General features: G+C 51.6%; 117 protein-coding genes, 2 tRNA genes, 1 pseudogene and 1 riboswitch (1 of these 121 cut by a window edge). Of the genes and pseudogenes, 67 read left to right on the top strand and 53 right to left on the bottom strand.

Annotated features, from left to right (window positions below; all coding sequences use genetic code 11):
• The 8 genes in view from G9C99_RS13915 to G9C99_RS13880 are tightly spaced (at most 45 nt apart) and all read left to right on the top strand, a layout consistent with a single transcriptional unit that may run on beyond the window.
• On the top strand, positions 1-478 hold the final stretch of the coding sequence (locus G9C99_RS13915) for a TRAP transporter large permease (RefSeq protein WP_166418124.1). The gene continues 851 nt to the left of window position 1, outside the view; only the last 478 of its 1,329 coding nucleotides appear in the window; its start codon lies beyond the left edge, outside the window; it ends in the stop codon at positions 476-478.
• A 10-nt stretch (positions 479-488) separates the two neighbouring features.
• Positions 489-1,796, top strand: coding sequence for a histidinol dehydrogenase (hisD, locus tag G9C99_RS13910; RefSeq protein WP_166418123.1), 1,308 nt, complete (start codon positions 489-491; stop codon positions 1,794-1,796).
• Positions 1,789-2,562, top strand: a complete 774-nt coding sequence (locus tag G9C99_RS13905; RefSeq protein ID WP_166418122.1) for an SDR family NAD(P)-dependent oxidoreductase — start codon at positions 1,789-1,791, stop codon at positions 2,560-2,562. The genes hisD and G9C99_RS13905 overlap by 8 nt, the downstream gene beginning before the upstream one ends.
• Complete coding sequence (locus G9C99_RS13900) at positions 2,559-3,542, top strand: alcohol dehydrogenase catalytic domain-containing protein (protein ID WP_166418121.1); 984 nt, start codon at positions 2,559-2,561, stop codon at positions 3,540-3,542. The genes G9C99_RS13905 and G9C99_RS13900 overlap by 4 nt, the downstream gene beginning before the upstream one ends.
• Positions 3,535-3,948, top strand: a complete 414-nt coding sequence (locus tag G9C99_RS13895) for a universal stress protein (RefSeq protein WP_166418120.1) — start codon at positions 3,535-3,537, stop codon at positions 3,946-3,948. Before G9C99_RS13900 ends, G9C99_RS13895 begins: the two co-directional genes overlap by 8 nt.
• A gap of 45 nt (positions 3,949-3,993) precedes the next feature.
• Positions 3,994-4,500: a sulfopyruvate decarboxylase subunit alpha gene (gene comD / locus G9C99_RS13890; RefSeq protein ID WP_166418119.1), complete on the top strand. Its 507-nt coding sequence runs from the start codon at positions 3,994-3,996 to the stop codon at positions 4,498-4,500.
• Entirely contained in the window at positions 4,497-5,051 is a 555-nt protein-coding gene (comE, locus tag G9C99_RS13885) for a sulfopyruvate decarboxylase subunit beta (protein ID WP_166418118.1), read from the top strand. The genes comD and comE overlap by 4 nt, the downstream gene beginning before the upstream one ends.
• On the top strand, positions 5,052-6,140 hold the full coding sequence (locus G9C99_RS13880; protein ID WP_166418117.1) for an alpha-hydroxy acid oxidase: 1,089 nt from the start codon (positions 5,052-5,054) through the stop codon (positions 6,138-6,140).
• Between the two features lie 168 nt (positions 6,141-6,308).
• Here the strand turns inward: G9C99_RS13880 and G9C99_RS13875 are convergent.
• The 5 genes and pseudogenes from G9C99_RS13875 to G9C99_RS13855 all read right to left on the bottom strand — a co-directional run bounded on the left by G9C99_RS13875 (position 6,309) and on the right by G9C99_RS13855 (position 11,830).
• Positions 6,309-7,736, bottom strand: a pseudogene (locus tag G9C99_RS13875) (IS1182 family transposase).
• A gap of 389 nt (positions 7,737-8,125) precedes the next feature.
• Positions 8,126-8,202 (bottom strand) — tRNA-Arg (locus tag G9C99_RS13870).
• A 51-nt stretch (positions 8,203-8,253) separates the two neighbouring features.
• Positions 8,254-9,657 (bottom strand): sensor histidine kinase, encoded by a 1,404-nt coding sequence (locus tag G9C99_RS13865; protein ID WP_205859863.1) that lies wholly within the window; start codon positions 9,655-9,657, stop codon positions 8,254-8,256.
• Between the two features lie 16 nt (positions 9,658-9,673).
• The gene (locus tag G9C99_RS13860) at positions 9,674-11,092 is read right to left on the bottom strand and encodes a dihydrolipoyl dehydrogenase family protein (protein WP_166418116.1); all 1,419 of its coding nucleotides are present in this window, start codon (positions 11,090-11,092) and stop codon (positions 9,674-9,676) included.
• Between the two features lie 6 nt (positions 11,093-11,098).
• On the bottom strand, positions 11,099-11,830 hold the full coding sequence (locus G9C99_RS13855) for a TVP38/TMEM64 family protein (RefSeq protein ID WP_166418240.1): 732 nt from the start codon (positions 11,828-11,830) through the stop codon (positions 11,099-11,101).
• Positions 11,831-12,136: 306 nt separating this feature from the next.
• Between G9C99_RS13855 and rpmH the strand changes: the two genes are divergently transcribed.
• The 12 genes from rpmH (at position 12,137) to G9C99_RS13795 (ending at position 20,630) form a co-directional block, all read left to right on the top strand.
• Positions 12,137-12,271 (top strand): 50S ribosomal protein L34, encoded by a 135-nt coding sequence (gene rpmH / locus G9C99_RS13850; RefSeq protein ID WP_166418115.1) that lies wholly within the window; start codon positions 12,137-12,139, stop codon positions 12,269-12,271.
• A 17-nt stretch (positions 12,272-12,288) separates the two neighbouring features.
• Positions 12,289-12,726 carry a ribonuclease P protein component gene (rnpA, locus tag G9C99_RS13845; RefSeq protein WP_166418114.1) on the top strand — a complete coding sequence of 146 codons (438 nt, stop codon included), beginning with the start codon at positions 12,289-12,291 and terminating at the stop codon, positions 12,724-12,726.
• A gap of 47 nt (positions 12,727-12,773) precedes the next feature.
• Positions 12,774-12,986 carry a membrane protein insertion efficiency factor YidD gene (gene yidD / locus G9C99_RS13840; protein WP_407926024.1) on the top strand — a complete coding sequence of 71 codons (213 nt, stop codon included), beginning with the start codon at positions 12,774-12,776 and terminating at the stop codon, positions 12,984-12,986.
• Positions 12,979-13,806, top strand: a complete 828-nt coding sequence (iolB, locus tag G9C99_RS13835) for a 5-deoxy-glucuronate isomerase (RefSeq protein WP_166418112.1) — start codon at positions 12,979-12,981, stop codon at positions 13,804-13,806. Before yidD ends, iolB begins: the two co-directional genes overlap by 8 nt.
• Positions 13,807-14,089: 283 nt before the next feature.
• Positions 14,090-14,623: a ZrgA family zinc uptake protein gene (locus tag G9C99_RS13830; RefSeq protein WP_166418111.1), complete on the top strand. Its 534-nt coding sequence runs from the start codon at positions 14,090-14,092 to the stop codon at positions 14,621-14,623.
• Position 14,624: 1 nt separating this feature from the next.
• The gene (locus tag G9C99_RS13825; protein ID WP_331460004.1) at positions 14,625-15,320 is read left to right on the top strand and encodes an ABC transporter ATP-binding protein; all 696 of its coding nucleotides are present in this window, start codon (positions 14,625-14,627) and stop codon (positions 15,318-15,320) included.
• The gene (locus tag G9C99_RS13820; protein WP_166418109.1) at positions 15,317-16,567 is read left to right on the top strand and encodes an ABC transporter permease; all 1,251 of its coding nucleotides are present in this window, start codon (positions 15,317-15,319) and stop codon (positions 16,565-16,567) included. The genes G9C99_RS13825 and G9C99_RS13820 overlap by 4 nt, the downstream gene beginning before the upstream one ends.
• Positions 16,568-16,591: 24 nt before the next feature.
• Entirely contained in the window at positions 16,592-17,092 is a 501-nt protein-coding gene (locus tag G9C99_RS13815; protein ID WP_166418108.1) for a DUF3299 domain-containing protein, read from the top strand.
• Positions 17,093-17,322: 230 nt separating this feature from the next.
• Positions 17,323-17,979 (top strand): NYN domain-containing protein, encoded by a 657-nt coding sequence (locus tag G9C99_RS13810; RefSeq protein WP_166418107.1) that lies wholly within the window; start codon positions 17,323-17,325, stop codon positions 17,977-17,979.
• Positions 17,980-18,111: 132 nt separating this feature from the next.
• The gene (locus G9C99_RS13805) at positions 18,112-19,533 is read left to right on the top strand and encodes an aldehyde dehydrogenase family protein (RefSeq protein ID WP_166418106.1); all 1,422 of its coding nucleotides are present in this window, start codon (positions 18,112-18,114) and stop codon (positions 19,531-19,533) included.
• A gap of 87 nt (positions 19,534-19,620) precedes the next feature.
• Positions 19,621-20,037: a VOC family protein gene (locus tag G9C99_RS13800; protein WP_166418105.1), complete on the top strand. Its 417-nt coding sequence runs from the start codon at positions 19,621-19,623 to the stop codon at positions 20,035-20,037.
• 146 nt (positions 20,038-20,183) lie between these two features.
• On the top strand, positions 20,184-20,630 hold the full coding sequence (locus G9C99_RS13795; protein ID WP_166418104.1) for a hypothetical protein: 447 nt from the start codon (positions 20,184-20,186) through the stop codon (positions 20,628-20,630).
• A 153-nt stretch (positions 20,631-20,783) separates the two neighbouring features.
• Here G9C99_RS13795 and G9C99_RS13790 read toward each other — a convergent pair whose 3' ends face one another.
• Positions 20,784-21,755 (bottom strand): NAD(P)H-binding protein, encoded by a 972-nt coding sequence (locus tag G9C99_RS13790; protein ID WP_166418103.1) that lies wholly within the window; start codon positions 21,753-21,755, stop codon positions 20,784-20,786.
• A 213-nt stretch (positions 21,756-21,968) separates the two neighbouring features.
• Here G9C99_RS13790 and G9C99_RS13785 point away from each other — a divergent pair, with 213 nt between their 5' ends.
• Positions 21,969-22,361 (top strand): helix-turn-helix domain-containing protein, encoded by a 393-nt coding sequence (locus G9C99_RS13785; RefSeq protein ID WP_166418102.1) that lies wholly within the window; start codon positions 21,969-21,971, stop codon positions 22,359-22,361.
• A gap of 104 nt (positions 22,362-22,465) precedes the next feature.
• Here G9C99_RS13785 and dapB read toward each other — a convergent pair whose 3' ends face one another.
• Positions 22,466-23,275 carry a 4-hydroxy-tetrahydrodipicolinate reductase gene (gene dapB / locus G9C99_RS13780; RefSeq protein WP_166418101.1) on the bottom strand — a complete coding sequence of 270 codons (810 nt, stop codon included), beginning with the start codon at positions 23,273-23,275 and terminating at the stop codon, positions 22,466-22,468.
• A gap of 102 nt (positions 23,276-23,377) precedes the next feature.
• Between dapB and rbfA the strand changes: the two genes are divergently transcribed.
• The 10 genes from rbfA to G9C99_RS13730 all read left to right on the top strand — a co-directional run bounded on the left by rbfA (position 23,378) and on the right by G9C99_RS13730 (position 31,719).
• Positions 23,378-23,791: a 30S ribosome-binding factor RbfA gene (rbfA, locus tag G9C99_RS13775; RefSeq protein ID WP_166418100.1), complete on the top strand. Its 414-nt coding sequence runs from the start codon at positions 23,378-23,380 to the stop codon at positions 23,789-23,791.
• Complete coding sequence (locus G9C99_RS13770; RefSeq protein ID WP_166418099.1) at positions 23,788-24,543, top strand: phosphodiester glycosidase family protein; 756 nt, start codon at positions 23,788-23,790, stop codon at positions 24,541-24,543. The genes rbfA and G9C99_RS13770 overlap by 4 nt, the downstream gene beginning before the upstream one ends.
• A 39-nt stretch (positions 24,544-24,582) precedes the next feature.
• A complete protein-coding gene (gene truB, locus G9C99_RS13765; protein WP_166418098.1) occupies positions 24,583-25,488 on the top strand; it encodes a tRNA pseudouridine(55) synthase TruB in 906 nt (301 codons plus the stop codon).
• A 2-nt stretch (positions 25,489-25,490) separates the two neighbouring features.
• Positions 25,491-26,039, top strand: coding sequence for a pseudouridine synthase (locus tag G9C99_RS13760; RefSeq protein WP_166418097.1), 549 nt, complete (start codon positions 25,491-25,493; stop codon positions 26,037-26,039).
• Between the two features lie 231 nt (positions 26,040-26,270).
• Positions 26,271-26,777: a DUF1643 domain-containing protein gene (locus tag G9C99_RS13755; protein WP_166418096.1), complete on the top strand. Its 507-nt coding sequence runs from the start codon at positions 26,271-26,273 to the stop codon at positions 26,775-26,777.
• A gap of 33 nt (positions 26,778-26,810) precedes the next feature.
• The gene (locus tag G9C99_RS13750) at positions 26,811-27,104 is read left to right on the top strand and encodes a DUF5665 domain-containing protein (protein WP_166418095.1); all 294 of its coding nucleotides are present in this window, start codon (positions 26,811-26,813) and stop codon (positions 27,102-27,104) included.
• A 111-nt stretch (positions 27,105-27,215) separates the two neighbouring features.
• Positions 27,216-28,136 carry a calcium-binding protein gene (locus G9C99_RS13745; RefSeq protein ID WP_166418094.1) on the top strand — a complete coding sequence of 307 codons (921 nt, stop codon included), beginning with the start codon at positions 27,216-27,218 and terminating at the stop codon, positions 28,134-28,136.
• Positions 28,137-28,319: 183 nt separating this feature from the next.
• The gene (gene rpsO / locus G9C99_RS13740) at positions 28,320-28,589 is read left to right on the top strand and encodes a 30S ribosomal protein S15 (RefSeq protein WP_166418093.1); all 270 of its coding nucleotides are present in this window, start codon (positions 28,320-28,322) and stop codon (positions 28,587-28,589) included.
• A 158-nt stretch (positions 28,590-28,747) separates the two neighbouring features.
• Positions 28,748-30,892, top strand: coding sequence for a polyribonucleotide nucleotidyltransferase (gene pnp / locus G9C99_RS13735; RefSeq protein WP_166418092.1), 2,145 nt, complete (start codon positions 28,748-28,750; stop codon positions 30,890-30,892).
• Positions 30,893-31,014: 122 nt separating this feature from the next.
• On the top strand, positions 31,015-31,719 hold the full coding sequence (locus G9C99_RS13730; protein ID WP_331460011.1) for an aquaporin: 705 nt from the start codon (positions 31,015-31,017) through the stop codon (positions 31,717-31,719).
• Between the two features lie 50 nt (positions 31,720-31,769).
• Here the strand turns inward: G9C99_RS13730 and G9C99_RS13725 are convergent, their stop codons facing one another.
• Together G9C99_RS13725 and G9C99_RS13720 are read right to left on the bottom strand one after the other, a co-directional pair.
• The gene (locus tag G9C99_RS13725) at positions 31,770-33,755 is read right to left on the bottom strand and encodes a CocE/NonD family hydrolase (protein ID WP_166418090.1); all 1,986 of its coding nucleotides are present in this window, start codon (positions 33,753-33,755) and stop codon (positions 31,770-31,772) included.
• A 105-nt stretch (positions 33,756-33,860) separates the two neighbouring features.
• Positions 33,861-34,508 (bottom strand): peroxiredoxin, encoded by a 648-nt coding sequence (locus tag G9C99_RS13720; protein WP_166418089.1) that lies wholly within the window; start codon positions 34,506-34,508, stop codon positions 33,861-33,863.
• Positions 34,509-34,657: 149 nt separating this feature from the next.
• Here G9C99_RS13720 and G9C99_RS13715 point away from each other — a divergent pair, with 149 nt between their 5' ends.
• Positions 34,658-36,097: an aldehyde dehydrogenase family protein gene (locus tag G9C99_RS13715; RefSeq protein WP_166418088.1), complete on the top strand. Its 1,440-nt coding sequence runs from the start codon at positions 34,658-34,660 to the stop codon at positions 36,095-36,097.
• 44 nt (positions 36,098-36,141) lie between these two features.
• On the opposite strand, the gene G9C99_RS13710 is transcribed toward G9C99_RS13715, so the two are convergent.
• The 8 genes from G9C99_RS13710 to G9C99_RS13675 all read right to left on the bottom strand — a co-directional run bounded on the left by G9C99_RS13710 (position 36,142) and on the right by G9C99_RS13675 (position 45,942).
• The gene (locus G9C99_RS13710; RefSeq protein WP_166418087.1) at positions 36,142-36,789 is read right to left on the bottom strand and encodes an RluA family pseudouridine synthase; all 648 of its coding nucleotides are present in this window, start codon (positions 36,787-36,789) and stop codon (positions 36,142-36,144) included.
• An 89-nt stretch (positions 36,790-36,878) separates the two neighbouring features.
• Entirely contained in the window at positions 36,879-39,329 is a 2,451-nt protein-coding gene (locus G9C99_RS13705; RefSeq protein ID WP_166418086.1) for a GcvT family protein, read from the bottom strand.
• A gap of 102 nt (positions 39,330-39,431) precedes the next feature.
• On the bottom strand, positions 39,432-40,388 hold the full coding sequence (locus G9C99_RS13700) for a GlxA family transcriptional regulator (protein ID WP_166418085.1): 957 nt from the start codon (positions 40,386-40,388) through the stop codon (positions 39,432-39,434).
• 33 nt (positions 40,389-40,421) lie between these two features.
• Positions 40,422-42,869 carry a GcvT family protein gene (locus G9C99_RS13695; RefSeq protein ID WP_166418084.1) on the bottom strand — a complete coding sequence of 816 codons (2,448 nt, stop codon included), beginning with the start codon at positions 42,867-42,869 and terminating at the stop codon, positions 40,422-40,424.
• A gap of 64 nt (positions 42,870-42,933) precedes the next feature.
• Positions 42,934-43,560: a LysE family translocator gene (locus G9C99_RS13690; RefSeq protein ID WP_166418083.1), complete on the bottom strand. Its 627-nt coding sequence runs from the start codon at positions 43,558-43,560 to the stop codon at positions 42,934-42,936.
• Position 43,561: 1 nt separating this feature from the next.
• On the bottom strand, positions 43,562-44,134 hold the full coding sequence (locus G9C99_RS13685; RefSeq protein ID WP_166418082.1) for a helix-turn-helix domain-containing protein: 573 nt from the start codon (positions 44,132-44,134) through the stop codon (positions 43,562-43,564).
• 177 nt (positions 44,135-44,311) lie between these two features.
• Entirely contained in the window at positions 44,312-44,767 is a 456-nt protein-coding gene (locus tag G9C99_RS13680; RefSeq protein ID WP_166418081.1) for a GAF domain-containing protein, read from the bottom strand.
• Positions 44,764-45,942 (bottom strand): thiolase family protein, encoded by a 1,179-nt coding sequence (locus G9C99_RS13675; RefSeq protein WP_166418080.1) that lies wholly within the window; start codon positions 45,940-45,942, stop codon positions 44,764-44,766. Before G9C99_RS13675 ends, G9C99_RS13680 begins: the two co-directional genes overlap by 4 nt.
• A gap of 100 nt (positions 45,943-46,042) precedes the next feature.
• On the opposite strand from G9C99_RS13675, the gene G9C99_RS13670 reads away from it, so the two are divergent.
• From G9C99_RS13670 to G9C99_RS13655, 4 genes are read left to right on the top strand one after another with little or no spacing between them, the layout of a single operon-like run.
• Entirely contained in the window at positions 46,043-46,384 is a 342-nt protein-coding gene (locus G9C99_RS13670) for an STAS domain-containing protein (RefSeq protein ID WP_166418079.1), read from the top strand.
• Positions 46,374-46,853, top strand: coding sequence for an ATP-binding protein (locus tag G9C99_RS13665; protein WP_166418078.1), 480 nt, complete (start codon positions 46,374-46,376; stop codon positions 46,851-46,853). The genes G9C99_RS13670 and G9C99_RS13665 overlap by 11 nt, the downstream gene beginning before the upstream one ends.
• 58 nt (positions 46,854-46,911) lie before the next feature.
• Entirely contained in the window at positions 46,912-48,492 is a 1,581-nt protein-coding gene (locus tag G9C99_RS13660) for a gamma-glutamyltransferase family protein (protein ID WP_166418077.1), read from the top strand.
• Positions 48,493-48,879: a rhodanese-like domain-containing protein gene (locus G9C99_RS13655; RefSeq protein ID WP_166418076.1), complete on the top strand. Its 387-nt coding sequence runs from the start codon at positions 48,493-48,495 to the stop codon at positions 48,877-48,879. It abuts the gene before it with no gap.
• On the opposite strand, the gene hspQ is transcribed toward G9C99_RS13655, so the two are convergent.
• On the bottom strand, positions 48,876-49,202 hold the full coding sequence (gene hspQ / locus G9C99_RS13650) for a heat shock protein HspQ (protein WP_166418075.1): 327 nt from the start codon (positions 49,200-49,202) through the stop codon (positions 48,876-48,878). The two genes, G9C99_RS13655 and hspQ, sit on opposite strands and share 4 nt — an antisense overlap.
• A gap of 200 nt (positions 49,203-49,402) precedes the next feature.
• Here hspQ and G9C99_RS13645 point away from each other — a divergent pair, with 200 nt between their 5' ends.
• The gene (locus G9C99_RS13645) at positions 49,403-49,981 is read left to right on the top strand and encodes a transglycosylase SLT domain-containing protein (RefSeq protein ID WP_166418074.1); all 579 of its coding nucleotides are present in this window, start codon (positions 49,403-49,405) and stop codon (positions 49,979-49,981) included.
• A gap of 32 nt (positions 49,982-50,013) precedes the next feature.
• On the opposite strand, the gene G9C99_RS13640 is transcribed toward G9C99_RS13645, so the two are convergent.
• The 4 genes from G9C99_RS13640 to G9C99_RS13625 all read right to left on the bottom strand — a co-directional run bounded on the left by G9C99_RS13640 (position 50,014) and on the right by G9C99_RS13625 (position 56,287).
• Positions 50,014-50,616 (bottom strand): LolA family protein, encoded by a 603-nt coding sequence (locus tag G9C99_RS13640; RefSeq protein WP_166418073.1) that lies wholly within the window; start codon positions 50,614-50,616, stop codon positions 50,014-50,016.
• 75 nt (positions 50,617-50,691) lie between these two features.
• Entirely contained in the window at positions 50,692-53,649 is a 2,958-nt protein-coding gene (locus tag G9C99_RS13635) for a DNA translocase FtsK 4TM domain-containing protein (protein WP_166418072.1), read from the bottom strand.
• 10 nt (positions 53,650-53,659) lie between these two features.
• On the bottom strand, positions 53,660-54,841 hold the full coding sequence (locus tag G9C99_RS13630; protein ID WP_166418071.1) for an aminotransferase class I/II-fold pyridoxal phosphate-dependent enzyme: 1,182 nt from the start codon (positions 54,839-54,841) through the stop codon (positions 53,660-53,662).
• A 114-nt stretch (positions 54,842-54,955) separates the two neighbouring features.
• Complete coding sequence (locus G9C99_RS13625) at positions 54,956-56,287, bottom strand: amidase (RefSeq protein ID WP_166418070.1); 1,332 nt, start codon at positions 56,285-56,287, stop codon at positions 54,956-54,958.
• Positions 56,288-56,368: 81 nt separating this feature from the next.
• Between G9C99_RS13625 and G9C99_RS13620 the strand changes: the two genes are divergently transcribed.
• Complete coding sequence (locus G9C99_RS13620; RefSeq protein WP_166418069.1) at positions 56,369-57,595, top strand: UbiH/UbiF/VisC/COQ6 family ubiquinone biosynthesis hydroxylase; 1,227 nt, start codon at positions 56,369-56,371, stop codon at positions 57,593-57,595.
• On the opposite strand, the gene G9C99_RS13615 is transcribed toward G9C99_RS13620, so the two are convergent.
• The 4 genes from G9C99_RS13615 to G9C99_RS13600 all read right to left on the bottom strand — a co-directional run bounded on the left by G9C99_RS13615 (position 57,592) and on the right by G9C99_RS13600 (position 60,212).
• Positions 57,592-57,777: a Trm112 family protein gene (locus G9C99_RS13615; RefSeq protein ID WP_166418068.1), complete on the bottom strand. Its 186-nt coding sequence runs from the start codon at positions 57,775-57,777 to the stop codon at positions 57,592-57,594. The genes G9C99_RS13620 and G9C99_RS13615 overlap by 4 nt on opposite strands.
• Entirely contained in the window at positions 57,774-58,409 is a 636-nt protein-coding gene (locus G9C99_RS13610; protein ID WP_166418067.1) for an LON peptidase substrate-binding domain-containing protein, read from the bottom strand. Before G9C99_RS13610 ends, G9C99_RS13615 begins: the two co-directional genes overlap by 4 nt.
• Positions 58,410-58,435: 26 nt before the next feature.
• Positions 58,436-59,344, bottom strand: coding sequence for a thioredoxin family protein (locus tag G9C99_RS13605; RefSeq protein WP_166418066.1), 909 nt, complete (start codon positions 59,342-59,344; stop codon positions 58,436-58,438).
• Positions 59,345-59,423: 79 nt separating this feature from the next.
• Entirely contained in the window at positions 59,424-60,212 is a 789-nt protein-coding gene (locus tag G9C99_RS13600; RefSeq protein ID WP_166418065.1) for an exodeoxyribonuclease III, read from the bottom strand.
• A gap of 98 nt (positions 60,213-60,310) precedes the next feature.
• Here G9C99_RS13600 and G9C99_RS13595 point away from each other — a divergent pair, with 98 nt between their 5' ends.
• On the top strand, positions 60,311-61,549 hold the full coding sequence (locus tag G9C99_RS13595; RefSeq protein ID WP_166418064.1) for an MFS transporter: 1,239 nt from the start codon (positions 60,311-60,313) through the stop codon (positions 61,547-61,549).
• A 75-nt stretch (positions 61,550-61,624) separates the two neighbouring features.
• On the opposite strand, the gene G9C99_RS13590 is transcribed toward G9C99_RS13595, so the two are convergent.
• Positions 61,625-62,311, bottom strand: a complete 687-nt coding sequence (locus G9C99_RS13590; protein ID WP_166418063.1) for a response regulator transcription factor — start codon at positions 62,309-62,311, stop codon at positions 61,625-61,627.
• A gap of 172 nt (positions 62,312-62,483) precedes the next feature.
• Between G9C99_RS13590 and ribA the strand changes: the two genes are divergently transcribed.
• Both ribA and G9C99_RS13580 read left to right on the top strand, forming a co-directional pair.
• A complete protein-coding gene (gene ribA, locus G9C99_RS13585; protein ID WP_166418062.1) occupies positions 62,484-63,575 on the top strand; it encodes a GTP cyclohydrolase II in 1,092 nt (363 codons plus the stop codon).
• Entirely contained in the window at positions 63,572-64,069 is a 498-nt protein-coding gene (locus G9C99_RS13580) for a L,D-transpeptidase family protein (RefSeq protein WP_331460003.1), read from the top strand. Before ribA ends, G9C99_RS13580 begins: the two co-directional genes overlap by 4 nt.
• Here G9C99_RS13580 and G9C99_RS13575 read toward each other — a convergent pair.
• Both G9C99_RS13575 and G9C99_RS13570 read right to left on the bottom strand, forming a co-directional pair.
• The gene (locus G9C99_RS13575; protein WP_166418061.1) at positions 64,066-64,719 is read right to left on the bottom strand and encodes a YggS family pyridoxal phosphate-dependent enzyme; all 654 of its coding nucleotides are present in this window, start codon (positions 64,717-64,719) and stop codon (positions 64,066-64,068) included. The genes G9C99_RS13580 and G9C99_RS13575 overlap by 4 nt on opposite strands.
• A 103-nt stretch (positions 64,720-64,822) precedes the next feature.
• Positions 64,823-65,755, bottom strand: coding sequence for a porin (locus G9C99_RS13570; protein ID WP_166418060.1), 933 nt, complete (start codon positions 65,753-65,755; stop codon positions 64,823-64,825).
• A gap of 277 nt (positions 65,756-66,032) precedes the next feature.
• Here G9C99_RS13570 and G9C99_RS13565 point away from each other — a divergent pair, with 277 nt between their 5' ends.
• From G9C99_RS13565 to G9C99_RS13545, 5 genes are all read left to right on the top strand, one after another.
• Positions 66,033-66,566: a DUF3576 domain-containing protein gene (locus tag G9C99_RS13565; RefSeq protein WP_166418059.1), complete on the top strand. Its 534-nt coding sequence runs from the start codon at positions 66,033-66,035 to the stop codon at positions 66,564-66,566.
• Positions 66,567-66,639: 73 nt separating this feature from the next.
• Positions 66,640-69,198 (top strand): leucine--tRNA ligase, encoded by a 2,559-nt coding sequence (leuS, locus tag G9C99_RS13560; protein ID WP_166418058.1) that lies wholly within the window; start codon positions 66,640-66,642, stop codon positions 69,196-69,198.
• Positions 69,185-69,682: an LPS assembly lipoprotein LptE gene (gene lptE, locus G9C99_RS13555; RefSeq protein ID WP_166418057.1), complete on the top strand. Its 498-nt coding sequence runs from the start codon at positions 69,185-69,187 to the stop codon at positions 69,680-69,682. Before leuS ends, lptE begins: the two co-directional genes overlap by 14 nt.
• On the top strand, positions 69,679-70,701 hold the full coding sequence (gene holA / locus G9C99_RS13550; RefSeq protein ID WP_166418056.1) for a DNA polymerase III subunit delta: 1,023 nt from the start codon (positions 69,679-69,681) through the stop codon (positions 70,699-70,701). The genes lptE and holA overlap by 4 nt, the downstream gene beginning before the upstream one ends.
• Positions 70,702-70,711: 10 nt before the next feature.
• Entirely contained in the window at positions 70,712-71,314 is a 603-nt protein-coding gene (locus G9C99_RS13545) for a glutathione S-transferase family protein (RefSeq protein ID WP_166418055.1), read from the top strand.
• On the opposite strand, the gene G9C99_RS13540 is transcribed toward G9C99_RS13545, so the two are convergent.
• The 4 genes from G9C99_RS13540 to G9C99_RS13525 all read right to left on the bottom strand — a co-directional run bounded on the left by G9C99_RS13540 (position 71,278) and on the right by G9C99_RS13525 (position 75,248).
• Entirely contained in the window at positions 71,278-72,474 is a 1,197-nt protein-coding gene (locus G9C99_RS13540) for a TIGR03862 family flavoprotein (RefSeq protein ID WP_166418054.1), read from the bottom strand. The genes G9C99_RS13545 and G9C99_RS13540 overlap by 37 nt on opposite strands.
• On the bottom strand, positions 72,471-73,787 hold the full coding sequence (locus G9C99_RS13535) for a mechanosensitive ion channel family protein (RefSeq protein WP_166418053.1): 1,317 nt from the start codon (positions 73,785-73,787) through the stop codon (positions 72,471-72,473). The genes G9C99_RS13540 and G9C99_RS13535 overlap by 4 nt, the downstream gene beginning before the upstream one ends.
• 97 nt (positions 73,788-73,884) lie before the next feature.
• Complete coding sequence (locus tag G9C99_RS13530) at positions 73,885-74,496, bottom strand: enoyl-CoA hydratase/isomerase family protein (RefSeq protein WP_166418052.1); 612 nt, start codon at positions 74,494-74,496, stop codon at positions 73,885-73,887.
• Entirely contained in the window at positions 74,496-75,248 is a 753-nt protein-coding gene (locus G9C99_RS13525; protein ID WP_166418051.1) for an SDR family oxidoreductase, read from the bottom strand. The genes G9C99_RS13530 and G9C99_RS13525 overlap by 1 nt, the downstream gene beginning before the upstream one ends.
• 123 nt (positions 75,249-75,371) lie before the next feature.
• Here G9C99_RS13525 and G9C99_RS13520 point away from each other — a divergent pair, with 123 nt between their 5' ends.
• The 6 genes from G9C99_RS13520 to lpxK all read left to right on the top strand — a co-directional run bounded on the left by G9C99_RS13520 (position 75,372) and on the right by lpxK (position 81,873).
• On the top strand, positions 75,372-76,886 hold the full coding sequence (locus G9C99_RS13520) for a DUF2125 domain-containing protein (RefSeq protein ID WP_205859861.1): 1,515 nt from the start codon (positions 75,372-75,374) through the stop codon (positions 76,884-76,886).
• A gap of 120 nt (positions 76,887-77,006) precedes the next feature.
• Entirely contained in the window at positions 77,007-78,353 is a 1,347-nt protein-coding gene (locus G9C99_RS13515) for a TldD/PmbA family protein (RefSeq protein ID WP_166418049.1), read from the top strand.
• Positions 78,346-79,119 carry a 3'(2'),5'-bisphosphate nucleotidase CysQ gene (locus G9C99_RS13510; RefSeq protein WP_331460010.1) on the top strand — a complete coding sequence of 258 codons (774 nt, stop codon included), beginning with the start codon at positions 78,346-78,348 and terminating at the stop codon, positions 79,117-79,119. Before G9C99_RS13515 ends, G9C99_RS13510 begins: the two co-directional genes overlap by 8 nt.
• Positions 79,120-79,370: 251 nt before the next feature.
• Positions 79,371-79,613, top strand: a complete 243-nt coding sequence (locus G9C99_RS13505) for a DUF4170 domain-containing protein (RefSeq protein WP_166418047.1) — start codon at positions 79,371-79,373, stop codon at positions 79,611-79,613.
• 527 nt (positions 79,614-80,140) lie between these two features.
• Entirely contained in the window at positions 80,141-80,872 is a 732-nt protein-coding gene (locus G9C99_RS13500; protein ID WP_166418046.1) for a 3-deoxy-D-manno-octulosonic acid transferase, read from the top strand.
• Complete coding sequence (gene lpxK / locus G9C99_RS13495) at positions 80,872-81,873, top strand: tetraacyldisaccharide 4'-kinase (RefSeq protein ID WP_166418238.1); 1,002 nt, start codon at positions 80,872-80,874, stop codon at positions 81,871-81,873. Before G9C99_RS13500 ends, lpxK begins: the two co-directional genes overlap by 1 nt.
• 47 nt (positions 81,874-81,920) lie before the next feature.
• Here lpxK and G9C99_RS13490 read toward each other — a convergent pair whose 3' ends face one another.
• Positions 81,921-82,583 (bottom strand): DsbA family protein, encoded by a 663-nt coding sequence (locus G9C99_RS13490; protein ID WP_166418045.1) that lies wholly within the window; start codon positions 82,581-82,583, stop codon positions 81,921-81,923.
• 13 nt (positions 82,584-82,596) lie between these two features.
• A complete protein-coding gene (locus G9C99_RS13485; protein WP_166418044.1) occupies positions 82,597-83,124 on the bottom strand; it encodes a DUF721 domain-containing protein in 528 nt (175 codons plus the stop codon).
• Positions 83,125-83,222: 98 nt separating this feature from the next.
• Between G9C99_RS13485 and mutY the strand changes: the two genes are divergently transcribed.
• Both mutY and G9C99_RS13475 read left to right on the top strand, forming a co-directional pair.
• Complete coding sequence (gene mutY / locus G9C99_RS13480) at positions 83,223-84,284, top strand: A/G-specific adenine glycosylase (protein ID WP_166418237.1); 1,062 nt, start codon at positions 83,223-83,225, stop codon at positions 84,282-84,284.
• Positions 84,281-85,414: an alkane 1-monooxygenase gene (locus tag G9C99_RS13475; protein ID WP_166418043.1), complete on the top strand. Its 1,134-nt coding sequence runs from the start codon at positions 84,281-84,283 to the stop codon at positions 85,412-85,414. The genes mutY and G9C99_RS13475 overlap by 4 nt, the downstream gene beginning before the upstream one ends.
• A gap of 116 nt (positions 85,415-85,530) precedes the next feature.
• Here G9C99_RS13475 and G9C99_RS13470 read toward each other — a convergent pair whose 3' ends face one another.
• The 4 genes from G9C99_RS13470 to G9C99_RS13455 form a co-directional block, all read right to left on the bottom strand.
• A complete protein-coding gene (locus tag G9C99_RS13470) occupies positions 85,531-86,646 on the bottom strand; it encodes a site-specific DNA-methyltransferase (RefSeq protein ID WP_166418042.1) in 1,116 nt (371 codons plus the stop codon).
• A 105-nt stretch (positions 86,647-86,751) separates the two neighbouring features.
• Positions 86,752-87,375 (bottom strand): ribonuclease HII, encoded by a 624-nt coding sequence (locus G9C99_RS13465; protein WP_166418041.1) that lies wholly within the window; start codon positions 87,373-87,375, stop codon positions 86,752-86,754.
• Positions 87,376-87,432: 57 nt separating this feature from the next.
• On the bottom strand, positions 87,433-87,999 hold the full coding sequence (locus G9C99_RS13460) for a demethoxyubiquinone hydroxylase family protein (protein WP_166418040.1): 567 nt from the start codon (positions 87,997-87,999) through the stop codon (positions 87,433-87,435).
• Between the two features lie 148 nt (positions 88,000-88,147).
• Entirely contained in the window at positions 88,148-88,579 is a 432-nt protein-coding gene (locus G9C99_RS13455) for a hypothetical protein (protein WP_166418039.1), read from the bottom strand.
• 163 nt (positions 88,580-88,742) lie between these two features.
• On the opposite strand from G9C99_RS13455, the gene G9C99_RS13450 reads away from it, so the two are divergent.
• Complete coding sequence (locus tag G9C99_RS13450) at positions 88,743-89,024, top strand: hypothetical protein (protein ID WP_166418038.1); 282 nt, start codon at positions 88,743-88,745, stop codon at positions 89,022-89,024.
• Positions 89,025-89,089: 65 nt separating this feature from the next.
• Positions 89,090-89,776 (top strand): winged helix-turn-helix domain-containing protein, encoded by a 687-nt coding sequence (locus G9C99_RS13445; protein WP_166418037.1) that lies wholly within the window; start codon positions 89,090-89,092, stop codon positions 89,774-89,776.
• Positions 89,777-89,967: 191 nt separating this feature from the next.
• Here G9C99_RS13445 and G9C99_RS13440 read toward each other — a convergent pair whose 3' ends face one another.
• The 3 genes from G9C99_RS13440 to G9C99_RS13430 are packed head-to-tail and all read right to left on the bottom strand — an operon-like array spanning position 89,968 to position 92,751.
• Entirely contained in the window at positions 89,968-90,810 is an 843-nt protein-coding gene (locus G9C99_RS13440) for a fumarylacetoacetate hydrolase family protein (protein ID WP_166418036.1), read from the bottom strand.
• An 11-nt stretch (positions 90,811-90,821) separates the two neighbouring features.
• Positions 90,822-91,568, bottom strand: a complete 747-nt coding sequence (locus tag G9C99_RS13435) for an SDR family oxidoreductase (RefSeq protein ID WP_166418035.1) — start codon at positions 91,566-91,568, stop codon at positions 90,822-90,824.
• A gap of 13 nt (positions 91,569-91,581) precedes the next feature.
• Positions 91,582-92,751 (bottom strand): pyridoxal phosphate-dependent aminotransferase, encoded by a 1,170-nt coding sequence (locus tag G9C99_RS13430; RefSeq protein ID WP_166418034.1) that lies wholly within the window; start codon positions 92,749-92,751, stop codon positions 91,582-91,584.
• Between the two features lie 108 nt (positions 92,752-92,859).
• Between G9C99_RS13430 and G9C99_RS13425 the strand changes: the two genes are divergently transcribed.
• The gene (locus G9C99_RS13425; RefSeq protein ID WP_166418033.1) at positions 92,860-93,285 is read left to right on the top strand and encodes an Lrp/AsnC family transcriptional regulator; all 426 of its coding nucleotides are present in this window, start codon (positions 92,860-92,862) and stop codon (positions 93,283-93,285) included.
• A gap of 734 nt (positions 93,286-94,019) precedes the next feature.
• Here the strand turns inward: G9C99_RS13425 and G9C99_RS13420 are convergent.
• A tRNA-Arg gene (locus tag G9C99_RS13420) sits at positions 94,020-94,096 on the bottom strand.
• 556 nt (positions 94,097-94,652) lie between these two features.
• Here G9C99_RS13420 and petA point away from each other — a divergent pair.
• From petA to G9C99_RS13405, 3 genes are read left to right on the top strand one after another with little or no spacing between them, the layout of a single operon-like run.
• Positions 94,653-95,213: a ubiquinol-cytochrome c reductase iron-sulfur subunit gene (gene petA / locus G9C99_RS13415; RefSeq protein WP_166418032.1), complete on the top strand. Its 561-nt coding sequence runs from the start codon at positions 94,653-94,655 to the stop codon at positions 95,211-95,213.
• Between the two features lie 11 nt (positions 95,214-95,224).
• Complete coding sequence (gene petB, locus G9C99_RS13410) at positions 95,225-96,547, top strand: cytochrome b (protein ID WP_166418031.1); 1,323 nt, start codon at positions 95,225-95,227, stop codon at positions 96,545-96,547.
• 12 nt (positions 96,548-96,559) lie between these two features.
• Positions 96,560-97,363 (top strand): cytochrome c1, encoded by an 804-nt coding sequence (locus tag G9C99_RS13405; RefSeq protein ID WP_166418236.1) that lies wholly within the window; start codon positions 96,560-96,562, stop codon positions 97,361-97,363.
• A gap of 71 nt (positions 97,364-97,434) precedes the next feature.
• On the opposite strand, the gene G9C99_RS13400 is transcribed toward G9C99_RS13405, so the two are convergent.
• The 3 genes from G9C99_RS13400 to thiB are packed head-to-tail and all read right to left on the bottom strand — an operon-like array spanning position 97,435 to position 100,647.
• Positions 97,435-98,127 carry a thiamine ABC transporter ATP-binding protein gene (locus G9C99_RS13400; RefSeq protein ID WP_166418030.1) on the bottom strand — a complete coding sequence of 231 codons (693 nt, stop codon included), beginning with the start codon at positions 98,125-98,127 and terminating at the stop codon, positions 97,435-97,437.
• A complete protein-coding gene (locus G9C99_RS13395) occupies positions 98,114-99,688 on the bottom strand; it encodes a thiamine/thiamine pyrophosphate ABC transporter permease ThiP (RefSeq protein WP_166418029.1) in 1,575 nt (524 codons plus the stop codon). Before G9C99_RS13395 ends, G9C99_RS13400 begins: the two co-directional genes overlap by 14 nt.
• Positions 99,664-100,647: a thiamine ABC transporter substrate binding subunit gene (gene thiB, locus G9C99_RS13390; RefSeq protein WP_166418028.1), complete on the bottom strand. Its 984-nt coding sequence runs from the start codon at positions 100,645-100,647 to the stop codon at positions 99,664-99,666. The genes G9C99_RS13395 and thiB overlap by 25 nt, the downstream gene beginning before the upstream one ends.
• Before the next feature lie 36 nt (positions 100,648-100,683).
• A riboswitch (TPP riboswitch) is annotated at positions 100,684-100,782 on the bottom strand.
• Positions 100,783-100,873: 91 nt separating this feature from the next.
• Here thiB and aroC point away from each other — a divergent pair.
• The gene (gene aroC, locus G9C99_RS13385; RefSeq protein WP_166418027.1) at positions 100,874-101,974 is read left to right on the top strand and encodes a chorismate synthase; all 1,101 of its coding nucleotides are present in this window, start codon (positions 100,874-100,876) and stop codon (positions 101,972-101,974) included.
• Positions 101,975-102,051: 77 nt separating this feature from the next.
• Here aroC and G9C99_RS13380 read toward each other — a convergent pair whose 3' ends face one another.
• From G9C99_RS13380 to G9C99_RS13350, 7 genes are all read right to left on the bottom strand, one after another.
• Positions 102,052-102,471, bottom strand: coding sequence for a thioredoxin family protein (locus G9C99_RS13380; RefSeq protein ID WP_166418026.1), 420 nt, complete (start codon positions 102,469-102,471; stop codon positions 102,052-102,054).
• A 9-nt stretch (positions 102,472-102,480) separates the two neighbouring features.
• Positions 102,481-103,194: a cytochrome c biogenesis CcdA family protein gene (locus tag G9C99_RS13375; protein WP_166418025.1), complete on the bottom strand. Its 714-nt coding sequence runs from the start codon at positions 103,192-103,194 to the stop codon at positions 102,481-102,483.
• Between the two features lie 66 nt (positions 103,195-103,260).
• Positions 103,261-104,130 carry a DMT family transporter gene (locus tag G9C99_RS13370; protein WP_166418024.1) on the bottom strand — a complete coding sequence of 290 codons (870 nt, stop codon included), beginning with the start codon at positions 104,128-104,130 and terminating at the stop codon, positions 103,261-103,263.
• 89 nt (positions 104,131-104,219) lie between these two features.
• A complete protein-coding gene (locus G9C99_RS13365) occupies positions 104,220-104,507 on the bottom strand; it encodes an HU family DNA-binding protein (protein ID WP_166418023.1) in 288 nt (95 codons plus the stop codon).
• A 132-nt stretch (positions 104,508-104,639) separates the two neighbouring features.
• Complete coding sequence (locus G9C99_RS13360; RefSeq protein WP_166418022.1) at positions 104,640-106,121, bottom strand: AMP nucleosidase; 1,482 nt, start codon at positions 106,119-106,121, stop codon at positions 104,640-104,642.
• Positions 106,111-107,931, bottom strand: coding sequence for an adenine deaminase (ade, locus tag G9C99_RS13355; RefSeq protein WP_166418021.1), 1,821 nt, complete (start codon positions 107,929-107,931; stop codon positions 106,111-106,113). Before ade ends, G9C99_RS13360 begins: the two co-directional genes overlap by 11 nt.
• 75 nt (positions 107,932-108,006) lie before the next feature.
• Positions 108,007-108,900: a LysR family transcriptional regulator gene (locus G9C99_RS13350; RefSeq protein WP_166418020.1), complete on the bottom strand. Its 894-nt coding sequence runs from the start codon at positions 108,898-108,900 to the stop codon at positions 108,007-108,009.
• Between the two features lie 113 nt (positions 108,901-109,013).
• Here G9C99_RS13350 and G9C99_RS13345 point away from each other — a divergent pair, with 113 nt between their 5' ends.
• From G9C99_RS13345 to G9C99_RS13320, 6 genes are all read left to right on the top strand, one after another.
• Positions 109,014-109,775, top strand: coding sequence for a class II aldolase and adducin N-terminal domain-containing protein (locus G9C99_RS13345; RefSeq protein WP_166418019.1), 762 nt, complete (start codon positions 109,014-109,016; stop codon positions 109,773-109,775).
• 11 nt (positions 109,776-109,786) lie between these two features.
• Positions 109,787-110,899 carry an aromatic ring-hydroxylating oxygenase subunit alpha gene (locus tag G9C99_RS13340; RefSeq protein ID WP_166418018.1) on the top strand — a complete coding sequence of 371 codons (1,113 nt, stop codon included), beginning with the start codon at positions 109,787-109,789 and terminating at the stop codon, positions 110,897-110,899.
• 93 nt (positions 110,900-110,992) lie between these two features.
• Entirely contained in the window at positions 110,993-112,024 is a 1,032-nt protein-coding gene (locus tag G9C99_RS13335; RefSeq protein WP_166418017.1) for a sterol desaturase family protein, read from the top strand.
• An 11-nt stretch (positions 112,025-112,035) separates the two neighbouring features.
• On the top strand, positions 112,036-113,061 hold the full coding sequence (locus tag G9C99_RS13330; RefSeq protein WP_166418016.1) for a fatty acid desaturase: 1,026 nt from the start codon (positions 112,036-112,038) through the stop codon (positions 113,059-113,061).
• Entirely contained in the window at positions 113,061-113,900 is an 840-nt protein-coding gene (locus G9C99_RS13325) for a 3-methyl-2-oxobutanoate hydroxymethyltransferase (RefSeq protein ID WP_166418015.1), read from the top strand. Before G9C99_RS13330 ends, G9C99_RS13325 begins: the two co-directional genes overlap by 1 nt.
• 9 nt (positions 113,901-113,909) lie before the next feature.
• On the top strand, positions 113,910-114,224 hold the full coding sequence (locus G9C99_RS13320; RefSeq protein ID WP_166418014.1) for a MocE family 2Fe-2S type ferredoxin: 315 nt from the start codon (positions 113,910-113,912) through the stop codon (positions 114,222-114,224).
• The last annotated feature ends 131 nt before the right edge of the window (positions 114,225-114,355 follow it).

Here is a 114,355-nt window from a genome sequence, read left to right as displayed (position 1 = left end):
GGTGAGTTCGGCCAAGGTCAACGGGATCATCCTGCCGATCATCGCCTTCTCACTGCCATTGGCACAGGCGCTGGCAATCATGGGCGTGCCGCAAGGGTTCGTGACAGCGGCGACCAATATGACGGACAACCCGCAGATCCTGATCCTGATGATGATTGGCATCCTGATCGCCGCGGGTTGTGTGATGGAGACAACGCCCAACATCGTAATCCTTGCGCCGATCCTGAAGCCACTGGCCGACAATATCGGCATGAACGAAATTCAGTTCTGCATCATGATGATAACGGCCCTAGGCGTCGGCTTCATCACCCCACCTTTAGGACTGAACCTATTCGTCGTGTCTGGCATAACAGGTGAATCCATCCTCAAGATCGCATGGCGGGCCATCCCGTTCGTGCTGTGTATGCTCGTCGTCGTTCTGCTGATCGCGTTCGTTCCAGCAATCTCCACAACATTCCTTCCGGAAATCTATAAATAAGGCTGAATAAATGGCTCGTTCCTATCTTAAGAAAGCAACGCTGACCGCGCAATCCGGCGCATCCGACGTTCACGGCATCGTGCAAGGGATCCTGAGCGATATCGAGGCTGGTGGAGATGACAAAGCACGCGAATATGCCGTGAAGTTCGACAAATACGAGGGCAATATCATCCTCACGGACGAGGAGATCGAAGCTGCGTGTGATCGTGTTCCGCAAAAGCTGAAAGAAGACATTCAGTTTGCTCATGACAACGTGAAACATTTTGCAGAAGCCCAAAAGGGCACCGTCAGTGACATCGAAGTTGAAATCCAGCCCGGCCTGATTGCAGGGCAAAAGGCAATTCCGGTTGATGCGGCAGGTTGCTACGTTCCCGGTGGGCGTTACAGCCACATCGCCAGCGCGATCATGACGGTCACAACGGCGAAAGTCGCGGGATGTAGCCACATAACGGCGACGTCACCGCCACGGCCTGGCCTTGGTGTTGCACCGGCGATTGTTTATGCAGCCCACATCTGTGGCGCCGACAAGATCATGGCACTGGGCGGCGTGCAGGGCGTTGCGGCGATGACGTTCGGGTTGTTCGGGTTGCCAAAGGCAAACATCCTCGTCGGGCCCGGTAACCAGTTCGTGGCAGAGGCGAAACGCATTCTGTTTGGCCGTGTTGGCATCGACATGATTGCAGGACCGACGGATAGCCTTGTGCTGGCCGACAAAACCGCCGACGCCCATATTGTGGCGACGGATTTGGTCTCTCAGGCGGAGCATGGCTATAACTCTCCCGTTTGGCTGGTGACCGATGACAAGGCATTGGCCGAAGACGTAATGGCCCGTATTCCCGCCTTGATCGAAGATCTGCCCGAATTGAACCGCGAAAACGCATTTGCCGCGTGGCGCGACTATGCCGAAGTGATTGTTTGCGCAAACCGCGAAGAGATGGCGGCCTGTTCTGATGAATACGCACCCGAGCATTTGACCGTTCAGGCTGAAGGTTTGGATTGGTGGTTGAACCGCTTGTCCTGTTACGGATCGCTGTTCTTGGGCGAGGAAACGACTGTGTCTTATGGCGACAAAGCATCTGGCACGAACCACGTTCTGCCGACATCTGGCGCGGCTGGCTACACAGGCGGTTTGTCCGTTCACAAATACATGAAAATCGTCACATGGCAGCGTTCAACCCGCGAAGGATCCAAGGCGGTGGCCGAGGCCACAGCGCGGATTTCCCGTCTTGAAGGCATGGAAGGCCACGCCCGCGCGGCAGATGTGCGTCTTGCCAAGTATTTCCCAGACGAGACATTCGATCTGACAGCCGATGGTTAATCATCCCAAAACTCCAGCTGATTTGTTCGATCTTTCAGGGCGTGTGGCATGTGTCACAGGGGCCAGTGCTGGGCTCGGTCAACGTGCTGCAACCGTGCTTGCGGCTGCGGGCGCGCGCGTTGTTGGCGTCGCGCGGCGGGCAGATCAGTTGAGTGAATGGGCAGAACGAACAGGGCAAAGTGCGGCAGTAGTGGCGGCAGATCTGTCGCAGCGGCATGCCATTCCTGAAATCACCCAGCAGATTGCTGCCCCTTTCGGAGCGCCTGATATCATCGTCCACGCGGCGGGGATCAATACCCGCGAAGCTGCGGATGATGTGACGCCCGAAGGCTGGGACTTAACGCTGAAACTGAACCTCACCGCGCCGTTCTTTTTGACCCAAGCCTTCGCGCCCGCGATGAAAGCAAAGGGCTGGGGGCGGGTCGTAAACTTTGCCTCGCTCCAAACCACGCGCGCCTTTCCTGGCGGGGTGGCTTATGGCGCGTCCAAAGCCGGTGTGGCCCAACTGACCCGTGCAATGGCCGAATGCTGGTCTAAGGACGGGATCACAGCCAATGCCATTGGTCCGGGGTTCTTCCCGACGGAACTCACTGGACCTGTATTCGCCGACCCAGCCCGCGCCGCCAGAAACGCCGCGCAAACCTGTGTGGGGCGCAACGGCGCGCTGGAAGACATCGACGGGCCTTTGTTGTTCTTTTGTTCGGATGCATCAGCTTTCGTCACAGGGCAGGTCTTGATGGTCGATGGAGGATATACCGCGAAATGAAAGCTCTCGTTTATGATGCAGTCGAAACCCTCGTCTATCGTGACATGCCAGACCCCGTGGCAGGGAGCGGCGAACACCTGATCCGGATTGAGGCATCCGGCATCTGCGGCTCTGACATGCATGCGTTCTTGGGGCATGACGCGCGGCGTCCTTCGCCGCTGATCCTTGGCCATGAGGCCGCAGGCACGATTGTGGGTGGTGATCACGACGGCAAACGCGTGACGATCAATCCGTTGGTCACCTGTCTGAACTGCGCTGCCTGCAAAGCCGGGCGCGAAAACCTCTGCCCCAATCGCCAGATCATCTCGATGCAGCCGCGCGAAGGGGCCTTTGCGCAATTCGTCACGATGCCAATGCGCAATCTTGTCGACGTTCCGGCGGATGTTTCGTTTCAAAAAGCCGCCTTGGCAGAGCCTTTGGCCGTGAGTTGGCACGCCGCGCGCCTCGTGATCGAGGCGTTGCATGCAAGCATGGACCGTCGTGCCATTGTCATTGGAGGCGGGGCCATTGGCCTTGCTGTGGCGTTAGCCCTGAAGGCGATGAAGGTCGATGAAGTCACGATTGTTGAGCCCAATGACATCCGCCGCGCGTTCCTGATCGAGCGCTGTGGACAGGTGGCTGTTGATACGGCGACTTCGTCTGCTCCGATTGTCGTCGATGCCGTCGGTTACGGTGCGACGCGTGCCAGTGCCTCTGCGATTGTTGAGGCGGGCGGCGTGATTGCACATGTCGGCTTGGGCGACGATGGCCCTGGCTTGGATGTGCGCCGCACGACGTTGCAGGAAATCACATTTATCGGCACCTATACCTACACCGCCCAGGATTTCCGCGACACAGCGGCAGCCATTTTCGACGGTCGCCTCGGTGCGCTCGATTGGACCGAAACACGCGGCCTTGCCGACGGGCATCAAGCTTTCCTCGACATCCGTGCGGGCCTTGTCGCCGCCCCCAAAATCATTCTGGAGCCAGAGCATGTATAACAAAATCATCGTAACGATGGCGCTGGATCACGGCATTGGTGCCGCATCCATGGAAGTGGCGCGAACCCTATTGAACGAGGGCGGTGAGATCATTGCTCTGCACGTCTACGAGGCGCCATCAGGATCGGTCGGGGCGTACCTTGACGAAGACGTTGTGAAGGCCGCGTTTGAAAAATCCAAGGCCGAGATGGACGCGCGTGTGAAAGATCTGCGCAATGTCAGGGCAGTTGTTGTCAAAGGCCATTCCGGCCGGACAATCATAGACGTTGCCGCCGAGAAATCTGCAGATTGCATCGTTATCGGATCCCATAAACCGGGGTTGCTCGACTACCTTCTGGGCTCGACGGCTGCCCGTGTGGTTCGTCACGCGCCCTGTGCTGTACATGTTTTGCGCAGCGCGTCTTGAATTTTCCAACCTCTCTTTTTTCAATCCCTCCCGAAGGAGCGACCCTTGAGTATCGATAAAAAAATCGTGGACGATCTGGTGGCGAATGATGTGTCATTCATCACCACCGTCCCCTGCAAGCAACTGGCCGGTGTGATCGATGAAGTCGACGCACGGCCCGAAATCTTCCACATCCCGTCTAACAAAGAAGACGAGGGAATGGGCCTTTGCGCCGGTGCCTGGATGGGCGGCAAACGCCCAGCGATCATCATGCAGAACACCGCGATTGGTGTGACCATCAACACGCTGGCGACGCTGACGCAGTATTACCGCATGCCGCTTCCGATGTTAATCAGCTACCGTGGCGAATTGCGCGAACCTGTAGCCTGTCAGGTCGAGATGGCTGTGCACACGAAAGCACTGCTCAACCAGATGAACATCCCGACGTATCACTTCCACAAAGAAAGCGATGCGGACGAACTCGATGCGATCCTGAAATACACATTCATGTGCAACAAACCTGTGGCGATCCTGACGGATGCGTCTTTTTGGGGAGGCTATGGCGACCAATGATCCGCTCTGAAATTCTGCGCGAAATCGCGCCAATCCTTCATGACCAACTGGTCGTCTGCAACATCGGTCTGCCCAGCCAAGAGCTGCACATGATCGACGACAATGCCAAGAACTTCTACATGCTCGGCACGATGGGGCTGTCCTCATCCATCGGGTTTGGTCTGGCTTTGGCGCAAGACAAAATTGTCATCTCCATTGATGGTGACGGGTCTGTTCTGACGAACCTTGGCACGCTGCCAACGATAGCCAACAACGTGGCCGATAACTACATCCTGATGATCATCGACAACGGATCTTATGGCTCAACCGGTGATCAGCCGACCTATGCGGGCAAGAAAACCAAGCTTGAAAACGTTGCTGCGGCCTGTGGCTGTGAAAGTGTTGTGACGGTTCAGGACGTGGATGCGGGCAAAGCGTTGCAAGCAGCCATCGATAGCAAGAAGATGACGATCATTGTCGTGAAATGCGAAAGCGGCAACATCAAGCTTCCTGTCATTACAATGGACCCCGTCGTCATCCGTGATCGCTTCATGAAGGCGGTTGCGAGCTAAATGAAGACCGGCATCCATTCCAGCGCAGACGCGCGACGCATCGCGAAGCGGCGTCTGCCTTGGATGGTGTTCGACTATATTGATGGCGCTGCCGGGCGCGAAGTGGGGGCCGCGCGTAACCGTGCGGCCCTTGACGCGATTGAGCTGCGACCGCGCATTCTGCGCGATGTCAGTGATCGGTCCTTGGCGGTGCCGCTATTTGGAAAAACGGCCAACGTGCCGTTTGGTATCAGCCCGATGGGCATGTGCAACCTATCTGCACCCGGTGCCGACATGATGCTGGCGCGTCTAGCGGCGCGCGAGAATGTACCCTTGGGAGTGTCAACTGTGGCGTCCACCGCAATGGAACCCTTGATTGAAGCGGCCGAGGGCAACGCATGGTTCCAACTATATTTCTCTGGCGATGGCGAGGGCACGTTCAAATTGGTCGAACGCGCCAAAACCGCTGGGTACGAGACGATCATTCTGACCGCAGACGTACCAGAGGTCGGACGCCGCCCGCGCGAGTTGCGACATGGCTTTGCAATGCCGTTCAAGATCGGGCCGCGTCAGTTTATCGACTTTGCATGCCACCCGCGCTGGTCGCTCACGGCGTTGGCCAAAGGCAAGCCGCAGATGGCGAATTTTGATATGGATGGCTATGAATTCGATCGCACGGAAAGCCGCGCCAAGGCGGATTGGGGCACACTTTCGAAATTACGTGATATCTGGCCGGGTAATCTCGTGGTCAAAGGGGTGCTCGATTCCGACGATGCAGTTGCCTTGAAACGGGCAGGTGTCGACGCGATACAAGTCTCAAGCCACGGATCGCGACAATTGGACAGCGCGCCCCGCCCGATCACCGCTTTGGCGGACGTTCGCGCCGCCGTGGGCGAAGAATTTCCACTGTTTTACGACACTGGCCTGCGCAGTGGCGAAGACGTCGTAAAAGCGTTCAAACAAGGTGCCAATTTCACGTTTCTTGGCCGTGTCCTGCAATTCGCAATCGCCGCGGCGGGCGAAGATGGCCTAAGAGCTCTTTGGGACGTCATTTCTGACGAGACGAGCATTACACTTGCTCAACTTGGCGAGGTTTCTTTGGTACCGTGACTGCGCGAATAGTGCGTTGCAGATAACACTTGTTTTGCGCGTCCAAAACGAATTTCCACTTCAATTGCATTCTTGTTGAATTGGTATGTCCGCTTTGGGCATATTCTGTTGAAAAACTCTGGGTTTTCGCGGGAGTGCTTCGCAGACTGAATGGCTTCCGCCACAGTTTTATAGGACTGCTCTGGCTTGACTTGGGCTTGGGGCCATTTTAGCTAACTTTTTGAGGTTTTGGGCGGTTGCGGCGAGGATAAATTCATCATGAGCGCCACAGGGGCCACGCAATCGGAGCCGGCCTAGGCCGTGAATGCGCTTCAGATGTGCGAACGACATTCCGACCTTTTTGCGTAACTTTCTCGAGATGGCATACTGCTGCGTTTGCGATAGGGCTCGAGCGACATCACGGGAGGGTTCGTAGATTGAACGCGTGACTTTACGCTATGGTTCTTTCGGTGTGCAGCGTTGTTTAAGTGGGCATACCTCACAATCAGATTTTCGGGCGCGGTAGCGGATGGTGGCATCTTTATTGGGGCCAGATCTTGGTTTGGTGAACGCACGCCTATATTGCTTCAGCACTTTGCCACCGGGGCAACTATAGAGGTCGTTCTCAGCATCAAAAGTAAAATCAGCACGCTCAAACGTGCCACCCTTTCGGCCAGATTTATCCCCTCTCATGCATTTTCAATGCATTGCCGGGCAATGAATGACTGGAATGTGCGGCGCGATCCCACGCTTTTCAACCAGCCAATCCAGCATCGGGCCAGAGCCGTAAGCCGTATCTGCGATTAGACGCTCGGGCATCAAATCATGCACTTCATGTACACGATCAATCATCGTTTTCACGGCATCAACTTCGGCCTGGCGGATGGATCGTGTTGGTTCCACATCAAGGATGACAGCGTTGTCCGTATCGATCAAATAGTTCGTAGAATACGCAAAATACGCGGGGCCACCACGTGCTCCCGTCCATTGCGAGGCTGGGTCTGAATGTGAGATGAATTTAGGAACCACAGGGCTGGCCGCGCCAAAAGCAGCGTCATCCAGTGTTTCCAAATATTCCCGAACTGCACGTGGGGCTTCATCCGGATTTATCGCTTCAGGGTTCCAATCAACCTTTGGCGTGGATTGCTGGCGATTGGCATCGGCGGCAATGATACTCGCATCCGCCGCGCACCTCTGACCACTCGCAAGACCAGCTTCAATGCATTGTGCCACAACGTTTTCAAACACATGCTGCAGTAAATCACTATCACGGAACCTGCCGTGACGGTTCTTCGAAAACGTAGAATGATCCGGAATGGCATCCGTCAAATCCAGCTTGCAAAACCAACGATACGCCAGGTTGAGATGGACTTCATCACACAGCCGCCGTTCAGAACGAATACCCATGACATACCCGACCAACAACATGCGCATCATCAGTTCAGGATCAATTGAAGGACGTCCTGTGGGGCTGTAGAACCCAGATAAATGCTGTCGCACCCCAGACAAATCAATGATGCCATCAATAGCCCGCAGGACATGGTCAGACGGGATATGATCCTCTATCGAAAAGTCATAAAACAGTGCGCTTTGTGCTTCCTGCCTCGGACCCAACATCGCTCCAACCTCCCATATCAACAGAGGAATTGAATCAGGCAGACATCCTTAAGTCAACAGGAGTTCTTCAACAGAATAGGCCCGCTCCCTACCAAAGAGCTAGGGGACGTCGTCCCCACGCGCCTGCAACACCATTAGACCGGGCCGTGTCCTCGGCTGCGCCTGTGGGCCGCACCAACCCTGTCGAATTGTATTGCACTTGCTACCCCCAACCCTCGCCGGGAGCAGGTTTTAGAGGCAGGCGCGCTAAAGCGCTTCGCACAAAACCAGTTTTGAAAGGGAAAACATGACGGACATCATCTCAATCGATCAAAGGCAAAGCTATGTGTCGAAAAAGGAAAGGCTCTGTCGCAAAAGGCAGAACTATGTGTCGTTTCACAAGTGGAAAGTGGTGCACCCGAGAGGATTCGAACCTCTGACCCCCTGATTCGTAGTCAGGTACTCTATCCAGCTGAGCTACGGGTGCGCCGTTGAGGTGGGGTTTAGTCTTACTCTCAGGGGGATGCAAGAGCGAAAATCACAAAGATTTGGTCACAAGCACATTATTTCCTTTCGGAAGCCGAATGACGAATTCCGTACCAGTCGAATCCGTGCGAGTAAGCTCAACATTGCCACCGTGGCCCCGTACCAATTCATCAGCAATTGCGAGACCGAGGCCTGTTCCGCCTTTGCGCACGCCGCCTTGGAATGGGGTAAATAGGTTTTCCTGGGCTTTCGGAGGTAAACCTGGCCCAGTATCTGTCACATGAATTTGCCATTCCTCTTCTGTATCTAGCCCTGAAATGGTCACCGTCCCATTTTGGCCCGTAGACAGAATCGCCTGACGTGCGTTGCGTACAAGATTCGTCAGAATGCGATGCATTTGTTCCGGGTCCGCAACCAGCATGTAAGAATCGTCAACGTCACTGAGTATTTCAACCGAACCGTCAGATATCGTCAGGGTTTCACTTTGCACAACATCCGAAGCAATTGCCGCTAGCGACACGTCAGAAAGCGTGGGGGCGGGTTCTTCAGCTTTACCAAAGGCTAGCGTACCCTCGCACAACGAAACCGCCCGTGAAATTGAACTCAACAGTTTGGGTGCGGCGCGCTTAACCAACGGATCCTCGCTCATTTCGATCCTGTCCCCAATCAGCTGTGCCACCGTCAGAGTATTGCGTAAATCGTGGCTGATTTTAGCAACCGCCCCCCCAAGCTGAGCAAGACGTTCTTTTTGTTTCAATGACGCGGTTAACTGTGTTTCCAAATCCAATAGCGCATCTTCTGCTTCGCGCAATTCTGTAATCCGCGAGCTGGGCTGAATAATCCGCCGGGCATCTTCTGGCGCTTCGCTATAATTCATCATGTCGAACACAACCTGACGAATGGGCTGAACCAACAAACCACGCGTGGCAAAGAATAGGAAAAACGCCGCAATTCCTGAGATCACCGCCGAAAGCACCAAAATACGCACACCGTAGTCAATTATGGCTGCCCGTAATGGTGCCGTTGTCATTGTGACCTCGATCATCAACCCACCTTCGCGCACCGGATCCCCGAGTACACGAATAATTTCTGGTTCAGACCTCAGCAGTCGGGAAATCGCATCATTCATTAATCGTAAGGCTGACGCATTGCGTAGATCATAGGTGCTTGTCACCGGACCCGGCACTGGAGAAGCGAGCATCAATTGGCGCATCTCATCCCGGCGCAACACGACATTAAACACGCCGGCGTTTTCCAACAATTCTGCTTCTAATTCCTCGTCCAACATATCTTCTGCCAACAACGCAAAAGACGCAATTTGCGCGCGTTCAAGATGTAACAGCAGAAAATCCTCTCTGAACCGTGCAACTGACGGGACAAAGATCAACACCTCTGCCAACATCACGAAAGACACCGTCAACATCAGGAAACGGCCAGAAAGAGAATTCAGAAACATGGTGGCCCCTTATAGGCTACGGCAGCCAGCGCTGCACAAATCGTACGATACGTTTGACCTTAGGACTATCAAACAATCGGGGCGTGTAATAGGCCCCAACGGCGCGCTTGCTGACTTCGCTTAGGGTTGGATAGGGGGCGACAAAGGCTGCAATCTGGCCCATTTTCATTTTATTCGCCAGAATCAACGCCCACAGGGAAATCATTTCACCAGCTTGCGGTCCTGCAATCGAGGCTCCGACAGGACGGCCCTTTACAATCATTACTTTGATCAGGCCTTTGGTTTTCCCTTCGGCAATCGCACGGTCATTGCCTGAAAACTCAAAACGCGTCACCTCAAGTGCTGCCCCGTGCTTTTCACGCGCTTGCGCTTCGGTCAGGCCAACTTGCGCCAATTCAGGATCGGTATAGGTCGCCCATGGAATATGATCTGTACGCGCCTTTGATGGCATCCCAAACAGCATCGATTTGATCACAACACCTGCATGATACCCAGCAACATGTGTAAACTGCAAAGGTCCAGCAACATCGCCCACCGCGTATACTTTGCGATTGGTGGTACGCAGCCCGGCATCCACCTTCACGAGGTTGCGGTCACGTTCAATTCCTGCGACCTCTAGATTCACGCGATCTAGATTGGGTTTGCGCCCAACAGCCATCAAAATATGGCTTCCCTTGAAGATACGCCCATCTTTGGTTTCAACTTCAATGGCCCCAACGTCGCCACGAATTTCCGCAGCCAGCGCATCTTCGGCAATCTCGATACCTTCGGCGCGTAGGTTTTCCAAAACAATCTCAGCCATTTCCGGGTCATCTTTTCCCAGCGCCTTCATGCCTTCAATCACAGTGACTTTGGACCCCAACCGAACATGTGCCTGCGCCATCTCCATGCCAATCGGACCGCCGCCAATCACCAGTAGGTGCTCAGGCCGTTCACGCAACTCAAAAATGGTTTCGTTTGTTTCATAGGGTACATTTTCCAACCCCGGTATCGGGGGCACGAGCGGCGAAGACCCGGTGGCAATCACAAAGCGGCGCGCCTGAATGATATTGTCCCCGGCTTGCACTTCAGTCGGTGAAATAAATGCACCGTATTCCTGAATAACATTCACACCCAAACCTTCGAACCGCTCTACCGAATCGTGGGGTTCAATGGTCGCGACAACATTACGGACGTGATCCTTTGCGGCGCCATAATCGACTTCGGGCATAACGGGGGTGACACCGTAGGGGCGGCCGGTTTCCATGGCGTGGGCCTGTTTGCCTGCCGCGATCAGCGCCTTTGACGGCACACATCCATAATTCAGACAGTCGCCACCCATTTTGTGACCTTCGAGCAAAACAACGTCTGCCCCCATCTGAACAGCACCTGCTGCAATCGACAATCCACCAGAGCCTGCACCAATGATGCAGATATCAGTCTTGATCTTATTCATTGTATTTTACCCTTTGGATTTCGTTACAGCTTTGATCACAATTGGCAGTGCCGCGAGGACACAAAGGCCAAGGATCGGCAAAAGAATATGCGGTTCAAAGATAATTCCGAGATTCGGCGTTTCGCCATTTTCGAACACTTGTCCCAATCCCGCGCCAACAGATGTATAAACAACGCCGCCCGGAATAATGCCAAAGAAGGTCGAAATCGCAAACCGACGCAGAGGCACACCAACCAGCGCTGGCACGAGATTCGCGACAAAAAATGGAACAGCTGGCACCAATCGGATCAAAAACAGCATAGACCACTGATTCTCATCGATTCCATCTTTGATCTTTTTAACAGCCCCTTCAGAGCTTTCCATTTTTGCAGCGAGCTTTTCACCCAACCCCCACTGAGCGGCGAGAAAGATTACAATTGCACCGACAGTTGCAGCTGAAACATTGAACAATGCCCCCGGAAACACCCCAAACAAAAAGCCGCCCGTAAGCGTCGCGATCGTCGCACCAGGGAGCGAAAAGGCAACAATCACAATGTAAACCGCCATGAACACCAACGCAGTCACAAGGTAGTTCGCATCCCGAAAAGCAACCAGTGCCTCCCTGTTATCTGCCAACGCTTGGAAGCTTAGATAATCTTTCAAGGTAAACGCGCCAACAACAGCAGCGACCAGAATCACCACTAGAGGAAGTAATTTGCGCAGGTTGGAACTGGGTTGTATATTCGTCATATCGCTCATCTCTGTCATCTCACTGGTGTCAGGCATCGGTTAACTTGCCCCTAACATGAGGGATTTAATCTTCAGAATACAGGCACCTCACAGCTCAGTGATCTGTGGTGACATATATTTCAACAGAACCGCGTTCTGCGCGTAAAAATGGCCCGAGCTGAAACATTTGCCCCTTTTCTTTCTACAGAATTGTTGCATATAAGCGCCCCAAGACGAATTGACTTATCCCTGAAGACCGCCTAAAGACCGGGCTTCGAACACTTGTGGTCTTCGAATCCATTCGGGATTGCAGACCTTATCTGATGGAGACGGGCGATGAAACGCACCTACCAACCTTCTAATCTTGTCCGTAAGCGCCGTCACGGTTTCCGTGCACGCATGGCTACAAAAGCGGGCCGTAAAATTATCAATGCACGTCGTGCAAAAGGCCGTAAAGAGCTCAGCGCATAAGCGCTGCCGCTTAGGCTATGGAAAAATCACCGCCGGAGGCAATCGTGACAAAAGGCAATGCGCCCAATGTTACCGAGTCGCATCCGGCGGTTTCCGTTCGTCTGGAGGTTTTAAAAAACCGTCCGGATTTTTTGCGTGCAGCGAAAGCACTGCGCAAGCCAATGCCCGGTTTTTTGCTGCAGGCACGCCGTCGGAACGATGACGAAGCACCAAGCGATGTTATTCGCGTTGGCTACACTTGCTCTAAAAAAGTCGGCAATGCTATTGCCCGCAATCGTGCAAAACGCCGTTTGCGTGAAATTGCGCGCGCACACCTGCCAAATGGTGGGAAACCCGGGTGGGATTATGTGTTGGTTGGTCGCCCTGGCGTTACATCGACCCGCGACTTTTCTGACCTTCTAAAAGACATGCAAGACGCTCTGCACATCATCCACAGCCCAAAACCCAAAAAATGACCCCGTTGGCTCATATATTCGCATTTCCGGTGCGGGCGTATAGGTTAATCTTCTCCCCTTGGGTTGGGTTCAACTGCAGGTATCAACCCACATGCTCCGCCTATGCACTCGAGGCACTGGAAAAACATGGCGCGCTCAAAGGCAGTTATTTGGCAGCCCGTCGCATTGGGCGATGCCATCCGTGGGGCAAATGTGGTTACGACCCAGTACCGGACATGAAAACAAAGAGCCAAGTTTCAAAGGATATAGAGAATGACTGATCTGTTGCGCAAACCGACGGCGGCAACCGGCAAAGTTCACGACATCACCAGACTTTCTGCCCGAGGCACCCAAAGCCCCGATTGGGATTATGTTGGATTTGGTCTTTATCACCTGTCAGCCGGTGATGTTGTCAAAGAGCACACGGGCGAGAACGAAGTTATTCTAGTGTTGGTTGAGGGCAAAGCAGAAATCACAGCCAACGGCCAGAGCTTTGGCGAAATGGGTGATCGTATGAGCGTGTTTGAAAAAACACCTCCTCATTGCCTTTACACCGCAAATGAAACGAGTTGGAGCGCCAAGGCGACAACCAATTGCGTGCTTGCGGTATGCGCAGCGCCCGGTATCGGGCAACACCAAACTCGGCGTCTTGGCCCCGAAGGGATCGAACTTACGCTCAGAGGCAAAGGTCAAAACACCCGCTACATCAACAACATTGCCATGGAAGGTCGCGATGTAGCTGATCATCTGCTGGTGACTGAGGTGTTCACCCCTGCTGGAAATTGGTCCAGCTATCCGAGTCACCGCCATGACGAAGATGACTACCCAAATATGACCTATCTCGAAGAAACCTATTATCACCGGCTCAACCCCGGCCAAGGCTTCGGCATTCAGCGTGTTTATACCGAAGATGGCGAGCTGGATGAAACCATGGCAGTCAAAGACGGTGATGTAGTATTGGTTCCACGTGGACATCATCCCTGTGGTACGCCGTACGGGTATGAGATGTATTACCTCAATGTCATGGCTGGACCGCTGCGCAAATGGCGTTTTAAAAACGACCCTGACCACGATTGGATTGCGCAAAAAGACGCGGTTTAACGGCCTATTCAATACAATCCATGAAAATGCGACACGACAAAACAATTCGGGTCAATTCACCATACGGTATCTTACATAAGCAGGTTTGCGCGCATATCGATCTCTCTTCGCGTTGCAATGCGTAACTTTATAACATAACAATTTTGCAACGCAGGAGATTCACGGTTTAAAAGTAGTGATTAGAATCGCAATTCGGCACTCCCCGCGCAAATGATACACAATCTATCCAAATCCGGTGGGTTGTGTGGCTAAAATCTTTTCCTCCAACCGTATTGGACATCCTATGACGCGAACAATCTCTCTTATGGCCTTGTTAGCAACAACCCCGGCTCTGGCCGAAGAGAACCGGCAACTAGATCCACATGAACACGGTGTTGGCATTCTTAACATCGCAATAGACGGCACAGCGGTTGCAATGGAGTTTCAAGCGCCCGGGGCGGATATCGTTGGATTTGAGTACGCCGCCGAAAGCGAAGCGGATCACGCCAAAATCGATGCAGCCGTCGCCACCCTCATGGATCCGCTAAATTTATTCGCCTTACCTGACGCGGCCGAATGCACCGTGACACAAGCCAGCGCTGAACTCGAAAGCGAAGAGCACGAAGAGCACACAGGGGAAACTGGACATACAGAGTTCCATGCCGAATTTACGTTCACCTGTGTCAACTCCGCATCACTTTCCGAAATCGCTTTCCCCTATTTTGATACGTTTGAAAATGCACGTAAACTAGAGGTACAAATCGCAACCACAACAGGTGCACATGCGTTCGAAGTGGAGCGCGACGCCCCCTTACTCGACTTGCGGGATCTATATTGAGGTGACTCAACCCATCCTAAATATCTCTGGTGTTCAATTTCACTGGCCCGGTCGGACGGGGTTTTCCCTGTCCGTGCCCGAATTCAGTATTGAAGCAGGAGAAACGGTTCTACTTCTTGGCGAGAGCGGATCTGGAAAATCCACACTGCTGTCGCTGATCTGCGGAACGATACGACCCGATACAGGCACAATTCATATTAGCGAAACAGAAATCTCAGCCCTAACTAGGGGCGCCCGCGATAGATTTCGAGCCGAACAAATCGGCGTAATTTTTCAGCAGTTTAACTTGCTGCCCTTTGGCACCGTCCTAGACAATATCCTACTACCGCTGCAATTCGCACCCGAACGTCGTAAACGCGCAGGTAACATCCGGGCTCAAGCCAAAGACCTATGCAAAAACCTTGGTCTTCCGTCTGCTATAGTCGCCGTCAAATCGAATGCCTTAAGCGTAGGGCAACAGCAGCGCGTAGCCGTTGCGCGGGCTTTGATTGGTCAACCACCCTTGATCATCGCAGATGAACCCACATCGGCGTTAGATGCAGACAATCAGGCAGCCTTTCTTGACCTGCTATTTCAGCAAACGCTGGCCAACAATTCCTCACTGCTCATGGTCAGCCATGATCCTAGGTTAAGCGAGAGATTTGATCGCGTGATACGAATGGACGACATCGCACACATCGATAGGGCAACAATATGATTTTCCGCCTCGCGTTAGCCTCACTCGCGGCACGTGCCCTCACAGTTGGAATGACAATTCTCGCAATAGCCCTGTCTGTGGCCCTCTTTCTTGGGGTGGAGAAAATACGTACAGGCGCTAAGGCCAGCTTTAGCGATACTATATCAGGTACCGATCTGATCGTCGGTGCGCGTTCTGGCTCGGTACAGTTATTGCTTTATTCAGTGTTTCGTATTGGTAACGCGACGAACAACGTAACCTGGGAAAGCTATCAAGATATTGCAGCGCGTCCTGACGTGGATTGGATTGTGCCCATATCTCTGGGCGACAGCCATCGCCAGTTCCGGGTTATGGGAACCACGGCGGCGTTTTTTGAACACTATAAATATCGACAAGGCCGATCTCTTGAAGCGGCTGAGGGCCTCGTCATGGACGACCTCTTTGACGCTGTCATTGGTGCTGATGTCGCCGCGACGTTAAGCTACAATGTTGGCGACCCGATCGTCGTAGCTCACGGGATTGCTTCATTCACGGAGCATGACGATCAACCCTTTCGTATATCCGGCATTTTAGAAAAAACAGGAACACCCGTCGACCGAACCGTTGTGGTTAGCTTAGAAGCCATCGAGGCAATCCATGTAGATTGGCAAAGTGGCAGACAAGCATCCGGGCAGTCCACTTCGGTTGAAGCAATCCGCGCGATGGAGCTAACACCAAACGCGATTACTGCCGCCCTTATCGGAGTCGAAAGCCCGCTTCAAACCTTCGCCCTGCAACGTGCAATCAATGAATATACTCAAGAACCATTATTGGCAATTTTACCCGGTGTAGCGTTACAAGACCTATGGGGCATCGTTGGAATTGCAGAAACGGCACTATTGGCTGTCTCGATGATGGTAATTGTGACCGCCTTGATCGGAATGATGGCAACTATTTTTTCTAGTTTGAGTGAACGACGGCGCGAAATGGCGATTTTGCGCGCAATGGGTGCGAGTCCCAGGCTCATAGTTGGGTTGCTCGTTTTCGAAGCAGTGCTCATGTCAGCTATGGGCGCGCTGCTTGGCTTAGCGTTTCTTTATATCGGGCTAATCGTAGCCCAACCCATTATTGATTCGGCATTTGGCCTGTGGTTGCCTATTGAAGCGCCAACGCAGCGCGAAATTTGGGTTATTCTGGCTGTAATCGGCGCTAGCGCTATTGTGAGCCTGATCCCGGCCATTCGGGCCTATAAGACATCCATATCAGATGGTATGATGGTTAAAACGTGATGTTCAGCATTGGGATTCTCACATATGTTTAACCGAAGATCTGCATTATTGTTTTTGTCAGCCTCAATAGCAGCGCCCCAAAATGCATTCTCCGCAGCTCTAAGGGAAATCACGTGGGACGACCTTATTCCCCCAGGCGTACCTTATTCAGAAATCATTGGTGAAGGTGAGTTGGATGAAGCCAACGATCTGTGGAATCCGATTTATGATGCCAACGGCGTAAAGGTAAACGAGGAATTAAATGGGGCATATATCAAGATGCCCGGTTTCATCATTCCCTTTGATATCAGCTTAGCTGGGGTAACTGATTTTATGTTAGTCCCGTATATTGGGGCCTGCATTCACACGCCACCACCACCAAGCAATCAACTGGTTATGGTGAGGTCCGCCCGGCCATGGCCGGGCGATAATCTCTGGGATCCCGTATGGGTCACAGGGACAATGCGCACACAATTGCAATCAACCACTCTCGGCCAAACCGGATATTCAATCGAGGCCGACGAGATGGCTATATACGAGTGGTAGCACCCCTTTTTGTGTGGAATGCTAGGTTGGACATCAAATCTTTTGCGGCTACCGGCATTGAGCATCGCACACACTCAATACTTCGATGGGATCGTAACCAATATACAATCACACTCTATTACGCCTGACCACATACCCATAGGTTGTAAAAAGTAGTGCTAAGTTATAGCGCTGCACATAGTATCATTTTATAAGTTCACCTTATTAACATTTTAAAGAAGCGTATTGGTATGAAACGTTATTTCGAACTGCAGTCTCTTGCACTTATTGTCCTGTGTTTCATTTTGTATGTTGGCCTCGATGACGGAACGGTTAGACTCTACTCGCTAACATTTTTTGGCATGGCCACTATCGGGTCCTGCATACTGTGGTGGCTAAGTGTCAGGCTCGGTCCACAGCAACCACGCCCCCGAACCACGCCTTCCAACGCACCTAAATCCCCGGCCAATGCTATTCTTGTAGATGGCTCAAACGTTATGCATTGGGGCGGCGATCCTTCAGTAATGGTTCTCACACATGTTTTGAACTCACTCAAAAAACAGGGGCACGTCCCAATCGTCTATTTTGACGCGAATTACGGCTATAAACTGTGGGGGCGTCCCTCGTCCCTCCCCGCAATCAGCGGCGCAATCGGATTGCCCCCCAACCGTGTGTTCATCGCCCCCAGCCGCACAACAGCCGATGCATTGCTTCTGCCTCATGCCACGCGCGACAAATTGAAAATCGTCACCAACGATCGATTTCTCGACTGGAAAGAGGAATTTCCAATCCTCAATCAACGTGACCTACTGGTAAAAGGTGATTGGAAGGAAGGCACTGTCATATGGCGTGCTGAGCGCCGGAAAAAGCGCAAACCACACCGGCCAAAGCGACAGCGGCAAAATTGAAAAATGCGCGCGTTGCACCTATCAGGTCGCTTTTATATATGCTCAGATCAAAGTCCAAAACCTAACGTTCAAGGATATGGCCACGTCCATAGTGCGCACCCGACCAACCTATAAAGGCACGCGAGACACAACATGCAAAACCTTCAGAAATTCTATATCGATGGGCAATGGGTTACTCCGCACTCAACGACGACCTTCCCCGTTTTAAATCCCGCTACAACCGAAGAAATCGGAAAGATTATTCTAGGTGATAAAATCGACGTTGATAATGCCGTCGCCGCAGCGAAACGCGCCTTTGAAAGCTTTTCCCAAACCAGCCGCGATGAACGCATCGCCCTGCTTGAACGGCTATTGGTACTCAGCGAAGAACGTCGCGAAGAATTGGCCCAAGCCATGTCCGCCGAAATGGGCGCGCCGATTTCAATGTCACGCGATGTGCAGGCCGATGCCGCGGTTGGACACCTACAGGGCATCCTAGAGGCCCTAAAAACCCAAGAACTGCGCGAAACACTGACAAATGGCGATATTGTTGTGCGTGAACCCATTGGCGTTTGCGGGTTAATCACCCCGTGGAACTGGCCGATCAACCAAATCGCGCTCAAGGTTCTTCCGGCTTTGGCGACGGGCTGTACGTCAATCCTGAAACCTTCTGAACACACCCCAATGTCCGCGAGTGTCTATGCCCAGCTGATCCACGATGCCGGGTATCCTGCAGGCGTGTTTAACCTCTTGCATGGGGATGGTTTAACCGTTGGCGCGGGCCTGTCGCGCCACCCTGACGTTGATATGATGTCCTTCACCGGATCGACCCGTGCGGGCATCGCCTTGACCAAAGACGCCGCCGATACGGTAAAACGTGTCACGCTTGAATTGGGCGGGAAATCCCCCAACATCGTCTTTGCCGATTGTGATCTCGAAGAAAAGGTTTCCGCCTCCGTTCTTGAATGCATGTATAACACAGGCCAAAGCTGCGATGCCCCAACGCGGATGCTGGTGGAACGGTCCTGCTATGATCGCGCTGTCGAAATCGCCAAAGCCGCCGCAAACGGGCAAACCGTGGGTGATCCCGCCAAAGAAGGCGATCACATCGGCCCTCTCTTTGATCAAATCCAATATGACCGCGTTCAAACCATGATCCAGCTTGGCATTGATGAGGGCGCAACCCTGCTTGCAGGCGGGCTTGGACGTCCCGAAGGGTTTGACAAAGGTTGGTACACCCGCCCAACCGTGTTTTCAGATGTCAGCAACGATATGGACATCGCCCAGCAGGAAATCTTTGGCCCGGTTCTGGTCATGATCCTCTTTGACACAGAGGCCGACGCCATTCGCATGGCCAATGACACGCCTTACGGACTGGCCGCATATCTACAAACCGGTGACCCCGAACGCGCCGAACGCGTTGCGGCCCGCCTGCGCGCGGGTGCGGTGCATATCAACGGCGGAGGCTTTAACTACGGCTCCCCCTTTGGCGGTTACAAACAATCCGGTAACGGCCGCGAAGGCGGCATGCACGGGCTCGAAGACTACCAAGAAATCAAAACGCTGCATTTCTAGGAAAACGACAGCGCATCCCCCAGTCACGGGGGATGCGTGCTACATTGTATTCAGTTATTAACCAGATGTCTGAAAGGACCATGCAGCATGATTGCCTACGTCACCGTCGGTGCCGATGACATCGCTCTTGCGAAACGGTTTTATTCGGCCTTCCTTCCTGCCCTTGGGTATGGGCTGAAGGAAGGGTCGGAGGGTCTCAGTTATGCCCTGCCTGTTCCACCGGGTCAGTCCCCAGTCCTGCCAGATTTCTATGTGAAACCCACCTTTGACGGGCAACCGGCCTCAGCCGGAAACGGCACCATGACCGCGTTCGAAGCGCGCAGCCAACAACAGGTCCGCGATCTTCACGCTGCCGCAATTGCCGCTGGTGGCTTGGACGAAGGCCAGCCCGGATTTCGCGCCGCATATGGGCCGCATTTTTACGTCAGCTACCTTCGTGATCCCCAAGGCAATAAAATCGCGCTTTTCTCAAGCAACCCAAACGAACCCGGACGAGAAGAGTAGCTGAACACAGGATCATGGGCTGTTCAGCATCCCCCTAAACAGTCCGCACTCTATTGCGCATCGGGGTCGATTAATGTCGGGTGCGCATGCAACCTTTCAAAATCAGGTCTGATTGCGTCACAACGCCCCAAGGGAAATACAACTGCATGTTCAAATCACTCTGGTATACTTTGCTTTTGGGCGTCGTAACAATTCTTTCAGGTTGCGATGAATTTGATGGTGACGAATTCCGTAAATACCTACCAATTACTCAAAACACTTCGTCCGAGCTGCTTTCAGAAAGAGTTTGGTTTAGCTGCGCCATTGCCGGGTATTCCCTTTCCAACACTTACGATCCGCCCGACGTAGAATTGCCGCAAGGCTTTGAAAGATGGTCGCAATTTCCAATAAGTGACCACGTCAGAGAAAACTCAATTGTGTATCGAATACTAGGCTCTCAGAGTAAATGTTGGACGACGGACCTGATAGAATTAACAGGACATTCAAGCATCTGGGATTTTGTCGAAAACATTGACGGCGCGTTCTCCAATATGGGTTCAATTTTATTAATATTCGACCGTACGCAAAACCGCATATTCATCATGGAGGGGTAAACTGAATTTTCGAAACCGCGTTTGCTTTTGCCGTAGCTTGCAGCGGCATCAATCATCTAGAGGATCGATCTCGACGTTCACCCCGTACCAAACATTGAAACCCAACCAAACAGCCCCACCACCCAAAATTCAGCAGTGGGGCCGTTTCAAAACTTACTTCACCGCGTCTTTCATCGCGTCTTCGCCTTTTTTCCACAGGTTGCCCTGCCACAGTTCCTCTAGCCCGGTTTCGCCACTCGCGCCTTTGGTTGTCAGGTAGTCGTAATACGACGTCGGCTTATGCCCTGTCAGATTGTAGAAATCCGGGCTGCTGCGGGTGTAGAACCCATTGGTCAGATATTCGAAAAACTCCGCGCGGGTGCTGCCGAAATCTGCCTCAAACTCCACCATGGATTGCGCATTATAGGTGATCTCTTTGCCCATCGCACGGCCAAGGTCGGCAGCGATTTCTGCCATGGATTGCGGCACAGGGCCGGTGAGGTCGTAAAATTTATTACCATGGCGCGCGGGCCCTTCGCGCAACACAACTTCAGCGGCTTCTGCTATATCGCGTGTTGCCACAAATGAATTGCGCATCTCGCCCAGCGGGTTGCTGAAACAGCCCTCAGCCGCGATCGCATCACAATCAGTTTTCAGCAGGTGGTTCATGAAAAAATTATTGCGCAATGCGGTAACTGTCAGCCCCGCGTCAATCAACGCCTTTTCGCCCCACCAGTAGTGCTGCAACATCAATGGAATACCCGCACCAGCGCGCGACGCGTGGGTCTCAGCATCATAAGACGCCGTGTTGGTGTCCGCCCCCATGCAACTCACGCGGACCACATGTTTGATGTCAGCCTTACGCTTGCCCAATTCTTTGCAAAACGCCAAATGCCCGTCCAGCATCGGATCAAGCGACGCGGAATAAACCGCAGACACACCCTCAAGCGCGGCTGCCCATGTCCCAGGATTGGACAGATCAAACTTCACAACCTCATCCGCGCCCAGCGCGGTCAACTGCGCCGCTTTGTCATCGCTAAAATAACAGGCCCGCACGGTGAAATCAGCATTTGCAGCCAGCCGAGCAACCAGCTCCCGACCAATACGACCCGTCGCAGAGGTAACGAGCACAACTTGTTTAGACATGATAGGAGTCTCCGTTTTCACATTCTGCGCCCATCTGCTCTGATTTTGTGCGTTAAACAAGACCCACCCGGTTAGATTTATAGGTCCAATATGACGTTCATCACCCATCAACCGAACCAAGTTTCACCGCCCAAAGCGCGCAAATTTGCTTCTTTGCTCCCAAACGTCTAGGTTGAATATGCAGCAAAAACAAAAAGCTCACGGAGCCAAATAATGTCTGACACGATCGAACTATCAAAAGATCACTTCAACGAATCCGTCGCCACCTTTGGCGATCGGCTTGAGGCAGCCCGCCTCGCCAAAGGCCTAACCATAGAGGGTCTGGCCGAAAAATTAGCCTTTACGCCCGAAGGTGTCCAAGCTTGGGAAAATGATGAAACCTCACCGCGCGCCAACCGCATTCAATTGCTGGCAGGCTTGCTAAACGTCTCTCTCGTTTGGTTGATCAGCGGCGAAGGAAACGGAACCAGCCAAGTTGCCGATACCCATCAACGCCCCGAAGGCGTAAACGATGCCCTTGGTGAGATAGCGCAGCTCAAAGAAACGCTTTCCGGCGCACTTGATAAACTCACCAAACTCGAAAATCGGTTAAAAGATATCGACTAGACGATCACTAAAACGAATAACAAACACCCCGTCGATCCTTCACGATTGACGGGGTGTTTGTTTTTGACGGGGGTGTTCACCAAAAAAGGGTCCACCGGGATTACTTATAATCCAAGCACATCCATCATATCATACTCGCCGGGCTTACGTCCCTGCCCCCACAGTGCGGCCTTAAGCGCGCCACGTGCGAAAATGCGGCGGTCTGTGGCCATGTGGCGAAGAACAATACGTTCACCCGCACTTAGGAACATCACATCATGTTCGCCCACGATGTCGCCGCCCCGAATGTTTGAAAATCCGATATGTCCCCGTTCACGCGCACCGGTGATCCCGTCGCGGCTACGGTCCGCAACGTCATCCAAATTAACCCCACGCCCTTCGGCGGCAGCTTCGCCCAGCATCAATGCCGTGCCCGACGGCGCATCCACTTTGTGATGGTGGTGTGCCTCTACAACCTCAATGTCAAAGTCTTCGTCCAATGCGGCAGCAACCTTTTTGGTCAATTGCACCAATAGATTAACGCCAAGGCTCATGTTTCCGGCCCGCACCACAGTTGCATGGCGCGCGGCCAGTCGGATTTTTTCCAGATGCTCAGGCCCCATGCCGGTTGTGCCAATCACATGAACCGCGCGCGCTTGGGCCGCCAAATGGGCAAATCCCATCGTGGCCTCGGGCGAGGTAAAATCAATCACCGCCTGCGCTTTAGCGAATGCCTCTAGCGCATCATCCGTCACAGCAACACCAACCGCAGCGCCGCCCATGGCGACACCCACATCTTGACCAACCCAGTCGTGGCCTTCGCGCTCCACCACCCCAACAAGCTTCGCCGCCGGGCTTTCCAATACGGTTTGGATCAACATCTGCCCCATCCGGCCAGACGCCCCAGTAATCACAATCCCTGGCAATTCGCTCATCTTGGTCTCTCTTTTCACTACGTTTGTGCAACCGATAGCCCGATTGCGCCTTTATTTAAAGCCTCGCTTGCCCAATTCTTTTAACAGGCTTAAAGGGGGGATATGGCTAAGAATTCACATCTCAGCGCCCGTGGGCCGTCGCAGCGACAGCTCAGAGTAGGCGAACTCATCCGGCGGTCCTTGTCTGATCTGTTGATGCGTGGGGACCTCCACGATCCAGATCTCGCCCGCTTCCCCATCACCGTGGGCGAGGTTCGTACCTCCCCTGATCTTAAGATCGCGACTGCGTTTATCTTGCCCCTTGGCGGAAAAAACGCCGAAGAGGCGCTGTCAGCCCTGCGTCGCAATCGTCATGAGATCCGCAAAACCCTGACCAAAACCATGGCGCTGAAACATTCGCCTGAGATCCGGTTTCAGATTGATGAAACATTTGATCAGATGGAAGAAACTCATCGCCTGCTGAACCTTGACGACGTCAAACGCGACCTCGACACTCCGGAAGGTGACGCAGAATGATCCGCCTCTGGGCCGCATTCCTTTGTGTCTTTGGCTTTGCAGCCAAGGCCAACGCGGCCTGTGAGCCTGTGACCTATCAGGGCAACGACTACACGATGTGCACAGCGCAGATCGGTGATGACGTCCAACTGTTTCATTCCAATGCTGAGGGCCGCCTTTACGGTAATTTCGGCGCAGTGCTAGACAGCCTTCCCGACGGGCAGATCCTATCATTTGCGATGAACGCTGGCATGTACCATCAAGATCGCCGCCCCGTTGGCCTGTTTATTGAGGACAACACCGTGGTCAGCGAAATCGTCGATGGCGGCGGCTACGGCAATTTTGGCCTGACACCCAATGGGGTTTTTTGCATTACGCCAGACCGCTTTGCCGTGATCGAAACCCAAGCCTTCCGCGCTGATACACCTGATTGTACCTACGCCACCCAGTCCGGCCCAATGTTGGTGATAAATAACGAACTGCACCCGCGGTTTCTAGTTGAGTCTGACTCTCGCTATATCCGCAACGGCGTGGGCGTCAGCGCCGACGGGCAAACCGCAACCTTTGTCATTTCGGAAAACACCGTCAATTTCCACAGTTTCGCCAGCCTGTTTCGCGATCACTTGGGCCTGCCCAACGCGCTTTATTTCGATGGGAAGGTCTCGCGCCTTTATGCCCCTAATCTCGATCGCTGGGACAATGGGTTTCCTTTGGGGGTGATTGTCGGGATAGTTTCCCCTGAAACGGTTGACGCGGCATCCTCAAGCGATTAGCAGCCGCAGCTTGATCAAAGACTGAACAAAGAGGGCATCATGGGACGCAAACGCAAGGGACGCGATATTTCCGGCTGGCTGGTTGTCGATAAACCGGCAGGCATTTCGTCAAACGCCGTGGTGAACAAAGTCCGCTGGGCGATGAACGCGAAAAAAGCAGGCCACGCAGGCACGCTTGACCCCGAAGCGACAGGCGTATTGGCCGTCGCCCTAGGCGAAGCGACAAAAACCGTCCCCTACATCACCGAAGCCCTAAAGGCCTACCGCTTTACCGTGCGTTTGGGGCAGGCCACCAACACCGATGACACCGAAGGCGAAGTGATCGCAGAATCTGATCTGCGCCCGACCGATGAGGCAATCAAAGACGCTCTGCCAAAATTCATCGGCGACATCATGCAGGTACCGCCGAAATTTTCAGCCGTGAAAATCGACGGGGAACGCGCCTATAAATTGGCCCGCGATGATGAAGATTTTGAAATCGCCGCCCGCCCTCTCTGGGTCGAAGACCTGTTGATGATTGATCGCGAAGACGCAGATCACGTCACCCTAGAGCTGACATGTGGTAAAGGCGGCTACGTCCGCGCCATCGCCCGTGATCTAGGTGAAATGTTGGGCTGCCTTGGCCATGTACGCGAATTGCGCCGCACTTGGTCCGGCCCCTTTGACGCCGAGGACGGGATCAGCATTGAAACCATCGATGCCCACGCCAAAACCGATGAACTGGATCAATACGTTCGCCCGTTAGAAATCGGGCTTGATGATTTGCCCGAACTCGCCACCACAGCTGACGGCGCAGTGAAGCTGAAAAACGGCAACCCGGGAATGGTTCTGGCCTCTGACGTTGAATATGGCGATGAATGCTGGGCCTCGCTCAATGGGCAGGCCATTGCCGTCGGAATCTATAAGGCGGGCGAACTGCACCCTACCCGCGTATTTGTGCGCTGACCATGGCGCGGGTTATTCTCTTTAACAAACCGTTTGATGTGCTGTCGCAATTTACAGATTCCGGCACAGAGGGAACAACCCGCAAAACCCTATCTGAATTTATTGATGTGCCCAAAGTGTATGCCGCTGGGCGTTTAGACAAAGACAGCGAAGGGTTATTGTTGCTGACGGACGACGGGAAACTGCAAAACCGCATCGCCAGCCCAAAACACAAGATGACCAAAACCTATTGGGTGCAGATCGAAGGCGACGCAGACGACGCCGCTCTGAACCTTTTGCGAAGCGGCGTGCAGCTCAAGGATGGTATGACACGGCCAGCCAAAGTGAAACGCATTGATGAACCTGCCGGGCTTTGGCCACGTACGCCACCTGTTCGGTTTCGCAAATCGGTTCCGGATTGTTGGCTTCAGATCACCATCACCGAAGGCCGCAACCGACAGGTCCGCCGCATGACAGCCGCTGTCGGGCATCCGACGCTGCGATTGATCCGGTATCAAATCGGCGATTGGACCTTAGACGGAATCGAATCCGGTACATGGCGCGACGCCTAATCACCTCATAAGGAGCGCCTCCGGCGCACCGGATATCTCGGGGATTTCTTTCAGAAAGCCGCTCGGATTGGCGTGTGTTGAGAAATCTGCGCATATGGTTAACGGCAGCATACGTGAAATCGTATGTATAAAAACCATATAAAAGCTGCATAGAAACCATACGCCGAAATTCGGGCACATACTTCGGCGTTAACACTTGCTATTTCAACCTATGATTTGCACAACCATCCTATGATTACCCGTCAATTTCAAAAAGATGATGCCGCCTCTATCGCACAATATTCAGATTGCGAACGCTACCGGTATGCGCTGACCCGTGTTTGGGATACAGATGGGCTTCGACTGACTTATGTGATGTTAAACCCTTCTAAAGCAACAGAAATTCAAAACGACCCGACCATAGAACGGTGCGAACGTCGCGCCCGTACGCTGGGGTATGGCGGATTTCGGGCGGTTAATATTTTTGCTTGGCGTGAAACCGATCCAGCAAAAATGAAACGCGCCAAAGACCCAATTGGCCCCGAGAATGATGCAGCCCTCATTGACGCGAGCATTTGGACTGACCACATCCTTTGTTCTTGGGGTACGCATGGCGCATTTCTAAACCGCGGCCCTGATGTTTTGCGCCTACTCAAGACTACCAAAAAACCTATGTATCACTTAGGTTTAACTAAGGATCAACACCCGCGGCACCCGCTTTATATCTCGTACAAAACGCAACCCATGTCATGGTTTTAATGACATCCAGATGGTAGGGATTACAACAGCCATATGACTGAAAAACCGGAACCGAACCAAGACGAATTGCACACCGAACTTTCCCTGTTGCGCAAAGAAGTTGCGCATTTGAACAACAATCGTTTTGTGCGGTTGTACAACTCGCTATGGAAACTAATCGGGTTTCAGTTTCTACGCGGATTGGCTTTTGGATTTGGAACCGTTGTTGGCGCTACGATATTGGTTTCAGCGCTGGCATATTCATTATCCAAAATTGATTTCATCCCAGTCATCGGAAACTGGGCGGCAGAGATCGCGAAAATGATACAGGAACCGCGAAACCCTTAAAATTGTAACTATATAGCGATAGGGAAGCTTCCCCCATTCAACTAGACTGAAAGAAGTGTGGGGTATAGGATGTGGTAATCCTATCGAGAAGTTTGTCTTACGGGTGCTTTTATGTTTGGAATTGCTGGAATAATCGGTGCGCTATTGATGGGGTCTTTCATCAATACGGATAGTGAAACCCAAGAAGATGAAAATCCCCCTTCAACCGATATAGAAAACCCAGATACGGATACCGACACTTCGGCCGAGACTGTCGAAGGCGGTTCGAACAATGACCTAATTGCAGTCGCTTTGGGCGACGATCTCGTTCATGGTGGCTTGGGCGATGACACCGTTTCAGGCAGCGATGGGGATGATTGGGTGCAAGGCGGTGCCGGTGACGACCAAATTTCCGGTGACGACGGCGATGATCAGCTCTTGGGTGGCGTTGGATCTGATATCCTTAGTGGCGGGAATGGTGACGACGATATGTTCGGCCAGTCTGGCGACGATTTAATCAACGGCGACGATACATTAGCAGGGTCTGATGGTGATGACACGTTATACGGCGGCGACGGCAATGATCAGCTTTCTGGGAATGGCGATGATGATGTGTTGGTCGGCGGATTAGGCGCGGATCAACTGCAAGGCAGCACTGGCAATGATACCATTTCAGGCGTTGTGTTAAATAATGAAGGCGATGACATTGATGAAGCTGATTATCTGAATGGTGGCTTTGGCAATGATTCAATTACCCTTGGCAATGGTGACATTGCGTCGGGCGGCGAAGGGGCCGATGAATTCACATTCGGGGATTGGATGGAAACCGGCAGCGGAGCCACCCTTATGGATTACGACCCGTCGGAAGATTCGCTCGTCTTAGTTTATGATGACACGATAGGCGGGCCACCTGATATCCGTGTTGAAGCAAGTGACGAGGACCCAACCCTTTCCAATATCATGTTGGATGGGCAAATCTTGCTCTCTGTTCAAAACTCAGCAAACCTTTCCACGAGCAACATTACGTTGGTCGCACAAAGTCAAGCTGCGTAAGCCTAAATTTGCATCGAGAGTAAAGCGCTGTACATCCGCTACAGCGCTTTTTGCTTCCCTTTTCCCAAGAATCCACCTATACGCGCGCATCCACCTCTTTTGACTGAGGTGCGATACCCTCCATGGGCCCTGCTGGACGACATCCCGGCCTGCGCCTTAACCCTTTGAAAATAGGAGACCCCGATGTCGATTACTGCAGAAGACAAAGCACGCATCATGAAAGAATTCGCAACCAAAGAAGGTGACACTGGTTCACCCGAAGTACAGGTTGCTATCCTTACATCACGCATCAGCACATTGACCGAGCACTTTAAAACTCACAAAAAAGACAACCACTCACGTCGTGGTCTTTTGATGATGGTTGCGCAACGTCGTAAACTTCTCGACTTCCTTCGCGGCAAAGAAGAGCAACGCTATCAGGACCTGATCAAGCGCCTCGGCATCCGCCGCTAAGCTATCAAAGACGCGCCCAACGGGCGCGTCTTTCACATTCCGCATGTCTGTCTGCCGGGCTCGCCAGATCAGATAGGAAACGCAAAGAGCCAGAGGCATACGGCCTCTACGCAAACGGCCAAAGGGGATACGCCCCCGCAGCCAACATAGGATTCGATATGTTCGAAGTTACAAAAAAATCTATGCAGTGGGGCGATGAAACGCTCACACTTGAAACCGGTAAAGTGGCACGTCAAGCAGACGGCACAGTTATCGCAACGCTCGGCGAAACATCTGTCATGGCCAACGTGACTTTTGCACGCAAGCAAAAGCCTGGTCAGGACTTCTTTCCTCTGACCGTGCATTACCAAGAAAAATACTACGCTGCTGGTAAAGTCCCTGGTGGCTTTTTCAAACGCGAAGCACGTCCAACCGAAAAAGAAACACTGACAGCGCGTTTGATCGACCGTCCGATCCGCCCTCTGTTTGTGCCAGGCTTCAAAAACGAAGTATTGGTGATGTGTACTGTTCTGTCACACGACTTGGTTAACGACCCTGACATGGTTGCAATGATCGCGGCATCTGCTGCTCTGACCATTTCTGGCGCACCATTCATGGGCCCAATCGCCGCCGCGCGCGTTGGTTTTGCCGAAGGTGAATACGTTCTGAACCCTGATCTTGATGACATGCATGATCTACGCAACAAACCTGATCAGCGTCTTGATCTCGTAGTTGCTGGAACCAAAGATGCGGTCATGATGGTTGAATCAGAAGCATACGAACTGTCCGAAGCAGAAATGCTTGGTGCGGTGAAATTTGCGCACGATTCTATCCAGCCAGTTCTCGACCTGATCATTGATCTGGCCGAAGATTGCGCAAAAGAGATGTTTGATTTCCAAGCGCCTGACTACTCTGAATTGTCTGCTGCTGTAAAAGCTGCTGGCGAAACAGAAATGCGCGCTGCATTTGCAATCGGTGACAAGCAAGAACGCACAGCTGCGGTTTCTGCGGCACGCGACACCATCCTAGGTGCCTTGAGCGAAGAGCAACTCGCAGATGTGAACCTCGGCTCCGCTTTGAAAAAACTCGAAGCCAGCATTCTACGCGGTGACGTTGTGAAAACCGGCAAACGTATTGACGGTCGCGCAACAGACGAAATTCGTGACATTCAGTCCGAAACTGGTTTCTTGCCACGGACCCACGGTTCTGCCTTGTTCACACGCGGCGAAACTCAGGGCTTGGTTGTGACCACATTGGGCACCGGTGATGATGAGCAAATGATCGATGCGCTTCACGGCACATATCGTTCAAACTTCATGCTGCACTACAACTTCCCACCCTACTCAGTGGGCGAAGTTGGTCGTGTGTCTGGTCCAGGACGTCGTGAAATCGGTCACGGTAAACTGGCATGGCGCGCACTTCAGGCTGTTCTGCCTGCGGCAACTGATTTCCCATACACTGTTCGCGTTGTATCAGAAATCACTGAATCAAACGGCTCGTCTTCTATGGCATCTGTTTGTGGTGGTTCCTTGTCCATGATGGACGCTGGTGTACCATTGAAATCAGCCGTTGCTGGTGTTGCTATGGGTCTTATCCTCGAAGAAGACGGCTCCTATGCGATCTTGTCTGACATCCTGGGTGACGAAGACCACCTTGGCGATATGGACTTCAAAGTAGCCGGTACCGAAGCAGGTATTACGTCGCTTCAGATGGACATCAAGATCGCGGGCATCACCCCTGAGATCATGGAAAAAGCGCTCGAGCAGGCGAAAGCTGGCCGTTTGCACATCCTTGGTGAAATGGGCAAAGCACTGTCTGAAACTTCTGAGTTCTCAGCACACGCACCACGCATTGAAACAATGCAGATCCCAACCGACAAAATCCGCGAAGTTATCGGTTCAGGTGGTAAAGTGATCCGTGAGATCGTTGAAACCTCAGGTGCCAAAGTTGACATCAACGACGACGGTGTGATCAAAATCGCATCCGCCAACGGCGAAGCCATCCAAAAAGCATATGACATGATCCATTCGATCGTGGCAGAGCCAGAAGAAGGCCAAGTCTACAACGGTAAAGTTGTTAAGATCGTTGATTTTGGTGCATTCGTGAACTTCTTCGGAAAACGCGATGGTCTTGTGCATGTTTCTCAAATCGAGAACCGTCGCTTGAACCACCCATCTGACGTTCTGAAAGAAGGTCAAGAAGTGAAAGTTAAACTGCTTGGCTTTGATGATCGCGGCAAAGTGCGCCTATCCATGAAAGTGGTAGATCAGGCAACTGGCGAAGAAATCAAGCCAGAGCAAAAAGAAAGCAAAGAAGAGGCATAAGCCACTCTTTGCTTCACAGCTAAATCGGCCCCGGTGGAAACATCGGGGCCTTTTCTTTGCGTTCAATTCGCTGCAATTCCCCTTTTTTGAACAATGACAATTCGCGAAATTGCCTCAACGAAATCAAAAAGGAACGCAGCATGAATAAGTTAATTGCTGAATTTATTGGGACTTTCACCCTCGTACTCTTTGGCTGCGGCGCAGCAGTTATCGCGGGCGACGCCATCGGGTTTACCGGGATATCATTTGCATTCGGCCTCGCGCTGATCGGCATGGCTTACGGGATTGGTCCCGTTTCTGGATGCCACATCAACCCAGCAGTTTCCTTGGGTGCAGTTGCGGCAGGACGAATGGAGATATCGGAAGCCATTCGCTACATCGGCGCACAGATTGCAGGTGCGGTTGCGGCCGCTTTGGTTTTAATGATCATCATGAAAGGCAAACTCTCTGGCTACGATGTTAGTGCATCTGGTCTAGGCCAAAATGGCTGGGGTGCCGGTTACTTGGGCGAATACGGTGTTGCCTCTGCCTTTGTATTTGAGGCCATCGCAACATTCCTGTTCGTAACAGTTATCTTAGGATCAACTGGCAAAGGTGCCCCATCAGCAATGGCTGGCTTGGCAATTGGTTTAACGCTGGTCGTTATTCACCTCGTCGGCATCAGCGTGACCGGTGTTTCGGTTAACCCAGCACGTTCCATCGGCCCTGCGCTGTTTGTTGGCAGCCATGCCATAGGTCAACTTTGGCTGTTTGTACTTGCGCCGGTGATTGGCGGTGTCGCTGCTGGGTTGGTGTTTCGGACAGGAACGCTTGATAGCGAAGAGTGATAAAGCTCGCCGCGCTCCCCCTAAGGGTGCGCGGCTTGCATTTTGGCTGTTCAGCCTCGGGCAATCCGCTTCTCGAACACTTTTTCAAACACTTGTTTGTCCCCTTCAAACGCGCTTAACACTTGCCGCAATACAAAGTGCCCCGCTTCGGACCACATTTCTGTCTGAACATTGGTGCGCACTTCCCAATCCTCGCGGCCAAGACTACGAGACCACGAAATCTCTGCGCGGGCAGATCCCGGATCATTACCCACGAACCGCCAAACCTCTTTGACCGCGCTTTCGGTTATCAGACCATTTTCAAGATCTTCGTTTCGCCCATGGTCACCGTAAATCGTCAATACCGTTTCACCAGTTTCGCTGTTTGTTTCCCATGATTTGGATTCGTCGCCTTTACGAAGCTGTTGAATATCGCGCAGCGGCCCCATTTCGGGAGGCTCAAATTCCCAACCTTGGTCGCCCCTGATCTTGATTGGCAGCTTCAAGTCGCCCCCAGTGATTTGTAGCTCAAACGGTTGCTCTTCTGGCCAAATATATGGCCAATAGCTGCTAGAAACTGACACTCTCACCCGGTGGCCCACCGGAATACGATAGGCCGCCTGATCTAAAACGACCGTCACATCATAAGCCTCACCCGGTTTCAAATCCTCGCCCGCCTCGAACCCATTTCTGTGTCGAAGATTTAAAAATCCAAGGCTGATCAATGCTGATGTTCCATCAGGACGCACATCGCAAAGACGCACAGCAATCTGCGCTTTGGGTGCATCAGCCGAAACCGTCAAAGCAACCTTTGGCGCACCTAATATGACTTGATCCTCGTCCAAGACAGGACCGTCAAAACATAGGGAAAGCGCATCATCTTTGGTCTGATCGTCAGGCAGCTCCCCCGGCCCAAACCCGAACGGGAAATATTCACCACAGGCCTGACCACAATTCATGTCAAAGGACAGATTTGACGTAAACTCACCCGCCTGTCCCATTGCACCATCTCCGAAGGGCAGCGCTTTTTCTATTACATTAGGAGAAGGCCAAACAGATTCAGAAACCCATTCACCGGGACGATGATCACAACTAACTGATGGCGCGATACTATCCATCACATACGCACGGTAGGCCGGATCATTTTCAACACCCGTATCAATCCCCTTCAACCAATGATCCCACCAACGCAGCGCTTCTTGCATATAGCCGATTGAGGGTTGAACCGTACTGATATGGGGATACTTGTGAGTCCACGGCCCCAAAATCCCTTTTACTGGCGCTTCGAGGTTTGCAGCTAAATGTGACATCGTATTGCGATACCCATCTAACTGCCCACCTAACGCAAGCACAGCGGCCTTAATCGCACTGTAATCTTCACAAACGGAGCCATGTTTCCAATACGCGTCTCGGTCACGATGCTCCATCCAACGGCTGCCCAAGAACGGTGTAGCCTCTAGGCGCTCCAGCCACATATCTCGCCATTTTTCCCCGACCAACGCTGGGTCAGGTGGTGTCGAAAACCATGACATAGATGTTGCGGCCCAACCAACATTTTCCGAAACCTGAATGCCGCCCTTATAGTGAATGTCATCCGCGTATCTATCGACAGTCGATCCAATGGTGATAACCGCTTTTAGAGGTTCGGGTGCACGCGCAGCAATCTGCAATCCGTTGAAGCCGCCCCAAGAAATCCCCTGAATCCCAACATTTCCATCGCACCAAGGCTGCTTTGCAATCCAGTGAATGATATCAACGCCATCGCTGAGTTCTTGCTCAGAGTATTCGTCATCAAAGAGCCCTTCACTGTCCCCACATCCGCGCCGATCAACCCGCAAACACACATAGCCATGTCCGGCGAAATAGGCATGCATTGGCTTGTCACGGTGCGCGGTCCCGTCAGATTTCCGATACGGCAAGTACTCTAAGATAGCAGGTAACGGTCCGACATTTTCCGGCATCCAAACATGCGCAGACAGCCGCGTTCCGTCGGGCAACATCACAGCCATGTCGCGATTTTCAGTAATTGAATACGGGAAGTCAGTTGTGATTTTCATGTGCCGTCCACTCTGGAAATTTGGGTAAAGGGTGCCCTCATTTTCCACGAGTGAAAAGAAAAAAGCCCCCAAGAATGGGGGCTTAATGTCGTAATTGAACCATTATCAGATTTTTGCTTTGCGAATATATGGAAGAGGTTGCTCAAACTCACCAAACTTTTCACGCGCTTGGTCGTCATTTAGGCTTAGTGCGATGATCACATCTTGACCCAGTTCCCAGTTCGCGGGTGTCGCAATTGGCGCGCCTGCCGTTGCTTGCAACGCGTCCAACGCTCGCAGAATCTCAGCAAAGTTCCGACCAACCGACATTGGGTAAGTCATCGACAGTTTCAGCTGCTTGTCTGGGCCAATGATAAACACAGAACGTACCGTTGCACTGTCGTTTGGCGTACGGCCATCTGGCATATAGGCCTCTGCTGGTAGCATATCAAACGCCTTTGATACAGCCAGCCCTTGGTCAGCGATAATAGGGAAACCAACATCTGCACCACCGTAAGATTCGATATCTTTGATCCAGCCTTTGTGTTCTTCCACGCCATCAACGGAAACACCGATTACTTTGGTGTCACGTTTGGCCCATTCTTCCGCCAGCTGTGCAACTGCGCTAAATTCAGTGGTGCAAACAGGTGTGAAATCCTTTGGGTGGCTAAATAGGATCGTCCAATTATCGCCGATAAAATCGTGAAATTTGATCGGGCCTTGGGATGTGTCAGCGTCAAAATTTGGAACAACATCGTTAATGCGGAGGGACATGTGAATTCCTTTCAATGGGTGTCGAAATGAACCTAAGCACCCAATAGACCGTCTGCAAGCACCCAATATTTGTTTTTGACCTGCTCTATAAGGGCTTGCACCGACATGCTGCTCACGCCACTGTGCGACAAATTCCGATGGAGTCCCCCATGATCGAAAAACGCGAATTCTATATTAATGGCGCTTGGGTTTCACCCGCAGCCCCCCGTGACCTTGATGTCATCAACCCTTCGAACGAAGAAGTCTGCGCTGTTATTTCCCTAGGGGATCAGGCCGATACGGATGCCGCAGTTGCAGCCGCAAAAGCAGCATTTCCTACTTGGGCAGAAGTCCCCAAAGCTGAACGGCTCGCTCTGACACAAAAGCTGCTCGAAGTTTACAACAAGCGTGCCGATGACCTTGCCGAAGCGATGAGCATCGAAATGGGTGCCCCGATTGATCTGGCGCGCACTCAGCAGGTTGGCGCGGGTAGCTGGCACATCGAAAACTTCATCAATGCGTTCAAAGACTTCGAATTTGATCGCTTGCTAAACGATCATTCTCCAAATGATCGCATCCTGATGGAACCCATCGGTGTTTGCGCGATGATCACGCCATGGAACTGGCCGATGAATCAGGTTGCGTTGAAATGCATTCCTGCGATGGCAGTGGGCTGCACAACCATTTTGAAACCATCCGAAGTGTCGCCGCTATCATCAATCGTATTTTCCGAAATCGTTCATGAGGCAGGCTTTCCTGCCGGCGTTTACAACATGGTGAATGGTGACGGTGTTGGTGTTGGTTCACAGCTCACCACACACAAAGACGTTGATATGGTAAGCTTCACCGGATCAACGCGCGCTGGTATCGCGATTTCCAAAGCCGCCGCAGATTCGCTAAAGCGCGTTTCGCTTGAATTGGGTGGCAAAGGCGCGAACATCATCTTTGCTGACGCTGATGAAAAGGCCGTTAAGCGTGGCGTTTTGCATGTCATGAACAACTCTGGCCAATCCTGCAACGCCCCAACCCGGATGTTTGTTGAACGCTCAATCTACGATCAATCCGTTGCCCAAGCGACCGAGATCGCCGCCAAGGTTTCTGTTGGCCCCGCGTCCGACAGCGGCCGGCACATTGGACCCGTTGTGAACGAAACCCAATTCGACAAAATCCAAGGTTTGATTCAAACTGGGATTGATGAAGGTGCTAAACTGATTGCTGGTGGTACTGGTCGCCCCGACGGGCTTAACCGTGGCTACTACGTTAAACCAACGATCTTTGCTGACGTGACTTCCGATATGACAATCTACAAAGAGGAAATCTTTGGCCCTGTCCTGTCTATCACACCTTTTGATTCCGAAGACGATGTTGTCGAAATGGCCAATGACTCTGTCTATGGCCTGACCAACTATGTCCAAACCCAAGATGGGGCCAAACGCAACCGCGTCGCGCGCAAGCTTCGGTCTGGTATGGTTGAAATGAACGGTACATCACGCGCGGCTGGCTCGCCGTTTGGCGGCTACAAGCAGTCCGGCAACGGGCGCGAAGGCGGCGTCTGGGGATTGGAAGAGTTCCTAGAAATCAAAGCCGTTTCAGGCTGGGCCGCTGAGTAATCTGAAAACAATAAACGCCCTGATTTCTGTCAGGGCGTTTTGCATTAAAATGGGCATTTCGCAGAAAAGGTAAGCCCCTTCCCACCATCGGGATGGCGAATGCGCAGGCTTTCCGCGTGTAGCATTAAACGCGGGGCGTTTAGCGCCTCACCCGTCGCATAAAACGGGTCCCCCAATATCGGATGCCCGATTTCTTTCATATGCACCCTAAGTTGGTGACTGCGGCCTGTCAGCGGGAACAGACGCACGCGGGTTTCGTTTTCACCATATTTCACCACACGCCAATCCGTGATCGCTTGTTTACCTGTTTCAAAATTGACGTGCTGCAATGGCCGGTTCGGCCAATCCACGATAAGCGGCAAATCTATTGTCCCTGTCCGCTCGTCAACACGACCAAAGACGCGGGCGACATAAACCTTCTTTGTATGGCGTTTCTCAAATTGCAGACCCAAATGGCGCTGCGCAGATGGGGTTAACGCAAAGATCATGACGCCCGATGTATCGCGATCCAGCCTGTGCACGAGCAATGCCTCAGGAAATGCGGCCTGTACACGCGTGATCAAACAATCCGCGAGGTGCTCGCCCTTGCCGGGTACCGACAAAAGACCAGCCGGCTTGTTCACCAGCAAAATCTGATGGTCAGAATGAATAATCTCAAGCGGATCTTGCGGGGGGGAATAGTCGCTGCTCATGACTGGCTACCTAAGCCGTCTCTGCCTATGGGGCAAGCCCAAGCAAAGGGCCCCACACCCAAGTCACCTTGGATATGGGGAAATTCAAATCAGACCTTCACGCGTTCTGATTTAGGGTCATACATTGGTTTCAGCGATGCTTCGGCCTTTACGCGGGTGCCCATGACATCAATCTCGTAGCTTGATGCAAGAACCTCTGCGGCTGTTTGACCTTCGCACGGCACATAACCCATCCCGATAGCCCCACCCAAGGTGTGACCATAATTGCCTGAGCTGATGTAGCCGACAATTTCGCCATCCCGGATCAACGGTTCGTTGTGATAAAGAAGCGGTTCTGGATCGGTCAATTTAAACTGGACCATGCGCATTTTCGGACCCGTTTCTTTGCGTTCCAATACCGCGTCTCGACCGATGAAATCCGGCTTGGAGGTTTTGACAGCAAAACCAAGACCGGCATCAACGACATGATCTTCGCACGTGATATCATGGCCAAAGTGACGGAAACCTTTTTCGATCCGGCAGCTGTCCATCATATGCATGCCACACAGTTTCAGACCCAAGTCTTGGCCAGCTTCGTGCAGCGTTTCAAACGCGTGCCCGGCCATATCTGCGCTGACATATAGTTCCCAGCCAAGTTCACCCACATAGGTCACACGGTGCGCCCGAGCGAGCCCCATACCGAGTTCAATTTCTTGCGCGGTGCCAAATGGATTGGTCGCGTTTGTGAAATCGTTCGGGGATATTTTTTCCAACAGCTTACGTGCATTTGGCCCCATGATGGCCAACACACCCTCACCCGCTGTGACGTCGGTGATCACAACCCGGAAGTCGCCGACATGACGCATCATCCAAGTTTGATCGGCAAGACGGGTAATCGCAGGCGTCACAACCAGATAGGATGTTTCAGTTAGTCTCGTGACCGTAACGTCCGCTTCGATTCCGCCACGTGTGTTTAGGAATTGTGTGTAGACGATTTTTCCGTTTGGCACGGAATAGTCACCACCACCGATGTAGTTTAGGAATGCTTCGGCATCTGGGCCTTCGACACGGATTTTCCCGAACGAAGACATGTCATACATACCGACATTTTCACGCACAGCGCGGTGTTCCGCAGCTGAGTTTTCAAACCAGTTCTGGCGTTTCCATGAATATTCGTATTCTGCTTTTTGGCCTTCATTCGTAAACCAGTTTGCGCGTTCCCAACCGCCAAGTTCACCAAACACACCGCCCTGTTCTTTCAGATGGTGGTGGAACGGTGTACGACGCACGCCGCGCGCGGTACGTTTTTGCAAATAAGGGAAATGATCTGCGTAAAGCAGGCCAAGCGTTTCCTTAGAACGCTCAAACAAATAGTGTTTGTTGCCTTGGAATGGCTGCATCCGGGTGATGTCAACGTCACCCAAATCAAACGGTTTTTGACCTTCGTCCATCCACTGCGCGAGCGCCATGCCCGCACCACCAGCAGATTGAATGCCGATAGAATTGAAGCCTGCAGCAACCCAAAAATTGTCCATCTCAGGTGCTAGACCTAAGTGATATGCGTCATCCGGCGTGAAGCTTTCCGGACCGTTAAAGAACGTGTGAATCCCAGCCTCAGCCAGCATCGGCATCCGGTTACATGCGTTTTCAAGGATTGGTTCAAAGTGATCAAAATCTTCAGGCAATTGATCAAATTCAAATGTATCCGCAATCCCGTTCATGCCCCAAGGTTTAGCGTTCGGTTCAAACGCCCCAAGCAGCATTTTTCCTGCGTCTTCTTTATAATATGCGCATTCATCTGGCACACGCAGAACCGGCATTTGCGTTAGGTTCTGGATTGCCTCAGTCACGATATAGAAGTGTTCACAGGCGTGTAGCGGAACATTTACCCCGGCCATGCGGCCAACTTCGTGGCCCCACATACCTGCGCAGTTCACGACCATATCAGCCTCAATATGGCCCTGGTCTTCGCCATCATCGCTGACCCAATCGACACCGGTGACACGACGACCATTTTTGGTGATGTTGGTCACTTTGATACGTTCTTTGACCAATGCACCGCGTTGGCGCGCGCCTTTGGCCAATGCCAGTGCGATGTTTGCTGGATCACCTTGACCATCCAGCGGCAACCACACGCCAGCCGTTACGTCATCAATGTTTAGATGTTCGTATTTTGCTTTGACTTCGGCAGGCGAAATTTCTTCGACATCCACACCAAAGGCACGCGCCATCGCTGCTTGGCGAAAGATTTCTTCGCGACGCTCTTCGGTCAGGGCAACAGTGATCGAGCCACAGCGTTTGAATCCCGTCGCTACGCCTGTTTCCGCCTCAAGGTTGCCGTACAGCTCCTGCGAATATTTCGCGAGCTTGGTCATATTGGCTGTTGCCCGCAGCTGTGCAATCAAGCCAGCAGCGTGCCACGTTGTGCCCGACGTAAGCTGCTTGCGCTCAAGCAAAACAACGTCTTTCCACCCCAGTTTTGTAAGGTGATACGCAACAGAGCAGCCAATCACGCCGCCACCGATAATGACCACACGGGCCTTGTTTGGAAGAGTACTCATATCACGTCTCCATTGATCAAATTTTGCGACATGTTGCACGAGCCCCGAAAGCAAAATACACCAAAAACGTAATCAATGTCGAATATGACGCTTTTTCAAAATTTATTCATTCTGCGAACCACTTTGTCGGCGTAATCCCAAAGGGGTAATCCCAAAAAAGCTTTTGTAGAGGCTCGAAAAACCATTCACAAACCCGCATGCCAACCCAACTTCACGCACACTAAGCGTTGTGTTTAACAGTAAATTGTTGGCCTTATTCATACGCAATTCGCGATAATAATTATTGGGAGTTGTCCCCAAGCTCGCCTTAAACTTTCTCTCGAGCGAACGGCTGGAAACCCCTAACAGCTGAACCAATTGACTAATCGGAAGGGGTTCTTCCATATTCGCCTGCATCAATTCAATACAACGGTCGAGATCTTTGTCACCGGTCATCGACAGTGTTTTTCCGCCGAAAGGTTGCAGCGTTGAAAAATCTCGGATGTGTTCATGCAACAAAATATCTGCAACGGTCATTACAGTGGCAGACGATAAATGGTTTTTTATGATTGCAAGCGTCACGTCCACAGTGGCGCCCATCCCTGCGCAGGTTACAATACGTCCATCATCAACCGCGAGCGCAAAATTGGCGTCTCCCATTTCCAGACGTTCTTGCAAAACGGTGCCATTTTCCCAATGAGTGGTGTGCGCTTCGTCCTCGCCGCCATGTTCATTGATGTATCGACTGGCCGCTTCGGCTAACAACAGCACTTTAATTTGGCGATAAGTGTATTTGGAAATAACGCTGCCCAGGGATAGTTCAGGATTCTGCGGATCCGAGTTCCCTATAACAAACGCATAATCGGCATCAGGCCGATCTGTAAAAGCCTCCGCTTTCACAAAAACCCCAGCACTGCTGGTAACAAGTCCACCGTTACGCGAACGCAATATCCATCGAAAAGGCGGCTTTGCGCTGATCCTATTGGCGATTCGGATAACGTCAATCACGCCCGCCAGTTCGGTTAGGACAAACTTATCAGCCAACAAAATGTCAAATTGCCATTGTGTTTTGTCCGACATTGTTTGTCCTAACCCTTTTCTTACACGATCCTATCAGGCCCGCAGGCGTTCATTCGCTGGATCCCAGAGAGGCTGATCCTCTTGCACAACCGCACGAACACGTTTGCCATAGATTTCCACCTCTAGCTCCGTTCCAGGGGCCGTCATATCCGTACGCAGCATTGCGTGAGCAACGGATGCATTGATCCGATATCCCCAGCCGCCTGACGTTGTTTCGCCAACGATTTCACCGTTGTGCAAAACAGTCGACATATAGGGTGCATCACAATCGCCCGCATCGACCAAAAGAATAGCAAAGCGTTTTTTGCTGCCTTGCTGTTTCTCCGCCTGAAGCGCTGCCTTACCAACGAAATCTTGTGGTTTGTCGAGTTTGACAAAACGCTCCATTCCGCCTTCGAACAATGAGTAATCAGAAGAAAGATCACCCTTCCAAGTACGATAGCCTTTTTCCAGCCGTAGGCTGTCTAAGGCATACATACCAAACGGTTTTGCACCTGCGGCTGTGATAGCGTCATAGATCGCTGCTTGATCCTCATTGGCACAGTGAACTTCCCAACCGAGTTCACCCGCAAAGGAAACCCGTGCGAGGAACGCAGGTTTACCCGCAACTGTAGCCTTTTGATGGGTCAACCAACCAAGGGATAGATCAGCATCTGACAAGCCAGCAAACAATTCGCGTGACTTTGGACCAGTCACAATCATTGTCGCAACTTCGGTTGTGTGATCGGTCAGTGTGACACCAGTAGGCAAGTTCATCGCCAACAAATCACGGTCATGCCATTGTGCCGACCCCGCTGTGATCATGGTAAAGTGATCTTCGCCATGACGAACGCAAGACATCTCAGTCAAGATGCGACCGCGGCTGTCAGAAAAATAGACAAGGTTCATACGGCCCACTTTTGGCAGACCGCCAGTGACCATACCGCGCAACCATTCTGCTGCACCCTCGCCTTCAAGGTTGAAGCGGCTAAAGCCTGGCAAATCCAAGATACCAACACCGTCGCGCACCGCTTCGCATTCTTCTTTGATGCGTTGCTCCCATGGGCCTGAGCGTCCCCAAGTATGCGTCGCCTCAAGCGAAGTATCATCACCCGGCTGTGCAAACCAATTGGCACGTTCCCAACCGTTATAGGCACCCATTACGCCGCCACTGGAAATGATTTTATCATGCACAGCAGATGTTTTTTGATCACGTCCTGCAGGCCATTCATGGCGCGGGAAGTGCATAGCGTATTCGTTGCCATAAACTTCCATACCCTTGGCAACGCAATATTCTTGATCCGTATAGTCAGTATAACGACGCGGATCGACTGCCCACATATCCCATTCAGTGTGACCGTCAACAATCCATTCCGCGAGCACTTTACCTGCACCACCACCTTGGGCGATCCCAAATGTAAAGACGCACGCCTCATACGCATTTTTTACGCCGGGCATTGGACCGATCAGCGGCAGACCATCTGGCGCATAAGGGATTGGACCATTGATAACACTGGATACACCAGAAGTTTCCATCAACGGCACACGGGCCATAGCATCAACAACGATGTCTTCGATCCGGTCCAGATCTTCCTGCCACAGCTGGAAGCTGAAATCTTCGGGCATAGCGTCTTCGGCGTCGACCCAGTGCGCCTTGCAATTCGGTTCATACGGACCAAGGTTGTAGCCGTTTTTTTCCTGACGCAGATAATAGGATACATCTACATCACGGATCAAAGGCAGCTTACCACCATGCTCTTTTGACCATGCTTCGATCTCAGGGATCTGTTCGGTTAGCAGGTATTGGTGCTCCATCACCATCATTGGTACGGTGCGACCGCCGTAGGGCTTAAACATCTCACCGACACGCTGGGCGTAGTACCCAGCGGCGTTTACGACGTGATCACATTCGATGTCACCTTTTTCAGTGTGTACAATCCAAGTGTCATCTTCTTTCTGAGTGACCCCGGTGGCAGGGCAAAAACGGATAATCTTCTGCCCCATGTCACGTGCACCCTTAGCGAGCGCTTGCGTCAACTGAGCCGGATCAATGTCGCCATCGGACGGATCCCAAAGCACACCCGCCAGGTCATGGGTTTCCAAGAACGGATAACGTTCCTTAGCCTCTTCTGGCGTCCACATCTCCATCTCGATGCCTTGATAACGTCCCATAGAACAAGCACGTGCAAACTCCTGCATCCGTTCGTTATTGTGGGCCAGACGGATTGAACCGGTCTGGTGATAGTTCATTGGGTAATCGACTTCTTCTGCCAAACCCGCGTAAAGTTCTGTTGAATAGCGCTGCATGTTCATGATCGACCATGAAGTCGAAAACGTCGGAACGTTGCCCGCCGCGTGCCACGTGGACCCCGCAGTCAATTCGTTCTTTTCCAAAAGAACGCAATCGGTCCAGCCTTTCTTGGCCAAGTGGTAAAGGCTAGAGGCACCTACAACGCCCCCACCGATTATGACCACACGGGCCTTAGTTGGAAAATCTGACATGGTTCACTCCCTATGAGCCAGATAAAGACACAAGCGCAATGCGCCGCTTACACCAGCAAAAGCGCTAACTTCTGCTAAACTGAGGGGCGGATGTTCCACCCAATATTACTCCGTACACGACAAAACATACCGCCATCACACGACGGAATTGTTTGTGTAAAATCATCCCAAACGCCATCCGCCCCATCCACACGCCAAGCGCGGTATAGCCGGCATAGACCAAAACACTGATCGAGAGCGCCGTTGGCATGATCACCCACATCTGGTCCCAGACCGGAACGTCTGTTCGTACAAATTGACTAAAGGCCGCCATGTAACCAGCGACCGATTTCGCGTTGATCACCGCAATCATAAAGCTGCGCCAGAATATTGATTTAGACTTCGTTTCGCGCGCCGTGATGACTTTTCCCGCGTTTATCCACCCCTTGATGCCGAGGTAGATTAAAAACCCTGCGCCAATAATTTTTGCCCAAAAAAACGCTGTGGGGGATGCAAGCAATAAGGCGGTCACACCCAGTGCGGACAGGATCAAAAACAGTGTTGCTTGGCACATAACCGCAAATATGCCCCAACTCGCGTGGCGAAACCCGTAGGTCATCCCATTAGAGATGCAATTAACGGCGTTGGGCCCCGGCGTCGTTACAAAAACGATCCAAAACAGCGCGAATATGGTCCAGCTTTCAAAGTCCATATTAATAAACCGGCGGGGCGATCACCCAGATCGCAACGGCGGGTTCATCATAAGGATTCGCCCATAGGTACATTTCTCCGCGAATGCGAAAACTATCGCCCGGTCCAACGGTGAACGCCCTTCCCCCAATTGTGAGATCTAATTTTCCAGAGATGATATAGCCCACTTCTTGGGTGGGGCGATCTGCAGGGGTCTGCATTTTCGACTGTGGCTGAAACGTGGAATGCACCATTTCAAAATCATCTGTGAGATCAGGTGATAACAGTTCTTCAATCAACCCCTCTTCGCCCGACCCCATAGGCCGACGCGCACCCGAACGAACAACATACCCTTGTTCCTCAGCCGGAGCATTTAGATGCCCAAATAGCATCGACATCGGCACATCAAGGCATTTGGCGATATGGCGTAGGTCAGAAATTGAAGGTTCGGACATGTCACGTTCAACTTGGCTCAACCAACCAACAGAACGCCCTAATTGTTCGGCTAATCCAGACAACGTCATCCCGCGGGCTTTGCGTAACGCTCGCAAATCAACACCCAATGTTTTTGGATTTGTTGGATCTGAATGCAGCATCATTTCTCCTGAAGTGTCGTGAAATTTCCTTCTATTTTTTCATCCTGAATGAGATTAATGAAATTTTCAATCATTTTTTCACGGCGTGTAAAAGTACGTGGCCCCACAACAGAAAAAAGCGGCCTGTTGAAAGGCCGCTTTTCGTCGAGTGTATTCTTCAAAAAGTAAGCTGTATTTTCACACCTTCCCAAAAACACTTCTCAGAATTTTTACCAAATTTTCAGCGTCTTCTTCGGTGAAAGCAGACGGGAAATCACTATCAAGATCAAACACCCCCAACAGCTTTCCCGCACTGTCCCACACTGGCAATACAAGCTCCGACTGAGTGGAACTTGCACAGGCTATATGACCTGGAAACGCATCTACATCCGCAACCAATTGGGTTTTCCCAGTTTTTGCAGCCGCACCGCAAACGCCTCGTGAAAAAGGAATCACAAGACACCCATGCCCCCCTTGGTAAGGGCCAATTTTCAAAGTTTCCCCACCAACATTTCTATAAAATCCAGTCCAATGAAAGCGATCATCGCTGTGATGCACCTCACACGCGACGGTTGCCATCAATGCAACAACATCTGTTTCACCCTCAGTTAGGCTGGCAATCGTTTGGGCGAGCTCCGAATAATATACTTTCATGGAAGCTCAATCGCGATCGCAGTACCTTCACCGCCACCGATGCATATAGCAGCAACTCCGCGTTTCAGGCCTCTTTTTTCCATAGCGTTAAGCAGAGTAACCAGAATCCGTGCGCCAGATGCCCCAATAGGATGTCCCAAAGCACAGGCACCGCCATTGACGTTCACTTTGTCACGCGGGATACCAAATTCGCGCATAAACGCCATGGGAACAACCGCGAACGCCTCGTTCACTTCCCAAAGATCAACATCATCGACCTTCCAACCCAAGCGTTCCAACAGCTTTTTAGTTGCGGGAACAGGGGCCGTCGAAAACCATTCAGGTTCATGAGCATGGCTGGCATGCCCAACGATTTTCGCTCTGATATTAAGGCCTTCTTTCTCAGCCATTTCTGCATTTGCAACGACAAGTGCGGCCGCACCATCCGAAATCGAAGATGCGTTCGCAGGTGTGATAGTGCCATCCTTTTTGAATGCAGGCTTTAGCTGCGGGATTTTTCCTGGGCGCGCTTTAGCGGGTTGCTCATCACAATCAACAATTAACTCCCCTTTTCGCGTGGCAAGAGAAACAGCCGTAATTTCGCCCTCAAATGCATTACTTTTCTGTGCTTCCAGTGCATTCGCGAGAGACTGCAAGGCATATTCGTCCTGCTCTTCGCGTGTGAACTGATACTTCTCAGCGCAATCTTCGGCAAAGCTCCCCATGAGGCGGCCCTTATCATAGGCATCTTCGAGCCCGTCCAGAAACATCGAATCTTGTACATTTTGATGACCAATACGCGCACCACTACGCATTTTAGGGAGCAAATACGGCGCATTCGTCATGCTTTCCATTCCTCCCGCGATCATAACATCAATCTGCCCAGTTGCGATCTGATCAAAGGCCGACATCACCGCTTTCATTCCGGAACCACACATTTTGTTCAATGTGGTGGCGGGTACGTCGCTCCCTAAACCGCCCGCAAAGCCAGCTTGGCGTGCAGGTGCTTGACCTTGCCCCGCAGGTAACACACACCCCATCAACAATTCTTGGACCTGAGCTGCTTCGGCCTTTGCGTTGCTTAGCGCCCCGCGAATAGCTGCACCACCAAGCGTGGGGGCATCAACACCTTCGAAATCACCCTGAAATCCACCCATTGGGGTACGCGATGCACCTGCGATTACAACTTCTTTCACAGCAATTCCTTTCAGTTCCATACTATTTTCAGGAAAATACATACCGAATGGTAAGGATTGCCGTCTAGCCTATATACAAAGTCATATACGGAGCTAGGCGATGAATCTTCACGCAAACGAAACAAACGGGGCTATTTTGGTCACTGTAGAGGAGGCGCGAATCGACGCAGCCTGCGCAATTCAGTTCAAAGATCAAATGCGCGAAGTAACAGAAGGTGAAACAAACCGGGTTATTGTCGACATGACAAAGGTCAATTTTCTGGACAGCAGTGGATTAGGCGCAGTTGTCGCGGCAAAAAAGCAGCTAGGAACAGGCCGCTCAATGGAACTTGCCGGGCTTAGCGACACGGTTCGCAAAGTGTTTCGCCTGACGCGCATGGATTCGATTTTTCCCATCCACGATGATGTTCAATCAGCGTTGGATCAGGCACATGCCGAATGACACTTTGGAAGCGGTCCAAATGGAAGACAGGGTTAAAGTTGTAATCAACGGCTCGAACATGAACCTCTGGTTCACAAGCGAGCCCGAAACCGTGCGCAATGCTTTGTGCACGGTCACAAAGCTCGGCAGTGACATTAAGATCAGTGAAGATATATCAGGACTACTTGAACTGGTTCTGGCTGAAATTCTCAACAACATCGTTGAACATGCCTATCAGGAGCAGCCTGACGGCCCGATCGAACTTGCCATTACTGTTTCAGAATCCAAAGTTCATTGCATTTTGCGCGACTCAGGCGTTCCGATGCCAGGCGGTGCACCGCCTGAGCGCAAAGAGCATGACCTCGAGGCACCCTTGGAAGAACTTCCAGAAGGCGGTTTTGGTTGGGGTATCGTTCGCGACCTTGTTCAGGACTTACAATACAATCGGGTTGCTCATGAAAACGTTCTTAGCTTCGAACTTTCACCATAGCGGATTGCTTGGCAATTGATGTCCCACTGGCTACTGTTCCGCCAACGAGGATATTAAAATGCGTGACTTTCAACTGCCAGGTCGATCTAGCGTCTACGCAAGCAATGGGATGTGCGCGACATCTCATCCGCTTGCTGCAAAGGTTGCAATTCAAATTTTGGAAGCCGGCGGGAACGCGATGGATGCAGCAATTGCTGCTGGCGCGCTACTCGGGATATGTGAGCCACAAATGACGGGCATCGGCGGCGATTGCTTTGTCTTAGCCTCCATACCTGGAGAAGATCGTATTGTAGCCATGAATGGCTCTGGCCGGGCGCCCGCAGCATTAAATGCCGATAAGCTACGCCACCAAAGGTTAGACGTTTTGCCGACTCACAGCGTCGAAGCGATCACTATTCCCGGTGCTGTTGACGCCTTTTGTCAACTCTCGAAGGATTGGGGGAAAATTGGCCTAAAAGCGTCACTTGCCCCAGCAATATATTACGCACAGGCTGGTGTCCCTGTTGCCCCGCGCACAGCATTTGATTGGGTCGCGGCCACAGCAACCCTAAAGGGGTCGGCAAGAAATAATTTTCTGATCAACAACAACGCACCTGAAGCTGGACAAGTCTTCCGAGCACCGAAGCAGGCAGAGGTACTACGCCGCATCGCGATGGAAGGTCGCGACGGGTTCTATGAAGGCGAAGTGGCCGAAGACATGGTGAAATCCTTGAATGCGCTGGGGGGATGTCACACTCTGGACGACTTTGCAGCAATTCAATGTAACTACACCTCGCCCATTTCTGGCACCTACAAAGATATCGAATTGGTTGAGCACCCGCCAAACGGCCAAGGCGCAACAGCAATATTGCTAGGCAACATCCTCAAAGAGTTTGATATAGCTTCGCTGGACCCATTGGGAAGTCAACGCATTCACATAGAAGCCGAAGCCACAAAACTGGCTTACGATACACGAAATCGTTTTATCGCGGACCCTGAGGTATCAGATTCTACATCCCGCATGCTGGACGTTTCACTTGCCCGTGATCTAGCTAAACTCATCCATCCGAACCGAATCATTCAAAGCGTTTCATCCATCAGCGAACAGGTTCACAAAGATACTGTGTACCTCACGGTGGTGGACAAAGATCGCATGGCCGTTTCTTTAATCTACTCCATCTTTCATTCTTTTGGTTCCGGGATCGCGTCTGATAAATTTGGTATTTTGTTTCAAAACCGGGGCGCGGGATTCAACCTTATCGTCGGGCATCCTAACGAAGCCGCAGGTGGCAAGCGCCCTTTGCATACGATTATTCCCGGCATTCTAAAACAAGCCGACAAAGTGGTAATGCCATTTGGTGTAATGGGTGGCCAATATCAATCGACGGGTCACATGCGTTTTATCAGCAATATGGTTGATTTTGGGATGGACCCACAAAGTGCAATAGATGCTCCGCGTAGCTTTGCTGAGGGCAATGAATTGCGCGTAGAAAGAGGATATTCAAACAAGGTGCGCGCCGAATTATCAGAACTTGGGCACAATGTGGTGATCCCCCCCGGACCGATCGGCGGCGCACAAGCCATTAAAATCAATCATGAAACAGGTGTTTTAGAGGGGGCCTCCGACCCTAGAAAAGACGGCTGTGCATTGGGGTACTAAATGACAATAACACCAGTAAAAACACTTGTTGAACGCGCGAAAAAAGAAATCGAAACAATTCCGTTAGACGAATGCGCTACGCTACTCGCTGCGGACAACATCCTTCTCGTCGACATACGCGATATTCGGGAACTTGGCCGCGAAGGGAAGATTCCCGGTGCCATTCACGCGCCGCGCGGGATGTTGGAATTTTGGGTTGATCCAACCAGTCCCTATCACCGCGAAGAATTCGCGACAGACAAAAAGATTGTCCTGTTTTGCGCAGGCGCGTGGCGATCTGCCCTCGCGGCCAAAACGCTTCAGGACATGGGGCTAAATAATATCGCTGAGATGGATGGCGGTTTTGGCAAATGGAAAGAGGCTGAACACCCTGTCACAATCAGTTAGTTTAACTGGAAATGCAGCGGATAGCTTCCATCTTCAAAGTCGCCAAATAGGTCTGGTAAATCGGGATGACTAACCGGTTCACCCGTATAGTCTGCAACTAGGTTTTGCTCAGACACATAGGCGACGTAATAACTTTGGTCATTTTCGGCCAGCAAATGATAAAACGGCTGTTCCTTTTTAGGGCGGCTGTCCTCAGGAATCGCTGCGTACCATTCGTCGGTATTTGAGAACATTGCGTCTACATCGAAAACCACACCACGAAACGGATGTTTACGATGACGGACGACCTGCCCTAAATGATATTTTGCGCGCGTTTTAAACATGACACTCTTTGCCCCCATGACACGATAACTTTAACTTTACCCCTTCGTTATGTCCATCAAGGGCAGCGGTTTTTCGCGGAAACAGTCTGTCTGACCCATTGAAACGGCAACAATCCCAAAGAATTTAAAAGATCGTTCAAATGTGATTTTACCTCCGGGCAATTTCCGGTATTCTGACCAAAATATAAAGCGAGGGGCAAATGAGCAGATTTCTTCGCACGACAGTTCTATTGGTACTCTTAGCTGCCTGCGGCGGCGGAGGTGGTTCCGCACCGCGAAATCTGGACAATGCATGCAGCATTGTAAGCCAGAAACCGCAATATTTGCGGGCGATGCAACGTACCGAAAGACGCTGGGGCGTGCCAGTACATGTACAGATGGCGACCATCTATCACGAAAGTCGGTTTGTATCCGACGCACGGACACCTGTTCGCTATGCGCTCGGGGTGATTCCTATGGGGCGGCAATCGTCCGCGTATGGATTTTCTCAGGCGCTGGACGCAACATGGGATGAATATCGCCAAGAAACAGGTCGTCGCGGCGCACGTCGTAACGATATTGACGACGCGTCAGATTTCATTGGCTGGTATATGTCTAAAACCCGTGACGTATTAGGCATTTCCCTAACTGATGCACGCAATCAATATCTCGCCTATCACGAAGGGCGCGGAGGATATTCGCGAGGATCGTATCGCTCAAAAACTTGGTTGTTACGTGTTGCCAACAACGTTCGAGAACGTGCAGCAATGTACCGACGTCAATTGCAAAGTTGCCGCTAATAAAAAAACCGGGTCATGGACCCGGTTTTTTCTTATCCGTCTGAGCGGCTTTCCACTTCGAGTGGGATGTTAAACAAACGCGACCCTATTCGCACATCTGTTTCCATATCACCCAATATGACAGTCGTTGCACCGCCACCATCATTGGTCGTGACCCACTGCCTAAGCTGTGTCGGCTCTGCGGTGAACACTAGTTTAATTGATCCATACTCTGGGTTTTCGGGATCTTGCAAAGTTACAGTTGTTGCCGGCCCTTCTTCGCCATGACCAACGACCATATTTGCCCGTCCAAGATCGACATTGCGCTCTAGAAGCAAATTTAATGGTGTCCGTGCGAGAGGATACTGTTCGGGGCCAGTATTAGATTTCCCATCAAAAATTGCCACCTGCCCGCCGCCAGCAATCACCAACGTTTCATCAGCGCTATATTCGAAGCGGATACGCCCTGGACGATGAATAAAGATCCCCCCCGTCGCAATAGAACCATCATCGTTGATTTGGGTAAATTCACCACGCGCAGTGCGTAGATCGTTTAAGTAGCGCGAAATCTCGGACAGCGGGATAACATCAGCCGCCGCCGGGATTGTCATTGCCAGTGTCATCACTGGCGCAAAGAGAATGCGAAACATTGTCATACCCCTAATTTAAGAACTCAAAAGCAAGGGACCAGCCCTTGCTTTCAAATATTTCAATTGTAGGCCCGAATACGCCTATTGCTGCTCGGGAACCAGTATTTCGCGTTTGCCAACATGGTTGGCCGCAGAAATGAGCCCCTGCTCTTCCATTTGCTCGACCAGTTTAGCGGCCTTATTGTAGCCGATCGAAAGTTTTCGCTGGATGTAGGACGTTGAAATTTTACGATCCTGAAGAACGATTCCAACCGCTTGATCATAAAGCGCATCTTCGCCACCCGTGTTACCACCTAAGCCAAGCACCGCGTCAATACTGCCTGCTTGTTCATCATCAGGGCCATCGACAACACCACCAATATATTCAGGTGGGCCAAACTGCTTAAGGTAATTGACGATTTCTTCGACTTCTTCGTCAGAGCAAAATGGACCATGCACACGGGTAATTTTAGCGCCACCGGCCATATAAAGCATATCACCCATGCCCAACAATTGTTCGGCACCCTGCTCACCTAGAATGGTGCGGCTGTCGATTTTGCTGGTCACTTGGAATGATATCCGTGTGGGGAAGTTTGCCTTGATTGTGCCGGTGATAACATCAACAGATGGGCGCTGCGTTGCCATGATCAGATGGATACCAGATGCCCGCGCCATTTGCGCAAGGCGCTGAATGCAGGCCTCGATCTCTTTGCCAGCCACCATCATCAAATCAGCCATCTCATCGACGATCACGACTATGTAGGGCAGCTTTTTCGGTGCAAATTCTTCTGTTTCGAACACTGGCTCACCCGTATCGTCATCAAATCCCGTTTGCACGGTGCGGCTGAACATCTCATTTTTCGACAACGCGTCTTGGACACGACCGTTGTAACCCTCGATGTTGCGCACGCCCATCTTGGACATTTTACGGTACCGGTCTTCCATTTCACCGACGACCCATTTCAAGGCCACAACAGCCTTTTTCGGGTCCGTCACAACAGGCGACAGCAAATGCGGAATGCCGTCATAAACGGACAGTTCCAGCATTTTGGGGTCGATCATGATAAGACGGCATTCTTCAGGCGTTAGCTTGTAAAGCAGGCTGAGAATCATTGTGTTGATCGCAACGGACTTACCAGAACCCGTTGTACCCGCAATTAACAGGTGGGGCATTTTCGCGAGGTTGGCGACGATGGGGTCACCACCGATATCTTTACCCAGCGCGAGCGGTAGGCGCATGTTGCTATCACCAAAATCGCGGGCTGCAAGAATTTCACGCAGAACGACCATTTCACGGTTATCATTCGGAAGCTCAATCCCGATAACGGATCGACCGGGAACAGTCGAAACACGCGCGGACAGGGCAGACATTGAACGCGCAATGTCATCAGCCAATCCAATAACACGGCTTGCCTTTAGACCCGGCGCCGGTTCAAGCTCATACATCGTGACCACAGGACCAGGGCGCACAGAAACGATTTCACCTTTGACGCCATAATCATCAAGAACGTTTTCAAGCATCCGCGCGTTTTCTTCGAGCGCTTCATCCGAAAGGTGATGACGTTCGACAGTTTCCGGACTTAGCAACAGGTTCAGCGGCGGGCGTTCGTAATCCGCATGGCTTTCTTCGAATTGCAATGCAGGTTGCGCCTCTGCTTTGGCTTGCGTTGATTGAGGAACAGCTTTGCGCACTTTGTTTTCGACAACAGCCCGCGCCTTAGGTGCCGCAGGGATAGCGGGCGCAACAATTGGCGCAGGTGCAGGATCAGCAGGCGCATAAGCGCGTGTATCATCAAATACGTTTATAACGTCATCTTCGGCCAACGGTTCATCATGTGCGTAGATGTCTGAAGTGAATGCATCAATCTCCATCGGTGCTTGCTGGTGAACCACCGGCTCAGCCAACGTCGCAGTGACCGACGCCACTTCGTCATTCAGCACAGGCTCTGCATTCTCCAGAGGTGCGGTAACAGGCGGTTCAATATTCAAAACCAACGGTTGTGGGCCGCGCGGCCGGGTAATCTGAGGTTCTGGACGACGCGCGCGCAGCGCGGATTTCTGGCGCATACGGGTTTTAATCGCATCCGAAATACGCGCCTTAACCCGATCTTCCTCGGGCATTTCAACTTCAGAATCTAGCGCATCGTATTCAACCAACTCAGGCTCAGGATCCGGTGCCCGTTTAATCAGCGAAGCTAGAATTCCCGGCTTAGGCTCTGGCTGCGGCTCTACATAAGATGCTTCTGCAGGCACATCCCACGCAAGCGGCGCTTCGTCTTCGATCACGGCATCTGGGCGTTGAACACGCGCCTCGCGTTGGGGTACTGGCATCGGCTGCTGAGCAGAAACCTCGGCACGACGCGCTGTACGGGCATCGTTTATATTCCGCGCGGCAGATGCCGCCCCTGATGCGCCACGCCCCAAAAGAGACATCATAAGCGCATAGGACATAACCAATCCAACAAGTAAAAACCGACCGAACCGGCGCATGTCAGATTTGGTGAAACCCAGAACAAAAACAAGCATCGCAACCATTGCAATGCCACTAACGACAGACAACAGCTTCAGTGAAAACCCGATGCTGGCAAAAGGAGACAGATTCAAAAACAGGGCCGCAAAGAAGTCACCCGCAAAGCCACCAAGCCCTTGATCCAGCGCTCCGCCCTGAGGGCCAATCAAAGTTGCTGAATAAAGACAGACCAAAAAGATAGCGATCGGCGCAAAGACAACGCATACCGCGCGATCCGTGCCAGATTGCGTGATCAAACGCCCACCCCACACAAGAAAAACCAGCGCAATAGCCCAAGCGCCCAGTCCAAGAATACGCTGTAATGGCGATGCTATTGTCGCGCCAATGCGACCCAACCAATTTTGAATCGGTTCCTGCGTTGCAGACATCCAGCTGGGATCATCAGCCGAATAAGACCCCAATATCATCACGATAAGCAGCCCAACAAAGGCAAGCCCAATCCCAAGCAATTCCTTGCTGCGGCGCTCTAACGCGGCTTGGGTTTTACTGTCAAAAAGCGGGTCACGCTGTCTGATTTGATAGGATGCCATTTTGCTGTCCTCACTCATAGAGGCAGTCACGAAGCAACATTAGCCCGCGCTGCATTTCTTCTTTTGGGGCCACCATAGCCACGCGAACGTAACTCTGGCCCGGATTATAATTATTGACTGTTCGACTTAGGTAAGCGCCCGGTAATACGCGCACACCCGTTTCACGCCATACCTTCAGCGCGGCCTGCTCGCCATCCTCGACAGGAAGCCACAAGAAAAAGCCAGCCTCGGGGCTTTGATACCCGGCAACATCAGCGAATATTTCATCAGCGATGGCGTATTTTTCGACATAGAGACGGCGGTTTTCGATGACATGCACCTCATCCGCCCAAACCTTTTCGGCAACACGCTGCAGCGGCATAGGCAATGGGGCACCCGAATAAGCGCGCAACTGTTTGATCTCTTTTATGCTTTGCGCACCACCCGCAACAAAACCTGATCGCAGGCCAGGTAAATTAGACCGCTTGGACAGAGAGTGAAAAATCAAAATACGTTCTGGGTCCGCGCCAATGTCTTTTGCAACCTCAAGCGCGCCCACAGGGGGTGTATCACGGTAAATCTCTGAATAACATTCATCCGCAAAAATGCGGAAATCATACCGCTCTGCTAGCTTAATTAAACGAACCCAATATTCGCGGTCCGCGACGGCACCTTGCGGATTCGCAGGGCTACAGACATAGGCAATTGTCGTACGCTCGAGTAATTCTTCGGGCACAGCTGCGAAATCAGGTAAATGGTTCGTGTCCGCATTGGCCGGGGCAAAATGCACCTCTGCACCGACGGACGCACCCGCGACGGCATAAACCTGATAAAACGGGTTTGGCGTCAAGATAACCGGCGTCGCCCCATTTTTCGTTTCCGGACACAACGCCATTGCAGCGTTGTACAACCCTTCGCGGGTTCCATTCAGGGCCATCACCTGAGAAGCGGGTTCCAAACAAACGCCGTATCGCTGTTTGATCCAACCTGCGATGGCCGCTTGCAATTCTGGCGTCCCATCATTGGCAGGGTAACGGCCAAATTCATGTGCGTGTTCCGCAATAACATCCGTGATCCATGCCGGGAACGCGTGCTTTGGCTCGCCAATCGTCATGTGCACGACTTCGCCGCCGGGCGCATGCGCGTCCAACAGGCTCCGCAAACGCGGAAAAGCGTATTCTGGCAGGTTCGAAAACCGCTCTGGAATGACCATATCTGCCTCAAGTTTGGGGTCGTGTCGCCCCGATTAAGGTCAGGATACAGAAGCCAGACGGGTTATGTCCAGAAAAAGGCAGAAAAAAACTACACCTGTGGCATCTCGTGATATTTAAGCCAGAGCATTTTCGGCGGCAAAGCCGAGGCGCAGCAGATTTTCTTCGGTATCTGGGGGTGTTAGGAACATAATCCCACACGAGGGAATACCTGTTGGCAGCGTCAACCCCGCCAACCCCAGAACATTCCCGATACGGGTGTTTCTAAGCGCCAAAAGGTTTTCGGTTACGTAATAATCATGATCAGACTGAAGCCGAGCAACATTTGGCGGCAGGATCGGTGAGGTCGGTAGGATAACAGCATCATAACCGGCAGTCTTGCGCAGGTAAGCTGACCGTAGACGCTCTAACGTTTGCCAAGCCGCGACATAGTCCGCCCCGGAAAAACCTGCGCCAATTCGGAACCGTTCTAGAATTTCTGGGAACATCGCATCTGGATTGGCCTCAATGGTGTCTTTCCATATGCCATAAGCCTCTGTTGTAAAGAGGATTCCAGATAAGCTAATTGCGTCAGAAACTTCAGGTATTTCCCCCCTATCAACGGTGGCACCGCCATCTTGCAACCGACCAACTGCGCTTTCGAATGCCGCCATTGGGGCGTCGCGCACATCATCCATCGCTACCGTTTTAAGCACGAGCACTCGTTTCCCAGTCAGGCTTGCGCCCTTCAAATCCGCCGCCTGACCACCCTCTAATGCCGCGAGCATAAGCGCTGCATCTTCGACCGTGCGACAGAGGGGTCCAACCGTATCGAATTTGTCGCAAAGTGGTACACAGCCCTTCGTGCTCACCCGCCCAACAGTGGTTTTCAACCCAACCAAATCATTCCACGCTGCGGGAATACGCACCGATCCGCCCGTATCAGATCCAACGCCGCAAGGCGCGAGGTTGAAAGCAACGGACGCCCCCGCACCAGAAGATGATCCCCCCGGCACCGCATCATGATCATTCACATTCGGAGGGGTCTGCGTAATCGGATTAAAGCCCAATCCAGAAAACGCGAGTTCGGACATGTGGGTTTTACCAAGGCAAATCAAACCAGCCGCAGTTGCAGCCTTTAGCACCTCTGCATCCTCAGTCGGTATTCGATCTTTTAGCAATGCAGATCCAGATTCTGTTGCAACGCCTGCTGTATCGAATAAATCTTTCCAAGACACAGGAACGCCATCAAGCGGGCCAAGCCTTTGACCCTGTTTTGCTCGCTCAGAAGCCGCCTGCGCTTCGGCCATGGCACGTTCCGATGTGATCCTCGCATAAATGCGATCGGAAATAGGGTTTGCTGCGATTTCGTCCAAATAAGTCTGCGTCAGGTCAACCGGATCAATTTCACCTTTTGCAATTCCACGCCCAAGCGCGGCCATGCTCATTGTTAACCATTCTGCTGACATCTCGATCTCCCTCTTGTTGAACGCGACGGTAGCGGCAGCAAAGCGCATGGACAATCCCCCATTGAAGCGCATATTGGGACTATGACCTATGACTCAGATATTTTGATCGTTGGCGGCGGACTGAACGGCCCGGCCCTGGCCTTAGCGTTGGCAGATGGTGGGTTCACCGTGACGGTGATAGACGCCCAACCGAAACAAAACCGCGCGACTGCCGGGTTTGATGGCCGAGGGTACGCGCTTGCTTTGGCATCCCAAAGATTACTGAGCGCAATCAGTGTCTGGGGTCATGTGGCCCAGAAATCCCAACCAATACTGGAAATCAAAATAACAGACGGCCGCGCAGGCGAAGCGCCAAGCCCATGGATGCTGCACTTTGATCATGCTGAGATCGAAGAAGGACCAATGGGCTACATGCTAGAGGATCGTTATCTATACACTGCTTTTTTGGAGGCAATGACAGAACATCCGCGCATAACGCATCTCGACAATGAAAAGGTCATTGCGCAGGATGTCTCAGCGTCGGGCACAACCGTTACATTGGCAAGTGGCACACAAAAACGCGGACGTCTATTGGTCGGGTCAGATGGCCGCCGTAGTTCAACAGCAGAACGTGCAGGCATCGGGCGTCGCGGATGGGATTACGGCCAAACTGCACTTGTTTGTGCCATTAAACACGAAAAAGCCCACCACGGAATTGCGCATCAGTTTTTCATGCCCCCCGGTCCTCTGGCGATTCTTCCGCTTCCTGATAACCGCGTATCTATTGTCTGGAGCGAAGAAACGAAAACCGCTGAAAAAATTCAGGCCATGACTGACGACGCATATATGGATGTATTGCGCCCAAGATTTGGTGATTTTTTAGGCGACATTTCCCTTGCCGGCGAACGGTTCACGTATCCGCTGAACCTAACGATCGCGAAAAGTTTCACTGCCAATCGTCTTGCACTTATTGGTGATGCTGCCCATGGCGTTCATCCGATTGCGGGGCAAGGGCTGAACCTCGGATTGCGCGATGTAGGTGCCTTAGCAGAAGTCTTGATCGAAGCGAGACGGCGAGGTGAAGACATCGGCGCTGAGGGTGTTTTAACACGCTACGAACAATGGCGGCGCTGGGATGTCGAAACGCTGGTTGCGGCGACAGACACGTTTAACAAACTGTTTTCCAACGACAACGGCTTATTGCGTGCTGTGCGCGATATTGGGTTAGGTGTCGTCAATGCACTCCCCGGCGCACGCCGTAGCTTTATCCGCGAGGCCGCAGGTCTAACGGGGGACTTACCCAAACTCCTGCAAGGACGTCAAATTTAAGCGTCAATTTTGCGAGCTTCGCCAATGAGCATCACAGGAATACCATTACGAATAGGGAACGCGAGCTTTGCTGAATCAGACACCAGTTCAGCAAGTTCTGCATCGTAGCGCAGCGTAGATTGCGTGACGGGGCACACCATCGCCTCTAACATTTTACGGTCAAATTCACCTTCAAAGCTCATTGCATCACCTCATCACCACTGCCACTGCGCAGCGCAAAATCCATCAAAGTTTCAAGTGTCTGACGTCGCTCAGACAGCGTATGAGCCTCAAGTAACGCCTGTTTGTCCTCAAGCGCAAACGGGCACAGCATCGACAACGAATTTACCAGAAGTTCATCCTCGGCATCTTTAAGGCTATCCCAATCGGTGCTTAGTTCCTGCGCTTCGAAATAGCGCCTCAATAGCACCAGAAAATCTGACCGTTCGAATTTTTCTTCCGATGGTGCGCGAACCAAATCTCGTTCAAAACCAGACCAATCAGCATTTGCCTTCAGATAAGGCGAGAATCCTTCGATCACACCAGAAATACGAAACCGCGAAATTCCCGTAAGCGTAACCATATACCGCCCGTCATCAGTCTCGACAAAAGACGTAAGACGCCCCACGCAACCGACATCGTGCAATCGTCCACTTTGATCTGGCAAAGGCTGCACCATGCCGATCAACCGCTTTGGAGACTTTAGAACATCATCCAACATTGCCAAGTAGCGCGGTTCAAATATCTGCAAAGGCAGACGTGCACGTGGCAACACGATTGCCCCCGGTAAAGGGAACAACGGAATTTGTTCAGGTAGTTCAGCAGGAACAAACATAGCTACAGTTTAGCCCTGATTTCAAATTACGCAAATATCATCGAAGAAAGCTTCCGACGTCCATTCAAAACGAGTTCATCTTGCGGGGGAAGTGCGTCGAAAATAGTAAATAACTGGGTCTTCGCCGCACCATCATTCCATTCGCGATCCCGACGGAACAATTCCAAAAGTTCCGCGATCGCGGTCTCTGTATCGCCATTCGCATGCAGAGCTGTCGCATAGTCAAACCGGGCCTGATGATTGTCAGCATCGGCCTCTACTGCTGAACGCAATTCAGCAACAGGACCAGCATCAGCCGCTTGCTTTGCCAGCTCAAGCTGAGCATGTGCGGCCTCAAGTTCTGGCGCGGTCGAAATTTCTGCGGGGGCACCGTTCAACGTTGCTTCGGCTTCGTCCAAATTGCCTGCTGCAATATGACAACGTACCAACCCGCCATAAGCACCCGCGTTTTGTGGCTCTTCTTCCAACACCGCTGCAAAGGTTTGCGCAGCATCTTCAATCGCACCTTCAGCCAACATTTCTTCTGCTGCCGCAACGGCCTCATCCAGTCCAGCATCTTCGCCGCCACCTGCGGCGACAACGCGCTCTACAAATGCTTTGATCTCAGACTCGGGTTGGGCGCCTTGGAAACCATCAATTGGCTGACCTTGGTAAAACGCATAAACCGTAGGGATCGACTGCACGCGCATTTGGCCTGCGATTGCTTGGTTTTGATCAACATCTAATTTGACCATACGCACTTTGCCACCTGCGGCGATGACTGCTGCCTCCAGCGCTGGACCCAACGTTTTACATGGGCCGCACCAAGGGGCCCAAAAATCAACGATGACCGGTACGGTTTGGCTCATCTCGACCACATCTTGCATAAAGGTCGCTTCTGAACCGTCTTTGATCAAATCTTGTGCAGGTGCAGCACCTTGGCCGAGTTCTAGCATAATTCGTGTCCCGATTGTGTGTCGTGTTAGGCGTTAGATGGGGCAAAGCGCATCAAATCGCAAGGCCCCAAGGCGCTCCTTACAAATCAAACGTTGCGAAAAGTGGTGCGTGGTCTGAGGGTTTTTCCCACCCCCGCGCATCACGGTAAACACGGCTAGAATGCGCCGCATTTTTAATATCCCCAGTCGCCCAAATATGATCAAGCCTGCGGCCTTTGTCTGCAGCATCCCAATCCTTTGCACGATAAGACCACCAGCTATAAAGCTTTCCTTCTGGAATATCCGCGCGTGTCACGTCATGCCAATCCCCTGCTTCGCGGGTCTCCTCAAAATGTTCAACTTCAATCGGAGTGTGGCTGACGACCTTCAATAACTTTTTATGATCCCATACATCGTCTTCACGCGGCGCGATGTTTAAGTCACCAACAAGAATAGACCGTTCAGGTGAATTTGCCCGAAAATCATCACGCATATCTGTTAGGTAATCGAGCTTTTGACCAAATTTTTCATTCTGTTCGCGATCAGCAACATCTCCGCCAGCGGGAACGTAATGATTGTGAATAACAACTCCATTAGGCAAACGTGCCGCAATATGGCGGGCGTGCCCGAGGTTTGCAAAGTCATGACTGCAGACTTCCTCTAACGGAAGGCGGGATAAAATTGCCACGCCATTATAGCCCTTTTGACCGCGGGCAACCATGTGCGTATAGCCTAACGCGGCAAATCCCTCGGTTGGGATTTTATCAACTGGGCTTTTGCATTCCTGCAGGCAAAGAACATCCGGGGCCTGTTCCGCCAAGAGTTTCTGCACAATTGGTTCGCGCAACCGGACAGAATTGATATTCCAAGTGCAAAGCGTAAAGGCCATGATGCATCCCTTTGTTCAAATTTAGCGCAGAATAGGCATGGGCGGCTCCGAAAGAAAAGCCGCTTGTTTTCTTTTTGTTCACCGTGCAGGCTGAACCCATGATTTTATTACAAACAAACCGAAATTATCGGCTTCTCTTTTCCGCGTCATCAATCAGCAACCTAGGGGATGGCGTTTCTGCGCTCGCGTTTCCTTGGCTTGCAACATTACTCACCCGTGACCCATTTGCGATTGCACTTGTTGCCATGGCAACCCGCTTGCCTTGGTTGCTCTTTTCCTTACCTGCCGGCGTATGGGTGGATCGCATGGATCGCCAGCGCCTTATGGTGCAGGCAGATCTGTTTCGTTTTGGCTTAACGCTGGGCGTAATTGCATTGATCTTTAGTGCAGGGCCCCTGCCGGCACATGAGTCAAACGGTGCAATGATTTGGGGGCTAGCAGGCGCAGCCTTTCTATTGGGGGTGGCCGAAGTGTTCCGCGACAATGCAGCCCAAACCATGCTGCCCTCTGTGGTGGAAGCCAAGGATTTAGAAACCGCCAATGGCCAAATCTGGAGCGCTGAACAAATCATGGGGTCCTTCATCGGCCCACCACTTGCAGGTATATTAATTGCAACAGCGGTACCAATTCCGTTCGCGTTTGACGCGCTGACCTTTGGGCTAGCTGCGTGGTTAGTGTGGTGCATCAGCCTAAGTAAAACATCAGACAAGCCCATCAAACGCAGTTTTTGGGTAGAGTTTCGCGAAGGCGCGGTATGGATGTACGGTCATAAACAAATTTTGCAGCTCGGGCTTATGTTAGGCGCCATAAATATGCTGCATATGATGACGGCGACGATTCTGGTGCTGTTCGCTCAGGATATTCTGATGCTGGATGCCTTTTGGTATGGTGTCTTATTGACGGCTGGCGCAGCTGGTGGAGTGGCTGGTGGGATCATTAGCCCCTGGGTCGCTGCGAAAATTGGAACACATCGGAGCCTCATCCTGTCTCTTGCTATGTTTCCCGTTCAATATTTGATCATCGCCTTTTCTGACGATGTATATTCCGTAGCTATCGCACTTTTCTTCGGGATGATCGCCGCACTTCTTTGGAATGTGGTGACGGTGTCGTTGCGGCAACGTGTCATTCCCAGCAACATTTTGGGGCGTGTAAACAGTATTTACCGCTTTTTCGGTTGGGGCATGTTGCCAATTGGCGCATTGATTGGCGGTGCAGTCGTTAGCATCGCCGAACCTTCATGGGGTCGTGAAGCCGCTTTGCGCCTTCCGTTTTTCATTGCTGGCATCGGGGGCATAGTCATGTTTGCCTATGGAGCGATCTATCTGCGCCGCACATAAAAAAAGACCCGGCGGATTTGCCGGGTCAGTCCAACAGGGAGGAGTGCGCCTTAACCCAAGCGCGGGGAACTCTGGTTATGATGATAGACGATAACCACCAGATTCGGTCACAAGAAGGCGCGCATTTGACGGATCTGGTTCAATTTTTTGGCGTAAGCGGTAAATATGTGTCTCTAAAGTATGTGTTGTGACACCTGCGTTGTATCCCCAGACCTCATGCAACAGCACATCACGCGCAACAACACCATCCGTTGCTCGGTACAAAAACTTCAAAATATTGGTCTCTTTTTCCGTCAGACGAATTTTTTTGTCGTCTTCCGTGACCAACATTTTCACCGCCGGTTTGAATGTATATGGCCCAAGTTGGAACACCGCATCCTCAGATTGCTCATGCTGACGAAGCTGCGCTCGAATGCGCGCCAAAAGAACCGGAAACTTAAACGGTTTGCTCACATAATCATTTGCGCCAGCGTCCAAACCTAGAATAGTGTCTGCATCCGTATCGTGCCCCGTGAGCATTAGAATCGGACATTTAACGCCTTGTTTGCGCATGAGACGGCACAATTCGCGACCATCGGTATCAGGTAACCCAACATCGAGAATAACAAGATCATATAGCGCCTCTTTTGCCTTCGTCATGGCGCTCACACCATCGTTCGCCTCAAAGACGTCGAAGTCTTCGGTCATGATCAATTGCTCAGATAGCGCTTCGCGCAAATCTTCGTCATCATCAACCAGCAATATCTTTTTAAGCGTTCCCATCTGTCCGGCTCCCATCAATTTTCTGTTGGGTTAAAGATGTGCTTTTTCACAACTTCAACAAGGGGCGCGTCGTTTTTTTCACGCGCTCGTGTTTCAATAACAGTTATTGTTTCATTTTTGGTGAAAGCGCACTATCTCACCATTATGAACTGTAACAAAGGAAATGCCCGAAATGGCCTTGATCCCAACCCTAACAGAGCGCTTAGCACGGGCACGGGCAGATTTACGAATGGGCGTTGCAGTCATTTTGACGGCTGAATCTGAGGCTGTCCTCATCATTGCTGCAGAAACAATGAACGCAGAACGTTTTGCTGATCTACGCGCTCTATCCAAAGACATCGCACTTACGATCACTGCGCGACGTGCTGAAACGCTAAAAGCGCGGTGCTATGACGCCGACATTGCGCGCGTCAAAGTTCCACAGGATGCCGACATAAAATGGGTTCGTTCCTTAGCCGACCCTGCCGATGATTTGCTTCATCCGATGAAAGGCCCCCTCCAGACCTTGCGGGATGGTCAGGCTGACCTTCACCGCACGGGGATTCGCATGGCCAAAGATGCGCAAGTTCTGCCCGCAGTTCTGGTTGTGCCCCTCAAGAACCCCAAAGAATTCGCAGCGGCCCATGACCTCACTACAATCGACACAGCTGCCACTGCCCCCCTTTTGGAAGCATCACTTCAGATGGCACCAGTGGTTCACGCGCGACTACCGATGACCGTTTCTGAGGCTGGGCGATTGCATGTTTTTCGCCCGGATGACGGTAGTGTGGAACATTATGCGGTGGAAGTCGGACGCCCAGACCGCGATAAACCCGTGCTTGCCCGATTGCATTCAGCATGTTTCACAGGCGACGTTATTGGGTCACTCAAATGCGACTGCGGTCCTCAACTGCGCGGCGCGCTTGAGCAAATGGGGTCAGAGGGCGAAGGTATTTTATTATACCTAAATCAAGAAGGTCGCGGCATCGGGCTCGCCAATAAAATGCGCGCCTATAGCCTACAAGACCAAGGCTTTGACACCGTTGAGGCTAACCACCGCTTAGGGTTCGAAGACGACGAACGCGACTTCCGTATTGGCGCTGAGATTTTGAAAAAGCTTGGTTTTGACGCTGTGCGCTTACTCACCAATAATCCCGCTAAAGTCGCTAGAATGGAAGAAACCGGTGTAAAGGTCGTTGAACGCGTCGAGCTACGCGTCGGGGAAAACCCTCACAACTCTGCCTATCTAGGCACCAAAGCCGCAAAATCAGGGCACCTATTGTGACACCTTTTGATCTGGTACTGACCCCTAGAGGGGTACGTTTTATGGGCCGGCTCATTCCTTGCTCCATCGGGCGTGGCGGATTAAGCCAAAGTAAAATTGAAGGGGATGGCGCGACTCCGACTGGCGTTCACAAAATCGAGGCAGTGCTATATCGACGTGATCGTTTGTCGCCTCCAAATCGCTGGGCTATTCCGATTCGTCCGTTTGACCTATGGTCTGACGATGTAAACGATCCAGACTATAACCAGCTTGTACGCGCCCCTTATGACGCGAGCCACGAAGTCATGCGCCGCGCTGATCCTCTTTATGATATTGTGTTCATCACCGATTGGAATTGGCCCGCTGCAATTCCAGGTAAGGGAAGCGCCATATTCCTACATCAATGGCGTCGCCCCCACTACCCCACCGAAGGATGTATTGCCTTTAGCCGCGAAGATTTGCTGTGGATAGCTGCCCGCGTTTTACCTGGTACCAAGGTGATTGTACGCGACTAACTATAATCACGCTCACCGAAAATTGCTGACCCAACGCGAACATGAGTAGCCCCCATGGCAACCGCACGCTCGTAATCGCCGCTCATCCCCATAGACAAACCCTCAATGCCATTTCGCTGTGCGATCTTACGCAGCAGCGCAAAATGTAGGCTTGGCTCTTCATCCGCGGGGGGAATGCACATCAGCCCAACAATGGGCAGATTCAAAGAACGACAATCCGCGATAAATGCATCTGCATCGGCGGGCAATACACCTGCTTTCTGCGGTTCCTCGCCCGTGTTCACCTGAATAAACAAATCAGGGCAATACCCCATTTCATCGCGTAAACGCGCCAAGGCGTTTGCGAGCTTAGGGCGATCTAGTGAATGGATCGCATCGAACAGTTCCATTGCTTGGCGGGCTTTGTTTGTTTGTAAAGGGCCAAGCAAATGAACTTTGACACCTTCAAACTGCTCACGAAAGGCAGGCCATTTTCCGGCAGCCTCTTGCACTTTGTTTTCACCAAAGACGCGATGGCCCTCAGATAGCACGGCCTCAACACGTTCATTTGGCTGCACTTTGGAAACAGCGATTAACTGTACGTCACCAGACGGGCGTCCAACGCGGTTTTCTTCTTTGCGGATATGAGCGGTAATTTCTGAAAGTGACATGTGCGGCCCTTAAATCTGGTTTGACGCAGACAAACACGAATTCCGCACAAAAGAAAAGGGCAGGCGCAATGCCTGCCCTTCCTTAAATCATTCGTCTTCTAAATTAGAAGCTGAATGCTAGGCCTAGTGACCAAAGTTCTTGGCTGCCAGCAGTTGCGCCGTCAGTGTCGGAACCGTAACCGAACTGTGCTTGAGCACCGCCACCGAGGTCATAAGTTACACCAAGACCCCATGCGTCACGATCGGCACCAACTGTACGGTCATATACACCGTAGTTAGCCGCGATTGTCAAAGCGTCCATTGAGTAAGCAAGACCAAGACCAGTGTGGTTGTCGTTGCCGCCGTCGCCATCAAGATCAGAGTAGTTCAAGATTGCGCGGAAACCACCAGCAAAGTTAGCGTCTACAGATACACCGAAGATGTTACGAGCGTCGTTCTGCTGCATTGCAAGGCCGAGACCAAGATCAACTGAACCAAGAGCTGCGTTGTATTTAACACCAACACCATAGATGTTGTCGCTACCACCTACAGAATCGTCAAGCTCTGCGGACAATGCGAATGAGATATCACCAAATGTGTGGTCATAACGAAGAACTTGACCGTCGTTGTCGCCGTCAAGACCTGAGTTGAAGTTGAAACCAGCGTGTGTTGTGTGAGCGTCGTTGATAGAAGAGGTCACACCAACTTCTTGCATTGCCCAATCAAACGCACCGTCAGTATCACCCAAAGTAACAGTACCGAAGTTACCAGAGATGAATACAGCGTGTGGGCCGCGGTTCGCTGGGATATCTGCGTCAGCATTGAGCGCGCCACCAGTTGTTTGCACGACTTCGTCTAGGTCGATGGTCGCACCGAATGTTAGACCATTGTCTGTTTCACCGGAAAGAGTGAAACGAACGTCCATGTCATGGTGGAATTGTGTTTCGCCGTCACCGCCGACAACGCCCATTTCTGCAGAACCAGAAAGAGTTACGTCAGCAGCTGCGATACCAGCAGTCGCTACGAGAGCTGTAGTAGCAAAGAGAACTTTTTTCATGAGTTTTCCCTCGAAAAAGAATTTAAGGTGCATCCCAAATCGGTTGATCCGAACTGGGTATGAGCTTCTCTCGCCCTTTTCGGGGTGTTTGATCAAGCGTACTGAACCAGTTTGCGTCATTGGCCCAAGGAATGGTGCAGCTTTGCCACAGTTTCGTTGGCGGCATTCTGCCCGGATCGCGAATATCCCCCTATATAAGAAGTATATACCCCGAAATTCCTTGCCCGCCATGGATCGGTTGGGTAGTAGAGGTTAATCTAAAGATCAGGGCCGTACTATGACACTTTCCAGCATGTTTGTTCGAATCTCTGCTATTTGCGCGATTGCGTTTATTTCTGGCTGCGGAAACATTGGCAGTGGATCCCTAAGCTCAGGAGACGGCTCTGCCGGTTCTGGCTTACGTGAAAGAACACCAGAAGAAGCCCGCCAATCCCTTATTGATGCTGGGCAGTTGGACCCTGAGCGCGAAACCATATGGGATTTATTCAGTGGCCAACGTGATCCAAACGTCACTGTTGAAGTAAACAAATACCTATGGAATGCGTCACTTGATGTTCTGAATTTCCTTCCTGTTCAAACGGTTGATCCATTTACAGGGGTTATTTCGACAGGATATGGTACCCCTCCTGGTGGTGGCCGCGCTTATCGCGCAACGATTCTTATTCAGGATCCTGCGCTTGATGCCCGCGCGTTGAACGTTTCAATTGAACGTCGCGGTGGCGGATCGGTTAGCCCAGAAACAGTGCGCGCCGTTGAAGACGCGATTCTAACGCGTGCGCGTCAGTTGCGCATTCAAGACAGTCAGCTCTAGACCAAGAGCGCCAGAGTTATTAAGACAACGCCGGGCCCTCTGCCCGGCGTTTTTATATGAAGGACCGACAACCATGTCCCGCTACACTGCATCTGATATCGAACCAAAGTGGCAAGAGGCCTGGGACAAGGCCAATGTTTTCACCGCCGAGCGGGACGAAAACAAAGAAAAATACTACGTCCTAGAAATGTTCCCTTATCCATCTGGCCGAATCCATATGGGACACGTGCGCAACTATACGATGGGCGATGTTATCGCGCGGTATAAGATGTCTTGTGGATTCTCAGTGTTACACCCAATGGGTTGGGATGCATTTGGTATGCCTGCGGAAAACGCAGCAATGGCCGTTGGTGGGCACCCCAAGGATTGGACCTACAACAATATCGCTGACATGCGCGCACAGATGAAACCGCTCGGCCTGTCAATTGACTGGTCCCGCGAATTTGCGACCTGCGATCCAGAATACTACGGTCAACAACAGGCCATGTTCATCGACTTCATGGCCAAAGATCTCGTGTATCGTAAAAATGCGATCGTCAACTGGGACCCTGTTGATATGACCGTTCTCGCCAATGAGCAGGTCGAAGGCGGCCGCGGCTGGCGTTCGGGTGCGTTGGTGGAACGCCGCGAATTAACGCAATGGTTCTTTAAGATTTCTGAATTTTCTGACGAATTGCTATCCGCTTTGGACGGGTTGGAAAACTGGCCCGCCAAGGTCCGCCTGATGCAGGAAAACTGGATTGGTAAATCTCGCGGTCTTCAGTTTAGCTTTGAACGTACCGATGGCGGGGACCCTATTGAGGTCTACACAACACGTCCTGACACGTTGAACGGCGCGTCGTTTGTTGGGATTTCACCGGACCACCCGATTTCAAAGAAACTCGAAGCTGACAATCCAGAACTTGCCGCCTTTAACATCGAGGCCCGCAAAGGTGGCACGACTGAAGAAGCCATCGAAACCGCGCCGAAACTTGGTTTTGACACAGGTATCAAAGCCAAGCATCCGCTAACTGGTGCCGAACTACCTGTCTGGATCGCGAATTTCATTCTGATGGATTACGGCACTGGCGCGATCTTTGCCTGCCCAGCCCACGATCAGCGCGACCTAGATTTCTGCCGCAAATATGACCTGCCAGTAATCGACACCTTCTTTGCGCTTGATAACGAAACACCTGTAGCGAACGAAGCCTTCGTGCCTGCCAAATCTGAAAAGGTGAAATGGGTCGACCATTTTGCCGGGCTGGATGTGGCCACTGGCCAAGATGCAATCGATGCAACCATTGATTTTGCAGAGAGCGCGGGTTGGGGCACAGGCGTTACGAAATACCGTTTGCGCGATTGGGGCCTGTCCCGCCAACGTTACTGGGGTTGCCCGATCCCTATCGTACATTGCGATGATTGCGGTGTCGTCCCTGAGAAAAAAGAAAACCTGCCTGTTCGTTTGCCAGACGATGTCAGTTTTGACAAACCCGGCAATCCGCTAGATCGCCACCCGACGTGGCGCGATTGTGCATGTCCGTCCTGTGGCAAACCAGCAAAACGCGAAACGGACACGATGGATACATTTGTCGATTCGTCTTGGTATTTTGCGCGCTTCACCGCGCCACGTGCGGACACACCGACAAATATGGCTGACGCTGACTATTGGATGAACGTCGACCAGTATATCGGTGGTATTGAACACGCGATTCTACACCTGCTTTACTCACGCTTCTTTGCCCGTGCTATGCACATTGCCGGTCATCTTCCTCAAAAAGCCGTGGAACCGTTCAACGCCTTGTTCACCCAAGGCATGGTCACGCATGAAATCTACGAAAATGCAGAACGGCGCACCGAACACGACCGCCCAATCTACCACTACCCCGCAGAGGTAGAAACACGCGACGGTAAGGTCGTTGTTAAAAAAACGGGCGAGTTGGTCAAAGTCACCCCATCCGCCAAGATGTCAAAATCGAAAAACAATGTGGTTGATCCGGTTTCAATCATTCAAGCCTTTGGTGCGGACACCGCGCGTTGGTTTGTTTTGTCAGATTCCCCCCCTGAACGCGATGTAGAATGGACCGCAGCGGGTGCTGAAGCCTCAAGCAAGCACCTGAACCGCGTCTGGAACCTCTGCGATAAGATTGCCGCAATGGACCCGAATGCAACAGGGCAAGGCGACGATGAATTGATGCGCGAAACGCATAAGGCGATTCATGATGTAACCGTTGGGATCGAATCTTTTGGCTTTAATGCGGCCATTGCCAAGCTTTACGGCTTCACCAACATCATCAACAAATCCAAAGCAGGTGCAGCCGCACAAAAGCAGGCGATCATGACGCTTGCCCAGTTGATGTCACCAATGACCCCACACTTGGCTGAGGATATCTGGGCGCATCAAGGCGGCGAAGGTTTGGTCATTAACGCGCCGTGGCCTGTTGCTGACGAAAGTATGCTGGTCGAAGACACCATCACCATGCCGATTCAAATCAACGGCAAACGTCGGTCAGAAATCGCCGTCCCTGCCGATATGTCGAAGGAAGAGGTTGAAAAAGTAGCCCTTGCAAACGAAGCTGTACAAAAGGCGCTAGATGGTAATGCGCCGAAAAAGCTGATCGTGGTGCCAGGGCGGATTGTGAATGTCGTTATCTAATCGCAGAACATTTCTGTTGGGCCTAACTGGCGTCGCATTAACAACGGGCTGTGGATTTCAGCCCGTTTATGGCCCCAATGGCGGTGCGCAAGGTTTACCCCACATAATTGCAGTTGCAGACCCGAGCGATAGAAACAGTTTTAACCTAGTACGACAGCTAGAGCAGCGTTTGGGACAACCCCAAGCGCCGCTCTACGCGCTTAGCTACGCAATTGAACTCGACGAAGATGAACTCGGCATTAATGCCGCCCAAGAAATCACGCGCTACAATGTGTTGGGGACAGTCACATTCACCCTTCGTGAAATCGCGACAGATGCTGTGGTCAAAACTGGCACCGTTTCAAATTTCACCAGCTATTCGGCAACAGGTACAACGGTCAGCACGTTAACTGCTGAACGTGATGCTTATGCGCGCCTAATGATCATTCTCGCGGATCAAGTCGTCACGCAGATATTAGCAAGCGCTGGGGAGTTATCCCAATGAAACTAACGGCGCGCGATGCCAATCGGTATTTCACACGCCCGGAACCCGACCGCACCTCTGTTCTGATTTATGGCGTTGACGCAATGCGCGTAGCAATCAAACGACAAGAGTTAATCGCCGCCCTGATCGGCCCTAGTGGCGATGATGAAATGCGGCTCACACGTATTCCTGCCGCTGAACTGCGCAAAGATCCTGCCCTTTTAGGGGACGCGATCAAAGCACAAGGCTTTTTCCCCGGACCACGTGTTGCTTTTGTCGAAGACGCCGCAGACGCGCATACGGCGATCATCAAAGAGGCTCTGTCAGATTGGCAGGACGGCGATGCGCAGGTCGTCATTACAGCAAAACAGCTGACCACACGATCTTCGCTACGCAAGTTCGTTGAGGGCCACAAAAACGCCTATGCCGTCGGATTATACGACGACCCGCCGTCGCGCGAAGACATTCAAAACGACCTGAACAAAGCAGGCGTCCGTGACGTTGGCCGTGATGCAATGGGCGCGCTTGAGGCCCTATCGCGCACCATTGATCCCGGCGATTTCCGTCAGACCATGGAAAAGCTTGCGCTTTATAAACGCGGGGACGACTCTCCTGTACAAGTAGAAGATATCGAAGCAATCGCCCCGACCTCGACAGAAGCCGCGCTTGATGATGTTCTAAATATTGTTGCCGAAGGGCGGGCCTCTGAAGTTGGGCCAATTATCGCCAAACTGACCAGCCAAGGGGTGCAACCCGTGCGCTTATGCATTGGGGCGACTCGTCATTTCCGCCAACTGCATGCGGTTTCATCTGCCCCAGGTGGCCCCAATGATGGTATCGGAAAACTACGCCCGCCCGTGTTTGGGCCACGACGTGATAAGATGCTGCGCCAAGCCCAAGGATGGGGAATGCGCAAAGTCGAAATCGCGCTAACTATGCTAACCGACACCGACCTTACCCTGAGGTCAACAAGCAGAGCCCCTGCTATGGCCGTGATGGAACGCACGTTGGTTCGCCTTGCCATGCTTGCACGACGATAGAGGGCGTTCGATGTATCAGGTGATCGGAACAACCCGCAGTCGCACCCTCCGAGTCATATGGATGCTCGAAGAGCTTAACCTGCCCTACACGCATACACCTGCTGCCCCCCAGTCTGACGTCGCACAAAAGGCCAATCCATCAGGCAAAGTCCCAATCCTGATAGACGGCAATCACACAATCACCGATTCCGTCGCAATAGTTACCTATCTTGCTGATAGGCACGGCGCGCTGACTTATCCGGCTGGAACGATTGAGCGTGCACATCAAGACAGTATTACACACCTCATCTTAGATGAAGTTGATGCAGCATTGTGGAGCGCATCGCGGCATTCAAATTATTTACCGTCTTCCCTGCATTACGCCGACATGCGCGAGACCGTGAAATGGGATCTTGATCGTGCTGAACAGCGCCTCATTCATCAACTTGGCGACCATCCATTTTTGATGGGCGAACAAATTACAATCCCTGATATTCTCCTCACGCATTGCGGAGGGTGGCCAATGACCCAGAAAATGCCTTTTCGACATACTGTCCTACGCAACTATTTTCGTAGGATGCGCAATCGACCTGCGTATCAAAAAATGCTCGGGACGCTTTCATCAGATGCATAACGCGCTGCCGCCTGTCCTGCGCAACGTCCCGTGGCCAAACACCCGGTAACCAAATAGCCACCCGTGGGCGCATCCCAATTCAGCATTTCGCCAGCGCAAAAAATGCCCGGCAGCTTTTTCAGCATCAAATCATCTGTCAGTGCGTCAAAGTGAATACCACCGGCTGTTGATATTGCTTCGTCGATGGGGCGTGGCCCAACCAACGCCACTGGGAGCGATTTAATAACGCCAGCCAACGCCGCCCCTTCGGGTAACGGATTGGCACATTCTCGCAGCAACGCGATTTTTGCCGGGTCTAGTTTTAATGTTTTACGCAGATGATTTGTTAGACTGTTCTTACCCCGCGGCTTTGCAAGTCGCACCTCAACGTCTTGCAAACTGACATCAGGCAGTAAATCAATGCGCAAAGCAGCCCCGAGCCGTAACGCGCGCGAAACCGCGTAAATTCCACCGCCTTCTAACCCGGTACGAGAAATAACACATTCCCCGCGCGATTGAACCGATCCTGCTATAAGCGTCACACCTTTTAGCGGGGCACCAAAATGACGTTCCATGTGCGGCGACCAATCCGCGACAAACCCCATGTTGGATGGCTGAAACGGGGCCGTCTGAATGCCAAGCTTTTTCAACACGGGCATCCAGCCACCGGTCGACCCCAACCGCGCCCAACTGCCGCCACCTAACGCGAGAACAGCAACATCTGGTTTTATTTTCGTTGCGCCCTCAGGTGTTTCAAATTCAAATCCATCGCTATAGTCAGTCCAACTCCAACGGGTTTTGACAACCACTTTGGCACCAGCCAAACGCGCCAACCAATTCCGTAACAATGGCGAGGATTTCATAACCGTTGGAAACACACGCCCAGACGATCCAGTAAAGACGTGCTGACCTAAACCTTCGGCCCACTCCTGAACTTTAGCAGGGCCAAATTCGGACACGATATTCCTCAGAATCTCAGGCGCGTCTTGATAGTGATCCAAAAACGCATCCAGCGGTTCATCTTTGGTTATGTTGAGACCCGATTTTCCCGCCATCAACAGTTTACGCCCAACAGAGGGCTTAGCCTCTGCTATGGTTACAGCCAACCCTGCACGCGCCAATTCCTCAGCGGCCATTAAACCAGCTGGCCCCGAGCCTATGACAAGTGCGGTTTTACTCATGTCTCTGGTATCTGTCCTTTTATCTCAACAACGCGGTGTGGGTATGGGATTTCGATATTGTTCTCTTTCAATGCGTTCCACACGATAAATAACACGTCAGACGAATATTTATTTGGCCCGTCATCCAAACCGTTCACCCAAAACTCAACCGCAAAGTCGATGCCGCTATCACCAAACCCACGCAGTTCACAATCTGGCGGATAAGGCAAATCTAACACATCTGGATGTTTGGCCACCGCTGCTTCAACAATTGCGGGAACCAGATTGATATCGGTGTCATAGGAAACGCTAAAAGGTGCCTCATACCTGTTAGCCGATCCGCTATCTGAATAATTCACAACGCGCGTGGTGATGAAGTCCTCGTTTGGCACCATGATCCAGCGCCCATCAAAGGTTTCCAAAATCGCAGCCCGCGCGGTCATTTTAACGATTTTGCCTTCTTCGCCCCCATCAAGCGCAACAAAATCGCCAACGGTGGCCTGACCTTCTAACAGCAAGATGACACCGGATATGAAATTCGATGCAATTTTTTGCAAACCAAATCCCAAACCCACACCAATCGCACCACCTAACACCGCGAGTGTCGAAAGGTTGATCCCCATGATGTTAAGTAGCAACAAAAATGCGACGCCAAAAATCGTAATCTCAGCAGCCTTAACCGCCAATTGCCGGGTCGCAGGGCGCATTTCTTCTTGGCGTTCAATGTAGGTAACACTGTGTTCGTTTGACCAACGCCCCAGCCAAAACAAAAGCGCGCCCGCAATAACACCACGCACCAGCGACATCACCGAAAACGAAATATTCCCCAGCCCAATCACTGTGTTGGTCAGATAATCAGTCGCGAGTTCAAGCAACCCAAAAACGTTCAATGCCAGCGCAGGCACCAGAACAAATTTTGCCAATAGCTTTAGAAACGGATCTTTGACAATTTCATGAGCGAATGCCCGCGCCGCGAGGAATAAAAATAGGCGTTTACCAAACGCAATAACCGCACCCGAACCAAAAACGGACCGCGTTACGCTTTCGCCGATTCCGGTGAACGCATACGCCAGCAGTGGCAGTAACAACGGCAAAAACACCAATGCGTACCGGCGTAGGCGCGCAATGATATGCGTTTGCTCTTCGGGTGGGGTAATGAGACGTTGAATGACTGGGGAAAACTTGCGGTTGATATACCACGCAGAACCGAAGGCAATTAACAGCAATGCAAACTGCGACCACGCCGCCGGGCTAAGCAACCACCCTTGCGCCACGTCCCAAGCGCTCCAAAAATAGCCCAACATATTGGTCACAAATTCTGGTTGATTTTCCATAGCACACCCTGCCCCACACCTAATACCTCAGGCCTTTTACAAAGGTTCGCCCAAAATCAAAAGCCCCAGCCTTAACTGGAGCTTTGAAAGAGCGGGTTTAGGTGCAAAGGGCTTTGATACCGGCGCGAATTTCTGGCCGCGCTGCCAAAGACGGTTCTGCCAAACTGCGCACGGTGGGGATGAGTTCTTCGATTTCGACAATCATATCGACAAGCCCAAACTGATAGGCTTGTGCTGCATCTATCTTCTGACTGGCCATCAATATGAGTTTTGTTTTCGACGGTCCTATCAGAGATCGGAGGCGCACCGGATCAGAGGGTTGTGGTAGAAACCCAAGCTTCATCACCGGATAGAAAAATTTTGCATGAGGCACTGCAATACGCAGATCACAAGCAAGCGCCATACCGAACGCGCCACCAGCCAATGTACCGTTGAGCGCGGCAATCGTGAGACAAGGCAATTCGGCAATCGCCCCTGACAAGCGCTCCCAAACATCCGATGTCGCTAACCCCGCTTTGGCCGCGTCTAAATCCGCCCCAGCGCTAAAAACTTTTCCAGAGCCCGTTAAAACGAAACCGTTGGCTTGATCTTTTGCATCTAACGCAATTTGCACCAACTGTTCGAGCATATCGAGCGTGAGGGAATTAGCCTTATCTGGTCTATTTATCGTTACAACCCAAAGCCCCTCAGATTTTGATAGCTCTATCATCAGATCAGGCCGACCTTCTCGCGAATTTCCTCATCTCTTAGAGAAACTTCTTCGCCCAGATATCCATCCGCATCAGCACCGCACATCCACAGCAACGCACGCGCAGGCCAATCTGCCGGGACATGCACATCCCAATCGAGTTGGCTTACAGGATTTATGCCTGACGCTTTGATATCTAACTGCATTTGCGTGGCAACCGTTCCCGGAGACAGCCCCATGATCCGTACCCCCCGGCTACCCGATTCTTTGTGTCCACATTTGGTCAACATCGCAGCCCCTGCCTTTGAGGTGCAATATGCGCTCCAGCCTTCTAATGCGTTGTGCGCCGCACCGGAACTAATGGTGATAATGGTCCCTGCACCTGCCGCCTCCATAACAGGCAAAGCTGCACGCATTCCGTAATAAACACCTTTGATATTAATATCCATCACGCGCCCCCATTCTTCGGGGTCGGAACTGCGCATCATTTCAATCGGGTCAATCACACCAGCGTTGTTTATGAGAATATCCAAACCACCAAATTTGGACACTGCGGCGTTCACGGCATTGACCACATCGTTGTGACGGCTCACATCACCGGGCACGGCCAATACGTGATCCCCAATCTCAAGCGCCAGATTCGCAATCGCCTCTTGGCTGCGCGCCATCAATACGACATTCGCACCGGCATTGGCGAAAGCCCGCGCAGCAGCCTCTCCAATTCCGCGGCTTGCGCCAGTGATCAATACGGTTTTTCCTGTGAAATCTTGCATAGTTAACTCCGATCCAATACCTATTGATAGCGCGCCTTTTTCGATTGCGCTAGCCTCTGCGCCCCTTGACCGCAGGCCTATGACACACAACATTAGACCAGACACCAAATTTTGAGGATCATCATGACCCACTGGAAAACATTTAGCGGCCTCGCCGCGACAAGCACTATTTTGATGACAACCACTGCACTCGCTGATGTGACCTCTGCTGAGGTTTGGTCAGACTGGCGCGCATATCTGGAAACGTCAGGTTATACGGTAAACGTTGATTCTGAGGCCCAATCTGGCAGCACACTGCGGATCAGCGGCGTTTCAGCCACCCAGACCCAAGACAACGTATCGATGGCCATGAACCTGGGTGAGCTTAACTTTGTTGAGCAAGGCGACGGCACAGTTTCAATCGTGATGGAGCCCCAATACACTTATGATATCCAAAGTGCTGGCTCTGATGATTTCGCTATGTCTTTAAATGTCTCGCAGGAAAATGCAGAAATTATTGCGTCAGGCTCAGCCGACGAAACCAATTATGCATTCAACCTCCCAAGTATTGTCGTCACGGCTGATGAACTGACAGCTGACGGTGACAAAATGACAATCGGCCTGAACGTGACTCTCACTGATTATGCCGGGAACTACCTCGTGAAATCTGGTGATGTCACAGACTTTTCTGGTACCGCGAATATGGGGGCTATGACGGCTCTGGCAAATATCGAAGAACCAGATGGCCCGGGAACGATTGCCGTCAACTTTAACGCAGCTGGGTTCACGGGAACACTTGCGATGGCATCGCCACCGATGGTGAACTACGCAGATGAATTCCAAGCAGCCCTGCGCGACGGCTTTGCTATGCAGTCAGATGTGACATTCGGTGCGATGGATTTAAGCATCGACGCCGCAGGAATGGATGAAGCATTTTCGCTAAACGCTGATATTGCGTCTGGCTCTTACGACATCACCCTAAACAAAGACACAATGTCCTTTTCCGAATTGCTGAACAGCGTGAACTTTGTTGTGTCCGGTGCACAAATCCCATTTCCACAAATTCAAGTGCAAGCAGACGAGCTTGGTTTTAATCTCGGAATGCCTGTCAGCAAAGGAACCGAACCAAGCGATGTTGCTTTTGGTACACGTATTGTCGGCCTAACCGTTACCGATGCGATCTGGGGTATGTTTGACCCATCAGCCACCCTGCCGCGCGACCCTGCCTCCATCGTACTAGACCTCACAGGTCAGGCGAACTGGCTGTTTGACATCTTTGATCAAGAAGAAGCAATGAAATCTCAAATGTCTGGCGACCAGCCTGCAGAGCTTCATGAATTGACGATCAATGAACTTCTGGTGTCCGCTGTTGGTGCTGAACTTAACGGATCAGGGTCGTTCACGTTTGACAATGCAGACACCACCACATTTGACGGTATCCCACGTCCGACAGGTGCCGTTGATTTAAGCCTAAGCGGTGCAAATGGATTGCTTGATCGTCTTGGCCAGATGGGTTTGCTTCCTGTTGAAGAGGCAATGGGTTTCCGCATGATGATGGGAATGTTCACAGTGCCCGGCGAAGGCGAAGACAATCTGAATTCCAGAATTGAGGTAAACGAACAAGGCCACGTTTCCGCAAATGGTCAGCGTCTTCGTTAACCCTACAATTCACTGATGAAAGGCCGTCCTTTTTTGGGCGGCCTTTTTCTTTTCGTCGCTGCGCTCTTGCGTGTTTAACCCGCAGGCCATAGGTCTTAGGCAAAGAATAGCAGGTGCCTCATGACAAATTCCTTGGACAGTTTGACCTCACAACTCCTTGAGGCCGCAAAACGCGCTGGCGCTGATGCCGCCGACGCATTGGCCGTCGAAGGTCAATCCACCTCGATCGAAGTTCTCAATGGCGCTTTGGAACATGCGGAACGTTCCGAAGGTACCGATATTGGCTTACGGGTTATGGTCGGAACACGCCAAGCCATTGTATCAGCATCAGACACCCGCCCTGAGACCATCGCCATTATGGCGGAACGTGCAGTGGCAATGGCGAAAGAAGCGCCAGAAGATCCATATGTAGGTCTAGCGGATGCCAACGAAATTGCTGCATCCTGGGATATAGATGCGCTTGAGCTTTTCGATCCAAGCGATGCGCCAACACCCGAGATGCTCCAACAGGACGCTCTGCGCGCCGAAGCCGCTGCCATGGAAAATAGCGAAGTTTCTCAGGTGCAATCTGCTGGTGCGAACTACGGCACCCATGGCATTCATCTCGCCGCGACAAATGGTTTCTCGGGCGGATATCAACGCAGTTCTCGGTCTGTGTCTTGCGTTGCAATTAGTGGCACGGGCTCCGAGATGGAGCGCGACTATTATGGCGACGGCCGTGTTTTTCAATCGGACCTCATAAGCGCCGAAGAAATCGGCCAGATTGCCGCAACACGCGCAGTCGAGCGCCGCAATGCGCGTAAACCAAAAACCGGCAGCTACCCTGTTTTATTCGACGAACGCGTTTCATCGTCACTCGTTGGGCATATATTAGGCGCGATTAACGGCGCGGCCATCGCCCGCGGCGGATCATGGTTACGCGATGCTATGGGCGAACAAATTCTTCCTAGCCATCTTTCCTTGATCGAAAATCCCCACCGTCCGCGTATTGGTGGGTCACGTCCCTTTGATGGTGAAGGTCTACCGACGCAATCGCGCACAATCATCGAAGATGGCATTCTTCAGACTTGGATACTCGATCTTGCGAGTGCACGTAAATTGAACCTTACCAGTACAGCAAACGCCGCGCGCGGAACCTCCAGTGCGCCAAGTCCCAGCGCAACCAATGTCGCGCTAACGCAAGGCACCCAAAGCCAACGCGATTTGATCAAGGATATGGGGACCGGATTGCTTGTGACTTCCATGATTGGCACATCCATTAACCCGACGACTGGCGACTATTCCCGCGGAGCAACAGGGTTTTGGATTGAAAACGGCGAAGTTCAATACCCCGTGAATGAATGCACAATTGCGGGAAATCTACGGGACATGCTGCGAACCATTTCCCCTGCAAACGATGCGCGCCTACATCTCAGCCGCGTTGTGCCTTCAATATTGGTCGAAGGATTGACACTTGCCGGTGAATAACGACCTCACTCTATTAACTGATGCGGCTAAAGCATCCGGGGAAATTGCGCTCAAGCATTGGCAGCAAAACCCTGAAACATGGGATAAGGATGCCGGTGCCGGCCCCGTAACCGAAGCGGACATCGCAATTGATCGTATGTTAGCGTCTGAATTGGGAAGTGCCCGTCCTGATTATGGTTGGTTGTCCGAAGAAACCGACGATAACTCAGACCGGCTAAATCATGAGCGTGTCTTTATTGTTGATCCTATTGACGGAACACGCGCGTTCATCGCAGGTGAAAAAACCTTTTCGCATTCTCTGGCCATCGCTGAAAACGGTAATGTGATTGCAGCAGCCGTTTACCTACCGGTTCTGGATCTGATGTATTTGGCAACTTCTGATCAAGTCTCAACGCTAAACGGTGCCCCGATATCTGCAACCCAAAATACAGTCGAAGGCGCATCAGTATTAGCAGCCAAGCCTAACTTTGATGTTAAAAATTGGTCCGATGGTCTGCCGCCTTACCAGCGGCATTTTCGATCATCGCTCGCCTATCGGTTATGTCTGGTGGCAGAAGGCCGCTTTGACGCGATGCTCACGTTACGTGATACATGGGAATGGGATGTAGCAGCAGGCTGTTTAATTGCACAACAAGCCGGGGCAACTGTAACAGATCGCGTCCGGGGAATACCCAAATTTAACAATCCGCGGCCCAAGCTCAAAGGTATGATCGCAGGCGGGACAACCCTTCACGAAGATATTGCCGAACGCCTGCAATCCGATTAGCGGTTATTTGCCTTTAGAAGGCGGAGCGCCTTTGTCAAATTGTGACGGATCGGCGTCTTTTTTATCTTTCTCTGTCATGTATTTTCCTCCAGTCAGTTGTTTTTAATAAATTTTCGGGGAATCCCCATTTCCAATGGTGCGCGCAAGCGATCAATTGATCAAGAAATCTTTGTAACACTCAAACTTGAAGCAGGCCTTTTCCCGGTTGAGAATATCCAGTACCTTGCCAGAAAATCCGGAAAGTACCTCTCATGACACAAAGACTTCACCTTGTTTTTGGCGGCGAATTGATTGACCCGACAAAGAACGTATTTAAAGACGTTGCCGACATTCATGTCGTTGGCATGTTTCCCGACTATGACACCGCTTACAATGCTTGGAAAGCCGAAGCGCAGCGCACTGTTGACAATGCACATATGAGATATTTTATCGCTCATATACACCGTCTTCGTGACGAAAACTTAGCAGCATCCGCGACCGAAGAACTCGGTTAAGCTCCGTCAATATGGTGTTAAGACAAGCAATTTCAGGGCAGTTTGCCAAATATCGAAAGCTGTTAGGCAAACCGCCTGATCAAACGACCGCGTCACCCTCAACACCGTTAACACATCCTGAAACTCCGACAGTTTGGTGTCACGTTGAAACCCCGACCCAAGCTCGGGCCATCACAAGTGTATGTCACCGTATTCTTGACGAATGGGGACCTATACAGCTCAGGTTCACATGCGCAGAAGGCTGCGTTCACTGGACCCCAGATACACGCGATGCTTTTCTTCTAAAGGCACCGACAGCTCTTTTACTTGATAATAAAATTTCATCCGAGTTTTTAACTGAATGTGCGCCTACCATTGCAATCTGGGCAGGATTTATACGTTCGCCATCAGGTTCACGATGGTTAAATGATCGTAATATTCCGCAAATCGTGTTGGATGGTGTCCCACCGCCTATACCAAAGGGTTTCTTGAACAGGACCTTCGCCCCAAAACCGACCTTGCCGGAAAAAGGATTTACAGTTTTTCCAATGTCGGAACGCGCAATCCAGTATTATGCGAATACCCAAAATGTCGAATTGAAATCCGAGTTTATGGGTCGATTGCAACCTGGAATCATTCCTCAATCCTGCAACGAAGCCGACCGCGAAGCGCTATCCGAAGCAACACTTTCAAGACAGATATGGCTCGCTGTGCATTGTGCTGAAGACGAGGTTCACACCGTTCTTGCTGCGCATCGCATGGCCCTTCGAACAGCTCATAGATTACTGCTCATAATCGCCGCTCCGAATCCAGAAGCTGGCAACGCGCTCCGTAAAGAGGCGGAGGCCCTTGGTTTTCTAACAGCCCAGCGCTCAGTCGAAAAAACCCCTGGTGATGAATGTCAAATTTTCATCGCAGATACCGACGAAGGACTTGGTCTGTGGTATCGCCTTTCACCTATATCCTTTCTTGGACAAAGCGTTAAACGCGGCTTGCGCGGGGTCGATCCTTGCGAAGCTGCCGCATTGGGTTCCGCTATCTTGCACGGCCCATGGATCGGGGACCATCGACTCATATACGACAAGTTAGATAAGGCAGACGCTGCACGTGTTGTGCATCACCAAGAAGGACTCGCCAAGATGGTTGGCCAACTCATGGCACCGGATGTCGTCGCAGAGATGGCACAGGCCGCTTGGATGATCGCTACGGAAGGTGCTGAATTATCAGACGCTTTGTTGGATACTATGATGGATGCCCTTGATCAAAGTGGAACAGAATGATGCAGGCCCCCCATTTTTGGTTCAACGATAGAAACAAACCAGGACTAAAGGCACGTTTACTAAGCCCTCTCGGCGCTCTTTACGCACGTGCGACGGCGCGACGCGTTCGACAAACTGGGCTCCAGTTAAACATCCCGGTTATTTGCGTCGGCAACATCAACGCAGGAGGTACCGGGAAAACTCCGACGGCAATCGCAGTTATTCAACACCTCCAAGCGCAAGGCATGTCCCCACATATCGTGTCCCGCGGATATGGTGGTACATTGTCCGGCCCCGTGAAAGTCGTCGAAGGCCAACACACTGCGCGGGACGTAGGCGATGAACCCCTACTGCTTTCGGCGTTTGCCCCGACTTGGGTGTCAAAATCCCGTGCTGATGGGGGAAAGTCCGCGCAAGCAGCCGGGGCCGACATCATCATCCTTGATGATGGGTTCCAAAACCCCAGCTTGCACAAAGATCTGTCCATCGTTGTCGTTGACGCAGCGAAGGGGTTTGGGAATGGTCGCGTTATCCCTGCCGGACCGCTACGGGAACCTGTAAAAACAGGAATGCAGCGTGCTGATCTATTGCTGTCAATCGGATCAAACAGCGCCCAAAAGAACTTTGTCGAGGTTTGGTCAGACCATATCACCACCCCGCATCTGAAAGGGTCGCTACGCCCTCTTCAAACTGGCATGAATTTTGAAGGCCTACGTGTGCTTGCCTTTGCGGGTATAGGCCATCCTGAAAAGTTCTTCTCGACTTTACGTGCAATGCGGGCCGACATCCAACGCGCAGAAGGGCTTAGCGATCATCAACCATTGACAGAAACGCTGATCAAGCGGCTCGAAACTGAAGCCAACTTATTGGGTGCGCAATTGGTAACCACGGAAAAGGACGCAGTACGCCTACCGGATGCATTCCGTCAAAAAGTGCTGACCGTCCCTGTTCGGCTAGAGTTAGAAGATTGGGCAGCTTTTAACGCTTCCTTGGGACACATTCTAAACCAAAAGCACATGTAAAAAGCCCTTCTGAAATTCAGAAGGGCTTTGGTCAAGACAACAATTTTTTAGCCGAGTTCTCCGTCCAGCACACCTTTTAGATCCCCATAGCTCATGTTGCCATATTTGGTTCCATTGATAACAAAGGATGGAGTGGAGTTGATATCGTCAGCTGTCGCAGTTTCCTGATAACGCGCAATCATTGCTTGCGCCGTATCCGTATCCTCAAGACATGCCGTCAATTCGTCATCAGTGATACCTGCACGACGGCCAATAGCACGAAGGTTTTGAACAACGCCAGTGGGGTCACCACCAGCCAGCCAATCGCGCTGCTCTTGGAACATCACATCGATCAACCCAAAATAACGCAACTCTCCGCCGCAACGGGCAATCATAGCGCCCCAAAGGCCGAAACGATCGAAGTACACTTCCCGGAATATAAACTGCACTTTGCCGGTATCAATGTAATCGCGCTTGAGGCTCGGATATACATTTTCATGGAAATTTGCACAATGCGGGCATGTCAAAGATGCATATTCAATCATTGTGACTGGCGCATCAGGCGATCCAACAGTCATGTCCACAATAGCGGAGGTATCGATATCTGCGGCCTCCTGTGCATTCACAGCGCCAAGCCCCGGTCCAGTTGATTGCGACGGACGGGTTGTCAAGTAAGCACCACCGGCAGCAACAGCGGCAACACCTGCCGTAAGAATAAATCTGCGATCCATGGTCATCTCTTTCCTAAGGTTTGTTCTTTGTAAGTATTTTTGCGCCCAAGCTTTCGAGTGCCAGGCGCAAGCTGTTGTCTTGGACATCACTTGCCGCGTCACTTGCTGCCCGTAAAACTTCAGGCGCAGGTGTATTTAATTCTGCTTTTGGGGCGTGATCAAAAGACACGCGCCCTTCGGAAAATCCAGTAGGGGCCGTTTGGGTAATGCGCACTTTGGAAATCGCTGCATATCCGTAGCAGGCATTCACTTTCTCTCGAATGCGTTCCTTTTGCATTTCCAGCATAGGCGCAAATGCGCCCGTCGTAAGCAACGTCAGGGTTGCGCCCAATCCGCCCCGTCCGTAACCCACTTTAACCGGGCGAGCCATCTTAGCGATATCATCACCAACGATTTCGACCCAATGCGTTAACACACGCGATTCGCCAAACCCTCGGCTTTCGCTGGCCTTGCGAATCCGCGTTTGCAGCAGCGAAGAGGTCTGTGTAAAACCGCGGCTGCGCTTTCGCTTATAGGGGAAGGATTTGGTTTGACTCGCCATCTGTTCATTCGACCTTTCACGTCCTATTCTACCAGAGGGTGGCACATGCGCCAGTCAGAAGAGAACAGAAAGGCGCGAATTTGCGTGAACAATATGTAATGAATGCCCTTCTGGACTGGTATGATGCCAATGCGCGCAGCATGCCTTGGCGTATCGGCCCCACTGAGCGAAAAAAGGGCCAGCGCCCAGACCCCTATCGCGTGTGGTTGTCCGAGGTCATGCTACAACAGACCACAGTGGCGGCCGTAAAAGAGTATTTCAATCGCTTCACCACACGTTGGCCAACTGTTACGGACTTAGCAAACGCTGATGATGGTGATGTCATGGCCGAATGGGCAGGACTAGGATATTACGCCCGCGCCCGCAATTTACTAAAATGCGCACGCATGGTTGCCTCGGATTTTGACGGGCAATTTCCCGACAACACCATTGAGCTTCTTAAATTGCCCGGTATAGGCCCGTATACTGCGGCCGCCATTTCTTCAATTGCCTTCGATAATGCTGCAACCGTCGTAGATGGAAATGTTGAACGCGTCATGTCTCGGCTTTACGCCGTTCAGACTCCCCTTCCGGCGGCCAAGCCAGAATTAACCGAATTGGCTGCAAAGCTAACGCCTCAAGCGCGTTCAGGTGATCACGCACAAGCTGTAATGGATTTAGGTGCAACCATTTGCACACCCAAATCTCCTAGCTGTGTTATCTGCCCACTACTCAACCCATGCGAAGCCCGTAAAACAGGAATTCAGGCAGAGTTACCAAAGAAAACACCCAAAGCACCGAAACCGACACGACACGGGTACATCTACCTTGTTCAACGCGAGGACGGCGCGTGGTTACTTGAGCGTCGCCCCGACAAAGGGCTTCTTGGCGGTACACTCGGCTGGCCCGGAAGCGTGTGGGAGGAAGATCCAATTCCAAATCCACCGATTGACGCAGATTGGCGTACCTCAAACCAACAAGTGCGACATACGTTCACTCATTTTCACTTGATCCTAACGGTTCTGAGCGCCAATGTTTCAAAAAACGCAGCCTCGTTGCAGGGTGATTTTGTTCCACTTGCAGACTTTAGCGCAAAAGCACTGCCTACGGTGATGCGCAAGGCCTATGAATTGGCCCAAAATCAGCAACTTGCTGCCCTAAAAACCGAGAAATCGCAATGATCCCTGCGGATAGGACCAAACGACTCGTAAGTGCACTGCCGTTTTGGTTGTCTTTAGCCGTTGTTCCCGTCACCCTACTTGGCGCGATTTACGGCGGATGGACGGTCTTTTTACTCCCGCTCAGTACGTGGGGATTATTCACCGCATTGGATTTTTTGACTGGCCTGAATCTTGAAAATGCTGATCCCGAAACCAAAGACGAAGACTTATTTTGGTACCGGTTGATTACGCTGCTATGGTTTCCACTACAATTCTGCATCATTTACGGAATGCTCTGGTGGACAACACATACAACCCACCTCGACACTTGGGAAAAGGTCGTTTTGTTTTTTGGAGTGGGCGTTAGCTCCGGCACAGTCGGCATCGTCTACAGCCACGAATTAATGCACCAAAAGAACAAAGTAGAGCGTTGGCTGGGGGACCTATTGTTGGCCACCGTTCTATACAGCCATTTTCGAACAGAACATTTGCTCGTGCATCATCGGTATGTCGCCACCCCACGCGATGCGGTAACCGCCCGCTACAATGAGGGTTTTCACCGCTTTTTCGTCCGTGTTCTACGCGAAAGCCTTGGGTCAGCTTGGGCCGCTGAGAAAGCCATGCTGGCTCGGAAAAAGGTTGGCCCATTTCATTCATCCAACCCCTTCTGGCGCTACGGGGTACTGCAAATTTCTGCTCTCTTATTGGCCTACCTGATCGGTGGCTGGGTCGGCATCACCCTGTTTGCATGGCAAGCCCTCGTCGCGATTTGGCAGCTCGAACTCACCAACTATGTTGAACACTATGGGCTGACGCGGGAGCATTTAGGCGACGGTAAATACGAACATGTTAAACCGCACCACAGTTGGAATGCTGCACATAAAGCATCAAACTGGCTGCTGATTAACTTACAGCGTCACTCAGATCATCATTATAAACCTGACCGGCGCTTTCCTCTCTTGCAAAACTATACCGCAGACGAAGCGCCCCAGTTGCCATACGGGTATCCTGTCATGACTGCCGCCGCGATGATCCCACCGTTGTGGCGCAGGCAGATGAATCCACGTGTGCGTAAGTGGCGTGCAGACCGCTATCCACACATCAAAGATTGGTCAGCCTACAAAACCGGCACGAACCCACCGCCCCGTTAACACCAAAAAGCCCCGCCGATAAGCACGGCGGGGAAGTTAAGTGCGTATAGTCAGGCTACAGGCACCGGCGGTAAACTTTTACTTGGGGGCGTTTTACCCCCAAGGGTTTATTTCTATTAATTTGGGCGATCGGCCATTTCGGCGCGAATCTGTTGGCGCAACAGGTCAATCGGCACGCGCTGGCCGTCCTGCTTGTAGCACCAGTAAGTCCAGCCATTGCAGCTAGGAGCGCCTTCTAACGCAGCGCCGACTTGGTGAATTGACCCTTTGACATCATTTCCGATCAAAGTGCCGTCTGCGCGTACTTTAGCGCGGTGGCGACCATTCATTGACAACAACTCGTCACCGGGCGTCAGCATTCCGCGTTCGACCAATTGGCCGAATGGCACGCGTGGTTCTGCACGTTTGGATGTGGTGACACGCAGGGATTCTTTATCGAACTTACGAACCTTAGAAAGACGTTTTTCAGCAACTTTACGGTAGGCTTCTTCGCGTTCAATACCGATGAAATCACGGCCCAGTTTTTTCGCAACTGCGCCAGTCGTGCCGGTGCCAAAGAACGGGTCAAGCACGACATCGCCAGGATTGGTAGAACCAACCAGCAAACGGTGCAGCAAGCTTTCCGGTTTTTGCGTTGGATGCGCTTTATCACCGTTTTCGTCTTTGAGGCGTTCGCCACCATTACAAATCGGAAGAACCCAATCAGAACGCATTTGAACGCCTTCATTCAATGCCTTCAGAGCCTCATAATTAAAGGTATATTTTGCACCTTCATCTTTAGACGCCCAAATCATGGTTTCATGCGCATTGGTAAAACGCTTACCGCGGAAATTCGGCATTGGGTTGGATTTACGCCAAACGACGTCATTCAAAATCCAGAAGCCGTGATCCTGCATGGCAGCACCAACACGGAAGATATTGTGATATGAGCCGATCACCCAAATAGCGCCATTCGGCTTGAGCAACCGGCGCGCAGCCTTGAGCCAGTCTCGGGTAAAACGATCATAAGCTGCGAATGAAGAAAACTGATCCCAGTGGTCATCAACCGCATCCACTTTGGAATTATCTGGGCGGTGCAGATCACCTTTCAACTGAAGATTGTAGGGTGGGTCTGCAAAAATCAGGTCGATAGAATTCTCAGGCAATGAGTTCATCATTTCGATGCAATCACCGTCAAGAATCTGGTTCAAAGGGAGCTGTTGAGCCCCTTTTGTCTGTGTTTTAATAGCCATGTACTGCCTCATAGGTCGAGCGTCTTTGCGCTTCGTTTATTAAGGCTAAGGATGAGTCATTCCGGATTCCGCGTCAATTTGTTTATTAAATCAATGAACTACGAATTAACCTTGATACAACATATTGTGTACCGGCTTAAACGAACGCCTATGATGTGGGGTCACGCCAAGATTTTGCAACGCTTCCATGTGCTTTTTCGACCCATATCCGGCGTTGGTCTCCCAACCATAACCTGGGTACTGTTGCGCCAAAGACAACATGACATAATCTCGACACACTTTCGCCGCAATTGAGGCCGCTGCAATCGAAACCGACCGCCCATCACCTTTGACAATCGCCTCAGACGAGAGTTCAAGCCCGCGCGGAATCATATTGCCGTCGATCAAAACATGGTCAGGAGATGTCGAAAGTCCGGCTATCGCCCGAACCATAGCAATATGGGACGCTCGCAAAATGTTGTGTTCATCAATCTCTTCGACCGACGCGTGCGCAACTGAAACCTCTGCGACCTCTAATAACTCGGCATAAATTGCTTCACGCCGCTTTGCGGTCAGTTTCTTTGAATCGTTCAGGCCCTCAGGGATACGCGCAGGATCCAGAATAACAGCTGCTGCTGTCACAGGCCCGGCCAAAGGCCCCCGCCCAACCTCATCGACCCCCGCAATACACGCGGCACCATTGGCCTGTGCGGCCAGCTCAAAACTGTAATCAGGATGTGTTTTTGTCATACCTCGTTGAAAGCGGATATTTTTACTGCGTGCAATTGGAAACCCGCATTCAAACATTTAACCACGATGAGCGAGCTCTGCTTTCATCCGAGTTGAGTCACCCCAAGTTGACAGCCAAATCAAAATTTCGGTGACGTTAGAAATTAGCCGAATGGCCCCTCGTGTGAACGGCGTTTTGGCTATGATATTTGCTTCGGCATGGTGAAGGTGATGAAGCTCTTCATCTTTAATCGAATTGATAAGTGCGGCTAAGTCTGGGTCTTTGTCTTTCAAAAAATCCAATTGCTCCAACAAATGCCGATGAACTGTTTCCTCGACAGCCGCCGTACAAACCCAAATACCCTGCCGCCCAAAGAGCGACGTTGCAAAACCAAGTAAATATCCACCGTATGCCCACAAAGACATAACACGACATGGACGCGTCTGCCGCGTCGGCATTTTCGCATAAAACAATGCGCAATGCTCTATTTCATGATGAAGCGTTTCGTCGAGAAAACCAACGATATCAGGATAGAGACGGCGTGCGACCCACAGCTGGGCCTTATAAATTCTGATCGCCCCATGCTCACCTGCATGATTTACTTTCAGTATACGGCGAATTGTTTTTTCATCGTCTCCAGTCAATCAACGTCACCCTTACACACTCATATTTTCTTAAAATCTGTATAGTTAAATTCCTTAGCAACAAAGCATAAAAAAGGGCGGGTGCCGAAGCAACCCGCCAGTTTGGACGCGTAAGGAAGGGACCGGAAACGCGTCTATGAGAAATCAGTTAGCGACGTGAAACACGGAAACCTTGGTTGCGCATGCAGCGTAGGCCGTAGGCCGTGCGCCAGCCGCGATCGGTGTGCCATTCACGTTCACAACGCGCTGGCAAGTTCACACGTGGCGCGTGGCGGCGCAGACACCGATTGGCAAAACCTTGGCGTTGACCTCGGTCCGTGTAGTAGGTACGCAAGCAGCGTTCTGGTAGTGTCACGCGATTGTTGTGACGAGGACGCGGGTGCCCTGTCCGGGGGCGTGTAGGACGCGGCGTTGTAACGTGATCATTGTCATTATCAACTGCCGCTGCGATCCCCGCGATAAGCCCAAGGCCCAGTAGAATTTTTGCAATATCCTCAGCATCAGCGCGGGCCGGCACTGCGGAAAAACCTGTTATTGTTAAGGCTGCGGCGAGTACGACTGAAATAAAACTCTTGGTCATTTGGATGTCCTCCTGGGTCAGGTGCATTGATGTTTCTTTGCGATGAACCAAGATTGCGCCAACCTGTTTCGGCTAAACAATATCGACCGAAAGTTATGAGATAACAGCGCATAAAAACTGGATTGTTATTGAATATCGTTCCCGATTTCCTCATGTTTTGGATATGAAAAAATATCTGATCCTTGCCTTCGCACTTTTGGCCGCCGCTCCCGCGTCTGCTGAATGCTACGCGGACTACAAAGCCAAGCAGGAAAGCCCGCTTCGGCTGCATTATGGCGTTATCCAAATACCCGATAGCGCATGCTCAACTTCGGCAGCTGCATCCGTGATCGCCGGGCGCATCAATGCAGGCGGTTGGCAATTGCTGGATGTCGTATCTGTTTTTGATTCTTCCGGGCTCGCTTCACGTAGCGGAGAGGCCGGGGATTACTACCTTCGCTATTAAGTTATATCGCGCTAAGATCGCACAAAGCCCGAAATGACATATCAGTCGGCGAAGGACAGAACGACATGATAAACACAGCAAAGCTGCACGGAAACCGCACCGTCGTATTAGGCATAATCGCGATTGTTGCGATCTTGTTTTTGACTGCGGTTTTTCTGTTCCTCAATCTTCCGGACGCCAACGCATTTAACAATCGCGTCGAACGATTGTTCGTTGAAAACGCTGATCTCACGGCCTTTGCAGATATCAAGCTGCTCGAAATCTTAGCGCAGTCAGGTACTGCATTTTCCGAAACTCTGACGTCTTATCGCATCGTGATTTTTGTCCTGTTGGTTTTTGCAACCGCACTAATGGTCACGGCCTTGGTGTTTTTGGTCACAATTATCGTGCTAAACCGCCGTATTTCTGAGGTTGAGCGCGCTGGTATTCAGGTGTCTTCACTCATGATCAGCCGCGAAGAAAATACTGTTTATCTAAACAATATGGAATTCAAACTGACCCCAGCTGCGATCGAAACAATATCTGTCTTAGCCGAAGCCCGCATGGACGAAGATGTTCTTTCTGGCGCGGAAATCGAAGGGATGATTTCTGGTCGCCCCTCATCAGATTGCGAAGAAGCCGCCGGTGCCACCCGGATCAAACGATTGCGCGACTCGCTTGGAAATCAAATGGTCAGCGAATTGCTGGTCAAAAACATCGCCCGGCGTGGGTATATGCTCTCGATTGATAAAGACGTCATTCGTATGGTGTAAATGAACCATCCCATTACATCTAAGGAATGGGTAAACATCTAACTCTTTGCCAAAAAACGAGAATGCACGTGCAATAGACAGAAGCGTCAATCTTAGGCGGAGAGATTTAAAATATAAATTAATACCTGATGCGAATTAACAGGCTGCCTGCGTATTGGGTGGTATCCAATACGCAGACCAAAGCACATGGATCAACCTTGTACGACCCCTTGGCGCTGCACACCAAGCCCTTCGATGCCCAGCTCCATTTTATCACCTGGTTTCAAGTAAACGGGCTCCGGCTTTTGCCCCATGCCAACGCCTGGGGGTGTGCCCGTTGAAATCACATCGCCCGGCTGAAGACTCATAAATTGCGACAGATAGCTCACCACATGAGCAACGCCGTACACCATTGTGGCAGTACTCCCGTCTTGGACGCGCTTACCGTTGACCTCAAGATACATTGACATAGCTTGCGGATCGATCACTTCGTCGCGCGTAACCAACCAGGGCCCAATGGGGCCAAAGGTGTCTGCGGATTTACCTTTCACCCACTGTCCAGATCGTTTGATTTGAAAGTCGCGTTCTGAGATATCGTTGATCACACAATAGCCCGCCACGTGGTCCAACGCATTTGCCTCGTCCACATATTTGGTTTCTTTGCCAATAATCACGCCCAGCTCAACCTCCCAATCTGTTGCGGATGATCCGCGCGGGATTTCGATATTATCATTAGGGCCGCATATTGCGCTGGTTGCTTTGGCAAAAATGACCGGCTCTGGGGGAACCTCCATGCCACTTTCGGCGGCATGATCGGAATAGTTCAAACCAATGCAAATGAACTTACCAACTTGCCCCACACATGGACCATAACGATCGACCTGAACCACGGGCAGAGTTGACAAATCCGTCGAGCGGATTTTCTCCAAGCCCTCATCGGACAGAGCTGAGCCCGAAATATCACTGACAACGCTGGACAGATCTCGGACCTGACCATCCTCATCGAGAATACCAGGTTTTTCCTGCCCCCTAGGGCCAAAGCGTAAAAGTTTCATAGTGTTCTCCCTTAGATGGACCAGCCACCGTCGATGACATGGGTTTGTCCCGTTGTGAATCCGCTCGCGTCAGAGGCAAGGTAGAGCGCAAGATTGGCAATTTCATCCGCATCTCCTACCCGCCCCATCGGCTGGCGCGCAATGAATTCGGACATCGCTTGGTCATAATTGCCAGTTGCCCGCAAACGATCATGTAGAGAAGGGCTATCGACCGTGCCGGGGCATATGGCGTTGCACCGAATGCCCTGTGTTACGAAATCAGCAGCAACAGATTTGGTCAGCCCCACAACCGCCGCCTTTGACGCACAATAAGCAAAGCGATTTGGCACTCCTTTAATCGAAGACGCTACGGACGACATATTGATGATCGAACCTTTGCCCTTTTCCAACATGCCCGGCAGCACTGCTTTGGTCAGGCGGTACATGGCCTTAGCGTTGAGTTCAAAAGCAAAATCCCAATCCTCTTCTGGGCAATCCAAAATAGATCCCGCATGAACAAACCCCGCACAATTGAACAAGACATCCAACGCCCCTATCCGCGACAGGGTTCGTTCAATTGCCGAGGCTTCCGTGACGTCCAGATGCAGCGCCGTAACACCAGCGATCATCTCAAGCTGTTCCAACGCCGCCTCATTGATATCTGTCGCAAAGACTTTGGCGCCGGCTTCGGCGAAAAGCTCTGCACTGGCGCGACCAATTCCTTGGCCCGCAGCCGTAATCAGGGCGGTTTTCCCTTCTAGGTTCAGGATTTGGGGCATTTCGTTTCCGTTCTTAGCTATTCAAAAAAGGGGCAAGACGCGCAAAAGCTTCGGTCAGGCGATCTTCGGGCTGCGCGTAGCATAAACGTAAACTCCCTTCGCCTTCGGGGCCAAATGCAACCCCGGGTGCAAGACCAACCTTGGTTTCAGATAAGATCTTTTTTGCGGCCTCAAAACTATCAGTCAGGCCACGCACCCGGAAAAAGCAATAAAAAGCACCATCAGGTTTGATGAATTCAACCTGTTCAAACTGGGCCAAACTTTGAGAGGTGATTTCATAGCCGATCCGAATACGTTCACGTAGATCGGCCACTTCGGCCTCACCATCCCGCAAGGCGATCCGCCCGGCCTCCTGTACAAACCCCGCTGTGCAAGAAGTATTAAATTCCGTCAATTGGCCGAGTTTTTCTTCTAACGATGCGGGGGCGACAATCCACCCAAGCCGCCATCCTGTCATGGACCAGCACTTGGAAAAGGAATTCACTGAAATCAGCAAATCACCCGGTAATGCAATCGACAAAAACGAGGGGGCCACATTTTCGTGGCGCGACAGGCGCGAATAAACATCGTCGGCCACGATCCATATGCCGTGGTGACGACAATGTGCCAACACAGCGCGCTGATCCTCGGCGGGCATTATCCATCCCGTTGGATTGTTTGGCGAGTTAATCACTACGGCCTTAGTGCCGGGCGTCAACGCCCCGAGCAATTGGTCCAGATCTAGATGCCAGCGGCCATTTTTCACCAACAAGGGCACGGTGTCGATTTGTGCGCCCTGCGCCGCAAATGCTCCGTTGATATTCGGCCACCCTGGGCTGATTGCGACAACGCGATCCCCGGGCGAAGTCAGCAAACCCGCCGTTAACATCAGCCCCTGCATTCCCGATGGCGTCACCGTAATCCGCCGCACATCCAGATCAGAGCCAAACAGATTATTGCTGTAGCGTGCGATCTCTTCACGTAGCGCCATAGCTCCGTTGTTAGGCTGATACATGTGGTTCCCACCTTGCAAGGCAGCAACTGCAGCCTCAACAATGAAGGGAGACGTGGGCCATGCACCTTCCCCAAACCAAAGAGGTAACACGTCTTTTTCGCCCATGCCCAACTCTGCAATGGTACGAATTTTAGAGGCCTGTAAATCTTGTACACGCGCGGCAAGCGGGATGTTTGAAAACTGTGTCATCTCCACACTATGCCGAGTGTAGCCCCATGGGTCACTTTGCAATATGCTTGAAGTCTTAGGGAAAATGCCTATTGCATAGGTAAATTGCCTATACACTCAGGACAAAAGATGCCCGATGATATCGACAAGTTGATTTTAGCCGAGTTACGGCAAGATGCCCGTATTCCAGTCACATCACTTGCTCAGCGTGTCGGACGGTCGCGCACAGCCGTTCAGGCGCGCGTGGATCGATTAGAAAGCAGCGGTCGCATTCAGCGCTATACAATTGACGAACCCGGCCATACCCGCGACAGCGACGTGGGCGCCGTTGTGATGATCCAGTTAAAAGTGCGTAACAGAAGCAACGAACTTATGGCGCAACTGCGTGCCATGCCACAGGTGATCGGCTGTTACGGTATTGCTGGGGATTTTGACTTCACCTTGATTTTCGCAAAAATGGAAAACGAAGACCTCAAGCACCACCTTGAAGCAATTTATTCATTGGATGCAGTACGTAAAACCCAAACTCACCTCGCCCTTTATCGCGAGTTTTGAGATACGGACCTAAGCCAGAAAACTAAAAATCCCGCGAGTTTCTACGAATAAGTGTATCAAAACCTCCAGAGAACGGCTTGCTAGGCATGAGCCGCGAGTAGAAGGATGCTTACTTTATGGCGCCTTGTTAAGAGAGTGCGAAGCTCGCCTAGCCTTCAAAATTATTCCACATCTTTGAAGACGCTCTTCTATCCGATGTATCTTGCGAGGACTGACGCCAAGCTCACGCGCAAGGTTCGCAACAGACATCCAAACGGCACAGATCCGACCTGCGATGAAGTCTGTGCGTTTCAAATGTCGGAAGACCCACCTCAAGTACGTGATATCTTAATCGATCAAGCCAAGCTCGGGCTTTAGGCTTTCGATAATCTCTAAGAGTGCGAATGGCTGCATCCCTTCTGGAAGGCCCTGATGAGTGGTGGTCGCGCTCATGCTGCAGTCTCCATCATCGGACCGGAAAACTGATTGTCGTTTGCCTTAGTGGCTACTTCTAAGTTATCGTTCGGAAGAAGGCTGGAAGCTTTCGTATCTGAATTGATCCCGGTTTCGGTTGCCGCCGAGCCGGGATTTTTCCGTTCATGGTGCCTGAAAGATCCTGCGAACATTGGGTCGGGCTGTACGGGTTTTGTACCGGTGTTCTTTACATGTTCACGTACAGAAGCCGCAAAATCCTGCATGATATTGCAAAGCAGGCAAACGAATAGGGTGCAATACCCTGTATTTATTGGCAGTTTTGGTGACCCCGATTGGATTCGAACCAATAACCTGCCCCTTAGGAGGGGGCTGCTCTATCCAGTTGAGCCACGGGGCCTTGTTTCTACTGTTGCTCTAATCAACAGCGACCTACGCTGTCTTGTTGTTGGTGCCGCATTAAGCACGCCATTCTAAACTGATGCTTTGCTAACCAATTTACACGTTGCCTTGACCATTGATTTGATCGCTGGATAGCAGACGAATCTTAACGAAACAACGACTGTCTTCTCGTTCGAAACAACTGGGTCAAAACAGTCAGCAACATATCAAATATATTGCGGTTTCATTACCAATTTCGAACGTTTTAGGGCTGTGGGTTCACACTGCATCACAATGTTGCATCAGATTCTTCTGATTAGGCAAATTTGCCGCGTTGCATCTCAAGATTCGGTCTGCATAATGCGCAATTGGTGGGGTCGCACCGAACAAGATCTCTGCAGGACGCAACGCTTGGGTTGTGTTTGTTGCGACATAACCGCATATTTTTTCGCTGCGCGCCATTGTCTTCTGGACTGATCGTGCAGGTGCGGCTAAACACCCGCCGGTAAGGCTGAGCTTTTTGCTCGGCTCAAAGTCGTATGGGCACCATTGGTGCCGTAAAGGGAGAATATCTCGTGTCCCACGCAGAAGAGCACGAAGGCACACGCCGCGATTTCCTATATTACGCGACGGCTGGCGCAGGGGCGGTTACCGCCGGTGCTGCAGTTTGGCCTCTCGTAAATCAGATGAATGCCAGCGCAGATGTACGCGCATTGGCATCTATCCGAGTGGATATTTCAGGCGTTGATGCCGGTACACAGTTGACTGTAAACTGGCAGGGGAAACCTGTCTTTATCCGTCACCGTACAGAAGAAGACATCGCACTGGCGCGCGAAGTTGATCTAGGCGAACTGATCGATCCGGTTGACCGCAATGAAAACCACCCAGGTCTCCCAGCTACTGATGAAAATCGTACGCTAGATGAATCTGGTGAATGGTTGGTCATGCTGGGTATTTGTACGCACCTGGGTTGTGTTCCAATTGGTGATGGCGCAGGCGATTTCCACGGTTGGTTCTGCCCTTGCCACGGGTCGCACTACGATACCGCTGGTCGTATCCGCAAAGGTCCTGCGCCACAGAACCTTGAAGTTCCTGTCGCCTCTTTTGTCGACGATACAACGATCCAGCTGGGATAAGGGAGTAAGATATGTCCGGTATTCCGCACGATCACTACGAGCCTAAAACAGGCATCGAAAAATGGATCGACTCACGCCTTCCTATCGTGGGTCTCCTCTATGACACATTGATGATCCCAACGCCCAAAAATTTGAATTGGATGTGGATTTGGGGAATCGTTCTCACCTTCTGCCTCGCGATGCAAATCGTAACAGGCATTGTTTTGGTGATGCACTACACACCACACGTTGATCTGGCGTTTGCGTCAGTTGAACACATCATGCGCGATGTGAATGGCGGACACATGATCCGTTATTTCCATATGAACGGCGCATCTTTGTTCTTTGTTGCTGTGTATGCGCACATCTTCCGTGGTCTTTACTACGGTTCATACAAAGCACCGCGTGAAATCACATGGATCATCGGCATGTTGATCTATCTGATGATGATGGGCACAGCCTTTATGGGTTATGTTCTACCTTGGGGCCAAATGTCCTTCCATGGTACCGCGGTTATTACAGGTCTGTTCGGTGCGATTCCTGGGATTGGCGAAGCACTTCAGGCTTGGCTCTTGGGCGCTGGCGCTGTTGGGCAACCTGCTTTGAACCGCTTCTTCTCTCTTCACTATTTGCTACCATTCGTGATTGCAGGCCTCGTGATTGTCCACATCTGGGCATTCCACACCACCGGCAACAACAACCCAACCGGTGTTGACCCACGTAAATCCAGCAAAGCAGAAGCAGAAAAAGACACGCTTCCGTTCTGGCCTTACTTTGTGATCAAAGATCTGTTCGCGCTGGCTGTAATTCTGACTGTGTTCATGGCGGTTGTCGGCTTTATGCCAAACTACCTTGGCCACCCAGATAACTACATCCCTGCGAATGCTCTGGTTACGCCTGCACACATCGTTCCTGAATGGTACTTCTTGCCGTTCTACGCGATCCTGCGTGCGTTCACTGCCGATGTTTGGGCTGTGCAATTGGTTTCGGCCATCACTGGCGGCATTGTGGATGCGAAGTTCTTCGGCGTTCTTGCCATGTTTGGCGCGATTGCTGTGATGGCATTGGCACCTTGGCTCGATACATCATCTGTACGTTCAGGCCGTTACCGCCCGATGTTCAAATGGTACTTCGCGCTATTGGTCATCGATTTCTTCGTATTGATGTGGGTCGGCGCACGTCCTGCTGAATTCCCGTACGACTGGATTTCCTTGATCGCTTCAGCCTACTGGTTTGCGTATTTCTTGGTGATCTTGCCACTCTTGGGTGTGATCGAAAAACCAGACGCGACGCCTGACACAATCGAAGACGACTTTAATGCCCACTACGGCAAGTCCGAAACGTCAGCGGAGTAAGAGACAATGACAATGATCAAAAAACTCACAATCTCCGCAGTTGCTGCTCTCGGCCTTATGGCCGGTGGCGCAATGGCAGCTGGTGACAGCGAACAGCATATCGAAGACTTCGATTTCTCTTTTGAAGGTCCTTTCGGTACGTTTGATCAGCATCAGTTGCAACGTGGTCTGCAAGTCTACACTGAGGTTTGCTCTTCTTGTCACGGGCTGCAGTATCTTTATTTCCGCAACCTCGCGGATGAAGGTGGCCCAGATTACACAGAAGAACAGGCGCGTGCGTATGCTGAGCAGTTCGAAGTGTATGACGATGCAATTGATGATTTTCGCCCGGCAACCCCGGCTGATAACTTCCCAGTAAACGATGGTGTTGGCGCACCTGATTTGACCTTAATGGCCAAAGCACGCGCTGGCTTCCACGGTCCTGCAGGTCTTGGTATCAACCAAATCGTTTACGGTATGGGCGGACCAGAATACATCGCGTCACTTCTGACTGGATACACTGGCGAAACCAAAACCCAAGCGGGTACAACACTATATGAAAACACTGCCTTCCCAGGTGGGTGGATTTCTATGGCGCCGCCACTTTTTGGAGATGATATTGAATATGCCGACGGCCATTCAAACTCACTTCACCACGAAGCAGAAGATGTTGCTGCATTCTTGATGTGGACCGCTGAGCCGCACATGATGGCGCGCCAATCTGCAGGTTTCCTCGGTGTTATTTTCCTAAGTGTTCTGTCTGTACTGCTGTACCTGACAAACAAATCGCTTTGGAAACCGGTTAAAGACCGCGCGAAAAAAGCCGCTGAAAAATAAGCATCTGCTTTTCTAGATGTAAAAAGCCCCGCTGAAACCAGCGGGGCTTTTTATGTTCTAAGCTTAACGGATCAACCTAGGTAGGTTTTCAACGCTTCCGGTGGATTGGAAAAGATTTTGCCAACCTCCGCCAAAGGATGGGCAGTACCCTCCGCAACTAAAATAACATGGGACGCAATGCGTTTGGCATCGTCAGGATCGTGACTCACCATCAAAAGCGTTATGTCGCTGTCCACGATCAGTTCTTTTAGCAGCTCCAACATTTCCACCTTCAACGCTGGACCGAGCGCCGCAAACGGTTCATCCAGTAGCAACAAAGGTTTATTCTGTAACAATACACGCGCAAGCGCGACACGTGCTATTTGCCCGCCAGACAATGCCGACGGTTTACGCGCAGAATACCCCGAAAGCCCTACCCGCTTGAGCGCGCCTTCTACGTCCGTCTTCTGGGCCTCGGTCAACTTCAAATCTGGCCGCAATCCTAGCCCCACGTTTTGACCGACCGTCAAATGTGGAAACAGATTGTTGTCTTGAAACACCATAGAAATCGGACGCTCTCCCGGTGTTTTTTCGACGAGGCTTTGTGATTGAAACGACAGTTTCCCTTCCTTCAAGGGCAAGAATCCGGCCAGCGCAGCGAGCAAGGTCGACTTCCCTCCCCCTGACGGCCCAATGACCGCAACATGAGCCCCTAGAGGAACATCAAAGGACGCACCCAGAGCAAAATCACCTTGTTGGATCTTCAAACCTTTAACCTGCAGCATTCGTCCGCCCCCCACGATCAAAAAGCCAAAATAATGATAAGCTAAGCAATAATAGCAGCAATGCTGCCCCTGCTGCGTCATCCATGCGATAGGCCCCCATCAAACGAAAAATCATCAATGGCAGCGTTCCTTGGGACGGATCTGAAAACAGCGCGATAACGCCAAGATCACCCATCGACAACGCAGCGGACAAACCGCACGAAAATCCGAGTGGTCGCTTCAATCTTGGCAACACGACCAGCCGCATTTTGCTCCAGACGCTCATCCCTAGACTGCTCGACAGACGGCCATAGTTCTGTTCAATATCCAACAAAGACGGGACCAATGATCGAAGCGCAAATGGTAGGCTCATTGCAGCGTTCACAAGTATCGTCACCGGCAATGCAAGCGATGCGGGGTTCACATAGCGGAAACTGATGATGAACAAGCCCGTTCCAATGACCAACGGCGACGCCGCGATGGTCAGATATCCCATTCCTTCGACCATTGCACCAACGCTGCGGCGCTTGAGAGTGGTGGACCAAATAGCGATTGGCAACGCCAAAACAACTAAGAAAACTGTCGACGCGAAAGCAACTATCAGCGACCGTCCGACAGACGCCCAAACCGGACCCGGCAGCGTCAAAACGGTTGGAGCCCCTCGAACCACGACCATCATTAATGGCAAAAGCAAGAAAACAGCCGCTGTTGACAAAAAGGCTCCATCCGAGATTTTTGAAACAGTCCGCATTGCATCCCACCGCTGGGTTACACGGTCCAGCCCAACTCCCATTGAGGCCGGCAATGTCACCCAAAATGCAGCAATGGCGATCGCAGCACACAAACCAAACTGCACCATTGCTAATAATGCAGCCTTGGATAAATCAAAGTCAAAACGAAACGCCTGATAGATCGCTAATTCAACCGTCGTCGCCTTGGGCCCGCCCCCCAACGTCAACGCCACAGCAAAACTGGTCATGCAGAGCAAAAATATCAGCATAAAGGCCCCAGGCCCTACTTTGCGCAGCATCGGATACTCTAGCACGCGCCGCATGTCTGCGGGGCCAAAATTCAACGATGCCGCAAGCCGAAACCGCTCAGCTGGGATGGATAACCACCCCTGCAAAAACAATCGTGTCGCAAGGGGAAGATTGAAAAAAACATGTGCAAGAACAACACCGTGCAAACCGTAGATTTGCACCGGGGGCAATCCAAAGATCGCCAAGGCGTCGCTCAAGACACCAGTACGCCCGAACACCGCAATTAAACCAATGATGGCAACCACAACCGGTAAGATAAAAGGCGCACCTAACAACGTAATAAGTAAACTTCGCCCCCAAAACTGTCGGCGCGCCAACCCCCGAGCAACAGGAATTGCCAAGGCAACAGAGACCACAGCGGAGAGGAATGCCTGCAATAACGTGAAGCGAACAGCGGCCCAATCAGCCGCCGACAACCGTGCGACGCCCTCTGACTGCAACGCAACAGCAATCAATGTCCCAAATGTCAGGAACAATAAGAGGGCCACCGCAGCGGCCCCCATAACCCCGGAAGGTTTTATTGAGAAAGCGCGCTGAGCCATTCTTCCAACGCTGCATCACGTACTGTTCCAGCTTCAGCCGCTGGAGTAAGCAGTGAAATGCTTGGCGTGTTCAATGTTTCAAATCCAGCAGGCAAACCCTCGGCAGGTGTCACGGCAGGATACATCCAGTTTGTTGTCGGGATGATGGTTTGAAATTCTTCGCCCGTCATGAACTCTAAAAACTGGTCGGCCAAATCGGACTGGTCGCTGCTTGCCAATTTGGCTGCAACTTCAATCTGCATATAATGACCTTCATCAAACGGAGCGCTGGCCTTAGTTCCATCTTCTTCGGCAATCAAGTGATACGCTGGCGAGGTTGTATAGGACAACGCCATGTCAGCCTCACCTTCGAGGAACATGCTGTATGCTTCCCACCAACCGGGTGTCACAGTTACGATATTGTCTGATAGACCAGCCCAAATTTCAGGCGCGCGATCACCGTAGGCTGCCTTTACCCACATCAACAAACCCAGACCCGGTGTTGAGGAACGAGGGTCCTGAATAACGATCTTCAGGTCAGACGCAGCAAGTTCTTCAAAGTTAGCTGGAACATCTTCCAACGCTTCACCATGGACAAAAGCAAAGTATCCCCAGTCAAATGGAACAAAAACGCTATCATCCCATTCAATCGGCAAAGCATACTCAGCGTTCAAGGGGGCATGCTCCGCAAACAATCCTGTTTCCGTTGCCGCTGCCACAAGGTTGTTGTCCAATCCTAGAACAATGTCCGCGTCTGTATGTGCACCCTCTAACTGAAGCCGGGCGAGCAATGCCGCGCCATCACCTGCTGCAGTAAACTGTAGATCACAGCCACACACTTCTTCAAATGCAGCTTCAACTGCTGGGCCTGGGCCCCATTCAGAGGTAAAGCTGTCATAGGTGTAAACATTCAAAACAGGGGTATCGGCATGGGCTGTTGTTGCCATGACGAGTCCCGCAGCGATTGTCAGATATTTCATCTCTTCATCCTTCAATGCGACGGGCGGATATCGGGATGAGTACATCTCAGCCTTCCCTCCGCCGGTCTTAACCGGTTCAGGTTCTACGGGTCCGCTTTCGCATCTCAGCCATACTTGGCCCCCCGAGGTATTTTCGTCATTAGGAGGTGTTAACCCAATTTGCAAGCCAAATCCCCTTGAGACATTGGTCTTTGGGCGCTAGATGAAGATGCAAAGGAGCCCGCATATGTCGATCAACAGCTTTGGCCATCTTTTCCGTGTGACCACTTGGGGCGAAAGCCACGGGCCCGCTTTGGGCGCGACCGTTGACGGGTGTCCACCCAATGTCGAAGTCAGCGAAGAGATGCTGCAAGTGTGGCTCGATAAACGCCGCCCCGGTCAGAATAAAAACATGACCCAACGCAACGAACCGGATGCTGTTAGAATTTTATCTGGTGTGTTTGACGGCAAAACCACCGGCACCCCAATTCAGTTGATGATCGAAAACACAGATCAACGCAGCAAAGATTACGGCGATATCGCCAATACCTTCCGCCCCGGCCACGCTGACATCACATATCACCAAAAATACGGCAATCGCGATTATCGCGGCGGGGGGCGCAGCTCTGCCCGCGAAACAGCCGCACGTGTCGCCGCAGGTGGTATCGCACGCGAAGCGATCAAAGCACTAGTTCCGGGGTTGGAAATTAAAGGCTACATGACCCAAATGGGTGCGATGGAACTCAACCGCGATCACTTTGATTGGGATGCAATAGAAACCAACGATTTCTGGCTTCCCGATTCTTCGGCAGCCCCTGAATGGGAAGCTTATCTTCAGCGCTTACGCAAAGATCACAACTCCGTCGGTGCAATTATCGAAGTTGTTGCCAAAGGTGCCCCTGCCGGCATTGGCGCCCCAATCTATGGCAAACTTGATACCGATTTGGCTGCTGCCATGATGTCAATAAACGCCGTCAAAGGCGTTGAAATCGGCGAAGGTATGTCGTCGGCGATGCTCACCGGCACACAAAACGCCGACGAAATTTTCATGGGCGAAAATGGCCCTGAATATAGCTCAAACCATGCAGGCGGAATATTGGGTGGCATTTCAACCGGTCAGGACATTGTCGTGCGTTTCGCTGTTAAACCCACGTCGTCAATCCTAACCCCTCGTCAATCCATTCGCAAAGACGGAACTGCTATTGAAGTGGTCACAAAAGGCCGTCATGACCCTTGCGTTGGAATCCGCGCTGTTCCTGTAGGTGAGGCCATGATGGCCTGCGTTCTACTGGATCACCTGCTGCTCCACCGCGGTCAGGTCGGCGAAAACCAAGGACAGATTGGTTAAACGTCCACAGTCATCAGGCGCGTGTGGCACCGCCACACCTGCCTGATGCGAAAAAAGCGCGCTGCAAGGCGCACAATTTATGAACCGTTAGATTGTGCTGCGGTTAGGGCGGTGTCCATCAAGCCTTTGATCGCGGACCGCGAGGTTCCAGCCACGATACGGCCGAGCTCCTGATCACCTTGTAACACCACCAATGTTGAACGGCGTGGAATGTTCAATCGACGCGCTAAATCTTCGCTACTATAAATATCCCAATCAACAGTAACGAACTCTACATTTTCCAAATACGCACTGTCTTCGCTTGTAACACCACCGATTACACGCTGTTGCGCGGCGCACGTCGGACACCAATTGGTTTTGAATTCGACAAAAACGGTTTGCCCATCGGCCAAAAGCTCATCTACCAATCCGGGTCGGTAATTGTGCTGTCCAGCTTGCGTTGTAAGTGGGGCCATCACAGCAACAGCAGCCAAAGCGATAAATGCACGACGTTTCATACATGCCTCCTATATTGAAACTGAAAAATCAACGAGCCACACAGGCAAATTTTCGACGGCCCAGGCTTCGATCATATGGTGAACGCGAAATAAAATAGCGAATCCTACCAATACAAAGACTAAACCTAAAAATGGACGCGCCTTCGTCGCGATGATCCGCATCATCGCTTGACGTTCCATTATGACTTTGCGCGCACCATACCCTAACGAAAGGATGATCGTTGATACCCCAAGCGCAAAGCTTATCATAATCAGTGTCGCCCAAAGAAAACTCTGACCTTGCGACGCCAAGGCGATGGCGCCCCCTAAGGTCGGTCCAACACACGGCGACCAAACAGCCCCCAATAGGACACCGCCAAAGAACTGGCCTCTTAAACTCGATCCATCAAGCCCATTCATCTGCCCGTCAGCCCGTGCAGAAAATCCTGCCGTTGCGGTCGCAAATTTTGCGCTGAATTGGGGCACCAGTAACACGGTCCCAAATCCAATCATCAGCACAGCACCAGCACGCGCAACAGAGCTTTCGCTAATTCCCAGAGCATAACCAAATCCAGCAATGACGACACCGAGCGTCACAAATGCAATGCTCATTCCAGCGGCCAGCGCGATGGGGCCTCTTCGGTCTGCCTGCAATGCAGATGCAAGCACGATCGGTAACACCGGTAACACACAAGGGTTAATGAGGGTCAACAACCCCGCAAGGTATCCAAAAACAAGTTCCATGCCCTTTGATCGCCTATCGCTGTATGCCTGTCACGGTAATATAGCCGTTCCACATTCACATCTGCGTTAGCTGGGCCGTTGCTTGGAAAGCTGGACCAATAAAATTCCAACAGTGATGATAACCACGCCGAAGATATCTACCGGCCCCAGTTTTTCGCCCAACAACACTGCAGCAACAGCAACGCCAAAGAATGGATTTAAGAAATGGAAGGTCGCTGCGCGCACGGCGCCAATACGCGCAACAAGCGCAAACCATATCCAAGTTGCAAGCAATCCCGGCGCGAGGGTTGTGTAGATAAAGGCGGCGGTCAGCTGCCAGTTTAAAATGACAGTGTGATCCTCCAATATGGCAGAAAACACTCCCAGTACCCCCGCTCCTACAAACATCTGCAATCCAACGATCATCAACAGATTACCACCCCCAGATGCGGTGCGGACAGCCAACGTTGCCACCGCTAATGCAAACGCTGCGATAACACACAAAATAACCCCATAGACATCGACGCCCCCACTGAGCCGGGATCCCATAATGAGCGAAGCGCCTAATACACCAACCAACAATCCTATCGTCGCCATAGGCGTTAGTTTTTCTCGAAACACCAACCATCCAAGCAGAGCCACAATCAATGGCATTGTTGAAGCTATGATCGAAGCAAGCGACGCCTCAATGGATTGCATCGCAACAAAATTTAACCCTAGGTAAAGTGCATTTTGGCACACACCAAACACAACAACTGAAATCCATTGATTGCGTGTGAGATGCCAGCTTTGCCCCAGCATACGGGCCAAAGCAACGCCGATAAGACCAGATACAAAAAATCGTAAAGAAAGAGATCCAAGCGGCGGAGCATAGGCAACAATGATCCGTGCGGACGAAAAGGCCGACGACCAAATAAGCGCGAAGCTTAACCCCATGAACAATGCTCGAAAATCCATCCCACGCTCCAAAACAAAAAAGATCGCCTCAGGGGCGACCTTTTAGGAATTCCAAACGAGGCACAAGCCCCGGAATTGTAAGCTTACAATTAGCCGTTCACGCTGTCTTTTAGCGCTTTAGCAATGGTCATTTTTACAACCTTGTCTGCTTCTTTTTTGATTTGCTCACCGGTGGCCGGGTTGCGGACCATACGCTCTGGGCGTTCGCGGCAATAGATTTTGCCAACACCTGGCAGTGTTACTGCACCGCCGCCGGATACTTCGCTAGTGATTACAGCGATCACAGCGTCAAGTGCGCTTCCAGCAGTTTTCTTATCTGCACCCATTTCTTCAGCCAGTGCGGACACGAGCTGTGTTTTGGTCATCGGTTTTGCCATTTATTATTCTCCTCGTTCTGCCCAGTACGGGGGCATTATTGGCGGCATTTAAAGGGATAAGACCGTATGACACAACGTCTAGTCTCAATATTTCCGCTATTTTTTAAGCCAAATGGTCAGTTTTCCCTTACGTTAAAGGAAAGCTGTCTCTTCAAAGCTACGCAATTTACGGGAATGGATACGCTCAAGCGGCATTTCCCGAAGCGTTTCCATTGCCCGGATTCCAATTTCTAGATGGCGCGAGACCTGTGTTTTGTAAAACTCTGATGCCATACCCGGCAGCTTAAGCTCTCCATGCAGCGGCTTATCTGATACACAAAGAAGCGTTCCATATGGCACACGAAACCGGAAACCGTTCGCGGCAATTGTTGCACTTTCCATGTCTAAGGCAACCGCGCGTGATTGGCTGAGCCTTTGAACAGGGCCAGATTGATCGCGCAACTCCCAGTTGCGGTTGTCAATGGTAGCTACTGTACCAGTTCGCATAATCCGCTTTAGCTCATATCCCTCAAGTTCAGTGACATCCGCAACGGCCTGTTCGAGCGCGATTTGAATTTCAGCCAATGGCGGGATCGGAACCCAAACAGGCAGATCATCATCCAACACGTGGTCTTCGCGTAGATAAGAGTGCGCCAACACGAAATCTCCCAAGCTTTGGGAATTTCGAAGACCAGCGCAATGCCCAACCATCAACCATGCATGCGGACGAAGAACCGCAATATGATCAGTTGCCGTTTTCGCATTTGACGGGCCAACCCCAATGTTCACCAAAGTGATCCCAGATCCATCTGGTCGCTTAAGATGATAGGTTGGCATTTGCGGCAACTTAGCGGGCTGAGGACATGCTTCGTCTGGCTTTGTGATTTCAACATTTCCGGTCGAAACAAAGCTGCTATATCCGCTATCCGGATCAGCAAGTGACGCCCGTGCAAACGCTTCGAACTCCTCGACGTAAAACTGGTAATTCGTAAACAGCACGTGGTTTTGGAAATGCTCAGGTGCCGTTGCGGTGTAATGTGACAGCCGTGCTAAGGAATAGTCGACACGCTGTGCCGTAAATGGCGCCAAAGGAAGCGCCCCGTCAGGGTAAGTCATCTCCATGCCGTTAACGATGTCATCGTTCGTTGTAGCGAGGTCCGGTACATCGAAGATATCGCGCAACGGGTACTGCATACAGCCATCCTGAGGCACCGTAACACCTGCATCATTGGCCACGGCAAAATGCACTGGGATTGGCGTGGTTGATGGGCCAACACGAACAGAAACGCCGTGGTTACAAACCAACAGATCAATTTGCTGTTCGAGGTAGCTTTTGAACAAATCCGGCCGAGTCACTGTTGTTGCGTATTGACCGGGGCTCGCGACGTGACCGAAGGCAAGGCGACTGTCAGCCGTTGCATAACTTGTCGTGTGTAGCCGTATCTCTGGATAAAAGGCCCGAAAACGTTCTGAGGGGCGTGGCCCAGTTACTTTGCTCGAAAATTTTTCGCATAGGAACTTTGTTGCTTCTTCATAAAGCGCACATAAATGCGCAACAGCCGCTTTGCTGTCAGTAAACTCTATGTGCTCAGAAATTGGTGGTGTTTCCACCGATAGTGTAAAATCAGCTGTCATTGTTATTTTCCTTTTTAAACAGCGGTGTCAGTTCAAATGTGCGCACGTCAACCAAACCCAAATCAGAAATGCGTAACTCAGGTATGACAACAAGCGCGAGCAAGGAATGCTGCATATACGCGTTATTAAGCGTGCAGCCGCAGGCCTCCATTGCTTTGCCCATCGCTTCGGCTTTGGCCGCAACTTCGGTAGCAGGAGAATCTGACATCAATCCGGCAATGGGAAGCTCGACCAATGCCTGTTCTTCCCCATCTTTCCAAACGGTGACGCCGCCCCCCACTTCTTGCAAACGGTTCGCCGCTAACGCCATATCGGCGTGGGATGTTCCAACAACGATCATATGGTGACTGTCATGTGCAACGGTGGACGCCATTGCCATTTTTCCGGTGTAACCAAATCCTGAAACAAAGGCGTTGACCACCCCGCCCGTGCCTTGGTGTCGCTCAACAAGCGCGATTTGGCAGATGTCATTTTCGGGGTCCACCGGAACAATTCCATCTTTGACCGCCAACTTTGCTTCTAAAGCCCGTGTCGGAGCCTGATTTTCAACCATTCCAATGACATTCGCTGTCACGCTGTTGGCCCCTTCCGGTGCCTTGATCCGAAAATCTATGTCTTCCAACGCGCGTCCCATATGTACGGTATCGCGGGCGTGATCGGGCCATTCCAGATGCGGGCAGGTCGCCAACATTACACCATCAAACGCAACAGTATGGCCGCGCGCTATGACACGATGAATCGGTAGCGTTTTCAAATCAGACGTCAGAATAACATCAGCACGACGCCCCGGAGCGATGGAGCCAAGTTCGCGCTCCAACCCGAAGTGTGTAGCGGTATTGATCGTCGCCATCTGAAGCGCAATTAACGGATCACACCCGCATTCAATTGCATGTCGTACCACGCGATTCATATGACCATCATTCACCAGGGTTCCAGAATGACAATCATCGGTGCACAAAATAAAATTACGAGGATCCAACCCCTTTTCCGTGACCGCCGTGATTTGGCTTTCGACATCATACCACGCCGACCCCAACCGCATCATATGGCGCATGCCCTGGCGCGTACGTGCAATCGCGTCCGCTTCGCAGGTGCCTTCGTGATCATCTGCGGGACCACCTGCGGCATAGGCATGAAACGCAGGTCCAAGATCGGGTGATGCGTAATGTCCGCCCACAGTTTTACCTGCTCGTTGGGTTGCTGCAATTTCCGCCAGCATTTTCGGATCACCATTCACCACGCCGGGGAAATTCATCATTTCCCCTAGGCCGATGATACCCGGCCAAGTCATTGCCTCGGCAACGTCTTCGGGTGTGATTTCAAATCCAGTGGTTTCCAAACCCGGCGCTGACGGCGCACAGGACGGCATTTGGGTAAAGATATTAACAGGCTGTAGCATGGCCTCGTCATGCATCAGACGCACACCCTCAAGCCCCAAAACATTGGCAATTTCATGCGGATCGGTAAACATCGACGTTGTGCCATGCGGCGCAACAGCACGCGCAAATTCAGCGGGCGTCAACATCCCTGATTCAATATGCATATGCGCATCGCAAAGACCCGGAATCATATACTGGCCATCAGCATCAATGATTTCGGTTTTGTCGCCAATGCAGTGGCTTGCATCTGGCCCGCAATAGGCAAAACGCCCATCTGCAATGGCAAGATCATGACCTTCAAGCACTTCACGGGTGTGAACATTCACCCATTTACCATTGCGAATTACGAGGTCAGCAGCGTCGCGTCCAGCGGCGACAGCAACAAGGCGGGGGGCACATTCTGCCCAAGTCTTAATATCATTCTGCGTCATGGCCAAAGGTGCCATGGGTTTTTACGATGTTCAAGCGCAGAAATTCCGCTTCGTTTATATTGACCTAACGAAACTTTATTCTGCCCACTCCGCTTTCAGCATATCCAATTCTTCCCTGATCCAGTCTGAAAAAACTTGCGACGCAGGCGATGCAACATGCCCCGCCGGATGGATAAGATAATACGCTTCCTCCATCAGAACGCGTTGTGAAAATGGCTCTTTTAGGCGGCCATCTTTTAACATGTCTGACACCAATATATCGTGGCCAATGGCCAGCCCGCTCCCAGCAATCGCTGCGGAAAACGAAACAGCGTAAGTGCTGGCATAAGTGATATTCGTACTCTGATCTAATGGGTGGCCGATATGCTGCAGCCAGCTTTCCCAATTGCATGTCAACGCAGCACAATCAAACAATAGCCGGTCAGGCAAAGTCTCAAGCGTGACATCATCATTCGGCCCACAGACCGGGAAATACGTCGCGTTGGTGAGTAGCTCCCATTTAATCCCAGCCGCAGGTTCTCGCCCATAACGAATCTCTAAATCCGCCGATTGAGACGAATGATCCATGTGCCAAATCGGAGTGGTGAAATTGAGCCGAATTTCAGGATGCCGCTGCGCGAATACGGGCAGTCGTGGCGCGATAAAATGCACGGTAAATGCAAGATTGGAAACGACCTGCAACGTTTGTTTACGATCGGCGCCAACGACCTGGCGCGTACCACGTGTTAAAACTTCAAAGCTCTCTTGCACCCATGGTAGGTACTGCTTCCCCGAATCTGTCAGCTCTAACCGTCTGGTTAGCCTGTAAAATAGCGTTTTCCCGAGATATCCCTCTAACGACTTAATTTGCTGACTCACCGCTGATTGCGTCATGTTGAGTTCATGCGCCGCGTTGGTAAACGATAAATGGCGCGCCGACGCCTCAAACGCGCGCAACCAGTTTAACGGGGGAAGAGATGCATCAGGCATTTTGTCTCATAAGTTATGCATTAGAATTACTAATACCATGGCCTAATTTTTTTCGTTGGTAAAGACTGCCGCATATCGCCACGGTATGAAAAGCATCGTCAAAGGACATACCCATGGCAGAACCAACCCCGCTCCACCGCCCGAATATGGATCACTGGCAAGAACGCGTCGATATGGCGGCTGCCTTTCGCTGGACTGAACGCCTTGGGATGCATGAGGCTGTGGCCAATCACTTTAGCCTCGCGGTAAGTGAAGACGGCACTGAGTTTCTGATGAACCCTAATCAGATTCACTTCAGCAGGGTCAAAGCGTCCAATCTTCTGCATTTGGACGCCAAAGACAAGGACACACTTTCAAAACCCGGCGCACCTGATCCGACAGCTTGGGGTTTGCACGGATCGGTTCATCGACTTTGCCCCCATGTGCGTTGCGTTATGCATGTGCATTCAATCCATGCAACCGTTTTGGCCTGCCTCAAAGACAGCCGTTTGCCACCGATAGATCAAAACACCGCAACGTTTTTCAATCGGTACGCGATTGATGACGAATTTGGCGGATTGGCGTTCGAAAGCGAAGGCATGCGGTGTTCGGAATTGCTTGCAGATCCGAAAATCAAAACACTGATTATGGGGCATCATGGCATTTTGATCACCGGCAACGATGTTGCTGATACATTTAACCGCCTCTACTACTTTGAGCGCGCTGCTGAAACCTACATTCGCGCCCTTCAAACGGGACAAGAGCTGCGCATCATGTCTGACGAGTTGGCCGAAAAGACCGCTTATGAAATCGAAACATACCCCGGTCAAGCCGAAGCACATTTTTCCGAAATCAAAGCCGTACTCGACGAAGAAGGCTCCTCCTACGCCAGCTAAGGAAGCAAGCGATGTTGACCCCAAACCCTGTACGTGACCGAACACTGGCTGCGAAATACTATACCGATCCAGATGTATTGAAAAAAGAAAAAGAACTGTTCTTTAACACATGGCAGTTCGTCGGGCACACTCAACAATTGGCGAATGCGGGTGACTTCGTCACCGCATCAATTTTTGATCAGAATATTTTTCTGGTCCGTGGGCAAGACAACATCATTCGTGGGTTTTATAATGTGTGCCCTCACCGCGGACACCAATTGGTCGAAGGTTCGGGCAATAAACGCGTGGTAACCTGCCCCTACCATGCATGGACATTTGGGCTAGAGGGTAATCTACGCGGAATGCAAAAGCGCGATGCGACAATCGCGCCCGAGCGGTCTGAAATTTGCTTATCAGAGGTGCGGGTCGATCAGATCGTCGATTTTCTTTTTGTAAATCTCGACCCAGATGCAAAACCGTTGGCAGAGTTTGCTCCTGGCTTGGAAGCGCAGATTTTGGAGCACTGCCCAAACCTATCCGAGCTCATTGTAGAAGGTGACGTCGCATACGGGCATACATATGATTGCGAAGCAAACTGGAAAGTTCTGCTCGATAACTACCTAGAATGCCACCACTGCGGTCCAGCGCACCATTCGTTTGACGATATGATGGACATCGCCAGCTCTAAGTTTTCATTGTTTGAAAACTACACCTTCCAAGTTGCGCCCACTGCAATGAAGGCTGAAAATAAAGCCTTTCCCTTAGATTTGGAACACGATGTCACCACTGGTCATTTTTGGTTTTTGTTTCCAAACACGGTTTTTGGTCAGTTTCCCGGCACACAAGGGTTTTATGCATCACGCTTTGACCCGGTCACACCGGACCTAACCCAACGCCGCAGCTTATCCATGACAACTGCCACCCCAACTGACCCTGAAATGAGCAAGCGCGCCCAACTGAGGTCCGATTGGTCAAGTAACATCGTATCCCAAGAAGATCGCGCGCTCTGCGAAAATGTTCAAAAAGGTTTGCATCAACGCGGGTATATTCAAGGCTGGTACATCACAGACCCGGACGCCCACGACATTTCGGAACACGCAATGCGTCACTTTCATGACATCTACCTCGAAGCCTTAGAAGGGTAAGGATGATGTATCGCAAGCCCAGCCGAAAATACCCATATGAGCCGCCGCCCGCGTGAGTTTCACTCTTAATTGAAACTCTAGATCGGACATAAAATGACAATTGCTGATACATCTCCTCCACCAGTGGATACGAAAGACGAGCCCGCAGCCATGAGCCGTGAGTGGCATTGGCACCCGGAACTGCCGATAAAATACGCTCCATTCGCCATTTGGCCGCCACAGCCTGTGGTGTTTATGAAATGGGTTTGGACCAATTACCTTCAGGTTTCCGACCGCTCCATGTTTCTGGCTCTCGCCTTTTTCGTTGCCTTTTGGCTGCAACCTGTCACCAACGCCCAAGTCGTGTTTTCCCTCGATTGGATGGGGATGGTATTGCTACGCAACTTAGTGTTGCTCAGTACTGTCGCTGGCGGTCTGCATTTTTGGTTCTATGGCATCGACGGTCAAGGCAAGCGCCTAAAATTCGATCCACGGCCTATGTCCGCACGTAAGAACGCTCTCTATAAATTTGGGTATCAAACATGGGACAACATGTTCTATTCGCTGGTCTCTGGCGTGCCGATTGTAACAGCCTATGAAGTCGGATTTCGTTGGTTGTATGCAAACGATACGCTCGCAACTTTTTCCTTCTCGCAAGGTTGGCTGTGGTTTATCTTGCTCTTCCCATTGCTCGCGTTATGGCAAAGCCTGCATTTTTACGTCATTCACCGTTTGGTGCACTGGCCACCTATTTATCGGCATGTGCATTCGGTCCATCATCGCAACGTCAACACGGGGCCGTGGTCCGGGATGTCGATGCATCCGGTTGAACACATGCTATATATCAGCGCACTGCTGATTTTACTCATCCTACCCAGTCACCCTGTTCATATGTTGTTTCTCACGTATTGGCTCATGCTTGGGGCGGCTTCCTCCCATTCCGGATACGAAGCAATCTGGGTCAAAGATAAGTCACGCCTGTTGATTGGCGCCTTTTTTCACCAACTGCATCACCGCTACTACGAATGTAATTACGGCAACTCAGAAATGCCGTGGGACAAGTGGTTCGGCAGTTTTCACGACGGTTCTGAGGAGGCGACAAAAACCACCCGTGACCGCAAACGCAAAATGCACGCGAAACTTTAGGATCACCACATATGACCACATTCAAAGCCACAAATGCCGCCTCAAGCGGGATTAAAATCGACAAAAAGTTGATGAAATCCCTAGCGCGGCGTTCAGACCGCCATGGCTTAATCTACCTTTTGCAATGGGTTGGATTTTTAATTGGCACCGGAACGCTGATTTCGCTTTCACTTGGGTCGATCTGGATGTGGCCTGCGATGTTTTTGTATGGCATTTTCCTAACGGTACCCGCCTACTCACTAAGTCACGAAACAGCCCACGGTACAGCCTTCAAAACCCGATGGTTAAACGAAACTGTGCTGTGGGTAACATCATTGCTTTATGGCGAAGAACCGTTGCATCGCCGGTATACCCATACCAACCACCACACCTATACATGGCATGTAGGTATCGACAGCCAAATGCCATTCGACACCCCTATGACGCTACGTGGCTGGCTCTTTGAAATCACAGGTCTTTCATTGGCGCGGTTTAATCTCACCGTTATGTTTGAACTGGCGTTTAAGCGCTACTCAGACATGATGCGCACAGTTATTCCGCAATCTGAATTCCCAATATTAACCCGCAATGCACGTATCTTCATTGCAATTTATGCAACCATTCCTGTGCTTGCTGCCTTTGGCATTTATTGGCCCATTTGGTTTTTTGTATTGCCCCGCCTTTTAGGCGCCCCTGTAATGTTATTGTTCACCCTAATCCAACACGTGGAGTTACAGGAAAACTCTCCTTCTATTGTGGAAAGCACGCGCAGTTTTCGCACCAACTGGCTCGGGCGTTTCCTTTACATGGATATGAACAACCATGTTGAGCACCACCTCTACCCTCAGATTCCATTCTATGCGTTGCGCGGACTGAAAAGCGCTGTGGAAGACCAAGTCCCCGAACCCGATCCGGGATTTTGGAAAACCAATCTAGAAGTTCTTAGCGTTGTCACCCGTCGCAGCCTTGGCAAAAACACGAAGGCAAAGACCATTCGCCAAGCACCTCATCATGTCACTGATGGAACATATACCCCAATCGCAAAGGCCACCATGTAATGAAACACATTTACACATATGGCGGGCATCCCGCTAAACGCAATCTAACCTTTGCATGCCTCCAAGCGAACAAAGCTGCTGGTCAAAAAATGACCCAAGTTTCGGCTACATCTCAAGAAGAAGCCGCCGCCTGCGAAGCGTTAGGCATCGATATGATCACAATATCAGATTTGGATATTGAAGCCGTTCGCACAGGCGCACCCCATACATTTGTCACCGGGTCACAAAGCATGGGACAATACTATGAACCACAAGCTTGCCTAACAGCTGCCATCAAGTGCGCTGAAAAAGGGGCAGATGCCATCTTCACCCCGCGCGGAATGGGGATTGTTGAGTTGCTTGCGAACGAAGGGATCTGCGTTCAAGGGCACGTTGGGCTTGTCCCTCGTAAGTCAACACAGCTAGGCGGATTGCGCACCATTGGCAAAACAGCTGACGAAGCACTCGCAATTTTAGACCACTGTCGTCGTTACGAAGACGCCGGTGCCAAAGCCGTCGAAATCGAATGCGTCGCCGTCGAAGCCCTCGAGGCTATCAACCCCCTGACCTCCCTAATCACACACTCCATAGGTGCAGGGTCCGGAGGCGACATCATCTTTTCTTTCATGGAAGATATCTGCGGCGATGTTGAAAACCCACCGCGTCACGCCAAAGCTTGGGGTGATATGTTAAGCATCCGACAAGCCCTAGCTGATGAACGCCTCAAGGCCCTGTCTGGATTCCAATCCGACGTAAAATCCGGGCAGTTTCCTGATAAAGCACACACCGTCTCCATGCCGCAAAGCGAACATGAAAAGCTCCTTGAGGCGCTAGATAAACGCCACCCCTTCCATCAGTAGGACAGAAAAATGAGTAATTGGATAGAAGCTTGCGCGACTAACGATATCGACGAAGAAGATCTCACCCGGTGGGATCATGAGGAAAAAACATATGCGATCTACAACACGGAAAACGGCTTTTTCACGACGGATGGTATGTGCACACACGAAGAGCAACACCTTGAGGATGGATTGGTAACCGGTGACGTAATAGAATGCCCGCTGCATCAGGGCCGATTTAACATCGTCACAGGTAAAGCTTTGTCCGCTCCTGTGTGTATTGACCTCAAAACCTACCCCACAAAGGTTGAAGGCGGAAAAGTTTACGTTCAAGTCAGCGCATAACTATACAACGAGTATGTTGTGTCCTTTACTGAATGTTACGGTCTTGTCACGGATGTGTGCATTGTAGTTGAGGATGAGTGTTCCCAGATGGATTGTATCGGAAGGCAGCAGTCTTCCACCGCAATCACAGA

Origin of the sequence: Cochlodiniinecator piscidefendens (genome assembly GCF_011326755.1) — a bacterium.
Lineage (GTDB): Bacteria > Pseudomonadota > Alphaproteobacteria > Rhodobacterales > Rhodobacteraceae > Cochlodiniinecator > Cochlodiniinecator piscidefendens.
The sequence above is the reverse complement of the archived record's forward strand: the minus strand, read 5'-3'. Positions and strand labels throughout refer to the sequence as shown.

Excerpts from the sequence above, each read along its gene's own strand:
- G9C99_RS13360 (WP_166418022.1), bottom strand. The coding sequence starts at position 106,121 with ATGACAGCTGATTTTACACTATCGGTGGAAACACCACCAATTTCTGAG.
- G9C99_RS13615 (WP_166418068.1), bottom strand. The coding sequence starts at position 57,777 with ATGAGCTTTGAAGGTGAATTTGACCGTAAAATGTTAGAGGCGATGGTG.
- dapB (WP_166418101.1), bottom strand. The coding sequence starts at position 23,275 with ATGAGCGAATTGCCAGGGATTGTGATTACTGGGGCGTCTGGCCGGATG.
- G9C99_RS13540 (WP_166418054.1), bottom strand. The coding sequence starts at position 72,474 with ATGAGTAAAACCGCACTTGTCATAGGCTCGGGGCCAGCTGGTTTAATG.
- G9C99_RS13900 (WP_166418121.1), top strand. The coding sequence starts at position 2,559 with ATGAAAGCTCTCGTTTATGATGCAGTCGAAACCCTCGTCTATCGTGAC.
- G9C99_RS13715 (WP_166418088.1), top strand. The coding sequence starts at position 34,658 with ATGATCGAAAAACGCGAATTCTATATTAATGGCGCTTGGGTTTCACCC.
- G9C99_RS13795 (WP_166418104.1), top strand. The coding sequence starts at position 20,184 with ATGTTCAAATCACTCTGGTATACTTTGCTTTTGGGCGTCGTAACAATT.
- G9C99_RS13465 (WP_166418041.1), bottom strand. The coding sequence starts at position 87,375 with ATGACAAAAACACATCCTGATTACAGTTTTGAGCTGGCCGCACAGGCC.
- G9C99_RS13320 (WP_166418014.1), top strand. The coding sequence starts at position 113,910 with ATGAGTAATTGGATAGAAGCTTGCGCGACTAACGATATCGACGAAGAA.
- G9C99_RS13400 (WP_166418030.1), bottom strand. The coding sequence starts at position 98,127 with ATGCTGCAGGTTAAAGGTTTGAAGATCCAACAAGGTGATTTTGCTCTG.
- G9C99_RS13700 (WP_166418085.1), bottom strand. The coding sequence starts at position 40,388 with ATGTCGGACAAAACACAATGGCAATTTGACATTTTGTTGGCTGATAAG.
- G9C99_RS13665 (WP_166418078.1), top strand. The coding sequence starts at position 46,374 with ATGCCGAATGACACTTTGGAAGCGGTCCAAATGGAAGACAGGGTTAAA.
- G9C99_RS13800 (WP_166418105.1), top strand. The coding sequence starts at position 19,621 with ATGATTGCCTACGTCACCGTCGGTGCCGATGACATCGCTCTTGCGAAA.
- G9C99_RS13895 (WP_166418120.1), top strand. The coding sequence starts at position 3,535 with ATGTATAACAAAATCATCGTAACGATGGCGCTGGATCACGGCATTGGT.
- G9C99_RS13470 (WP_166418042.1), bottom strand. The coding sequence starts at position 86,646 with ATGGCTATTAAAACACAGACAAAAGGGGCTCAACAGCTCCCTTTGAAC.
- G9C99_RS13785 (WP_166418102.1), top strand. The coding sequence starts at position 21,969 with ATGTCTGACACGATCGAACTATCAAAAGATCACTTCAACGAATCCGTC.
- G9C99_RS13720 (WP_166418089.1), bottom strand. The coding sequence starts at position 34,508 with ATGTCCCTCCGCATTAACGATGTTGTTCCAAATTTTGACGCTGACACA.
- G9C99_RS13325 (WP_166418015.1), top strand. The coding sequence starts at position 113,061 with ATGAAACACATTTACACATATGGCGGGCATCCCGCTAAACGCAATCTA.
- G9C99_RS13640 (WP_166418073.1), bottom strand. The coding sequence starts at position 50,616 with ATGACAATGTTTCGCATTCTCTTTGCGCCAGTGATGACACTGGCAATG.
- G9C99_RS13605 (WP_166418066.1), bottom strand. The coding sequence starts at position 59,344 with ATGCTAGAACTCGGCCAAGGTGCTGCACCTGCACAAGATTTGATCAAA.
- G9C99_RS13535 (WP_166418053.1), bottom strand. The coding sequence starts at position 73,787 with ATGGAAAATCAACCAGAATTTGTGACCAATATGTTGGGCTATTTTTGG.
- G9C99_RS13575 (WP_166418061.1), bottom strand. The coding sequence starts at position 64,719 with ATGTCACTTTCAGAAATTACCGCTCATATCCGCAAAGAAGAAAACCGC.
- ade (WP_166418021.1), bottom strand. The coding sequence starts at position 107,931 with ATGACGCAGAATGATATTAAGACTTGGGCAGAATGTGCCCCCCGCCTT.
- G9C99_RS13430 (WP_166418034.1), bottom strand. The coding sequence starts at position 92,751 with ATGACACAGTTTTCAAACATCCCGCTTGCCGCGCGTGTACAAGATTTA.
- G9C99_RS13500 (WP_166418046.1), top strand. The coding sequence starts at position 80,141 with ATGTCGGAACGCGCAATCCAGTATTATGCGAATACCCAAAATGTCGAA.
- hspQ (WP_166418075.1), bottom strand. The coding sequence starts at position 49,202 with ATGTTTAAAACGCGCGCAAAATATCATTTAGGGCAGGTCGTCCGTCAT.
- G9C99_RS13345 (WP_166418019.1), top strand. The coding sequence starts at position 109,014 with ATGGCAGAACCAACCCCGCTCCACCGCCCGAATATGGATCACTGGCAA.
- G9C99_RS13645 (WP_166418074.1), top strand. The coding sequence starts at position 49,403 with ATGAGCAGATTTCTTCGCACGACAGTTCTATTGGTACTCTTAGCTGCC.
- G9C99_RS13440 (WP_166418036.1), bottom strand. The coding sequence starts at position 90,810 with ATGAAACTTTTACGCTTTGGCCCTAGGGGGCAGGAAAAACCTGGTATT.
- G9C99_RS13425 (WP_166418033.1), top strand. The coding sequence starts at position 92,860 with ATGCCCGATGATATCGACAAGTTGATTTTAGCCGAGTTACGGCAAGAT.
- G9C99_RS13725 (WP_166418090.1), bottom strand. The coding sequence starts at position 33,755 with ATGAAAATCACAACTGACTTCCCGTATTCAATTACTGAAAATCGCGAC.
- G9C99_RS13670 (WP_166418079.1), top strand. The coding sequence starts at position 46,043 with ATGAATCTTCACGCAAACGAAACAAACGGGGCTATTTTGGTCACTGTA.
- G9C99_RS13685 (WP_166418082.1), bottom strand. The coding sequence starts at position 44,134 with ATGCTGCATTCAGATCCAACAAATCCAAAAACATTGGGTGTTGATTTG.
- G9C99_RS13690 (WP_166418083.1), bottom strand. The coding sequence starts at position 43,560 with ATGGACTTTGAAAGCTGGACCATATTCGCGCTGTTTTGGATCGTTTTT.
- petB (WP_166418031.1), top strand. The coding sequence starts at position 95,225 with ATGTCCGGTATTCCGCACGATCACTACGAGCCTAAAACAGGCATCGAA.
- comE (WP_166418118.1), top strand. The coding sequence starts at position 4,497 with ATGATCCGCTCTGAAATTCTGCGCGAAATCGCGCCAATCCTTCATGAC.
- lpxK (WP_166418238.1), top strand. The coding sequence starts at position 80,872 with ATGCAGGCCCCCCATTTTTGGTTCAACGATAGAAACAAACCAGGACTA.
- G9C99_RS13435 (WP_166418035.1), bottom strand. The coding sequence starts at position 91,568 with ATGCCCCAAATCCTGAACCTAGAAGGGAAAACCGCCCTGATTACGGCT.
- G9C99_RS13595 (WP_166418064.1), top strand. The coding sequence starts at position 60,311 with ATGATTTTATTACAAACAAACCGAAATTATCGGCTTCTCTTTTCCGCG.
- G9C99_RS13810 (WP_166418107.1), top strand. The coding sequence starts at position 17,323 with ATGAAACGTTATTTCGAACTGCAGTCTCTTGCACTTATTGTCCTGTGT.
- G9C99_RS13570 (WP_166418060.1), bottom strand. The coding sequence starts at position 65,755 with ATGAAAAAAGTTCTCTTTGCTACTACAGCTCTCGTAGCGACTGCTGGT.
- G9C99_RS13475 (WP_166418043.1), top strand. The coding sequence starts at position 84,281 with ATGATCCCTGCGGATAGGACCAAACGACTCGTAAGTGCACTGCCGTTT.
- G9C99_RS13790 (WP_166418103.1), bottom strand. The coding sequence starts at position 21,755 with ATGTCTAAACAAGTTGTGCTCGTTACCTCTGCGACGGGTCGTATTGGT.
- G9C99_RS13370 (WP_166418024.1), bottom strand. The coding sequence starts at position 104,130 with ATGGATTTTCGAGCATTGTTCATGGGGTTAAGCTTCGCGCTTATTTGG.
- leuS (WP_166418058.1), top strand. The coding sequence starts at position 66,640 with ATGTCCCGCTACACTGCATCTGATATCGAACCAAAGTGGCAAGAGGCC.
- ribA (WP_166418062.1), top strand. The coding sequence starts at position 62,484 with ATGGCCTTGATCCCAACCCTAACAGAGCGCTTAGCACGGGCACGGGCA.
- G9C99_RS13450 (WP_166418038.1), top strand. The coding sequence starts at position 88,743 with ATGAAAAAATATCTGATCCTTGCCTTCGCACTTTTGGCCGCCGCTCCC.
- G9C99_RS13490 (WP_166418045.1), bottom strand. The coding sequence starts at position 82,583 with ATGGATCGCAGATTTATTCTTACGGCAGGTGTTGCCGCTGTTGCTGCC.
- thiB (WP_166418028.1), bottom strand. The coding sequence starts at position 100,647 with ATGAAATATCTGACAATCGCTGCGGGACTCGTCATGGCAACAACAGCC.
- G9C99_RS13815 (WP_166418108.1), top strand. The coding sequence starts at position 16,592 with ATGTTTAACCGAAGATCTGCATTATTGTTTTTGTCAGCCTCAATAGCA.
- G9C99_RS13750 (WP_166418095.1), top strand. The coding sequence starts at position 26,811 with ATGACTGAAAAACCGGAACCGAACCAAGACGAATTGCACACCGAACTT.
- G9C99_RS13630 (WP_166418071.1), bottom strand. The coding sequence starts at position 54,841 with ATGGTCATTCCAGAGCGGTTTTCGAACCTGCCAGAATACGCTTTTCCG.
- G9C99_RS13620 (WP_166418069.1), top strand. The coding sequence starts at position 56,369 with ATGACCTATGACTCAGATATTTTGATCGTTGGCGGCGGACTGAACGGC.
- G9C99_RS13660 (WP_166418077.1), top strand. The coding sequence starts at position 46,912 with ATGCGTGACTTTCAACTGCCAGGTCGATCTAGCGTCTACGCAAGCAAT.
- G9C99_RS13680 (WP_166418081.1), bottom strand. The coding sequence starts at position 44,767 with ATGAAAGTATATTATTCGGAGCTCGCCCAAACGATTGCCAGCCTAACT.
- G9C99_RS13865 (WP_205859863.1), bottom strand. The coding sequence starts at position 9,657 with ATGTTTCTGAATTCTCTTTCTGGCCGTTTCCTGATGTTGACGGTGTCT.
- lptE (WP_166418057.1), top strand. The coding sequence starts at position 69,185 with ATGTCGTTATCTAATCGCAGAACATTTCTGTTGGGCCTAACTGGCGTC.
- G9C99_RS13635 (WP_166418072.1), bottom strand. The coding sequence starts at position 53,649 with ATGGCATCCTATCAAATCAGACAGCGTGACCCGCTTTTTGACAGTAAA.
- mutY (WP_166418237.1), top strand. The coding sequence starts at position 83,223 with ATGAATGCCCTTCTGGACTGGTATGATGCCAATGCGCGCAGCATGCCT.
- rnpA (WP_166418114.1), top strand. The coding sequence starts at position 12,289 with ATGGAAAAATCACCGCCGGAGGCAATCGTGACAAAAGGCAATGCGCCC.
- G9C99_RS13520 (WP_205859861.1), top strand. The coding sequence starts at position 75,372 with ATGACCCACTGGAAAACATTTAGCGGCCTCGCCGCGACAAGCACTATT.
- G9C99_RS13565 (WP_166418059.1), top strand. The coding sequence starts at position 66,033 with ATGACACTTTCCAGCATGTTTGTTCGAATCTCTGCTATTTGCGCGATT.
- rpsO (WP_166418093.1), top strand. The coding sequence starts at position 28,320 with ATGTCGATTACTGCAGAAGACAAAGCACGCATCATGAAAGAATTCGCA.
- G9C99_RS13515 (WP_166418049.1), top strand. The coding sequence starts at position 77,007 with ATGACAAATTCCTTGGACAGTTTGACCTCACAACTCCTTGAGGCCGCA.
- truB (WP_166418098.1), top strand. The coding sequence starts at position 24,583 with ATGGGACGCAAACGCAAGGGACGCGATATTTCCGGCTGGCTGGTTGTC.
- G9C99_RS13805 (WP_166418106.1), top strand. The coding sequence starts at position 18,112 with ATGCAAAACCTTCAGAAATTCTATATCGATGGGCAATGGGTTACTCCG.
- G9C99_RS13820 (WP_166418109.1), top strand. The coding sequence starts at position 15,317 with ATGATTTTCCGCCTCGCGTTAGCCTCACTCGCGGCACGTGCCCTCACA.
- G9C99_RS13755 (WP_166418096.1), top strand. The coding sequence starts at position 26,271 with ATGATTACCCGTCAATTTCAAAAAGATGATGCCGCCTCTATCGCACAA.
- rpmH (WP_166418115.1), top strand. The coding sequence starts at position 12,137 with ATGAAACGCACCTACCAACCTTCTAATCTTGTCCGTAAGCGCCGTCAC.
- G9C99_RS13530 (WP_166418052.1), bottom strand. The coding sequence starts at position 74,496 with ATGATAGAGCTATCAAAATCTGAGGGGCTTTGGGTTGTAACGATAAAT.
- G9C99_RS13525 (WP_166418051.1), bottom strand. The coding sequence starts at position 75,248 with ATGCAAGATTTCACAGGAAAAACCGTATTGATCACTGGCGCAAGCCGC.
- G9C99_RS13340 (WP_166418018.1), top strand. The coding sequence starts at position 109,787 with ATGTTGACCCCAAACCCTGTACGTGACCGAACACTGGCTGCGAAATAC.
- G9C99_RS13830 (WP_166418111.1), top strand. The coding sequence starts at position 14,090 with ATGACGCGAACAATCTCTCTTATGGCCTTGTTAGCAACAACCCCGGCT.
- G9C99_RS13905 (WP_166418122.1), top strand. The coding sequence starts at position 1,789 with ATGGTTAATCATCCCAAAACTCCAGCTGATTTGTTCGATCTTTCAGGG.
- G9C99_RS13855 (WP_166418240.1), bottom strand. The coding sequence starts at position 11,830 with ATGAGCGATATGACGAATATACAACCCAGTTCCAACCTGCGCAAATTA.
- G9C99_RS13350 (WP_166418020.1), bottom strand. The coding sequence starts at position 108,900 with ATGCCTGATGCATCTCTTCCCCCGTTAAACTGGTTGCGCGCGTTTGAG.
- G9C99_RS13335 (WP_166418017.1), top strand. The coding sequence starts at position 110,993 with ATGACAATTGCTGATACATCTCCTCCACCAGTGGATACGAAAGACGAG.
- G9C99_RS13610 (WP_166418067.1), bottom strand. The coding sequence starts at position 58,409 with ATGTTTGTTCCTGCTGAACTACCTGAACAAATTCCGTTGTTCCCTTTA.
- holA (WP_166418056.1), top strand. The coding sequence starts at position 69,679 with ATGAAACTAACGGCGCGCGATGCCAATCGGTATTTCACACGCCCGGAA.
- G9C99_RS13695 (WP_166418084.1), bottom strand. The coding sequence starts at position 42,869 with ATGTCAGATTTTCCAACTAAGGCCCGTGTGGTCATAATCGGTGGGGGC.
- rbfA (WP_166418100.1), top strand. The coding sequence starts at position 23,378 with ATGGCTAAGAATTCACATCTCAGCGCCCGTGGGCCGTCGCAGCGACAG.
- iolB (WP_166418112.1), top strand. The coding sequence starts at position 12,979 with ATGACTGATCTGTTGCGCAAACCGACGGCGGCAACCGGCAAAGTTCAC.
- G9C99_RS13860 (WP_166418116.1), bottom strand. The coding sequence starts at position 11,092 with ATGAATAAGATCAAGACTGATATCTGCATCATTGGTGCAGGCTCTGGT.
- G9C99_RS13705 (WP_166418086.1), bottom strand. The coding sequence starts at position 39,329 with ATGAGTACTCTTCCAAACAAGGCCCGTGTGGTCATTATCGGTGGCGGC.
- G9C99_RS13380 (WP_166418026.1), bottom strand. The coding sequence starts at position 102,471 with ATGAAACGTCGTGCATTTATCGCTTTGGCTGCTGTTGCTGTGATGGCC.
- G9C99_RS13590 (WP_166418063.1), bottom strand. The coding sequence starts at position 62,311 with ATGGGAACGCTTAAAAAGATATTGCTGGTTGATGATGACGAAGATTTG.
- G9C99_RS13600 (WP_166418065.1), bottom strand. The coding sequence starts at position 60,212 with ATGGCCTTTACGCTTTGCACTTGGAATATCAATTCTGTCCGGTTGCGC.
- pnp (WP_166418092.1), top strand. The coding sequence starts at position 28,748 with ATGTTCGAAGTTACAAAAAAATCTATGCAGTGGGGCGATGAAACGCTC.
- G9C99_RS13365 (WP_166418023.1), bottom strand. The coding sequence starts at position 104,507 with ATGGCAAAACCGATGACCAAAACACAGCTCGTGTCCGCACTGGCTGAA.
- G9C99_RS13445 (WP_166418037.1), top strand. The coding sequence starts at position 89,090 with ATGATAAACACAGCAAAGCTGCACGGAAACCGCACCGTCGTATTAGGC.
- G9C99_RS13710 (WP_166418087.1), bottom strand. The coding sequence starts at position 36,789 with ATGAGCAGCGACTATTCCCCCCCGCAAGATCCGCTTGAGATTATTCAT.
- G9C99_RS13545 (WP_166418055.1), top strand. The coding sequence starts at position 70,712 with ATGTATCAGGTGATCGGAACAACCCGCAGTCGCACCCTCCGAGTCATA.
- G9C99_RS13745 (WP_166418094.1), top strand. The coding sequence starts at position 27,216 with ATGTTTGGAATTGCTGGAATAATCGGTGCGCTATTGATGGGGTCTTTC.
- aroC (WP_166418027.1), top strand. The coding sequence starts at position 100,874 with ATGTCGATCAACAGCTTTGGCCATCTTTTCCGTGTGACCACTTGGGGC.
- G9C99_RS13655 (WP_166418076.1), top strand. The coding sequence starts at position 48,493 with ATGACAATAACACCAGTAAAAACACTTGTTGAACGCGCGAAAAAAGAA.
- G9C99_RS13770 (WP_166418099.1), top strand. The coding sequence starts at position 23,788 with ATGATCCGCCTCTGGGCCGCATTCCTTTGTGTCTTTGGCTTTGCAGCC.
- G9C99_RS13375 (WP_166418025.1), bottom strand. The coding sequence starts at position 103,194 with ATGGAACTTGTTTTTGGATACCTTGCGGGGTTGTTGACCCTCATTAAC.
- G9C99_RS13880 (WP_166418117.1), top strand. The coding sequence starts at position 5,052 with ATGAAGACCGGCATCCATTCCAGCGCAGACGCGCGACGCATCGCGAAG.
- G9C99_RS13760 (WP_166418097.1), top strand. The coding sequence starts at position 25,491 with ATGGCGCGGGTTATTCTCTTTAACAAACCGTTTGATGTGCTGTCGCAA.
- hisD (WP_166418123.1), top strand. The coding sequence starts at position 489 with ATGGCTCGTTCCTATCTTAAGAAAGCAACGCTGACCGCGCAATCCGGC.
- G9C99_RS13625 (WP_166418070.1), bottom strand. The coding sequence starts at position 56,287 with ATGTCAGCAGAATGGTTAACAATGAGCATGGCCGCGCTTGGGCGTGGA.
- G9C99_RS13330 (WP_166418016.1), top strand. The coding sequence starts at position 112,036 with ATGACCACATTCAAAGCCACAAATGCCGCCTCAAGCGGGATTAAAATC.
- G9C99_RS13405 (WP_166418236.1), top strand. The coding sequence starts at position 96,560 with ATGATCAAAAAACTCACAATCTCCGCAGTTGCTGCTCTCGGCCTTATG.
- G9C99_RS13505 (WP_166418047.1), top strand. The coding sequence starts at position 79,371 with ATGACACAAAGACTTCACCTTGTTTTTGGCGGCGAATTGATTGACCCG.
- G9C99_RS13395 (WP_166418029.1), bottom strand. The coding sequence starts at position 99,688 with ATGGCTCAGCGCGCTTTCTCAATAAAACCTTCCGGGGTTATGGGGGCC.
- G9C99_RS13455 (WP_166418039.1), bottom strand. The coding sequence starts at position 88,579 with ATGACCAAGAGTTTTATTTCAGTCGTACTCGCCGCAGCCTTAACAATA.
- G9C99_RS13485 (WP_166418044.1), bottom strand. The coding sequence starts at position 83,124 with ATGGCGAGTCAAACCAAATCCTTCCCCTATAAGCGAAAGCGCAGCCGC.